The sequence below is a fragment of the Hyalangium gracile genome (assembly GCF_020103725.1).
GTDB classification, from domain to species: domain Bacteria; phylum Myxococcota; class Myxococcia; order Myxococcales; family Myxococcaceae; genus Hyalangium; species Hyalangium gracile.
Genome location: NZ_JAHXBG010000018.1, coordinates 57142 through 172484, shown reverse-complemented (window position 1 = coordinate 172484; position 115343 = coordinate 57142). Strand labels below are relative to the sequence as shown.

Below are 115343 nucleotides of genomic sequence, written 5' to 3'. Positions count from 1 at the left end.
GGGTGCCCCCGGTGAACGGGTGGATGCTCCGGTCCTGCCGGCCCGCCTCCAGATCGAAGCCCACCGCCTCGAGCAGCCGCAGGGTGAAGCGCCACTGGGCCTCTCCATCGAAGTGACGACCTTCGAACAGATCCGGCACCTTCCGAGGCGCGGCGGCGATGGCGGCCACCATGGGGATGAGCGCGTCGCGCAGCGCCGTCAGCACCGGGGTGAGCCGCTCCACGCGCATGCCGGGCTCGTAGCCCTCCAGGAGCGCGTCATACCGCTCGCCCTCGTGGCCATAGGCGTCGGCCTGCTCGCGCCGCAGCTCCAGGATGCGCGCGAGCGCGGGCTGGAAGAGGGCGAAGCGCTTCTCCTTGCGAGCCTGCCGCCAGGCCGCCAGCGCGCGGCTCTGCGCCTCGGCCAGCGCCTTCACCAGGGCGTGGGGCACCCGGACGGCACGGTCCCGCTCGTGGGAGAGCACCCGCACCATGGCGCGCTGGTCCGCGTCGAGGTCTGGCTGCATGGCGGCCCACGCGAGCACCTCGCCCAGCCGCGGGTCCACCAGCCGCTCGTGGTGGAGCCCCTGGAGCGTGGAGAGCTGGTGCGCCCGCGCGTCATCCGCCTTGGCGGGCATGTACGTCTCCTGGTCCCAGGTGGCCAGGCCGATGACGCCCTGCAGGTCCTTGAGTTCCTGCATCCGGGCCAGCAGCGAGGGGAAGGTGCGTTCCATGGGCCCTGGTTCTAAGCCATCCCGGGCAGCGCGTGCAGTGGTACCTTGCCGCGCCATGGCCACCGTACAGAAGTTCTTCATGGCGCCCGAGGACGAGGTCGCCTTCTTCCGCTTCCTCGAGCGCTTCGTGCTGGAGGTGTACCCCCGGCGCGTCCCTGCGGGCTGGGAGGCCTTCCGAGCCAGCGAGGAGAACGTCCCCCGGCTGCCCGAGGAGGACCTGTACCTCGTGGCGAGCGAGATCGGCGCCGCCATCGTGGACAAGGTGAAGCGCGGGCCGGACAAGGGCGCCTGGCGCATCGACGAGGTGCGCTCGCCCGTCATCTTCCTCGAGCGCTGCCGGACGAACGAGGAGGGCGAGCTGGTCAGCGGGATGCTCTGGGCGGAGCTGGACGTCACCCCGCAGACGGGCCGCCGGGACGCGGCGCCGGACCGCTTCCGGCGCCTGTTCCGGGAGATCGACGAGTACCTGAAGAAGACCTACCGCAAGGGCGACCCGAAGGACTTCCTGGTCGGCCCCAAGGCCGCGCGCCTCTTCAAGGAGGGGCTGGTGCTGAGGGACTCCGCGCACCGCGGCGGCACCGTGGTGCCCTTCAAGTGAGCCGCCCCGCCTCGCGGCTCACTCCTCGTCGTCCTCATCGTCCTCGGTGCTGACGAGGTCCACCGGCTGGACGAGGACCCGCTCGTCCAGCAAGGCCCCAACGCTCTTCAGCAGGGCCTGGAGGTCGTCGTACAGGGCCTGCCCCGTCTGGTGCCGGTCCTCGGGCCGCTTCGAGAGCAGCCGCAGGACCACCTGGCTCACGGACGCGGGGATGCGCTCATCGAACTTCGACAGCGGAGGCGGCACCCGCTGCTCGATCTCGATGTTGAGGATCTCCCGAGGCAGATCCAGCGAGAACGGCGCGCGCCCGACCAGCGCCTCGTACAGCGTCACGCCCAGGGAGTAGAGGTCATCCGTGAGCTGGGAGAGGTAGTGCGCCTCGGGGTTGCGGTAGTTGTGGCGGTGGAAGCGGAGCGACTCCGGCGTGCGGTAGTGCGGCGTGGCCGGTGCCAGCGGGCCCTCCGTCAGCCGGACCCCTGCCGCGTAGTGCGCGGACCCGAAGTCCACCAGCACCGGCTGCCCATCGCTGGGGCGCACGAGGATGTTGGCCCCCTTCACGTCCCGGTGCCGGACCTGCGCCTGGTCGAGCACGTCCATCACCCGCGCCATCGTGCAGAACAGCTCGAGCACCTGCCGGAACGTGGGCGCCACCTGCCTTCGCCAGACGTGGAGCGTCGGCCCGTCCACGTAGTCCATCAATAGATAGGGGTAGCCCTTCTTCGGGTGCGGCCAGCGCCCATAGCCGTAGGTGCGCACGATGTTGGGGTGCCGGATCTGCAGCAGGCTCGCCATCTCCTTGCGCAGCCGGGCCCCGGTCTGGTTCAGGTCATCGCTCTCCGGCCGGCGCAGGGCGAACTTGATCGCGAAGGGGTCCCCTTCGCAGTCCACGAGGTAGACGGCGCCGAACGAGCCCGCCCCCACTCTCCTGCGGATGACGCACTCTCCCACTCGCTCCCCCGCGACCAGCGCGACCGGGTGCGGCATGTACTCCGTTGACATGGTGCTCGCCTCCGCCACCTGACCTGTCAGGTAGGCAGGAAGCAATCTAACCCGTCAGGTTGGCCATGGCCAGCACGAATGACGCACGAAGGCCCGCCCTCCATCAGAGGGCAGGCCCTGGCTCATCCTACCTGGCAGGTCGTGAGTGGCGCTGGGGGCGTCTCAGGTCCCGGTGGCGAACTGGGCCACCTGGTGGAGCTGGGGCGCCTCGTTGAGGAACTTCAGCTCCGGGTGCTTCTCCTCGGCGTGCTGCAGCGCCCAGTCATCGCGGAAGAGCACCAGCGGCAGGCCGTCGCGGTCCTGCACCGTCTGCCGGTTGCCCTCCCAGTCGAAGGCCTTCGGGTCGAAGTTGGGGCCCAGCACCCAGCGCGCGTGGCTGAAGGGCAGCTTGTCCAGGGCGATCTTCGCCCCGTACTCGTGCTCGAGCCGGTACTGGAGCACCTCGAACTGGAGCGCGCCCACCACGCCCACGATGGGGTCCTTCATGCCCATCTGGAGCTGCTGGAAGATCTGCACCGTGCCCTCCTCGGAGAGCTGCTCCAGCCCCTTCTCCATCTGCTTGCGGCGCAGCGGATCCTTGCTGCGCACCACGGCGAAGTGCTCGGGGCTGAAGCGCGGCACGCTCTCGAAGACGACGCCCTGCTCCTCCGACAGCGAGTCCCCGATGCGGTACTGGCCCGGGTCGAACAGGCCGATGACGTCTCCCGGCCACGCGTCCTCGATGGCGGTGCGCTCGGCGGCGAGGAACTGGCTGGGCTTGGCCAGGCGCACCTCCTTGCCCAGCCGCGAGTGGTGCGCGCTCATGCCCTTCACGTACCGGCCGGACACCACGCGCAGAAAGGCGATGCGGTCGCGGTGCGCCGGGTCCATGTTCGCCTGGATCTTGAAGATGAAGCCGGCGAACTTCGGCGCGGTGGGCTGCCGCGGGCCGTCCTTCGTCGGCCGCGGGGTGGGCGCGGGCGCCAGGTCCAGGAAGGCATCCAGGAAGGGCCGCACGCCGAAGTTGGTCATCGCCGAGCCGAAGAACATGGGCGTCAGCAGGCCCGCGTCGCTCTTCTCGCGGGTGAACTCGTCGCCGCCCACGTCCAGCAGCTCGATGTCCTCCTTGAGCTGCGCCATCTCGCGCTCGTTGAGCACCGAGTGGATCTCCGGCGAGTCCAGGGCCACCGAGCGCTCGGTCACCTCCTTCTCGCCGTGGTTGCCCTCCGCGCTGAAGACGTGGACCACGTTGGCCCGCCGGTCATACACGCCCCGGAACTCCGGGCCCATGCCGATGGGCCAGTTCATCGGGTAGGAGCGGATGCCGAGCACCTGCTCCAGCTCGTCCATCAAGTCGAGCGGCGCGCGGCCGTAGCGGTCCAGCTTGTTGACGAAGGTGAAGATGGGGATGCCGCGCATGCGGCAGACCTTGAAGAGCTTCTTGGTCTGCGGCTCCACGCCCTTGGCCGCGTCGATGAGCATCACCGCGGCGTCGGCGGCGGCCAGCGTGCGGTAGGTGTCCTCGGAGAAGTCCTGGTGGCCCGGGGTGTCCAGCAGGTTCACCGCGTGGTCGCGGTAGACGAACTGGAGCACGGACGAGGTGACGGAGATGCCGCGCTCCTTCTCCAGCTCCATCCAGTCGCTGGTGGCGTGACGCCTCGCACGCTTGGCCTTCACGCTGCCGGCCAGGTGGATGGCTCCACCGTAGAGCAGCAGCTTCTCGGTGAGGGTCGTCTTACCCGCGTCGGGGTGGGAGATAATCGCGAAGGTGCGCCGACGGGCGACCTCCTGCTCGAGCTCGGATGCCATATCGGGAGGCCAACTATCACGGGGCGTATGTTTTTTCGCGGCCTTCTCTCGGGGTGCTTGCCCCCTCGGAGGCCAAAGGCTCGAATCGACGCCTCTTTCCCCTCCCCAAGGAGCCGCCATGCAGCGAACCCGCTACTCCACCCAGACCCCCTGGGAGCCTCGGGTGGGCTACTCGCGCGCCGTGCGCGCCGGGCCCTTCATCTATGTCACGGGCACCACCGCCACCAACGCGGAGGGCCAGGTGATTGGCGCCGGGGACGCCTATGCCCAGGCCCGGCAGGCGCTGCTCAACATCCAGGCGGCGGTGGAGAAGCTCGGCGGCCGGCTGGAGGACGTGGTGCGCACCCGCATGTACGTGACGGACATCTCCCGCTGGGAAGAGGTAGGCCGGGCGCACGGCGAGTTCTTCGGCGCCATCCGGCCCGCCACCACCATGGTGGAGGTGAGCCGCCTCATCGATCCGGTGATGCTCGTGGAGATCGAAGCGGACGCCATCTGCGAGGGGCCCTGAGCGCCCGCGAACGAAAAACGAAAGGGGCTGACGGGTCTCCCCATCAGCCCCCTCCGCCCCGCCAGACTACGGGGCAGTCGTCGGCGGGTTGGTCTCGAGGTGATTACAGCTCCGCCGTCACGTCGCCGGGCACGGGCTCCGGGTCGGCCGGGGCGTCCGGCTCCTGGGAGATGTCGTCCTGGCCAGCGGACGGCGCGTTGATGTCACCGCCGAGCTCCGCGCCCGGGCAGGCCTCGCGCGAGCCGAAGACCGACTCGGGGACGATCTCGCACCGGGCGGGCGTCTGGGCGTCGGCCTTGTTGCACACGCGGAGGATGCGGAACTTCTCCACCTCCTGGCGGTCCCAGCACGCGCTGCCGATGTACACCTTGCCCTCGGCGATGTCCCCGCCGCTGGCGAGGATGTCGGCGCGGCCACCGAGGCCGGGGATCCAGCGGACGGCGGCGATCACGTTCTCCTTGGCCGCGCTGCCCGTGTTCTCCAGGTTGTACCTGCCGGCGACGCGGACGCGCGTGGCGCCGGAGGGCATGCGGCGGTGGCCCACGAAGGCGCCAGTGACGGGCTCGTGGTTGGCCAGGTTCGGCGTGAAGTTGGACAGCCGGTAGGCCAGCGTCTTGTCATTGCCCACCGTGTGCGCGAACGAGGCCATCAGCTTGCCCTGGCCCGCGAAGCTACCCGGCGTGGACACGGACTTGAGGTTGTCCAGGTTGATGCCCAGGGTGCCCCGGCCGCGGTGCGCCAGAGCGCCCTTGGTGAGCCCGCCCGCCGCCACGAGCTTGTAGGCCGCATCATCCGTGCTGCCCAGCGGCCGCGCCTGCAGCTTCCACACGAAGCGCTGCTGCGTCACCTTCTTGATGGTGAACTTGAACGTCGCGTTGGCGCGGTCCGTCGGGCCGTACACCAGCACGTCGCCCGGCTGGGCCTCCGCGCCGCCCTTGTTCACCAGCTCCACGATGGGGGTGATGGCCTCCTTGAGCGCGCCGTTGAGGGCCTTCACCTCCAGGCGCGCGTTCTCGAGGAACTCCGGGCCCTGGCCGTTGAGCGCGCCCTGGTGGACGCCGAAGCCCTCGGCGATCAGCGCGGCACCTTCCTCGGCGGCCGCCTCGCCGTTGATCTCCAGCGCGGTGCCGGCCAGATCCGGCGTGGCCTCCACGTACTCGGCGTCATCCACCGACTCCTTGCCGCAAGCGGCCAGCACCAGCGCCGCGCCCAGAATCATCGACTTGCCCATCCGCATCATGACTTGCTCCTTCGAGGTTCGAGGGGTTGAGAGCGTCTCGAGCGCCTTCGCATCGCGCTCACGACCTCTCGAACCCGGGGGGAGCAGGTTGGTTGCGGGGAATTATTTCGCGGGATTTTCCGGGCGCGCGGTGAGCCTGGGGTAGGTACGACTCGGGTCTACCGCGGTCGAGATGATGCGGCCCAGGCGCGCGAACAGCCGCTCCGCGTCGGAGACGTGCCAGAAGTTCCGGGTGCACGCGGCGATGACGATCGGGCGATCGGGCTCGAGGTACAGGAGGCCCATGTCACAGGCGCGCCGGTGCTGTGTCCCGGTCTTGTGCGCCCAGGTCGCCGTCTTGGGAATGCCGGCGGCGATGCGACCGCGGCCCGTGTGACACCCGCGCATGAGCTCGTGCGCACGCGTGCAGCTCGCCGCGCTCAGCCCTTCGCAGCGGGCCAGCTGTGCGAGCAGCCGTCCCATCTCCCGCATGGAGGCGGAGTTCACCTGCTCGGCGTAATAGGCGGAAAAGGCGCGATCGAGCTCCCTGCCCGTCCATGCGGGCGCGTGCCCCAGCAGCGTCGACAGGTACCGGGCGCGAGAGCCGAGCGAGTCATGCTGGCCCAGGGCTCGAATCTGCTCGGGAGAGAAGTCTCGCGCCCTCGGATCCAGCTTGGCGTAGATGCTCAGGCGCTCGTCCAGGAGCGACGACACGGGCCCGGTCTGGACTCCACGGGCGACGAGCCGCGCCTTCACGTTCTCCACTCCGACGCGCCGGATGAGGAGATCCGCGGCGGCGTTGTCGCTGTCCCCCATCATGTACTCGAGAAGTGTCGCGATGGAGAACCGCTCTCCGGTTCGAGCGCTCCCGAGCCGGTGCATCCCATCTCGGATGTCGCCTGGCCCGAACTCGAGCTCCTCGTCCCAGGAGAGCTTGCGCTGATCCGCCTGATGCAGCACCTCGAGCATCACGGCGATCTTGATGGCGGACGAGAGATAGGAGGGAGTGTCGGCGTCGTACCCGTAGGCGTCACCGGACTCGACATCGAGGACATAGAGCGAGAGCTCGCCATCGAAGTCTCTCGCCGCCGCCTCGACGAGGGCGTGGACCTCGGAGGTCCACCGCGCCTCGGGAAGCTCGCCGCCGGCCACCGCGGAGGATGTGGCCAGAACCGCGAAGAGGAGCGCACCTGCCACCGCGACCCTGGCCATCTCGTCATTCCCTCCGGAGCCGCTACCGGGTCACCCTCCACCGCCACCGGCGCCGCCCATGCCCGTGTCCTCGAAGGCGTCCGCCTCGGAGGTCGAGCCGCCAACGGCCGTATCCTCGGAGACGTCGCTCTGGGAGGCCGAGCCGTCCACGGGGGTGTCCTCGGAGGCGCCGACCTGCGAGCCCGAGCCGCCGATGGCCGTGTCCTCGGCGCTCCCCGCCTGGGAGAGCGAGCTGTCGACGGTGTCTTCCTCACTCCAGGACTCACCCGCCAGAGACTCGGAGCGCTGTTCCCCGGAGTCGCGAGTGCCGACGGCTTCGCACGAGAGGCCGTTTCCGGTTCCCGCCTTGCCGGAGCCGCCCGTCTGGGCCTCCGCCGATGCCTGAGAAGACGTCGGTATCCCGGTCCGGGCCCGACTCTCCGAGCTGTGCGCGCATGCCGTGCCGAGCAACAGCGCGCCTGCGATGACTCCCAGAACTTTTTTCATGGCGTCTCCGAACTCGCTTGTCAGTGCGAGAACAGTGGTGGCCATGGTCCGAGCCGACAATCTGTCGAGGCTCGGACACGCAAGGGAGACTTCGGGTTTGCCGGTCACCCAGGCAGGCACTCGGGGCCAGGCCTGCCTCCTTGTTCCTCGACGCTGCCGGAGGCTTCAGCTCCGAACGGCGGGCACTCCGCGGATGATCTCTCGCCAGGCCTCGTCCACGGGGAGTGGATGCCGTTCGGTGTCCTTGAGGGCCTCGCGGCGCAGTTCCTCTCCGCCGCGGCGCACCGCCTCCGCCATCAAGACGCGCCCCTCCTCGCTCCGCCCCTGGAGGAAAGCGACATAGGCCGCGTTGCCCAGGAACATGGCCTCCTCGGGGAAGAAGCGCCGGGCCGCGGTGACCCTCTCACTCGCCCGGGCCAGCATGGCCTGCGCGGCTTCGGGAGCCCCTCGCGACAGGCACCGCTTGGCCTCGCAGAGAAGGCCGAAGCCGGCACCACTCCACGCGTCGGCGACCACCTTGCGCAGCGGCGCTTCCGGCTCCGCCCCCAACCACGCCACCACTTCCTCATAGCGGGCCTGAGACTGCTCGAACTGCCCCAGCTCGTTGTGGAGCGAGCCCAGATAGACGAGGGCCATGGCCACGCTCTCGTTCAAGGGGTACGTGGTGGGCCTGTCATACCGCCGCGGCACCTCCTCGATTCGCGCCTGGGCCTCCTCGACGCGCCCCATCCCAAAGAGCAGCGAGCCGAGCTGGACCAGGCAGTGGGCCGCGACGGACTGGATGTTCGGGTCGTAGTCCTCGGCATAGCGGCTCACCACCTCCTCGAAGCGGGTCCGGGCCTCCTCGCGCTTCTCCTCGGTCCAGGCCAGGTGTCCCAGGTTGGAGAGGGCCTTGGCGACCTGCTCCCGACCACCGGTCTCGCCATGGCGGCGCACCAGCTCCTCGTAGCGCGCTCGCGCCTCCTCGAAGCGCTTCTGCTCCGCGAACAGCGCGCCCACATTGAGCCGGGCCCAGGCCACCTCCTCTTGGAGTGAGTCATCCTCCGACTCGCCATAGCGGCGCACGACCTCGTCGTAATGCGCCTGTGCCTCTTCGTACTTCTTCTGGCTGGTGAGAAGGATTCCCAAGGACATGAGCGCCGAGGCCGCCTTTCTCATGAGCTCCGGCTCGGACGACTCTCGATGCCGGAGCACCACCGCCTGGAAGCACACGCGAGCCTCATCGAGGCGCCCCTGCTCCCGCGCCAGACTCGCCAGGCAGGTGAGCCCTTCCGCGACCCGAGCCTGGGGCAGGGACTCGAGTGCCCCGCCGTACCGGCGAACCACCTCCTCGTAGCAGCGCCGAGCCTCCTCCGGTCGAGCTCGGAACTCGATCCGGTTCCCCATGAGGATGAGAGCGCCCGCCACCTTCTCCTGAACGATGGGCTCGCTCGCCTCGCCATACCGGCGCACCACCTCCTCGTAGCGGGCCTGCGCCTCCTCGAAGCGCTGCCGGCTCACCAGCGAGTACCAATGCTCGGAGAGGGCCTCGATGGCCTGGAGCCGAACAGCGGGCTCGGGCGCCTCGCCATACCGGCGCACCACCTCCTCGAAGGAGGCTCGCTCCTCCTCGTACCGCTCCTGCTCGGCGAACGCGCTTGCCAGCTCACGCAAGGCCTCGCCGGCACGCTCACGCAGGGACACCTCGGGTGCCTCGCCATACCGGCGCACCATCTCCTCATAGCGGGCCTGGGCCTCCCCCCACCGGCCCGCCATCCTGAGCTTCCCAGCCAGGTCGCGGAGGGCCTCGGCCACCTTCGCCTTGAGGGGAAGGACCTCCTCCTGGCCGTAGCGGCGCACCACCTCCTCCAGGCGCGCCCTCGCCTCCTCGGGGCGATTCTCCCGCTCGAGCTCGTACACCTGACTGTTCAGGGCCTCGACCACGTGCAGCTTCAGCGGAAGCTCCGGCGCGTCCCCGTACTCGCGCACCACCCTCTCGTCGCGGGCCCGCGCCTTCGCTTCATCATTCTGGATGGCGTACAGCGTCCTCAGCCCTTCCAGGACACGGACCAGCAGCTCCTTCTGGCGCGGCTCGGGCGACGCGGTACACCGACGCACCGCCTCCTCGTAGGACGCCTCGGCTTCCTGGAAGCGCTGTTGATCCATGTGCAGACTTCCCAGGCGGAGGAGCAAGAGGATCACGCCGTTTCGCAACCCCAGCTCGGACTCACCGTCGAACCGTCGGAGCCCTTCCTCCAAGAGCGCCTTCTCCTCCTCGGGACGTGCCTGCTCGTGGAACAGATCTCCCATCCTCAAGAAGGCATTGCCCACCTGGGCCTTCAGCCGCCACTCGGGAGCATCGCCATACCGACGCACCATCTCATCCAGGCACGCCCTCGCCTCCTCCCAGCGCTTCAGGAACATGAGCGCCTGAACCTGGCCCACCATGGCCTGGGCTGTCACGAGCCTCGACGCCAGGTCGGAAGGAGTGCCCGGCTGACGCGCCATCGCCTCGAAGCGCGCCCGAGCGTCCTCATACCGCTCCTGCTCCAGGAGCACATCGCCCAGGGAGAGCCGGAGCTTGGACGCCAGGGGGGCGGAATACGCTCGGGGCTCCGCGTCGAGCTCCCGCACCGCCTTCTCGGCCAGGACCAGCGCGTCCTGGCGGTCGCCCTTCATCCGGAGCGCTCCCACCATCGCGAGAAGGGCTTGCGCCTTCCTCTCCTTCAGGCCTTCCACGGGCGCCGCGTCGAACCGGCGAATGCCCTCCTCGAAGCAGAGCCGGGCCTCCTCGAAGAGCTCGAAGCTCACGAGGTTCTCCGTCATGGAGAAGAGGGCCCGGAGCTGCAGCTCGGCACGGGACGGCTCGGGTTCCTCCTCCAACCGGCGCATCGCCTCGGCATGGCACGCCCGCGCTTCCTCGAGGCGTCCCTGGCTCCGCAGCAGCGCCCATTGGCTGAGGAGGGCCATGGCCACGGACCGCCGCACGTGAATCTCCGTCGAGCCGTCATACCGACGCACCACCTCCTCGAAGCACTTCCGCGATACCTCGAGGCGCTTCTCCTCCCAGTGCAGCCACGCCGAATAGAGGTGGCCCTGCATCACCTGCTCAAGCACGCCACCGTCACGGGCCTCGCCATACCGACGCACCACGTCGTCGAAGCACTCCCGGGCTTGCGGCATACGGTCCTGGTCCCGGTGGATGCAGCCCAGCGAGATGAGCGCCCGGGCCACCTGTTCCTTCAGCGGGAGCACGTCCTCCTCGCCATACCGGCGCACCACCTCTTCGTAGTGCGGCCTTGCCACGTCGGCGCGCACGTGGGCCCAGAGCAGCAGCGCGAGGGTGTTGAGGGCCAGGGCGAGCTGCTCCTTCTGGGAGGGCTCGGTCGCACCGCTGAGCCGGTGCACCGCCTCCTCGAGGCGCACCCGCGCCTTGTCGAGCTCGGAAGGAAGCGTGTCGCCACATCCCAGCCGGGCGAGCGCCTGGGCCAGCCGCTCCGCCAGGGGCTGCACGTCCCCATCCTCACGACGACTCACCAGCTCCTTGTCGCTCAGCAGCGCGTCCATGGCTCCTCCGGCACTCACAGCCTGAGCGCGAAGCGTGCACGCCACGATCCGGGTGGGTCCAGGACTGGGGAGGTCCCTTGCGGGACGCACGCCCTTCGTCGGCATCTTCAGCGGGGCTGGCCTCCCAGGTGGAGCAACTGAAGCAGGATGTCCGCGGGCTACGACGAAGGATGGAGGTGACGCGCGACAGGGCCGAGCGACCATCAGCCTCCGTGCCGAAGCAGCTCGTGACACCGTCCCGTGCCCATACCTCGCGGCGTACCCCTTACGGGCACACGCGCTTCCCGCTGCCACATCCGTTGTCAGAGGCCTCTGCTTGGATGGAGGAGGCGTGCAACGAGGAGGGTGGCGGGGATGGAACACAAGGGGCTCGTGTCGAGAGTGGCGGAGCAGCTGGAGCAAACGATTGCCCTGGGGCAGTGGCCCAAAGGCAGACTCCCTTCCGAAAGGATGCTGGCCCAACGCCATGGCGTGTCGCGCACCACCATCCGAGGTGCCCTCCAGGGGCTGGCGGCCAGAGGACTCATCGTTCAACACCCCGGGCGACAGAGCCGCACGGTGCCCCTGGGCGAAGCGCTGTCGCTCGAGAGCCTGAAGCTGCTGCTGCCCGAAGGCCGTAAAGACATGGACCGCCGGCGGCTGCTGGAGGGGTACTTCGCCCTCAAGCGCGAGGTGTCAGTGGATTTGCTGGCCGCCTGCTGCGAGCACGCCAGCCAGCCCGATGTGGAGCTGCTACTCAATGCCAGCTTCGCGTTGAGAGATGAGGCCCGTTGGCAGGAGAAGCGCATCCGGTGGGTGGAGCGAGAGTTCGACCTGCTGAGGCTGGCGGCCCAAGGCGCGGACCGTCCCGGCCACATGTTGCTCCTGATGTCGTTGGAGAAGGCCTTCCGAGGCTTGGCGGACGCTCTGCTCCCCGCGCTGCAACCCGCGGCCCTCCAGCAGTGGGCCCAGTTCGTGTTCAACGCCCTGGCCGACCGTGACGCTCAGGCCCTTCGCCAACAGCTGCCGGCGCTGCTGAAGGCCGCCGACGAGCCGCTGCTCGACCGCCTGGCTCCGGTGCGCAATGCGCCCACCGCCCCCGCGTCCCAGCCACCTGCCGGGGAGGTGCCCGTGTCGGGCGAAAACGCCAGCAACTGGTCTGCTTGTCATACCAGTTCGCAACCAATCGGGCCGACAGGGAGGGGCCAGGACCACGACGAGGGGGGCGCCAATGTGCGTGCCACTTCGAGCCGGAACGCTCTCGTGGCCCCACCCGCCCCGCTCTCCGCTGGCGAGTTGCAGGGAGATTCTTGCGGCCCCTGCCCCACGGCGGGCCCACCCGCCCCGCGTTCCTCCAGAATGGATGCTCCTGACAGGCCCTGTTATCCGCCCACCCTGATGCTTGCCTGGCCGCATCCTTCTTTCTTGGAAGCACCGGCAGCAAACGCCGGAGACCCACCTACCCCGTGCCCGGAAGCTTCAACGGTCGTGGCAGGGCAGACTGTCCCCACCGAGAACCAGGCCACTCTGCCGGTGGACGTGGGGGAGGCCTGCGTCGCTGGTCCCGGCGACACGCTAGAGGAGTGAACGCTCGCCAGCGCTCAGGTGGGCGCCTCGGGCTCGAGGCTCCTGGCGCTTGACTTCGCTTCCCACTCCCTCACCCAACTTCCCTGAAGGGGTATAGGAAGCAGATACCGAGCATTCAGTTGCGTCCCCACTGGCGCGGACGCTCGAAGCGGAAGAACCCGCTCGCTTCTTCCTGGGCAATGATGTCGGCCTCGCTGCCGAAGTAGCGCGCGCGCACCTCCTGGAGCTTCGCCTCCAGCTCGGCGCCGGAGAGTTGCTTCGCCAGCGCCTCCCGCTCCGCCATGTACCGGGCCCCCGCGTCCCAGCGCGCGTCCCGCGTCTGGTCCAGCGTGTCCCAGCGCTTCAGCGCCTCCTCGTCCATCCCCATCTCCTTGCGGATGGTGCGCAGGCTCTGCGAGCGCTCCTGGGGCTGCATCGCCGTCAGCTCCTGCTGGACGGACGGTAGGTCCAGGAAGCGGTTCATCGTCTCCTGGCGGTGGCGCTCCAGGTACACCTCGGTCTGCTCACCATGGATCTCCTGGAGGCGCTGCTTGTATGTGGACAGCTTCTGCGTGAGGTTGGCGTCCTGCTTCGCGTCGAGCGCGGCCAGCGTGTCAGCCACCGCCTGGTTCTTCAGCTCGGAGGCCCAGATGCGCTCCGCCGTCTCCTTGCCGAAGAGCCGGTTGCGGGCGTCCCACATGGCGGCGCGGCGCTCCTTGTCGCTCAGCCCGCGCAGGTAGGCGTCGTTGTCCCGCACCCACTTCTCGTAGTCCACGCGGTTGCGGAGCGTAGCCGCCAGCTCCTCGTACATCTCCGGGAACGCCTTCTTGAGGAACGCGAGCAGCTCCTCCTGCCAGCGATCCGGGTTCCGCTTCTGGAAGTACCGCATGAGGTCTTCCAGCATCTTGATCTGGACGTAGGGCTCCTTCAGCTTCGCGCCGAAGCGCTCCCGCAGGTACGTGGCGAGCTGATCGAGATCCGCCTCCGGATTCGCCAGGAGCGGGGGGATGGAGGGGGCGGGCGCGTCCGCCGAGACGGGAGCAGCGCCCGTGGCCGGAGCCGGTGCTGACGGCTGCGCCGCGCCAGGGCTCGTGCTCACACGGGCCGGAGTGGAAGGCCGGGCGCCCTCGGGGGCGGGAGCCTGACGAAAGAAGAACAGCCCCACGAGCAGGGCCACAAGGGCCACCGCCGAGCCGCCCAGCATCATCTTGGTCCGCGTGCTCATGTCAGCCTCATCCTTGCCATACCCGAGGCGACGTGGCGAGGGCGCCCGGGAAGCCCACCTGCGCGGGCCCTCCGGACGCCCCCGGGTGCCGCGGTCAGTCGTTGAGGGCGATGTAGTGGAGGATGGCCGCGTAGAACTCCGGCTCATCGAAGGTGTCGGGGCCCACGCCCACCACGTCCAGGTGGTCCTGGATGATGACGCTGGAGCTGGAGGTCATCTGCGCGGAGGTGGGGGCGTTCAGGCTGGTGACGCTGGCCACGTTCGCGTCGTTGGCGATGCTGTCGAAGGTGAAGGCGTTGTCGGTGTACTTCAGCCTGTAGCCCATCTGCTGCGAGTTGACGCCCACCAGGCCGTCGTCGTCGTCCTCGTCCCGGTAGCCGTCGCCCTTGCCGCCGGCCCCGTCCTTGTCGCAGTCATCCAGGCAGTAGCCGTCGCCGTCGATGTCGAAGAAGAACTCCTTGAGCAGGTAGAGGGCGGGGTTCACGTTGCCGCCGTGCTGCGCGGTGATGAGCGAGGCATAGCGCGCGGCATAGGTGGAGCTGACCGGGTAGGCGATGTTGAAGGCCTTCATGCCCGTGGTCTTCCCATCGTTGGGATCAAAGTCGTCGTACACGAGCTGCTTGGCCCCCGCGACGCCGTCATTGCCCGACTGGTAGATGGTGTCCCCGTAGTAGCGGGCCAGCGCGTCGACGACGCTGGTGACGCCGGGGCCGAGCTTGAGGATGTACTGGGCCACGGGCGAGCCACGGTGCGGCGAGGAGACGCTGATCAGCACCTTGACCACCGTGCGACCCCGGCGCTCGTAGAGCACCCGCGCGGCCTTGCGGATGTCGATGCCACCCTGCGAGTGCCCCACCAGGTTCACGTACTGGGCGCCAGCGGTGGCCATGAAGCCCTCGACGTCGTTGGCCAGGTCCAGCCCGCGGACCTCCGAGCTCTGGAACGCCGGCACCTGGGCGACATAGGCCTTCTGCTGACTGTCCAGGTCCCCGTTGCAGTAGACCTCAAGCAGCTCGTCACAGGCGTCGCCGACGAATGTGCCGTAGTCGTCGCCCCAGTAGTCGTACCCGAGGATGTCGTCGAAGCCGGCCATCCCGTGCGCGAACACGACGGGATAGGTGGTCCTCTGCGCGCCCGCGAGCGCCGGCGTCGCCAGGCCCAGGGCGCTCACGGCCAGCGAGGCCAGGAGCAGGGTGGAGGTGTTTCTCATACGGACTCCTTGTGATGCGTGGGGGATGAGGACGCGGTGCCCTAGGGTTGCGACTTGAGCATGGCCCGCTCCTCGGGTGAGAGCAGCTTCAGGCAATGCGCGCAGTACTGGCCGGAGCTCTCGTCGGCGGACTTGATGGCCTTGCCCTTGGCGTCCGACATGACGCAGCCCTTCTGCTCGCAGTGATCGAAGCCCAGCGTGTGGCCGAACTCGTGAACGGTCAGATCGCCCAGGCGGCGCAGCAGCACCTCCTGGCTCTTGCTGTGCTTCTGATAGATGAAGGAGGAGAGCACGCAGCTGGGCCCGCCCATGCTGGCCAGGCCCGCGATGCCCCAGTCGACGATGTCTTCCTTGGTGGTGGAGATCTCCGCCTCCGTCACGCCCACCACCCTCCAGGCCCCAGCGGGCGGCTTGGCGTCCAGAGCCTCCAGGAGCTTCTCGGCGCGCCAGCGCTTGCGCGGCTTGTAGAACGCCTCCTGGGGAAGCTCGCGCTGAGGCTCGATGCGCACCTGGACGTTCAGACGAGACTGGATCTCCTGGGCCACGCGCTCCAGGTACACCTGCTTCACCGGACCTAGCGGGACGATGGCCACGACGCGCTGGGACACCTCCTGCGCGGAGGCAAGCGGCGCGCTCAGCAGCACGCCCCACAAAAGCAGGCGCAGGAGGACGAAGGGGAAGCGATTGGACACGAGGGCCCCGGGCTTGATTTCTCGGTCAGCCTTATCGCGCAGGTTGAGAAAAAGTTGTGCTGGGTGGTTTCCCACCCAGCCCTCAGCTCAATGATTTCCAGGGCATGCCCTGTCCTTCCCGGCACGCTCGGGCCCGTCCGTACGCGCGGAGCGGGTCAAGGCCGGAGCGGCAGGACCCAGAGCTCGTTGCCGTGGACGCCGTCGTTGGCGACGAAGAAAACAGAGGAGCCCACACGGGTGAAGCGCTGCGGATACGAGGAGGCGCCTCCGGGCGCGAGATCCCGCAGCAGACGCGTGCCACGCCTCCTCCCGTTGCTCACCCAGAGTTCCAGCCCAGTCGTGGCACTGCCGCCGCTGAAGAGGATGCGATCATCCAGGGCGAAGAGCGTGGAGCCGAACTCGTCGGACAGGCTCAGCGGGTGGTGCAGCATCCTCGTCCCGGAGTTCGTCCCATCGGTCACCCAGAGTTGGACGTCGAGCGGGGCCGGGCCGGAGCCATGGACGGCGAGCGCGAGGAAGAGCCTCCCATCCGCGCCGACGGAGGTGGTGACGAAGGTCGACGAGTCCAGAACATCCGAGGGATTGGGCAGGGTGGCGACGAACCGGATGCGAGGCCCCTCGGAGCCATTCCTCAGCCGGTACAGCAGCGTCGAGCCATCCAACGGGTCCGCCATCGTGAAGTACAGCCGGTCGTCGGCGGTCTCGAGCACCTGGATGAAGTAGCTGTCCTCGCCCGGCCGCATGTCCGCCACGAGCGTGGTGCCCTCGGGAGTGCCATCGCTCCTCCACAGCTCGCGGCCGGAGGTGGCCTCCGTGGCGGTGAAATAGACATATCGGCCCAGAGCCTGCAGGCCGAACGGATAAGAGCTGTCGGGGCCCGGCGCGATGTCCTTGACGAGCATCGTTCCGGAGGGAGTGCCATCGGTCTTCCACAGCTCGGTCCCATGGTCCGGATCCGTGAGGACGAAGAAGAGCGTGTCGCCCACGACGGTTTGCACGTACGACAGATAGGTGTCGCTCCCCAGAGCCTGAACACGCACCGTGCCGGAGGCCGTGCCATCACTCCTCCACAACTCGGTGCGAGCAGGAGAGGTGGGGGTTTCCCCTATGTAGCGAAAGAAGATCAGGAAATTTCCCACGGCCTGCAGGTTGTAGGGCGACGAATCGCCCACCCCCGTGACGATGTCCTTCACCAGCTGGGTGCCACCGGCGCTGCCGTCACTCACCCACAGCTCGCGGCCATGGGCCGGGTCGCTCGCCACGAAGAACAGGCGCGAGCCCAGCGGCGTCAGCTCCCCCAGCGGACTGGAGAAGGTGGTCCCCGGAGGCGGACGGAAGCTGCGCACTGGCACCGTGCCCGCGCGGGAGCCATCGCTCCGCCACAGCTCGCCGCGACCGTCCTCGAAGTTGGCGGCGAAGAAGAGCCGGCCCCGAAACTCCACGAGGCTCTCTGGGTAGGGCCCCCACCACGGCGGGCCGCTGATGGGAGGAAAGAGATCCTTCACCATGCGCGCGGTCCCCAGCTTCGGATGCCCTCCGCTCTCGACAGGCTCCTCGACCTGGGACTCGACCGAGGCGCCGAGCGCCGAGCGCTCGTCCTCCTGCAAGCCTTCCGCGGAAGGCGACCCTCCGCACCCCCAGGCCAAGGAACAGACCAAACCCAACACACGCCACCCTCTCATCCCTACCTCCTGCGGATTGGTGGGAAAGAGGATGAGAACGGCGCAAGGCTTTGCCCAGTGCATGCAGAGGGAGGCGCTGCCTTGGCTCCGCGTAACCCCTTCCAATTCCTCTATTATCGATGCGCCAGAGCCCCTGCCCCCGGTTGCTCACTACTTCGCAAATCGAGATAGTCTTGCATTCTAGGCAGTTCCTGCAGTTGCTCGGTCGTTAATAATCACGGGGCCGATCTGCCCGCGACCTTGCGAGCCTCGATGCTGGTGCGAGTCCTGGCCTATGACCGCCGGATGGGGCACCAGCCGCCTCCCCTCACCCTGGCGGTCACCCATCGCGAGGGCAATGCGAGCTCGGAGGTCCTCGGGCGTGAGTTCAGCACCGCGCTGGAGGTGGCATCGCGCGGGAGGGTCATCGCGGGCCGTCCCCTGCGGGTGGTGCGCATTGGCTTCCATGATCCCCAGCAACTCCAGACAGAGCTCTCCCAGACGCACGCGGTGGCGCTCTATGTCTGTGAGGGTTTGGAGGACGAGTCCCGGAACATCGCCGAGGTGACGCGAAGGCTCTCGATCCTGTCCATCGCCGGGAGCGAGACGCAGATCAGCCAGGGGCTGGCCATCGGCCTGGAGGGGAAAGGCAACAGCCCCGTCATCCTCGTCCACCTCGAGGCGGCCCGCGCGGAGGGAGCAGATCTCGATGCCGGGCTGCTGAGCCTGTCCCGCCTCATCGCGCCGAGCACGGGAGCGCCCTGAACATGAGGCTGCGCCACCTCTCCCTGAGAGCGCGGCTGGTCCTCCTCGTCGCGCTCCTCTTCGCGGCATTCGCCCTGTTCTTCCTCGCCTTCTTTCCCGCGCGCATGGATGCCCAGGCCCAGCACTGGGTGCTCAGCCGGGCCATGGGGATCGCCCGGCTGCTGGCCAGCGCCACGGAGCCGGCGCTCGACTTCGGGAATGCGCTCAACGGCCAGACCCACCTCGAGGCGCTCGCCTCCACTCCGGAGGCCACCTTCGGACTGCTGCTGCGGGAGGACGGCACGCCGCTGGCCAGCTGGAACCCGGAGCGCGCCCAGGCCATCCCCCGGGACCTGGCGGAGGGGGCCCGCATCCTCGGCCAGGAGGTGGTGGCGCGGGTCAACATCCAGACGCGCGGGGGACAGCACGGGGTGCTCCTGCTGGGCTTCAGCCTCGCCGGCCTGCGGCGGGAGAGCCAGCACACCCTGCGGCTGTCGGCGACCGTCTCCGCGCTCATCTTCGGCTTCGGGCTGCTGGCGGCCTTCGGCCTGGGAACCCTGCTGGTCCGGCCGCTGCGGCAGGTCACCCAGGTGGCGCTGCGCATCTCCGAGGGAGAGCATGACGCCCAGAAGGAGCTGGATCTCACGCGGCGCGACGAGATGGGCTCCCTGGCCGCCGCGTTCTCGCGGATGCTGCAACGGCTGTACGAGCAGAAGGCGCTCATCGAGTCCCAGAGCGCCGGACGTCGATGAGCCGCTCCGGGAGCGGCGCCACCTGGCCATCCTGCAGTACCGCTCCAAACCCGACAGCGAACTCCAGCACGAGTACACGCTGCAGTTCCAGCGGCACGACTACGATCTGCACATCCGCTTCTATCCGAGCGGCGCGCTGGAGGGGTACTACCCTGGCGGCGTGACGGAGAGCCTGGAGACGCGGATGGATGAGCTCTTCGGGCGGGCCCAGCTCTCCGGGGAGCTGGCCGAGCGGCTCACGCTGCTCGGAGGCGTGGAGTACGCCCGCTTCATGTACGGCGGCGACGACGCGCACTACAGCAACGCCGATCTGCTCAACGTGGAGGAGGGCTCGCCCCCGTCCGACACGATTGTGGAGCTCGGCCCCTTCTATGAGGGCATCCTCGGGCAACCGGTGAACGACCTGAAGTTCTTCCGCTACCGCGACCCGGATGGCGCGCAGACTCGCGCGGGCGTCCGCTCGTACGAGCAACTCAGCCCCCGGCTCGCGCTGGTCTACGCCCCCCTCTCCTTCCTGAGCCTCAAGCTGCAGGCCAGCCGGGCGTTCCGCGCGCCAGCGCCCAGCGAGCTCTTCAGCACCAACAGCTGGATGACTGACACGGACATCGATACGCTGCGCCCGGAGCGGGTGCGCACCCTCGAGGTCAGCGCGGACTGGACGCCCCACCGCGCCGTGAACTCGCGGACCACGCTCTTCCTCTCCCGCTACGAGAACCTGATCGGCTACGAGCAATCCGAGCTGACCAATCTGTTCTCTCGCGACACGGCGGGCCTGGAGCTGGAGCTGATGGCGGAGGCGGAGCTGGGAGCACGAGGCCGGCTGATGGCCTTCGGCAGCTACACCTACGTGCACCTGCTGGCCGAGACGGATGGTGACAGTGGGAACAGGCTCTCCGGGGGAGAGCTCACCTGGGCGCCGGCCCACATGGCCACGGCGGGAGTGAGCTACTCGCTGCGGCACTTCACCCTCGCGCTCCAGGGCCGCTACCAGGGCCCCGTCCAGCACCGGGAGGGAGCTCGGCTGACGCCCGCCTTCGCGGAAGCGCGACCCGAGTCCGTCGCGGGCTGGGTGCGCTTCGACATGAACGCGCGCCTGCAGCTCAACGCGTGGTCCTCCGTGGGGCTCACGGTGACCAACCTCCTGGACGCGGAGAGCTACCTGGTGAGGACGGGGAACTTTCCCTTCGACTACCGCATGTCGGGGAGGCGGATCCTCGGCAACGTGGAGATCCGCCTCTAACTGGTGGCCCGGGCCGCGCTACTTGGCGCTGCCCCAGGCCTCGAGGACGCAGTCGAAGACCTCGGCGCAGGGCTTCGACAGGCAGGCGTCGCCGGCCTGGACGGCGGACGGGACAAGCAGCTCGGTGACGTTCGTGGAGGCGCACAGCGAGCTGGGGAGATCAGCCGGGCAGGCGGACTGACGCGCGGTGCAGCGGGTGCGGAAGGTCTCGTCCACGCTGCGGGTGGGCAGCGCGTCCGCCGTCTGGGTGAAGCACGCGTCCTCATCCACGCTGCAGCTCGCGGACAGACAGGCGCGCAGGGCGGACCGGGCCGCATCGAGGTAGAAGGACGCGCGGGCCGTACAGGCCGCGGTGTCACAGAAGTCGGACGTGTCCTGGGGGTTGCAGGCCGTCTCGTGGCTGCAGAGGGCCTGACAGTACGCCAGCGAGGCATCGACTCCGCCGTCAGCGCCTCCGTCGGTGGTGGAGCCACCATCCGGCCCCGCGTCCTGCCCCAGGTTGGGGCCAGCGTCGGGCGTGGAGTCGGAGTCCTCGTCCTTGCAGGCGACGATGGAGAGCAGCGCGGCGACGCAGCAGATGCGCACGACGGAGTTCATGGAGCCTCGGTCCGGAAGGGGGACGCGCAGGCTATCCCGAAGGCGGGCCGGCCGTGCAGTAGTGACTCAGCTACTGGCGGACGTGTAGTGCCCGATGGAGCGCAGCCACACGCGGCGGGAGATGAAGGCGAACGCCAACGAGCCCACTACCGCCGTCACCAACGCCCGGAGTGACAACCGCCCGAGCATCGCCTCGGCCGGGAACGTCGTCATCAGCGCCAGCGGGATGATGAAGGTGAACACGAAGGCCAGCGGCCCCTTGAAGACGGCGGAGGGCCAACGCGCCGCGTCGAAGATGGACTGAAAAAAGTACGTGAGGTTGTCCACCTTCACCACGAAGAACGCGGCGCTCACCGTGAGGATCCACATCGAGTAGAGCAGCAACGTGCTCGTCACCAGCAGCACCAGCGAGGCGAACAGGCCCGGGATGGACGGCCCCCGCCCCAGCAGGTGGAACGCGTACACGAAGATGGCGATGCCCGTGAGCACGTTGGTGGCGCGCCACGGCTCGAAGCCGGTGGTGGACACCAGGAACTGCGCGTCCGCGGGCTTGAGCAGCACGAAGTCCAGCGTGCCCTTGCGGATGTGCTCCACCACGCTGTTGAGGCTGGGCGTGATGGCGCCCTCGAGGATGCCCTGCAGCAGCGTGAACCACCCCACCACCAGCAGCGCCTCGGCGAAGCTCCAGCCGGCGATGGCCTGGCGCTCCCCGTAGACGACGAAGAGCGGCACCATCGCGGTGAGCGTCCAGAAGGCGGAGATGACGCCCTCCACCAGGAAGTCTCCCCGGTACTGCAGGGCCAGCAGGCTGGCCGACCGCAGCTGCACGCCGAGCAGTCTCACGTAGCGGCTCGCCATCCCCTACCCTCCATACGCCGCGAAGCGCCGCAGACCCCGCCGCCACAGCGCGAGCGAGAAGGCCCCCAGCACCAGCGCCCAGAGCCACTGCCACCCGATGAGCTTCAGCGTCTCGGGCAGCGAGTGCACGCCCGTCATCACCTCCACCGGCAGGCCGATCTGGTAGCGGAAGGGCAGCCAGTTGCCGAGCGAGTGCATCCACGGGGGAGTGATGGCCACCGGGAACATGTAGCCGGAGAAGACGAAGAACAGCACCAGCCAGACGTTCATCACCTTCTGGCTGCTCTCCATGTAGAGCGCCATCGTCCCGATGCACACGTTGGCCAGGAAGGTGATGAGCCAGCCGCCCAGCAGGGACACCAGCAGCAGCGGCCAGCCCCACCAGTGCTGGGGCACGGCCTGGGGCCCCACCAGGAGCACGGAGATGACGGCCACGGGCACCGCGACCATGACGCGCATGGGCACCGCCCCGAGGTTCTCCGTCGCATACGTCCACAGCGGAGAGATGGGCCGCAGCAGGCGCATGGCCAGCGTGCCCTGGCGCACCTCGTAGTTGATCTGCCAGGCCGCCCACGCCCCGGTGAGCTGGCGCACCACGAACGTGGCCAGGAAGTAGCCGACGAAGCCCGCCTGCCCGTAGGTGCCCACCGGCGCGTCCCGAGCCACCGCCGTCCACAGCGCCATCATGATGAAGGGCATGGTGGTGGACAGCACCCACACGAGCAGCTCGGCGCGGTAGGCGAGCGCCTCGGCGAACCCCACGCGCATCAGCGCGGGCAGGGCGCGGAAGGTGGTGCGCATGCTCACGCGCCCACCTCGCTGGCCGCGGCGACCCGGCGCGCCTTGTTCTCGGAGAACAGCTCGCTCATCACCTCCTCGAGCGGCGCGTTCTCCACCGTCAGGTCCGTCACCGGCAGGCTCGCCAGCGCGCGGCTGATGGTGGCGCTCAGCGCCTCCGGAGGCACCTGGAGCACCGCCGAGGTGGGCTCGTGCGACACCACCCGGCCCAGCGGCTCCAGGCGCGAGGCCTCCACCGGCTGCTCCAGTCGGAACACCACCCGCTTCTCCGGCCGCACCCGCTGCACCAGCGCGTCCAGCCCGCCGTCGTAGGAGAGCAGCCCCTTGTCGATGACGATGACGCGGGGGCACAGCGCCGCCACGTCGTCCATGTAGTGGCTGGTGAGGATGAGCGTGGCCCCGTGCCGCTCGTTGTACGCCTTGATGAAGGAGCGCATGGTGGCCTGCATCGACACGTCGAGGCCGATGGTGGGCTCGTCCATGAAGAGCAGCTTCGGCCGGTGGATGAGCGCCGCCGCCAGCTCGCACTTCATCCGCTCGCCCAGCGACAGCTGCCGGGTGGGCTTGTTGATGAGCTCCTCCAGCTCCAGCAACGTCACCAGCTCATCCAATGTCTGCTTGAACTGCTCGCGGGGCACGTCGTAGATGGCGCGGTTGAGTTCGAACGTCTCCGCCGGTGGTAGGTCCCACAGGAGCTGCTGCTTCTGCCCCATGACGAGCATGATCTTCTTGAGGAAGGCGTCCTCGCGATGACGGGGCACGTGGCCGTCCACCGTCACCTCTCCCTCGGAGGGGTGCAGCAGCCCGGAGAGCACCTTGAGCGTCGTCGTCTTGCCCGCGCCGTTGGGCCCCAGGAAGCCCACCCGCTCGCCGGGCCGGATCTCGAAGGAGATGCCGTCCACCGCCTTCACGGTGGTGTAGTTCCGATGGAAGAGCGAACGGAAGGCGGCCTTGAGGCCGGGCGGGCGCTTGTGGACTTTGTAGTGCTTGCGCAGGCCTCGGACGGAAATCATGTGGCACAGGGTTTAACGCGGTCGCCTCCTGGAGGCGACCCTTCGTTGGGAGCCAGTGTCGATGGCGGACGCCTATAGCAGGGATCTGGAGCGGTGGATTCCGCGGCTCATCGCCGTCTGGCGACAGGCCCGCCGCAAGGGAGACGGGCCGGAGACCCGGCTGACGCCCCAGGAAATCAAGGAAGTGGGAGCAGGGGTGAAGCAGCTCTCCCACGGCCTCACCCGGGAGCGGCAGCTCGCGGGCGCGAAGTACATGGACGACCCCCGGCTGCTGGGGGCCTACCTGCTCTTCTACTGGCCGGTGTCCTATGCCCAGGCGCGTCAGGCGCTCGGGGAGCTGCCCAACCGCCCCCGGCAGGTGCTGGACCTGGGCAGCGGCCCCGGCCCGCTCGCCTTCGCCGCGCTGGACGCGGGGGCGGCGGAGGTGACGGCGGCGGACCGGAGCAAGCCAGCGCTGACGCTCGCCCGGGCGCTCGCCGCGGAGGCAGGCGAGGCGCTCGCCACCCGCGAGTGGGATCCGACGCGCAAGGCAGCGCCCCCCGAGGGCCAGTTCGATCTCATCACCATGGGCCACGTGCTCAACGAGCTGTACGGAACCGGGGACGGCGTCACGGCGCCACGGGCCGCGCTGCTGGAGCAGCTCCTGACGCAGGTGAAGAAGAACGGCAGCCTGCTGGTGATGGAGCCCGCGCTGCGAGAGACGTCGCGCGCCCTGCTCAAGGTCCGCGACGTGCTGGTGGGCAAGGGCTACGGCGTCCGCGCGCCGTGCATGTTCCGAGGCAACTGCCCGGCGCTCCTGAAGGAGAGCGACTGGTGCCACGCGGAGCGCTCGTGGCCGATGCCGCGCGTGGTGGAGGAGCTGGCGCGGGCCGCGGGGCTGCACAAGGAATCGCTGAAGATGAGCTACCTGGTGGTGGCGCCGAAGGGCGAGGCCTGGCCGGAGCTGCCACGCGGGCGGCTCTTCCGCATCGTCTCCGAGCCGCTCGAGGGCAAGGGGCGCCAGCGCTACATCGGCTGTGGCCCCGAGGGCCGCGTGGGCCTGGCGATGCAGGACAAGCACCGCACGGAGAAGAACGAGCGCTTCTTCAAGCTCCACCGCGGGGACGTCATCGCGGTCACCGAGACGGAGCCCAAGGGTGACGGCTTCGCGCTGGACGACCGCTCGGAGGTGAGGATCGTCGCCCAGGCGGGCCGAGGCGTCCCTCCCCCCTCGCCCGAGGAGGAGCCACGCCCCACGGCTCCTACCCCCCAGGGGTCTGACCCCCTGCCCTGAGGGGTCAGATTGACAAGAAGCATCCGTCGCTTCATCTTGTCCGCCATGAAGTTCGTTCAGCTCACCACCACCACGACCACCACCACCCGCACTGGCGGGCCGGCGGTCGTGCGCACGTGAGCTGAGCGCGCGGACACCGCAGCCCCGCCGGGACACCGGACGGGGCGCTCCGCGCAACGCTTCAGCACCCCGCTCCGGTCCGGCACTTCACCCACCGACACGGAGAACGGCAATGTTGAGCGAACACGATCATCGATCCCTGGGCGACCGCCTGGACCTCTTCCACCTGCAGGAGGAGGCCCCCGGCATGGTGTTCTGGCACCCCCGCGGGTTCATCCTGTACCAGCTCCTCGAGGAGCGCGTCCGCCGGGAGCTGAGCGCCGGCGGCTACCGCGAAGTGAGGACGCCGCAGATCCTCGGCCAGCGCATCTGGGAGAGCAGCGGCCACTGGCAGAACTTCCGCGGCGACATGTTCGTCCTGGATGACGGCGAGCGCCTCTTCGCGGTGAAGCCCGTGAGCTGCCCCGGCCACATCCAGATCTTCCAGCGCATGGCTCCCTCCTTCCGCGCCCTGCCGGTGCGGCTGGCGGAGTTCGGACTGGTGCACCGCAACGAGTCCTCCGGAGCGCTGCACGGGCTGTTCCGCCTGCGACAGTTCACGCAGGACGACGGCCACATCTTCTGCATGGAGGAGCAGGTGGCCGACGAGGTAGCCGCATTCTGTCGCTCGCTGCGCGTCTTCTACCGGGACTTTGGGTTCGAGGACGTCCAGGTCGCCTTCAGCAGTCGCCCCGCCCAGCGCGCGGGAGCCGACGAAGTCTGGGATCGCGCGGAGGCCGCGCTGCTCGAGGCGGCCAGACGCGAGGGCCTCGACTGCCGGATGCAACCCGGCCAGGGCGCGTTCTACGGGCCCAAGCTGGAGTTCATCCTGAAGGACAGGGCCGGCCGCGAGTGGCAGTGCGGGACGATCCAGCTCGACTTCGTGCTGCCCGAGCGCTTCGACCTCCACTACGTGGACTCGGGGGGGGCGCGGAGACGGCCTGCCATGCTGCACCGGGCCATCTTCGGCAGCATGGAGCGCTTCCTCGGCCTGCTGCTCGAGCACCACCAGGGCTCGCTGCCCGTCTGGCTCGCGCCGGAGCAGCTGCGGGTACTGCCGGTATCGCCGGACGCGCATGCCTACGCCTCGGAGGTCAGGGCACGCCTGGGCGCCGCGGGACTGCGCGTGAGCGAGGACGCGCGGAACGAGACGCTGTCACGCCGCATCCTGGAGTCGCACCAGGAGGGAGTGCCGTTCGTCGTGCTGGTGGGTGCGCGTGAGCAGGCGGCGCGCTCGATCCAGCTCCGCGAGCGGGGCGGAGCGCAGCGGCAGGTGCCTCTGGAGTCGGCGATCGCCGAGCTCGTGGAGGTGTGCCACGTCCCCTGACATGACTCGGTGGGCGCGGTGGGTCCACGGGCCCACCGCGCCACTCCGTTCGAGGGCCGCGCGCGTCAGGCCTCCTCCGTCTCCCGGTGCGGCGCGTGCACGGGCTTCGACTCGGGAGAGCCCTTCTGGCGCAGGACGATGGACAGGACGACGAGCACCCCGACGGACAGGAACTCGCTCTGCCAGTTCTGGAAGGACTCGAACCAGAACCGGGAGCCCGACACGTACTGCCAGAAGCTCACCGTCGGCTGTCCGTGCTGGAGCTGCTCCTCGTTGAAGAGCTTCACCCCGCCCACCGCGTGGAGGGCGAAGGAGAAGAGGAAGAGGCCGAACAGCGCCAACGTGAGCGAGTGGGAGTAGAGCTTGAGGGCCAGTCCTCCCCGGTGAACGGGACCGGGAGAGTCCGGACGGGCTTCCTTGCGTGGATCCTTGTCCACCTCGTTCCCGCCCAAGGGGTTCTTCGACTCGCCGGAGCCTCGCTGGAAGAGGAAGGCGGAGAAGACGACGAAGGCCCCCATCTGGAGGAACTCGCTCTCCCAGTTCTCGAACGTCGACTCGATGAACTCGCCGGAGCGGACATACTCACCGTAGCTGATGGGTGACTGGCCGTGCTCGCGTTGCTCCGCGTTGTAGGCATGCAGGCCCGTCAGGCTCTGTCCCAGCCAGAACACCAGGAACAGACCGAACATGACGATGGACAGCCCGTTGTCCCGGAAGATCTTCCGAAGACGCCCCTGCCCCTGTGGCCTCTGGCTCGTTCCGGTCGCCCTCATATCCAATGAGGTGCGCATCCCCACGAGCAGGGACAGCAGGGTCCCCAACGTCTGGACGAAGTGCAGGCTGGCATCCATGGGCGCTCTGGTAGGGTGCCAGCCCTCCTGCGCTTGCCTGGAAGCCTGTCATGTCCGCCTCCGCCCTCCGCACCTTCTATCCCCCCATCGAGCCCTACAACACCGGCCGTCTCCGCGTGTCCGCGCTGCACGAGCTCTACTTCGAGGAGAGCGGCAACCCGAAGGGCAAGCCGGTGCTCTTCGTCCACGGGGGACCTGGAGGAGGCACGGATCCGAAGCAGCGTCGCTTCTTCGACCCGGCCGCGTACCGAATCGTCCTGTTCGACCAGCGCGGCTGCGGCAAGAGCACGCCGCACGCGAGCGTGGAGGAGAACACCACCTGGCACCTGGTGGAGGACATGGAGACGCTGCGCCGCCACCTGGGCATCGAGCGGTGGATGGTGTTTGGCGGCTCGTGGGGCAGCACGCTCGCGCTCGCCTATGCGCAGAAGCACCCGGAGCGCGTCACGGAGCTGGTGCTGCGGGGCATCTTCCTGACGCGCCAGCAGGAGCTGCTCTGGTTCTACCAGTACGGCGCGCACCTCTTCTTCCCGGATGCGTGGGAGGAGTTCCTCGCGCCCATTCCTCCCAATGAGCGAGGGGATCTGCTGCACGCCTACCACCGGAGGCTGATGGGTGGGGATGAGCGGGTGCGCCTGGAGGCGGCGCGAGCGTGGAGCATCTGGGAGGGCCGCACCAGCTACCTCTTCCCCAACGCGGACCTCGTCGCGCTCTACGGCTCGGACGACTACGCGCTCGCCATGGCGCGGATCGAGTGCCATTACTTCGTCAACCGCACCTTCCTGCGGAGCGACACCCAGCTCCTGGACGACGTGCCGCGCATCCGCCACATCCCGGGCGTCATCGTCCAGGGCCGCTATGACATCCCCTGTCCCTTCGAGAGCGCCTGGGCGCTGCACAAGGCCTGGCCGGAGGCGGAGCTGAAGATCATCGCGGGGGCGGGACACTCGGCCTATGAGCCGGGCACCACCGCCGCGCTCGTGGAGGCCACGGACCGATTCCGCTCGTGACCGGTGTCTGCCAGAAGGCGGCGTCAGAGCCCCCAACCCTGCCCTGACGCCGCCGGGTCACGGCTGGCTCTGGAGATAGGTTGCGGCTGGTGTCCACTACGAACTGCTCTCAGCCCCAGCGCGGGCCCTGCCCACGACGCGGGGCGGGGACCCACACCCACTGCTCCACCGTCTCGTAGTGGCCGGGCACCCACTGCCTCTCGTAGTTGCCGGGGCACGAGTAGCCGGGAGCGACGAACCGGCAGTCCTTCTTCACCCACACCTGCTCGTAGCGCCCGGGGACCCACTGCTGCACGCGCTTGAGCTCGTAGCGGCCCTGCTCCTTCCGGGGAGCCGGAGGCTGCGGCCGGCGCCGGTCCTGGCCGTTGTACGCGAACTGCTGGGTGGGGGCGACGGCGGCCTGCGAGCTGCCCTCCTGGCCCCAGGAGTACGTGTGCTCGGAGCCACCGCGGAGAGCCTGGGTCTGGACCTCTGGAGCCGTGGCGAGGTGGGTGTCCTCCGCGCGAGCAGCGGAGCCGAGGAGCAGCGTGCCAACAGCCAGGGAGAAGATGCCGGTCTTGAGGTCCATGTTCGACTTCCTCCGTCGTGTTGCCGTGTTGTCCTTTCGGACGGAGGAGGTGCCCGCGCATTCATTGCGAGCCTCTGGCGCTGCCTACAAGGGCACACCCCTGGGAGAGGGGCTCAGCCGAGGTGCAGACAGTGGTGCCCTACATCCTCTTCATGGAGCTGAAGGAGCACCTGCGCCGGGGAGCGAGGACGGGTGACAGCGGGAGTTCACGGCTGGTGCTCCCGCCTGAGCCAGGGAGCGGAACCGACGCTGGCTGTCAGTTCGCGAGCAGGAAGCCGCTGAGGCGGTCCGACAGCCAGCGCCGGAAGGTGTCCGTCGTCGGTGGGCAGTGACGGCACTCCTTGAGGAGTTCCTGGTCCACGAGCGTCGGAAAGAGCTCCGGCGCGCGAGCCAGGAGCCGCTGTCCCGGGAAGCTCACGTCGGTGTCCGCGCCCAACACGAGCGTGGGCGCCTTCAAGCCCTCGAGCTCCTCGGGCCTGGCGAGCGCAGGCACGCGGATGTTCATGTTGTATGAGCGCAGGGCGTCGCCCATGTACGGCACCCAGTCGTCATCCATGGTGGTGAAGAGGTGACGGACGACCGCCTGGAGCCGCCGCGCGGAAGGCGACATGCGGTAGAGCATCATCGGGAGGCCGACCTTGGTGAGCCCTTCCCAGGCCGAGCCGCTCACCACGCCCGCCGGGACGAGGAGGGCGAGCCGGTCGATGCGCTCCGGCGCGAACGCCGCGAGGCGGATGGCGACGAAGCCCCCCATGCTCACCCCCACCACATGCGTGCGCCTCAGCGAGAGTCCCTCCAGGACCTCCGCGAGCCACTCGCCATACTCGTTGTTGGAGACCGAGGGCTGAACATCCGCGCTCTTCACCGACTGGCCGAGGATGTCGACCGCATGGACGCGGAAGCGCTCCAGCAGTGGCGCCAGCTCCCTCAGCACGTGCGCCGAGCTGGCCAGGGCGCCGTGGAGCACGACCACCGGCGGAGCCCCTTCCGGTCCTCCCACGAGGACATGGGTGTCCCCCCACCGAGTCGGCACCCTGCGGCTCTCGGTCGGTGCTGGGATTCGCTCCCGGAAGCGGTCGAACCACTGCAGGAGAACGGCCTTTGCCTGCTCGTCTCTGAACATGGACCTCATGACTTCCTCCTCCTGACCGGCTTGGGACTCGGACGCAGGCCCTCGAGGTGCTGGCGGACCAGGTGCTCCACCAGCTCCACCGGTGAGCCATGCGCGCCCTGCACCCATGCGATGAGGGCGAAGTAGAAGAAGGAGAAGTACGCGACGGCGAACAGCGCACCGTCCACGTCGGGCCGCAGCTCCCCGCGCGCGCTCGCCTCCTGGGCCATCCGCGCGAGCGCCCCGTGAACCCTGCCGACCTGGGCGGTGAACTTCTGGGCCCATGGCTCATCCGCGAAGAGCGACTCCTTGAGCAGGGTGCGCGAGAGCTGGGGACGGCGCTGGTAATAGCCGAACACGGCGCGAGTCAGCGCGGAGAGCTGCTTCTCCAGCGGGCCCGTGCCTGGCTCCGCGAGCGCACGCCCCAACGTCTCCTCGAGGTCATCGAACAGCGCGGCGTGCAGCAGCTCCCGCTTGTCACCGTAGTGGTGAAGCACCGTCCCGGCCGACACACCCGCGCGCGCCGCGATGGCCCTCAGGTTCGCCGCCTCGAAGCCCACGCGCTCGAACTCCGCGCGCGCGGCCTGGAGGACCGCCTGGCCGGTGGCTTCCTTCTGGGTGGCTCGGACTCCACCCTGCTGCTTGCGTTTGTTGAACACGTTCAATGAACATGTTCAACGAAATGCCGCGCGAAGTCCAGCTCCTCCTCCAGACAGGGGCTCGACTCGAACGGAAGTGCCGGTCTCCTGCGCGACGGCTACTTGATGATCACGAAGGTCTGCTGGTTCGTGGCCAGCAGCTCGCCCGCCAGACTCCACAGCTCGCGCGTCTCCAGAATGAACCCGTCCTGGGCAGCCACGGCGCGCGCGCGGTGGAAGAAGGGCGCGGCGGTGTCGACGGGAGCGGCGTGCGAGTACAGCTGGATGGTCGAGGACACCGTCGCCATGGGCCGCGGTCCGGTCTCGGTGGCAAAGGCGGCCGGCCACCACGCATCCACGCAGGCCACGATCTCGGCCGGAGTGATGGTGTCAGGTGAAAGCCTTGGGCGGAGCCAGCCCGCGGCACTGGGCTCGTTCCCCTGGCTGAAGGGCCACGGCCCCACGTTGCGGTACTCGAAGTGCTGCGCGAAGACGGGCCCGAAGGGTGGCTCCACGGGCATGACCTCCACGGCCTCCCAGTCGCGCAGCCGTGGGGGTGGCTCGGGCCACCAGGTCCGGTCGGCGACGCGGGCGCCGCCGAACACGCCCGTGGCGCGCGCGCAGGCCTCGCCGCGCTGAGTCAGCGTGGCGGTCCAGGTGGAGACGGCGTTGCCGATGCGCAGCGCCCTCACCTGGATCTCCGCCTCACCCACCAGGACCGGCGCGGGGATCTCCGCGGTCAACGAGCGTAGCGCGCGTCCCGCGTCGGGCTCGCAGGCGCGCATCGCGTTGACCAGGACGCCGAAGACCACGCCCCCAAACAGGCCTCGGCCCTGTTGCCATCCGTCCGGCACCTGGAGAAGGAAATCGCGCTCGCCTCGCCGTTCGGGACTCAAGAGGGCTGTGAGGGTCATGTTCGACGCGAGGTATACACCAGTCACCGCGGCTCTCGAGCGGCCTCGCCAGCTCCACTGTCAGCTCGGGCACCGGCCAGGCCACGGGAACCAGCGTGCTCGGCGTCAGCGTGTAGCCCATGCCCACCTTGTCGAGCGACAGGCTGCTGAAGGTGGCTCCGCTGGAATCATTTGTCATACCAGAACACGTGAACCCGTTCACGTGATGGCTGACGTTGTGTTAGGCCCTTATGACAACCCATCAAGGAGTGCGGCATGAACAACTGGACCAGATGGGTCCTGGGACTGATGGTGGCTTTGCCGTTCGTAGCAAAGGCGCAGATCGATCTGACGAGACTCGATCGCGACATGGTGGGGCAGCGGTCGCGGGTCCTGGTGCTGGGCACCGTGCACCTGAACGGTATGCCAGCCAGCTTCGATCCCGCCTCGCTGAGCGCCGTGCTCGATCGGCTGGCGACGTTCAAGCCTGACATCATCACCATCGAGGACGAGCCCGGCGAAGAATGCGATCTCGCCGCGCGCCATCCCGCGAAATACGGCCCCGATTACTGCCCTCGTCCCGACGCGGCGCAGGCAGCCACTGGACTGGACGTCCCCGCCGCCATGGCGGAAGTGGATAAGACGCTCAAGGCCTGGCCAGCGCAGCCAACGCCGTCGCAACGCCGGCACCTGGCCGCGCTGTTCCTGTCAGCCAACGAGCCCGCCTCAGCCTATGTGCAGTGGCTGCAATTGCCCGAGGCCGAGCGTCGCCCCGGCGACAGCCTGAATGCTTCGCTGGTGGAGCTGCTGGAGCAGATCGGAAAGCGCAACAACGAGAGCTACCAGCTGGCAGCGCGCCTGGCAGCGCGGCTGGGTCTGCAGCGAGTCCATGCCGTGGACAACCACACCGGCGACCGCATGGACGTTTCCGACATCAAGGCCTTCGTCAAATCCATCGAGGCAGCATGGGCCGCGGGCGGTGCCGAGCTGAACAACCGAGTGAAACGAGAGAAAGAGCTTTCGCAAGCCTCCGACCTGCTGCCGCTGTACCGCTACATCAACACCCCCGAGCATCTGCGCGTGCTCGCTGAGGCCAACATCCGCCCAGCCCTGCGCGCCAAATCGCCGGAAGGCTACCCACAGATGTGGGTCGCAGGCTGGGAAATCCGTAACCTGCGCATGGTCGCCAACATCCGCGAAACCTTCCGCGAACGCCCCGGCGCCCGGGTCCTCTCCATCGTCGGCGCCTCGCACAAGCCGTGGTTCGACAGTTGGCTCGGCCAGCTTCAGGGCGTGGAAATCATCGATGCGGCGGCGGTGCTGAAGTGACGGATGGGCTGACGTGGCCCCACCGTGCCGCCACGACAGCCGCTCCCTTCACGGCTCAGCGCTTTCCGAGCGTCTGCGCCAGCTCCTCGTACAGGTGGATGGCCGCGCGGATCGCCTTCTCCCAGTCCCCCACGTGCAGGCTCTCGTTCTCCGAGTGCGCGTTGGTGGCCGGATCCTCCACGCCGATCAGCAGCGCCGGCACCCCGCCCAGCTCCTTGGCGAACGGCTCCACGAACGGAATCGAGCCGCCGCAGCCGATCGTCACCGCATCCTTCCCGTAGCCCTTCTTCAGCGCGCGGAACGCCGCCTGGAACGCCGGGTGCCCGGAGTCCGTGTACCACCAGCCCGAGGGCGCATCCTGGCGGATGTTCAGCTCCAGCCCCCACGGCGTCACCTTCTTCAGGTGCTCCACCAGCTTCTTCTGCACGTCCGCCGCGTCCATGTCCGGCACCACGCGGATGCCCACGCGCGCCCACGCCGAGTCACAGACGATGTTGCGCGCGTCCTTCCGGCTGCTGGCCTGGATGGCGTTGATGGAGATGGACGGCTGCCGCCAGTTCGTCTCCCACGGGTGCCGCCCCCCGCCCATCATCTGCACGCCCGGCAGCAGCCCCACCTGCTGGCGGAAGTACGCGTCGTCTCCCGGCAGTGACTGGATGCTCTGCTTCTCCGCCTCCGTCAGCGGCTTCACCTGGTCCATCACCCCCGGGATGGCGATGGTGCCGTCCGGGTTCGTCAGCGTCGCCAGCATCCGGCACAGCCCCATCACCGGATCCGGAATCGGCCCGCCCCACATGCCCGAGTGCACCGCCTGCCTCAGCGCGCGCACCTCCACCTCGATCGTCACCAGCCCGCGCAGCGCCGTGGTGATGGACGGCAGCCCCACGTCGAAGTTGGCCGTGTCCGTCAGCACGATGGCGTCCGCCTGCATCAGCGCCTTGTGCTTCTGCAGGAAGGCCGTGAGGTGATCGCTGCCCACCTCCTCCTCGCCTTCGATGATCACCTTCACGTTGAGTGGCAGCGAACCCACACCCTTGAGCCATGCATCCACCGCCGAGGTGTGCACCACGATGCCCGCCTTGTCGTCCGCCGCCCCGCGCCCGTAGAGCCGCCCGTCTCGCAGCTCCGGCTCGAACGGGCTGCTCTTCCACGCGCTCGCGTCCCCCGGAGGCTGCACGTCGTGGTGCGCGTACAGCAGCAGCGTGGGCCTGCCCGGTGCCTTGAGTACTTCACCGAACACATATGGGTGCGCTCCCTCGATTTCGAGGAGCTGCACATTTTCAAAACCACGGTCCTTGAGGAGCTTCGCGGTGGCTTCAGCACTCCTGCGCACCTGCGCCGGATCAAAGCCGTCGAAGGAGACACTGGGGATGCGCACCAGCGTCTTCAGATCCTCCAAGTACTCGTTCTTCTGGGACTCAAAACGGGCAAGGGCCTGGTCGATGGGCATGGAACGTTCCATATCGCAAAAGCCCCAACGCGTGCGCTCGGCGCGCTGGCCGAAAACACGGTTCTCCTGGTTATCATGGGCCCATGTCCGACGCTCCGACCCTTCTCCTCGTGGATGATGACAACTTCGTGCGGCGCATCCTCAAAGACACCCTGGCGGAAACCGGCATCGAGCTGCGGCTGCTCGAGGCCTCGGACGGCGAGGAGGGGCTGGCCATCGCCGCGCGCGAGCAGCCCGCGCTGATGTTCCTGGATCTGTTCATGCCCCGGCGCAGCGGCCTCGAGGTGCTCGCGGCGATGAAGAAGACCTCTCCCGGCACGCGGGTGCTCGTCATCAGCAGCATGGACGCCGAGCCCGTGGTGGAGCAGGCCCTGGCTGCCGGTGCGGTGGGCTTCGTGGGCAAGCCCTTCCACCCGCTGGAGATCGCCTCGGCCGTCCGTCAGGCCCTCGCTCATCAGTAGGAGAGAGCCACTCCATGGCGAACTACTGGATTGGCGACACCGCCGGCCGTGTCCTGGGCCCGCTCACCCTCCAGGCGTTGAGGGATCTGGTCGGCTCCGGACGCCTCAGGGCCGTCACCCGCGCCTCGCGCGATGGGAACACCTGGATCCCCCTCCAGGACTTCGAGGAGGTGCGCGACATCATCGCCGCGGCGAAGCCCGCGCCTGGCGCCGACAAGCAGCAGGCGGAGCAGATCCGCGCCCGGCTGCGCGAGCTGCAGGCCCTCAAGACGCCGCACGAAGTCTTCGGCCTCAAGCCGGGCGCCAGCATGGACGAGGTGCGCCTGGCCTTCTTCCGCATGGCCAAGCGCTTCTCGCCGGAGCACCTGGCCCCGGACGCCTCGCAGGAGCTGCGCAGGGCCTCCCAGGAGATCTTCGACTTCCTCTCGCTGAAGATGCGTGAGGCCGAGGCCCGGCCCGTCGCCCAGGGCACCCCGGCTCGCGGCACGCCCACTCCCGTGAAGGGCGCCACTCCCGCTCCGGTGAGGGGCGCCCCGCCCGTGGTGGCTCCTCCCGGGGCCCGAGCCGTTCCCCCCGGCTCCACCGCGCCCTTCCACCCCGCCGCGCCCGTGGCGACGCCGGTGCGCAAGCAGGTGGCCGCGCCGACCTACTCGAGCGAGGAGTTCGTCGGCCTGACGATGCGCACCCACAACGATCAGGTGCACGCCGACATCCACGTCACCGATCGCAACCTGGGCATGTTCACCGACCACCGGCTGATCAACCTCACGTCCGGGGGCATCTTCATCAACACCCGGCGGCCGCTGAAGCTGGGGACGAAGGTGAACCTGCGGCTGCACTTCGAGGAGCCGCAGCGCTCCATCGAGCTGCGCAGCGCCGTCATCTGGGAGCACGCCCTGGACGATGGCAAGCAGCCCCAGGGCTATGGGCTGGGTCTGGCCGGGCTGAGGGCGGAGGAGAAGACGTTCCTCCAGGAGTTCGTCCGCACGCACGCTCCCAAGGCCTGAGCACGCGGGCCCAGGAGGGAGCCCTCCTTCCTGGCGCACGGCCCTCCAGGCACGCGGCCCCGCTGGTCGCTTGCGCCCCGAGCGCGAGCACTCCAGGATGCGCATCGTGCCTGACGCCTCCGGGTACCAGCCGCTCGCGGGTCTGCCTGTCCCCATCGCCATCGTGCGGGACGAGCGCGTGGTGTACGCCAATCCGGCGCTGACGGCGCTGCTGGGCACCCCCGCGGAGGAGCTGTCCCAGCTCACCCAGACGGAGTTCATCGACCGCTTCATGCCGCGGGATCGCACGTGGCTGGAGCCGCTCGTGGAGGCACGTCTCCAGGGCGAGCAGTTCTCGGGGGCCGGGCTCTGGCTGCGCATGCGCGACGCGGATGGGCGGGAGCGGATGTGCCTGCTGCGGAGCACCCCCGGCGCCCGACCGGGCGAGTACGTGGTGGTGGTGCTCGACATGGAGCGGGAGGACACCGCGCGCCGGCTCACCGAGGCGCTGGTGGCCAGCGCGGTGAAGATGATGCACTGTCGGGACGAGCAGGCCGTGCTGGAGATGGCGGTGGAGGCCATCCACCAACAGGGCTTCTTCGTCTCGGTGCTGCGCCTGGACGGAGACTCGCTCGTCCACGGCCCCATGCGGCAGTCCCCGGAGGCCCTCGCCTTCGGTGAGAAGGTCTATGGGCGCTCCATCAAGGAGCTGCGCATCCCTCGCAGCCAGATGCCCCACCTCGAGGATGTGCTCACCGAGCGCAAGGCGGCCTACACCCAGGACATCCACCGCGCCATGGAGCGCGTCCACCCCCCGGAGATGGCCGCGTTCCTCAAGCGCGCCTTCCCCAACGCGCGCGCCCTGGATGCGCCCATCTTCATCGGCGGCACGGCCTACGGCATCCTGGCGGTGCAGGGCGAGGCGCTGACGCCCCCGAGCGCGAGCACGCTGGAGCTGTTCGCCAGCATCGTGGGCAGCGCGCTGGAGAACGTGCGCCACCACCACCAGGCCGCCCACCGCCTGGCCGAGCTGTCACGGCTCCAGGGAGATCTGGTGGAGCAGGAGCGGCTCACGGTGCTGGGCGAGGCCGCCGGCGTGGTGGCCCACGAGGTGCGCAACCCGCTGGGAGCCATCCTCAACGTGGCCACCGTGCTCAAGCGCGAGCCACAGCTCAGCCCCATCGGCGTCAGCGCCGTGACGATGCTGGAGGAAGAGGTGACGCGGCTGGAGGATCTCGTGAGGGATCTGCTGGACGTGGTCCGCCCCTTCGAGGTGCGCCCCCGGCCCCTGCACCTGGGCGAGCTGGCTCGAAGCTCGGTGGAGCTGCTGCAGTCCGTCACCGAGTCCACCCAGGCCAACATCGAGATCGCCGAGGAGCCAGGGCTGCCGCTGATCCAGGCCGACGAGACGCTGCTGCAGCTGGCGCTGTCCAACCTCCTGCGCTACGCGCTGCGCTCCTCTCCCTCGGGAGGAAAGGTGCGGCTGACGCTGGGGCGCGTGCCCGGAGGCATCTCCGTCGTGGTGGAGGACCAGGGAACGGGGCTGTCGGGCGTGGACTCCCAGCGCGTCTTCGAGCCCTTCTTCACCAGCCGCGCCACGGGGGCGGGCCTGGGACTGGCCGTGGTGCGCCGCGTGGCGCTCGCGCATGGCGGCACCGTGGGCGTGCGCGAGCGCGCCGGAGGAGGAGCGCGCTTCGAGCTCCTGCTCCCGGAGTCCCTCGAACGCTGAGTGAACTCGCGACGCCAGGGACGGAACCAGGTTCGAGGCAACGCGACGGGAGACGGACGACAGCATGGGCGGCTCCTCTCCGACGACTACCTTGTCGGAAGCCATGGGGGGTTGCCCCTACATTCCCTGCGCATGTGCGCAGGAGTTGCGCCGCGCCCGCGAAGAAAGCGTCGCGCCGCCCCCATCTCCCTGGAACCTCCAGGGCTTACGGAGCGATCGGCGGAGACAGCAGGAGCCGGCAGCGGAGGCCTCCGTTGCGCACGCGCAGGGTCCGGACGTCCCGCAGTCCCAGCTCGCGAACGAGCGGCTCCTCATCGGGGACGAGCAGCGCCGCCCGCCACCCCTGGAAGGCCCGCCGCAAGGTGGCTCCCAGCGCCCGGTAGAGCGCCGGCAGGTCACCTCCTTCACCCACGCGCTTCCCATAGGGCGGGTTGGCCACCACCAGCCCTCTCGCCGTCCCGGGCGCCTCGAGCACCTTCACGTCCCGCCGCTCCAGCGTCAGCGTCAGCCCGGCCCGCCGCGCATTGCGCCTCGCCGTGCCGAGCGCCCCCGCGTTGATGTCGAAGCCATGCAGGGCGGCGCGCGGAGCCGGCAGCGCCTCGGCCCTCGCCCGGGCCTGACGGTCCGCCCACGCGGCCGCATCGAAGCGGGGGAACTGCTCGAAGGCGAAGCGGCGCTCCAGCCCGGGCGCCCGGCGCATGGACATCCATGCACCCTCGATGAGGAACGTCCCCGAGCCGCACATCGGATCCACCAGCGGCTCCACCCCGTCGTAGCCCGCGAGCTGCAGGATGCCCGCCGCGAGCGTCTCTCGCAGCGGGGCGCGGCCGATCTCCTGCCGGTAGCCCCGGCGGTGGAGCGGCTCGCCGCTGGTGTCCGCGCTGACGGTGCACTCGGCGCCTTCCAGCCGGATCAGCAGCGTGAGGCCCTGGGTCCCCTCCTCGTCCAGCGCTCCCGCCTTGCCCACGCTGGGGAGCCGCAAGGCCCGCGCCGCCGCCGAGGGCACCGCGCTGGCCTGCACCCGCGAGCCATGCGCCGCCACGGACAGGCTGGGCGTCTCCTTCCCATTCCACACCCCGGTCAGGTCCAGCCTCGCGAGCCCCTGCGTCAGCGCGCCCACGTCCGGCGCGCGGAAGCTGCCCAGGCGCAGCAGCACCCGGCTGGCGGTGCGCAGGCGAAGGTTGGCCTCCTGGTGCAACCCGGGCGGCCCCTCCAGCTCCACGCCGCCCTCGACGCGCCGGGGCGCCAGGCCCAGCGCCGCGGCCTCCGCCTCCAGCGCGGGCTCCAGCCCGGGAGGGGCCACGGCGAAGAGGTGCTCCTTGTTTCGGATGCTCGTCACGCGCGGCCCATTGTGGGCGCCCGGCTCGCGGCCGCAATCCCTATCGGCGAACGCCCCGCTTTTGCGTTAAGGGGAGGGCCCATGAGCACCGCCGAGACGCCCGCCGCCGCTGCCCCCCTTCGCAAGAAGCCCGTGGAGTACGAGGTCACCGTCACCGAGGTCCGCAAGGAGACCCACGACACCGCCACCCTCTTCCTGGACTTCGGGGGCGCGCCGGTGGAGTACAAGGCCGGCCAGTTCATCAACGTCGATCCGCACCAGTTCCCGGCCCTGCGCTGCCTCGCCGCGTTCCTGCAGGAGCAGAAGGGCCGGCGGGAGCTGTTCCGCTCGTACTCGATGTCCTCCGCGCCCCACGAGCCCCAGGTGGCCATCACCGTGAAGGACGAGGAGTTCATCGCCGGCATCACGAAGTACCCGGCGCTGCTCGCGCCCTACCTCATCCACGGCCGGCTGACGGGCGCCCGCATCAAGGTCCAGGGCTTCATGGGGCCGTACACCCTGCCGGATGACGTGCGCGAGCGCACCGACCACCTCGTCCACATCGTGGCGGGCTCCGGCGCGGTGCCCAACTTCGCCATCCTCAAGGACACGCTGCACCGCGGGCTGAAGCTGCGCCACACGCTCATCTGCTCCAACAAGACGTGGGCGGACATCCTGTTCCGCGAGGAGTTGGAGAAGCTGGAGGCGGCCAACCCGGACACCGTGCGCGTGGTGCACACCCTCACCCGGGAGACGGACGAGTCCCGCTTCGGCCCCAAGGTGCGCAAGGGCCGCATCAACCAGGCGCTGCTCGAGGAGCTCATCCCGGACCGGCAGACGTGCCTGGTCTACGCGTGCGGCCCGGCCATCACGCCCTGGGACAGGAAGAAGGCCCTGGAGACGCGCACCCCGGCCACGCCCCGCTTCATGGAGACGGTGCTCGGCCACCTCCACACCGTGGGCGTGGAGGACAAGCGCATCAAGCGGGAGACGTACGGGTAGCGCCCGCGGGCTCCACGCCCAGCACCCGCGCCAGCTTCGGCTGCACGCCGAAGGAGCCCAGCAGCGCCTCCAGCTTCGCGCGCGCCGGGCGGTTCTCCTTGTGCACGCGCCGCCCGAGGATGAGCTCGTTCTTCAGCGAGTGCTCCCACCCCGTCAGCTCCGTCACCGTCACCTGGTAGCCGAACGCCTCCAGCGTCATGGCGCGAATCACGTTGGTGAGGTGCGAGCCGAACTCGCGCCGGTGCCACGGGTGCTGGAAGAGCATGCCCAGCGAGGTGTCCACCTCCGCCCGCTGGCCCTTGAGCTGCGCGGCCACCTCCGCCTGGCAGCACGGCACCACCGCCACGTGGTCCGCCCCGTGCTGGATGGCCGCCGCCAGCGCGTCATCCGTGGCCGTGTCGCACGCGTGCAGCGCGGTGAGCAGGTGGATGCGCTCCGGCCAGGTGGCCGACTCCAGGTGCGCCGTCTGGAACCGCATCCGCGTGAAGCCCAGGCGCTGCGCCCGCTCCTTCGCGCGCTCGGTCAGCTCCGGGCGGCCCTCGATGGACAGCAGGGTGCCCGCCGCGGCGTCCTTGCCGGGCGGCGCGTCCTTGAGGAACAGCTCGTAGAGGATGAAGCCCAGGTACGCGTTGCCGCTGCCCGCGTCCACCACCACCGGCGCGGGGTGGCGCGCCAGGAGGTCCTCCATCGCCGGCCGCAGCAGCCCCATGAGGTGGTTGACCTGCTTGAGCTTGCGCAGGGCATCCGCGTTGAGGTTCCCCTCGCGCGTGAGCAGGTGCAGCTCACGCAGGAGCGCCGGAGACTGATCCGGCAGCAGCTCGCGCCGGACCTGCGGGGCCTTGACGTTGCGCCTCAGACGGACACCACCTCGGTCACCTCGGGGATGAGCTCCCGGAGGCGGCCCTCGATGCCCATCTTCAGCGTCGCCGTGGAGGACGGGCAGCCCGAGCAGGACCCCTGCATATGCAGGTAGACGATGCCGCTCTCGAAGCGGTCCAGGGTGATGTCCCCGCCGTCCTGCGCCACCGCCGGGCGGATCTCCGCGTCCAGGATGTCGCGGATGCGCTGCTCCACCGAGCCCTCGACGACGCCCGAGGCCGCGCGCGACGCCTTCAGCGCCTCCTCGTCCACCACGGGCTCGTTGGCGCCCAGGTGCGAGTCCAGCGTGGCCATCACCGCGTCATTGAGCTCGTCCCACTCGCCCTCGTCGCCCTTGGTCACCGTGACGAAGTTGAGGCCCACCATCACCGCGGTGACGCCCTTGACGTCCATCAGCTTGAGGGCCAGGGGGGACTTCTTCTCCGCATCCTCGCGGTTGGTGAAGTTCACCGCCCCGCTGGAGAGCAGGCGCCGGTCCACCACGTACTTCAGGGTGCTGGGGTTCGGGGTCCACTCGAGCTGGATGTTCACCGACATTCGGAATCTCCTGTTCACCTTCTCCTAAGGCGCCCGCGGCCCCATAGCAACACGGAGCCCAGGGAGGCAAACGAGCCGCTCCCCGTCCCCCACTTTCCCCCGGCGGCCGGTCCAGTGGGGCACATCCGGCGGCCAGGATGTAGTGCGAGACGCGGAGATCGGTGTATGACGGCCCGTCCAAGGACTTTATGGAGCCGAAGCTGCCCACCCGCCCTGCCTCCGAGCCCCGAGCGCTGCCGCGCATCCCGGTCAGCGTCATGGAGGGGCTCTTCGTGCGCGGCCTCAAGGCCGAGGGGAAGCTGGCGGAGCGGCTCCTGTCCTACGGGTACGACATCAAGAAGCCCGAGGTGAGCTACTCGGTGCTCACCTACCAGCGCTGCGTCAACGCCGCCCGCCAGGAAGTCTATGGCCACCTGAGCGACGAGGAGGCGTACCGGCTGCTGGGCCGCAAGCTGGTGGACGGCTTCCTGGAGACGCTGGTGGGCAAGGTGGTGGCGGTGGCCATGCCGATGATCGGCCCGGCCCGCGTGGTGGAGCGCCTGCCGCGCTACTGCGCGATGATGGGCCGCGGCGAGATGGAGGTGCGCATCATGCCGGCCGGAGAGACGGCGCGGCGCATCTACTTCGGGGACATCTACAACCGCCCGGAGTTCCTGGCGGGAGCCCTCGAGGTCGGCCTGGAGCGCGCGCACGTCAAGCCCATCGTCTCGGTGGAAGAGCGCACCGCGGAAGGCTACCGGCTCTTCCTGCGCTGGTAGGCGACTGGCCCCGTTCCTGGCGAGCGCCCACCCCAGTCGTTATAGGCTCGCTTTCGATTCCGCGTGCCCGATGTCCAGCCCCCTGCCTTTGACGCTGCGCGTCCATCGCTCCATCACCGAGCTCCCTCGCGGGGCCTGGGATGGGCTGCTCGATGAGGCGGCGGTGCCCTTCCTGGAGTGGGACTTCCTCTGCGCGCTGGAGGAGAGCGGGAGCGCCGTGCCCGAGCGCGGCTGGCACCCGCGCCACCTGACGCTGTGGCGGGGAGCGCGCCTGGTGGCCGCCGCGCCCGCGTACCTGCGGGACGACAGCGACGGCGAGTTCGTCTTCGACGGGGCGTGGGCCACGGCCGCCGGACGCGTGGGGCTGCGCTACTACCCGAAGCTGGTGCTGGCCGTGCCCTTCACCCCGGCCACCGGCCGCCGCGTGCTCGTGGCGCCCGGAGAGGACCGGGCCGCGCGGGAGGCGGAGCTGTACGCCGCCGCGCTGGAGTACGCCCGCGCCGAGGGCGTCTCCGGCATCCACGTCCTGTTCCACACCGAGGCCGAGGCGGCGGGACTGGAGGCCGCGGGCTTCGCGCTGCGCCTGGGCGTTCAGTACCAGTGGCGCAACACGGGCTACCGCACGCTGGAGGACTTCCTCGGCCGCTTCCACTCCAAGCGGCGCACCCAGCTGCGGCGGGAGCTGCGCGCCGCGGAGCAGCAGGGCATCACCGTGCGCACGCTGCGCGGCGACGAGCTGGCGGAGTTGGACTCCGAGGAGCTCTTCCGCCTCTACGCCTCCACGGTGGACAAGTATCCGTGGGGGCGGCGGTTCCTCACCCCGGCCTTCTTCGCTCGGATGCTCGCCAGCTTCCGGCACCGCTGCGAGTTCGTCGAGGCCCGGCGGGGAGGACGGCGCATCGCTGGAGCGTTCAACTTCGCCGGCCCGGACGTCCTCTATGGACGCTATTGGGGCTGCTTCGAGGAGCACGCCTTCCTGCACTTCAACGTCTGCCTCTACCACCCGCTGCAGGAGGCCATCCGCCAGGGCCTGAAGCGCTTCGAGCCCGGGGCCGGGGGGGAGCACAAGCTGACGCGGGGCTTCGAGCCCCAGCTCACCTACAGCGCGCACCTGCTCCTTCACCCTGGACTCGACCGGGCAGTGCGTGCCTTCCTGCTCCAGGAGCAGGCCGCCGTTCGCGCCGGCCTGCCTCGGTGGCAGGCGGAGACTGGTTTCAAGGAGGAGGGCTGAAGCGCTCGCCTCGCTTCAGCATCTTAGAGAGAGCCCATGGCCCAGAAGTTCGAAAACGACGAGAACGTCGTCACAGAGACCAAGCCGGAGAAGAAGCTCAAGAAGCCCAAGCTCTACAAGGTGCTCCTGCACAACGACAACTACACCACTCGGGAGTTCGTGGTGGCCGTCCTCAAGGAGGTCTTCCACAAGTCCGAGACGGATGCCGTGCAGATCATGCTCCACGTTCATTACAACGGCATCGGCGTAGCGGGCGTTTATACCTATGAAGTCGCAGAGACGAAGATCAAGATTGTGGAGGCCGCGGCGAAGGACAATGGGTTCCCGCTGCGCCTCTCGATGGAACCAGAGGAAGGTTGACCCGTGGCTGGACCACTGATTGCCAAGGAGTTGCAGACGAGCTTCCGCAACGCCCTCGAAGAGGCGCGGAAGATGCGGCACGAGTACCTGACGCTCGAGCACCTGCTGCTCGCGCTCACCAAGGACACGCGTACGCGTGAGGTGCTCAAGGCGTGTGGGGCCAACGTCAAGCGCCTCCAGGAGCGGTTGGAGACCTTCCTGGAGGAGACGGTCGAGCGCCTGCCCGAGGACGCGGAGGCCGAGCCCCAGCAGACCATCGGCGTGGAGCGCGTGCTCCACCGCGCGGCCATGCACGCGCTGTCGGCCGAGCAGAAGGTCATCGACGGCGGAGACGTGCTGGTGGCCATCTTCCGCGAGGAGGAGAGCCACGCGCTGTACCTGCTCCAGCAGGAGGGCGTCACCCGGCTGGACCTGCTCAACTACATCTCCCATGGCATCTCCAAGGACGGCTCGCCGTCCGAGGGCGGCGAGCCCAAGGGCGTGCCGGCCGGGGAGGATGAGGACGGGGAGTCTCCGCGCAAGAGCCCGCTGGAGGCGTACACCACCGAGCTCAACAAGGAGGCCAAGGCGGGCCGCATCGATCCGCTGATCGGCCGCGAGAAGGAGCTGGAGCGCACCATCCAGGTGCTGTGCCGCCGGCGCAAGAACAACCCGCTCTACGTGGGCGAGACGGGCGTGGGCAAGACGGCCATCGCCGAGGGCCTGGCGCTGCACATCACCGAGGGCCGGGTGCCGGACGTGCTCAAGGGCGCCACGGTGTACTCGCTGGACATGGGCGCGCTGCTGGCGGGCACCAAGTTCCGCGGCCAGTTCGAGGAGCGGCTCAAGGGCGTGCTCAAGGAGCTGCAGGACCACCCCAACGCCATCCTCTTCATCGACGAGATCCACACCATCGTCGGCGCGGGGGCCACCAGCGGCGGCTCGATGGATGCGTCCAACATCCTGAAGCCGGCGCTGGCCAACGGGCGGCTGCGCTGCATCGGCTCGACGACGTACCAGGAGTTCAAGGCGTCGTTCGAGCGGGACAGGGCGCTGTCCCGGCGCTTCCAGAAGATCGAGGTGCCGGAGCCCTCCGTGGAGGACACCGTCCTCATCCTGGAGGGGCTCAAGAGCCGCTACGAGGCGCACCACGGCGTGACGTACGACACGGACGCCATCCGCGCGGCGGCGGAGCTGTCCGCCAAGCACATCAATGACCGGTTCCTGCCGGACAAGGCCATCGACGTCATCGACGAGACGGGCGCGGCGGAGAAGCTCAAGCCCGAGGGCCAGCGCACCGGCAAGGTGACGATGGCGGACGTGGAGACGGTGGTGGCGAAGATGGCGCGCATCCCCGCCAAGAGCGTGTCGGCGCAGGAGGGCGTGCAGCTGCAGAACCTGGAGAAGGAGCTGCAGGGCGTCATCTTCGGGCAGGACGAGGCCATCAAGAACCTCACCAGCACCATCAAGCTGGCGCGCTCCGGCCTGCGCTCGCCGGAGAAGCCGATTGGCAGCTTCCTGTTCTCGGGCCCGACGGGCGTGGGCAAGACGGAGCTGGCCAAGCAGCTGGCCGCGGTGCTGGGCGTGGAGTTCCTGCGCTTCGACATGAGCGAGTACTCGGAGAAGCACACGGTGAGCCGGCTCATCGGCGCGCCTCCAGGGTACGTGGGCTTCGACCAGGGAGGGCTCCTCACGGACGCCATCCGCAAGCACCCCTACGCGGTGCTGGTGCTGGACGAGATCGAGAAGGCCCACCCGGACCTCTTCAACATCCTGCTCCAGGTGATGGACCATGCGACGCTGACGGACAACAACGGTCGCAAGGCGGACTTCCGCAACATCATCCTCATCCTGACGACGAACGCGGGCGCCCGGGAGATGAGCACCAAGGCCATCGGCTTTGGGGACATCCAGGCGCCGGCGGATGCGTCGAGGGCGAAGAAGTCCATCGAGCGCACCTTCACGCCGGAGTTCCGCAACCGGCTGGACGGGTGGATCCTCTTCAGCGGTCTGTCGCCCGAGGTCATCCTCAAGGTGGTGGACAAGGAAGTGGGCCTGCTCCAGAAGATGCTGCTGGAGAAGAACGTGAAGCTGGAGCTGACGGCGCGGGCGAAGGCCTGGCTGGCCGAGCACGGGTACGATCCGGCCTTCGGCGCGCGCCCCATGGCTCGGCTGGTGGACAACAGCCTGAAGAAGCCCCTGGCCGAGGCGCTGCTGTTCGGCGAGCTGAAGAACGGTGGCATCGCCCGCTTCGACGTGGAGGGCGACGTCCTCAAGCTCAAGCCCGAGCCCCACGCCGTGGCCACGGCGTAGTCCGCCGCACAGTCCGCACGAAGAGAAGGGCCTGGGATCGCAAGATTCCGGGCCCTTCGTCTTTTCGGCGGGAGGAGTTGACATCCGAGTCTTCGTGCCTAAGCTGAACCATATGGTTCAGTGTCTCGATACCTCCTTCGCGGCCCTGTCGGACCCGACCCGGCGCGGCATCCTCGAGCGCCTCGGGCGCGAGGACGCGTCCATCACCGAGCTCGCCGAGGGCTTCGGGATGACGCTGACCGGGATGAAGAAGCACGTGCAGCTCCTCGAAGAGGCGGGGCTCGTCACCACCGAGAAGATCGGCCGCGTCCGGCGCTGCAGGCTCGGGCCCCGTCGACTCGATGACGAGACGGCCTGGATCAACAAATACCGGCAGATGCTGGAGGCCCGCCTCGACCGGCTGGGCGCATTCCTCGAGCGCACGAAGGACTCTGCGTCATGAGTACCTCGAGGAAACGGCCCGCCAGGTCATCGACCGGCTCCACCGAGGAGGCGAAGGTCCGCGAGCGCATCGAGGCGTGGGCGCACGCGGTGCGCAGTCACGACCTGGAGGGCGTCGTCGCGCACCATGCGAAGGACTTCGTGTACTTCGACGTCCCGCCGCCGACCCAGGTGCTAGGCATTCGAGGCTACGAGGGCTCGTGGCCTCCCTTCTTCGAGTACATCGGGGAGACCGGCCAGTTCGACCTCACCGAGCTCCACATCACCGCGGGAGCCGATGTGGCCTTCGCGCACGCGATCCTGCTCGTCCGAGGCGCCACGGAAGCGAGTCCGGGGCGCGTACGCCTGACCGTGGGCCTGCGCAAGGTGGACGGCGAGTGGACGATCGTCCACGAGCACCACTCGGCCCCCTACGAGCGAGCGCCATGAAGCGCATGACGCCCGCCATGCGCGTGAAGTACCGGCGGCTGCTGGAAGACCGCCTCCACCAGCTCGGGGAGTTCCTCGAGCACACGAAAGGAAGTCACGTCATGATGCCTGCCAAAGAGCTCTCCGGTGCCTCCAAGGTGACCACCCCCTCGGATCGGGAGATCCGCATCGAGCGCATCTTCAACGCTCCCCGCGAGCGCGTATGGCGGGCGCTGACGGACCCGGAGCTGGTCGCGCAGTGGTGGGGACGCGGCAACAAGCTCGTCATCGAGCGCATGGAGGTGAAGCGAGGCGGCCACTGGCGGTTCGTCGAGCACGCCTCCGACGGTGTGCATGGCTTCGAGGGCCGCTACCGCGAGGTGACGCCCCCGGAGCGCGTCGTGCAGACGTTCGAGTGGGATGGCATGCCGGGCCACGTGGTGGTCGAGACCATGACCCTCGAGGATCTCGGCGACGGCCGCACGAAGATCGTCACCGTGTCGCTGTTCCACACCACCCAGGAGCGTGACGGGATGCTGCAGTCGGACATGGAGCAGGGCCTCAACCAGAGCTACGCGGCGCTCGACAAGCTCCTCGCCCGGCTCGGCTGACAGGGTGGAAGGCCGAGGGACAGGACGCTCAGGCGTCCGCCTCGGCCACCAGCGCATAGCCCACGCCCCGCACGGTCTTGAGCAGCCGCGGGCGGCGTGGGTTGTCCCTGAGCTTCTGGCGCAGCCGAAACACGTGCACGTCGATGGAGCGGTCGAACGCCTCCTCCGAGTCTCCCCTGGCCAGATCCAAGAGCCGCTCGCGGGTGAAGACGCGCCCCGGACTCTCGGCCATCACCTGGAGGACGGAGGTGCACGCAGCCGCGGTGCGCCTCCGTCGAGCTGGCCTCGAAAATCCGAGGGCTGCCACTGGGACAGAACGCTCCAAGCCCTTGAAGTCCCTCACTCCCGAAGCTCGCACGCGCCTTGCTTTCTGGCCGTGCAAACTCGATTCGAGGAGGACGACATGACTTCACCTCACCGTTGGCTGGCCCCCCTGGGCGCCGCCGTGTTGATGCTCGCGGGCTGCTCTTCGTCTGAACCCCTGGAGCCAGAGAAGGTCGAGCCTCCGGGAGAGCTCGTCGCTTCGGAGAAGGCACGCATCTCCGAGCCCGGTGTAGCCCCGCAGGACTTCACCGCGCTCGTCTCCAGCAACACCGACTTCGGCGTCGACGTGTACCGGAAGATCGCCAGGCCGGGAGAGAACCTCTTCTTCTCACCGTTCAGCATCACCCAGGCCTTCGCGATGTTGTACCCGGGAGCCCGCGGCAGCACCGAGGCGCAGATGGCGCAGACGCTGCGATTCACCCTGTCCCAGGAGCGCCTCCACCCGGCCCTGAACGCGCTGGACCTGGCGCTCAACGCCCACGCGGGCGTCACGCGAGGCGATGAGGGCACCGCGCCCACGTTCCGCCTGGTGAACAGCTCCTGGGGTCAGAAGGGGATGGAGTTCGAGCCCGCGTACCTGGACGTGCTCGCCACGCACTACGGCGCCGGAGTCCGTGTGGTGGACTTCGCGAACGAAGCCGACTCCGTCCGCGAGCGCATCAACGCATGGGTCGAGGACCAGACGGCGGACCGCATCGAGAACCTGCTCCCGGAGGGCACGGTGACGCGCGAGTCGCGCCTGGTGCTCACCAACGCGCTCTACTTCAAGGGCGCATGGAGAGCGCCCTTCCTCAAGCAGAACACCGCGAGCACTCCCTTCCAGACGCTGGGGGGAGGCACTCGGTCCGTGGAGATGATGCGCATCTCGGCGGGCTTCGAGATGGTGGAGGGGGCGGGCTTCGACGCGGTCGCGCTCCCGTACGTGGGCCGGGCCTTCCGGATGGTCGTCATCGTTCCGCACGCGGGCAGGTTCGCGGACATCGAGTCCCGCCTGTCGGCGGAGTTCCTGGATGGCATCCGGGCAGGCATGCAGCCCCGGTACGTGGACCTGGGCTTCCCCAAGTTCGAGGTGAAGCAGGAGTTCCCTCTCGTCGAGCCGCTGCGGGCGCTCGGCATGGTGGATGTCTTCAGCGACAAGGCCGATCTGTCGGGCGTGTCGCGCCAGGTGGCCCTGAAGGTCACCGCCGCGCAGCATCAGGCCTTCGTGGCCGTGGATGAAGAGGGCACCGAGGCGGCGGCGGCCACGGGAGTCGTCACGGGCCCCGTCTCCATACCGCCCCAGTTCGTCGTGGACCGGCCCTTCCTCTTCCTCATCGAGGACGTGGAGACGAAGAGCGTGCTCTTCCTCGGTCGCGTCGTGAACCCCTGAGCCGGGCCTGGGCAAGCCGCGCAGGCGCGCCTGCTCATCTCGTTGAGCTTCCGCAGGTTCCCCCCGCTCCAGTCAGAAGCATGGCCGCCCACTTGCCGTTCAGCATGAGGGCCCCCGCCATGTCCGTGGCGCACAGCTCGCCCCGCTCCGTCTTCTCGACGCCGCCGTCGCGGCGGGCCCTGCCGCCGCTGCCACGAGTGGACGTGCTGAGCGATGCCGACATGGGACAGCTCGAGACGAGTGTGTCTCACGCCTGGGACAGGCGGGCGCGCTACTCGACGCGGTAGCTCTTCACCGCGCTGCTGAGCTGCTCGGAGATGATCTGCAGCGTGGTGGCGGCCTCGCCGGTGGAGCCGATGCGCGCCACCGTCTCGTCCATCATCTTCGACAGCTCGTTGACGGCCTGGGTGATCTGGCTGATGCCCACGTTCTGCTGGTTCACCGCCGCGGCGATCTGCCGCACGGCCGAGGCGTTGTCCTGGACGATGTTGGACAGCTCCTTCAGGTTCTGCCCGGAGGTGCGCACCTGCGCCAGGCCCGACTCCATGCGCTCGGCGCCGCGCTCGGTGATGCGCACGGCGGCGGCCACCGAGGAGGCGATGTCGTCGAGCAGCTCGCGCACGCGGCTGGTGGCCTGGATGGACTGGTCCGCCAGGGCGCGGATTTCGCGCGCCACCACGCCGAAGCCCTTGCCGTGCTCGCCGGAGCGCACGGCCTCGATGGCGGCGTTGAGCGCCAGCATGTTGGACTGGTCCGCCAGGTCCTTCACCGTCTGGGTGATGCCGCCGATCTGCTGGGTGCGCTCGCCCAGCTCGACGATCTTCTGGGCAATCTCCCCCACCTGCTGGCGGATGTCGTTGAGCCCCGCGAGGCTCATCTCGATGGCCGTCTCGCCGTTGCGGGCCAGCTCGTCCGCGCGCTCGGCCACGGAGAGCACCGTGGCGGCCTTCTGCGAGGCCAGCAGGGACGTCTGCTTGATCTCCTGCGCCGTCACCTGCGTCTCCTGCAGCGCGGCGGCCTGGCGGGACACGGTCTGCGCCTGCTCCGCGGAGGAGGAGTTGAGGTGCTCGGTGGACTGCTTGAGCGCCTCGGCGGCCTGCTGGAGGTTGATCGTCACCTCGCGCAGCTTCTCCACCACCTGGCTGAAGCTGCGGGCCAGCCGCCCCACCTCATCCCCGCTCGTCACGTGGATGGGGCGGGTGAGGTCCCCCGACTCGACGATGTGGGCGGCCACGTCGGTGAGCTCGCGCAGCGGCCGGACGATGGTGCGCACGAACACCGCCGCCACCGCGATGCTGGCGGCCACCAGGAGCATCGCCAGCAGCAGCATGTCCCGGGGCAGCTGCGCCGCCTTCTTCTCGATGTGGTCTCGCGCGATGCCCACGTGCACCACGCCGCGCCCGCCCAGCAGGGGCACCGCGACGTCGATGGCGTGCGTCTGTCCCTGCACCGTCACCACGTCCACCGGGACGATGCGGCGCCCCTCCGCCTCGCCCGCCAGGTCGGCCGGGGAGACGCGGACGGCGTTGAGCAGCGCGGTGGGCGGAGGCCCCTGGAAGGTGTGGGCGATGACGCGGCCCGAGGACTCCTCCACATAGATGTAGCGGACGCCCTCCTGCACGCGGAACGCCTCCACGAGCGGCTGGACGGACTCGCCATTGGCGCCCGCGGAGTGCTCGACGGCGCGCGTGAACCCCAGGGCCAGCGCGGCGCCCTCACCGGCGTGCGCGTTGAGCAGGCTCTCGTGAAGCCGGCGCGTGGCGACGGTGGTGAGGATGAGCGCCAGGACGGCGCTGATGCCCCCGGTCACGAGGATGAATTTGACGGACAGGCCGAGCGAGGGCCGAAACCGGAAGGGCAGTTTCACGAGAGCACCGAAGTCACGCGTTCAGAGTCTCACCCACGGCAGCCCGTGGGCAACAGGAGCGCCGGGCAGCGCCCCCCGGTAGAGCAACCAGCATGAGGAGGGAGCGAGCTTACTCCAGGGTCGTCAGGACCCCTCCCCCCGAGATCGCTCGAAGGGCTTCATGCAGCATTGGCGGATGAAGTCGGGCATGGCCGACAGAGGCAGCGCCTGATCGGTGGCGCCGATGTCCAGCGCCGCCTTGGGCATGCCGAAGACGACCGAGGTGAGCTCGTCCTGGGCGCAGGTGAGGCCGCCCGCCCGGCGAATCTCCAGCAGGCCGCGCGCTCCGTCGTCCCCCATGCCGGTGAGCACGCCGCCGCCCGCCCGAGCCCCGTACACCCGGGCCAGGGAGGAGAGCAGCAGGTCTCCCGAGGGGCAGGGCCCACCGCGCGTACGGCTGAGCCGGGCAACGCCCCGGTCGATGGTGAGATCATGCCCGTCCAGCGGGAAGTACACCTTGCTCGGCTCGAGCCGCTCGCCGTCCTTGGCGATGTTCACGCTCAGCTGCGTCACCTGGCTGAGCCAGCGCACCATGCCCGGGGTGAAGCCCTCGGTGATGTGCTGGGCGACGACCATGGGCACGGGCAGATCCTTGGGCAGCCGCGAGAGGATCTCCGCCAGCGCCGGAGGCCCGCCGGTGGAGGCGGCCAGCCCGAAGATGTCGACGCGGGCGCCCGTGGAGGGCAGCGGCGGGGTGAACTCGCGCCGGGGCCTGCGGGAGATGACGGGCACCTCCGCCATGAGGCAGACGGAGTTGACCAGCTCCTTGCCCCACTTGCGCAGCTCCTCGCCGGAGGTGACGTTGGGCTTGGCGATGAGCTCCAGCGCGCCGGCGCGGATGGCCTGGAAGCCCAGCTCCGCGCCGCGGTCCGCCACGGCGCTCACCACCAGGATGCGGGCGGGCGCGTCCGCCATGATGGCGGCGATGGCTCCCGGCCCGTCCAGGCCCGGCAGCAGCAGGTCCATGGTGATGACGTCCGGCCGCAGCAGCCGGGCCAGCGACACGGCCCGGTTCCCATCTCCGGCCCGGCCGACGATCTCGATACGCGAGTCCTGGGTGAGCAGCGCCGCCATGGTGTTCACCATGGTGGGCGAGTCATCCACCACCAGCACTCGAATCGGCTTCGGTATGCTCATGAGCGCCCTCCCCGACGGCTCATGACATCGAGCACCTCGGCCAGGAGCCGGCCCGAGGCGCAGTCACGTTTACTGAGGAAACCATCCGCGCCCGCGGCGCGTCCACGCTCGCGGCCGGACTCGTGCGTGGACACGAGGATGACGGGCAGATCCCGCGTCTCCGGGCGCTCGCGCAGCTTCCGGATGAGCGTCTCGCCGTCCATCTCCTCCATCTCCAGGTCGCAGATGATGACGTCGTAGGTGTCCGACAGCAGGCGCTCCAGGGCGCTCTTGCCGCTGGAGGCCAGGTGGACGGTGAAGCCGCCCGCCTCGAGCATGGCCCGGTGCAGGGCGCGCGCGGTGAGCGAGTCATCCACCACCAGCGCCCGGCGGCTCTGGGGCGTGCTGGCCGTCAAGGCCGCGGGCTCGGACACCAGCCAGCTGGGGCGCAGGATGAGCATCAGCTCGCCGCGGCTGAGGGTGGCGGCGCCCTGGTAGGCGGGCACGTCGCGCACCTCGGCCGGCAGCGGGCGGATGACGAGATCCCTGTCGCCCACCACCGAGTCCACCGCGAGCGCCACCCGCTTGCCGCCGGCGCTGATGACCATGAGCGGCTGGCCCTCGGAGGGCATGTGGGCGGCGCGCAGGCCCAGGCGCGAGCCCAGGTCCACCACCGGGAGGATCTGTCCCTGGTACTCCAGCTGCGCCCGCCGCCGGGTGACGCGCAGGGCGCTCATCTTCGTCAGCTGGGTGGCCTCCACCGCCAGCATGGGCAGGCCCATCATCTGATCGAACACGCGCACCACCAGCACGGGCGAGCTGCCCAGCTCCACCGGCAGGGTGAGCATGAAGCGCGTGCCCTGCCCCAGCGTGCTGGCCACCTCGATGCGGCCCTGGAGCGTCTCCACCGCGGCGCGCACCGCGTCCAGGCCCACGCCGCGCCCAGAGGTGTCCGTCACGTCCGTGCGGGTGCTGAAGCTGGGGCGGAAGATGAGGTCGCGGATCTGGTTGTCGTTCATCCGCGCCAGCTCTTCGGAGTTGGCCAGCCCCCGGGACTCGGCCACCTGACGGATCTTCTTCACGTCGATGCCGCGTCCGTCGTCACTGGACTCGAGGAAGAGCAGGTTGCCCTGCTGCTCGATGCGCAGGGTGAGCGCACCCTCGTGGTGCTTGCCCGCGCGCTCGCGCTCTGCGGGCGTCTCCAGGCCATGGTCCACCGCGTTGCGCAGCAGGTGCACCAGCGCGCCGTTGAGCTTCTCCAGCAGGCGCCGGTCCAGCGACACCTCCGCGCCCACCACGGAGAGCCGGGCCTCCTTGCCCAGCTGGCGCGACAGGTCTCGCACCATGCGCTGCAGGGGCTCGAGGATGGTGCGCACCGGGCGCGTGGTGATGGCCTTGAGGCCCTCCTCCAGCGCGTCGACGATGTCGGCCGTCTCCTCTCCGTCGGAGCGCATCGCGCGGCCCACGCCGGACAGCAGGGTACGCGCCTCGGCCGTCTCGGCCAGCAGGCCCTGCCGGGCCAGCAGCGCCACCACGCGCTCCAGCTCGCGGGAGCGCTCCTCCATGCGCAGGCGCACCTCGCGCAGGCGCTCCACCTCGCGCATGAGCGACGTCACCTGCCGCGCGCCGACACGCCAGCCCGAGCCCTCGCTCTCCCCGCTCTCGTCCCGGGACGTATCCACAGGGGCGGGAGCCACGGGCGGAGCGGAGATGACGGGCGGAGGAGGCGCGACGGGAGGAGGCGGCGCGACGGGCGCGACGGGCGCCGCGGGAGTGGCCACCGGCGCGGGAGCCGCCGCGGCCTGGGCCGGGGGCGGAGCCTCGGCGACGAGCTGCGCGAGCGCGAGCGTGTAGTCAGGCAGCGAGTCGCCCCGGCCATCCGCGTGCGCGTGGACGCGCAGCAGGAAGATGTCCAGGCCGTGCAGCAGCATGTCCACCACGGGCCGGGGCATCTGCTGGATGGTGGCGCGCAGGGGAGCCAGCGCGTCCTCCAGCTTGTGGGCGATCTCGCTCAGGTCCTGCAGGCCGAGGCTCGCGGCGCTGCCCTTGAGCGTGTGCAGGTGGCGCCCCAGCCGGACGTAGGCCTTGTTCAGCCCGTCGGTGTCCAGGCCACCGCGCTCCAGGTCCAGCAGGTCCATGGTGACCTTCTGGCAGACCTCCTGGGCCTCGGCGGCGAAGCCGGAGACGAGCCCCTGAAGGAGCGGATCAACGGCCATTGCGCGCTCCGGTGCCGCCCCGCGCGAACAGGCGAGGAGGGTCGATGAGGTGGACGAGCTGTTGCTGGCCCGGCTGCGGGCTGAAGAGGACCTCGAGGATCGGCCCCTCGGACCGGGCGCGCGCCGCCTCCACCGCGCCCACCGGCAGGCCGATGGGACGGGGAATGGCCTCGCAGTCCACCGCGCACAGCTCCTTGTCGCCGCGATCCAGCACGAGCAGCACGGCCGGGTCCTGCCGCCAGCCATGGCCGCCCAGCAGCGAGGCGAGGCTCAGGGCGGCGAGCACCTGCCCCTGGAAGCGCAGCACGCCGATGACGTGGGGCGCGGAGAGGGGCACGGGCGTCACCATGCGCAGCGGGAGCGCCGCCCGCAGCGCCTCGAGCGGCAGCGCATAGCGCTCCTCACCCAGCGGGAACTCCGCCACCAGGTGCACCGCCTCCTCGCGGTTGGCCTCATTCTGCTCGAGGTCGCGCAGACGCTTGGCGCGCTCCTCCAATAGATCGCGGATCTCTTCTTCCTGCGCCTCGTCCGGGGTCCTTGGCGACAGTTTCATTCAGAGGCTCCCAGGTTGAGGTACGCGTCGGCGGACGCCTTGTAGAAGCGGGCCGGGAGGGACTCGGGCCCCTCGACGATCTGATCCGGCGGCAGCTCCGCGGCCCGGGCATGCACCGCCCGCATGAGCGGATAGGCCGCGGCACGCGAACCGTTGCGCTCGCGCAGCAGCGCCAGCTCCAGCAGGCCCGGCAGGTAGTCCGGGAACTGCTTCACCAGGGCCTCCAGCATGGAGGCGGCACGGTTCACCTCGCCCTGCTCGATGCGCTCGAGCGCCTCCAGGTGGAGCTGCGAGGCGGAGCGCTGGAGCGCGGGTGGGCGAGGCGGGGCGGACGGAGGCGCCTTCTGCGGCGGCAATGCGCCCGGGGGGAGCGGCACCGGGGTGAGCACGGGCCCTCCGGGCCGCGAGGCCGGCTTCTGGGCCGCCTGGAGCGCCGCGGGAGGCAGGGGCACCGGAGTGATGGCGGGGATGCCCGTGCGGGACGGCGCCTTCGACTGAGCCGGCACCGCCACCTCGGGGTGCAGAGGGCGGTGGAAGGCCTGCAGCTCGGGAGGCCCCACGCGCACCAGCCCCGCCGGAGGCCGATCCACCTCCACCGTGCCCAGGAACAGGAAGCCCCCGGGGGCGAGCGTCTGGACGATGTTGGTCAGCGCCTGCTCGCGCGAGGCGGGGGTGAAGTACGTGAGGACGTTGCGGCAGAGGATGAAGTGGAACTGGCCGAGCGACGCGTCCAGCGGGGCCATCAGGTTGGCCACCACGAAGCTGGTGACGTTGCGCACCCCGTCGAAGATGACCACCTGCCGCTCCTCGAGCGGGCGGTAGAGGGGAAACAGGTGCGGGCCCGAGTCCCGCCGGGACCACGCCCCATAGGTGGCGCGCCGCGCCGTCGTCAGGCTCCCCTCGTTGATGTCCGTGCCCAGCACCTCCACGAGGACTCCCTGCGGCGCGGAGGCCTGCAGGCAGGCGGCCAGCGAGTAGGCCTCCTCTCCGGTGGCGCAGCCGGCGCTCCAGCCGCGCAGGCGCTTCACTCCGGCGCGCAGCACGCGCGGCACCGCCTCGCGGGCCATGAAGCGGAAGTGCTCCGGGTGGCGGAAGAAGTACGTCTCTCCCACCAGGGAGGCGCGCACCACGGTCTGGGCGAAGTCGCTGTCCGGACGCTCCAGCTCCTGGACCAGCTCGGTGACGGAGCGCCCCCGCGCAAGCTCCGCGCGCACCACGCGCTCCAGGGACTCTGGAGCGATGGCGTCATCGCGGAAGCCCGTGCGCTCGATGATGAGCTGCCGCGCGCGGGCGTACAGCAGCGGATCGACTCCCCCCGTCATGCGCCCAGCCTCACCCCCCCCTGCCTCAGCATCTCAGGCAGCTCCCTCAGAAGGCCCCGAGAAACGAACACCTTCGGATCGAGCAGGGGCAGAGCCCGCCCACCGAAAACGCGCACCATGCCGACCAGCCCCTCCTGGAGGAGCCCGTGCTCGGCACCGCCCACGTTCCGGTCGATCTCCGACGCGGAGAACTCCTCCGGGTCCTGCACCCGGTCCACGCAGAGCGCCAGCGGCATGTCCTCCACGTGGATGATGACCAGCATCCGCTCGCGCAGCGAGACGCGGTGCTCCTGGCCCAGCCTGCGCGCCACGTCCAGCACGCAGATGGCCGCGCCGCGCAGCTCCACGTACTCGGACAGGTAGGCCGGCCCGCCAGGCAGCGGCCGCAGCGCCGGCTGCAGCAGCACCTCGCGCACCGACTCCAGCGGCAGGGCGAACTCCTGGTCCCCGGCGCTCATGCGCAGCACCAGCATGGACCCCGCGCGCGCCCGCCTCCGGGCGTTCTCCAGCGTGGTGGCCACCTTGGACAGCAGGTCCTCGGCGCGGAAGGGCTTGGCCAGGAAGGCCTCGGCCCCCATCCCCAGGCACGCCTCGGCGCGGGACTTCTCCGAGGAGATGATGATGACGGGGATCTCGGCCAGCGCCGGATCCCTCTTCATCCGCTGGAGCACCTCGTCCCCGTCCATCTCCGGCATCGACAGGTCCAGCAGCACCGCCGCTGGCTGCAGCTTTCCCACCTTCTCGAGCGCCTCGCGGCCATTGCTCGCCGTGTGCAGCGAGTAATGCCCCGAGAGGATCGCCTTCTCGAGCGCAAGGATGGCGTCGCTGTCGTCGACGAGGAGGAGGGAAGGAAGGCTCACGGGGCGGCGAGAGGCAGGAACTGCCGAACGGTCTCGGTCAGGTCAGCATGGGAGACGGGTTTCTGGATGAAGGCGTTGGCTCCCGCCTCCGCTCCCCGCTGCCGCAGGTCCCCCCCCTTCTCGGCCGTGAGAAGGATGACGGGGATGCCTCGCAGCTGGGCTTCCTTGCTGGCTCGGATCTCCTTGACGAAGGTGATGCCGTCCATTCCCGGCATGTTGATGTCCGCGATCACCACACTCACCGGCACCAGCCTCAACAGCTGCAAGGCCCGCGTCGCATCCTCGGCCTCGAGAATGCTGAGCCGGAGATTCATCAAGTAGATCTTGATGATGTTGCGGACAGTCGGGCTGTCATCCACCACCAGGATGTTGTCGCTCACACCCACGGCTCCTCACGCGGGGACCCTCAGTCCCCGCCGAAAACGATGAGACTTTAGCGTGTATGATTCCTCTGGAGAAAGCGGGGCCGGTCCGTTCTTCCGCGGTCGAGCGGTTGCTGGACAGGCTCACGCCTTCCCCGACTACTCGGCAGCCGGCGGAACGTCTCCTGCTGCCTGCTCGGCACTCGTGTCGACCGGCGGTGCGCCGATCGCGTGGTACCCCCCGTCCACGTGGACCTGCTCCCCCGTCGTCGAGGGCATCCAGTCCGACAGCAGGGCGCACGCCGTCCGCGCCACGCTGTCATGGCTGTTCTTGGAGCTCCAACCCAGTGGGGCCTGCTTCCCCCACCCCTGCTCCAGAGCCTTGAAGCCCGGAATTCCCTTGGCCGCGATGGTGGCCAGGGGCCCGGCGGCCAGTGAATTCACCCGGATGCCCTTGGGGCCCAGGTCCCTGGCCAGGTAGCGGACCGTGGCCTCGAGCGCCGCCTTGCACACCCCCATCCAGTCGTAGATGGGCCAGGCCACCCGGTTGTCGAAGTCCAGGGTAACGATGGACCCGCCATTGGTCATCAGCGGGGCCACCGCCGCGGACAGCTCCTTCAGGGAATACGTGGAGATGCGGAAGGCCGTCTGCACGCTCTCCCAGGGAGTGTTGAGGAAGTTGCCACCCAGGGCGTCCTCGGGCGCGAACGCCACCGAGTGCAGCACGCCGTCCACCCGCCCCCACTTCTGGCGCAGCGACTCGGCGAGGGCGGTGAAGTGCTCCGACTTCGTGACGTCCAGCTCCAGCACCTCGGTGCCGGGCTTGAGGCGCTTGGCGCTCCGCTCGGTGAGGGAGCGCGCCCGGCCGAAGCCGGTGAGGATGATCTCTGCCCCCTGGGCCAGCGCGTGCTCGGCGATGCCATAGGCCAGCGACTGGGGGGTGAGCACTCCGGTGATCAGGATCTTCTTGCCCTGCAACAGCATGAGGTGCCTTTCGCGAGAAGAAGAGGGGGAGGCGGGGCGGTTTACCACTCCTGGCGGCAGGTGGGGCGTGAAACACGGGACGCCGCAGCGCGTAAAGGCGCGGCCCGGCGCCTCCCCGGCTGGAGCCCCCGCCTGAAGTTCTGCTCACGAGGCGCATGATTCTTGCTGCTGGCTCCCCCCCCTCGCCGCCGCTAGAAGTCCCGGAAGATCCAACAAATTGCGGCGAAAACCCCCCAACGGGCCCCCCATCCAGTAAAAGACTCCCCGCCATGGCGAATTTTCAGGACTCGTACCTCTCTGGCGCCAACATCGACTTCATCGAAGGGCTGTACGCCCGCTACCTTCAGGATCCCTCCAGCGTGGATCCGAGCTGGCGGGACATCTTCGAGCGCAACAATGGCGCCGGGCGCCCCATCTTCAACAAGACGCTGCTGGAGGCTCCCGCCCCGGCCGCCCCCGCCACCCCGGGCAAGAACGGCAAGCCGGCCGCCGCCGTAGCCCAGGCGCCGGCTCCCGCCCCCGTGGCGGCGCCCGCCCAGGACGTGCGGCTGCAGGCCCGGGTGGACCAGACCATCACCGCCTTCCGGCTGCGCGGCCACCTGCGCGCGAAGCTGGATCCGCTCGGCCGTGCCCGCCCGCCGCTGGAGCACGTGGCGGACATGCCCATGGTGGACGAGAAGCACTTCTCCTCCGAGGAGTCCCAGCAGACCGTGGAGAGCGGCAGCGTCTTCGCCGAGCCCCGGGTGAAGCTGGAGGAGCTGCTCGGGCGCCTGCGCCGCACGTACAGCGGCTCCATCGGCGTCGAGTTCATGCAGATGCTCGACAGCGAGCGTCGGCGCTGGCTCATGCGGCGCATGGAGCACAGCGAGAACCGGATGCAGTTCCCGGTGGAGGAGCAGCGTCACCTGCTCACCCGGCTCTCCTACGCGGAGGGCTTCGAGAACTTCCTGCACACCAAGTACGTGGGCGTGAAGCGCTTCAGCCTGGACGGCGGTGAGAGCCTCATCCCCATGCTGGACGCCATCCTCGAGGTGGGCGGCGGCATGAACCTCAAGGAGGTCGTCATCGGCATGGCCCACCGCGGCCGCCTCAACGTGCTGACGAACATCCTCCACAAGAGCCCGGATCAGATCTTCAGCGAGTTCGAGGGCCCGGCGGACCCGAAGGCCTACATCGGTCGCGGCGACGTGAAGTACCACATGGGCTTCTCGTCGGATCACACCACGCGCGCCGGGGCCAGCATCCACCTGTCGCTGGCCTTCAACCCCAGCCACCTGGAGGCGGTGGATCCGGTGGTGGAGGGCCGCGTGCGCGCCAAGCAGGACCGCAGCGGGGACAGCGATCGCACCCGCGTGATGCCGCTGCTCATCCACGGGGACGCGGCCTTCATGGGCCAGGGCGTGGTGGCCGAGACGCTCAACCTGTCGCGGCTCAAGGGCTACGAGACGGGCGGCACCATCCACGTCGTCATCAACAACCAGGTGGGCTTCACCACCGACCCGAGCGACTCGCGCTCCTCCATCTACGCCACCGCCATCGCGCAGATGCTGGACGTGCCCGTCTTCCACGTGAACGGGGATGACCCCGAGGCCTGCGTCCACGTGGCGCGCCTGGCCGCCGAGTTCCGGCAGACGTTCAAGAGCGACGTCGTCATCGATCTCATCTGCTACCGGCGCTACGGCCACAACGAGGGTGACGATCCGTCCTTCACCCAGCCGCACATGTACGAGCTGATCCGCAAGCAGCCCACGGTGCGCACGCTGTACGCGCAGCTGCTGGCCGAGCGCGGCACCATCTCCGCCGACGAGTCCGAGGCCATCAAGCAGGCCTGCCTCAAGGAGTTCGACGACGCGCTCACCCGCATCAAGCAGGCGCGCCAGTTCAAGGAGCCCAGCGCCCTGGAGGGCCTGTGGAAGCCCTACAAGGGCGGCTCGCAGAAGAACGCGCCGGAGGTGCCCACCGCGGTGGACAAGGGCCGGCTGCACGAGGCCCTGCGCAAGCTGTCCGAGGTCCCCGCGGGCTTCAACGTCCACCCGGTGGTGGAGCGCACGGTGCTCAAGAAGCGCCAGTCCATGCTGGAGAGCGAGGAGCTGCTCTGGTCCGAGGGCGAGTCGCTGGCCTACGCCACGCTCTTGAGCGAGGGCTACGGGGTGCGGCTGTCCGGCCAGGACAGCGAGCGCGGCACCTTCAGCCACCGCCACGCGGTGCTGCACGACGTGAAGACGGGTGAGCGCTTCGTGCCGCTGCGGCAGTTCCACAGCGGCCGCGCCACCTTCCAGGTCTACAACAGCCCGCTGTCCGAGATGGGCGTGATGGGCTTCGAGTACGGCTACAGCCTGGACGTGCCGGACGGCCTCACCATCTGGGAGGCCCAGTTCGGCGACTTCGCCAACGGCGCGCAGATCATCATCGATCAGTTCATCGCCGCCGGTGAGAGCAAGTGGCGCCGGCTGTCGGGCCTCACCCTGCTGCTGCCGCACGCCTACGAGGGCCAGGGCCCGGAGCACTCCAGCGCCCGCCTCGAGCGCTTCCTCGGCCTGTGCGCCGAGGACAACATGCAGGTGTGCTACCCCACCACGCCGGCGCAGATCTTCCACCTGCTGCGCCGCCAGGTGGTGCGCCCCTACCGCAAGCCGCTGGTCATCATGTCGCCCAAGAGCCTGCTGCGCCGCCCGGAGGCGACCAGCAAGCTGGACGAGCTGGCCACGGGCCGCTTCCAGGAGATCATCCTCGACCGCAAGGAGGCGGAGCCCGCGGGCGTGACGCGGCTGCTGCTGTGCTCCGGCAAGGTCTACTACGATCTCGTCAAGGCCCGGGACGAGCAGAAGGCGTGGAACATCTCCATCGTCCGGGTGGAGCAGCTCTACCCGTTCCCCTTCGACGCGCTGGCCAGCCTGGTCTCCAGCATGCCGAAGCTGACCGAGCTCTTCTGGGTGCAGGAGGAGCCGCGCAACGCCGGCGGGTGGTATTTCATGTTCCCCCGCCTGCATGACGTGGCATCTTCCCGCGCCAGCGGGCCCGTGAAGATCGGCTACATCGGGCGGGCGGAGGCCGCCAGCCCGGCGACCGGATTCACGAAGACCCACGACTACGAGCAGCACCTCATCGTCGAGGAAGCCATCCTCCGAGGAACCAAGAATGGCCGTTGAATTGAAAGTCCCGCCCCTGGGCGAGTCCATCACCGAAGCCGTCGTCGGCAAGTGGAACAAGAAGAAGGGTGACACCGTCGCCGCGGACGAGCCGCTCGTCGTCCTCGAGACGGACAAGGTCACCATCGACGTGCCCGCTCCCGCGGCCGGCACGCTCGCCTCCATCTCCTTCAAGGACGGCGACAAGGTCCGCGTGGGCGAGGTGCTCGGCCTCATCGACGCCAACGGCGCCACCGCCGCCGCGCCTCAGCCCGCCGCCGCCGCCGCTCCCGCTCCCGCGCCGGCTCCGGCCCCCGTCGCCGCCGCCCCGGCCGCGGATGCGCGCATCACGCCCACCGCCCGGAACGTGGCGGGCGCCCACAACGTGGACGTCTCCCAGCTCCAGGGCTCTGGCGCGGGAGGCCGCATCACCAAGGACGACGTGCTCGGCCAGCTCAACCGGGGCTCGCAGGCTCCGGCCCCGACGCCGTCGGCTCCGCCGGCGCCCACCGGTCCTCGCCCCAACGCGGCCCGCGAGGAGCGCGTGCGGATGACGCCGCTGCGCAAGCGCGTGGCCGAGCGGCTCGTGCAGGCCCAGTCCACCGCCGCCATCCTCACCACCTTCAACGAGGTGGACATGGGCGAGGTGATGGCGCTGCGCAAGAAGTACAACGAGAAGTTCCAGGCGAAGCACGGCGTGAAGCTGGGCTTCATGAGCTTCTTCGTGCGCGCCTCCATCGAGGCCCTCAAGGCCTTCCCGCAGATCAACGCGGAGATCGAGGGCGAGGACGTCGTCTTCAAGCACTACTACGACATCGGCGTGGCGGTGTCCGGCTCGCGCGGGCTGGTGGTGCCGGTGCTGCGCGACGCCGACAAGCTGTCGCTGGCGGACCTGGAGAAGAAGATCGGCGACTTCGGCGTGCGCGCCCGCAACGACAAGCTCACCCTGGCGGAGCTGCAGGGCGGCACCTTCACCATCTCCAACGGCGGCATCTTCGGCTCCATGCTGTCCACGCCCATCCTCAACCCGCCGCAGTCGGGCATCCTGGGCATGCACAACATCGTCGAGCGGCCCGTGGTGAAGGACGGACAGATCGTCATCCGGCCCATCATGTACGTGGCGCTCTCGTACGACCACCGCCTGGTGGATGGCCGCGAGGCAGTCCAGTTCCTCGTCCGTGTCAAGGAGTGCATTGAGGACCCCGAGCGATTGCTGCTCGAGGTGTGATGACGCGAACGCGTCATCGCCGAAATGCACAGAGGCATCTGGACTTGCGGTGCGCCCCCCCACTACAACTGGGGTGCCTTCCGGTAGTCGGGGGGCTGAAGAACCGGGGGGCTCCGGCGCCGCCCGTCATGAAGGAAGCAACAAAATGGCAACTGGTACCGTGAAGTGGTTCAACGATGCGAAGGGCTTCGGCTTCATCACGCAGGACGGAGGTGGCGAGGACGTGTTCTGCCACCACACCGCCATCAACATGGATGGCTTCCGCACCCTGCAGGAGGGCCAGAAGGTGCAGTTCGAAGTGACCCGTGGCCCCAAGGGTCTGCAGGCTCAGAACGTGCGCGCCGTCTAAGCGCAGACCAAGCCACTCCTCACGGAACTGGCGGGTAAAGCGAGGCTCGGTCCCCTTGGCGGGAACCGGGCCTCTCTCTTTTGCGGGCTACAGGTGCTTGTGGAAGTAGTTCAGCACCCGCTCGTACTGGCGCTGGGTGACGAGCGGATCCGGCACCATGTGCGTCAGCCCGCTGAGCGGCAGCAGCTCGTGCGGCTTGCCGGCCAGGAAGAGCGCGTGGGAGAGCTTGAGGGTGTGGAAGAAGTAGACGTTGTCATCCGCGGTGCCGTGGATGAGCAGCAGTGAGGCGATGGGCTTGCTGGCGTCGTTGGCGTAGGTGAGCAGCGAGCTCTTCTCGTAGGCCTCGGGGTGCTCCTGGGGGAGCCCCAGGTAGCGCTCGGTGTAGTGGGTGTCGTAGTCGAGCCAGTCCACCACGGGAGCGCCGGCCACCGCGGCCTTGAAGACGTCCGGGCGCTTGAGGGCGGCGAGCGCGGCCATGTAGCCGCCGAAGCTCCAGCCGTAGATGCCCACGCGGGACGGATCCAGCTCGGGGACCTTCTCCGCCAGGGCCTTGAGGGCGGCGATCTGATCGTCCAGGGTGATGGTGGCGAAGTCGTACTTCACCGCGCGCTCCCAGGAGGCGCTGCGCAGCGGAGTGCCGCGCCCGTCGAACTTGACGATGAGGAAGCCCTGGTCAGCCAGCCACTGGTTGAGCAGGTTCTCCGCCATGCCACGGCGCACCACGGTGGCGGTGGGCCCGCCGTAGACATAGACGATGACGGGCAGCTTCACGCCGGGCTTCATGCTCCTGGGCCGGGTGACGGAGGCATGGAAGCCCTCCTTGCCCACCACGTAGTACTGCGTGTTGGGGGTGAAGGGAGGCTCGGCGGCGATGGAGGGCAGATCCCCCACGCGGGTGCCATCCGCCCGCAGCACCGAGTAGCGCGGCATGGTGGTGTCCGTCTGGGAGATGGCGACGAGCAGCCCGCCCTCCTTGGAGATGGTGACGGGCGTCTCGAAGGCGGGAGCGGGAGTGCCGGTGGCGATCTTCTCGGGGGCGCCGCCATCCTTCACCCGCCAGAGGTAGCTCTCGGTGGGGTTGGGATCGCCGAAGAAGTAGAGCGTGCGAGTGGCGTCCACGAAGCGCGACATGCCCCGGAAGCCGGCGCCCGGCTTCACCCAGGAGCGCGCGAGGCTGCCGTCCGCGTTGCGCTGCTCCACCTCGGGGCCGCCATTGCGCTCGGTGTACCAGAGGAAGCCGCTGCCATCCTCGAGCCAGCGGGGGAAGTCCTGGTCCAGGTTGATCCAGGCCGCATCCTTCTCCGTGAGCAGCACGCGCGTCTTGCCGGTGCGCGGCTCCACCGCGAGGAGCTGTTCCTCCGTCTGGGTGCGGTTCTGCACGAGCACCGTGAGCGGCCCGCCCTTCTGCCAGGCCACGGTGGCCAGGTACGGGTAGGCCTTCGCATCCCAGTCCACCCACACCGTCTTGCCTCCGGTGACGGGGATGACGCCCAGGCGCACCACCGCGTTGGGCTTGCCCGGACGCGGGTAGGGGAAGTCGTTGCCGCCCTTCTCGGGGTGCATCACGTCGACGATGGTGAGCTTCTCCACGGCGGTGGTGTCGGACTCGGTGTAGGCGATGAACTTCGAGTCCTGGCTCCACCAGTAGCCGGAGAAGCGGCCCATCTCCTCCTGGGCGACGAACTCGGCCAGGCCGTGGGTCTTCGCCTCCGAGCCGCCCTGGGTGACGCGCTGCTCCTTGTTGGTGGCCAGGTCGATGCGGAACACGTCGTTGTCACGCACGTAGGCGATCTGCTTGCCGTCCGGGGAGAAGCGCGGGTCGATGACGCCCGGGCCCGTCTTCAGCTCGGTCGACTTTCCGGAGGAGCGCTCGACGAGGTAGAGCTTGCCGGAGAGGCTGACGAGGATGCGCTCGCCGTCCTCGGACAAGTCGTAGGTGGTGAAGCCCCGGGTGCTCACGCGCATGCGCTCGCGGCGGGCCTTCTCCTCCACGGAGAGCGTCTCCTCGGCGCCCTTGAGGATGGACTCGGGAGTCAGCAGCTCCTTCGTCGCGCCGGTGGCCACGTCGAAGGCGAAGAGCGTCTGCGAGGCGGACGTGGGCTGGGCGCGCAGGAAGAAGAGGGTCTTCTCATCCGGAGTGAAGCGCGGCTTCACGGGACGGCCGCTCATGAAGCGGCGGGTCTCGGAGTACTGGCGGAGGAAGGTGTCGGGCTTTCGTTCGGACATGGGCTTGGCGGGAGCTGTCTGGGCGAAGGCCGAGAGGCTCGAGAGGAGGAGCACGGCTGCGGCGAGGTTGCGCATGCGACGCTGGACCTTGAAGGAGGCCCTCTCCTTTCACGTCTGGGGGGCGCGAAGCCTACACTCCCTGGCTTCACGCATCGGGTGGGAAAGCACGGACCCGGGAGGTTATTCCGAGATGGAGCAGGAAGCGCCACTCCACCTGCGGCTGGCGGGTGTCATCCGCCTGTCATTGGCGGGAGGCCGGGGGCCAAAGGACGCCTATGTCTTCGATCCGCACCGGCTCGCGCTGCCGTCCTGGGCGTGCGCGCTCGGAGAGGGTAGTCCTCCCGCACTGCTGGTGAGCCTGGACCGGCACCTGGACGTGGTGCCTCCGCGACAGCCGGAGGCCGTGCCGGACCGGAGCGCGGGGCTGAGGGCGCTGGACGAGCACGCGCGGTGGGCGCTGGACGTGCGCAACTACGATCACATCCTGGCCGCCATGGAGGCCGGGCTGGTGGGAGACGCGCTCCTCATCGCGCGGGCGCGGCCTCGGGGCTCGTTCGAGCGGGACGTATATAAGGATACGCGCGGCCGGGAGCACCGCCTGGTGTCGGTGCCCACGGTGGACCGGGCGGCGGAGGCGTTCCGGAGTCCCGCGCCGGGGGATGCGGTGCGCGAGGTGCTGGAGCGGGCGGAGCGGGTGCTGCTGGACGTGGACCTGGACTGCTTCACGACGCCGAGCGACGCGGATCCGACGACGGTGCTGCCGTGGCCGCGGAGCATCATCCGCGAGTTCCTGCTGCCGGAGGACTCTGGCCCCTTCTGGGACGCGGTGCTGGGAAAGGCCGTCGCGCTCACGCTGGCCCGGGAGCCTCACCACTGTGGTGGGCTGCTGGCGTCCGGAGAGCTGTTCCGCGAGGTTGCCGAGGTGCTGTTCCGCGAGCTGCTCCACGCCGAGCCCCCGTGAAACCGGAGGCGTGGCGTCCCAGGACAGTCCTTCTGGCGCGCGAGGACAAGAACCTCCAGCCCTCCGAGAGATAGAGCTTCGCCAACGGCTCGCGAGAGCCCTCACCCACGGAGGTTCTATGTTGGCAGGAGCAATCTCCCCTCAGTCGCCATCCAGCGGCGAGCATCATGGACGGTTCCCGAACCGGCGAGCCCCCCGGAGCACCTCGCCCTGGGGCTGGGTGCTGCTGATGATGTTGGCGGGATGCGAGCCCGGGGCATTACACGCCCTGAGTGACGAAGGGCCGCACCCGCTCTTCGCTGTCGTCCCCGAGGTTGAGGCCCCCCGCCAGCTCGGCCAGAGCCTCGTGGCACCCCCTGCCCCACTCTTCGCGGGCCTCTTCCGCGCGGGTACGGACGATCACGCGTTGTCGGTGAGTGCCGAGTGGGCAACCTTCGAGGCGCAGTATCAAGAGTGGGCCGCGGCTGGCCTCCGCCTGGTGGATCTCAACGTCGAGGTGACGGACGGCGTCCCGCGCTACAGCGGGGCGTGGTTGCCGGGGAGTGGGGTGCATGCGCTGCGCGTGGGGCTCTCCTTGCCGGCTTTCGAGGCCGAAGCGCGGAGCCTGAACCCCCAGGGAATGCGCCTCATCGATCTGGAAGTCTACGTGGAGGGTGGCCAGCGAAGGTTCGCGGGGGTGTGGGACGCCAGCCCGAATGGCTATCTGTTCCAGGCAGACCTGGACTCGAACGAGCTGGCCTTCTTCCGGCAGATACTCCCCTCGACCGGGCTGCGCCTCGTCGATCTGGAGACCTACGTGGAGAACGGCCAGCGCCAGTACGCGGCGGTCTGGAACCCCGGTACCGGTAGCCATGCCCTCCGGACGGGAGACACCTGGCCGGTCTTCCAGACCAAGACGCAGGAGCTGGCCGCGCAGGGACTGCGCCTGGTGGACATGGAGGCGTACTGGGAGGGAAATGAGTGGCACTTCAACGGCGTCTACCGAGAGGGCTCGGATGCCTACCAGGTCGTCGCCGGGCAGGACTGGAACGCCTTTGTCTCCACCTGGAGCGCGGCGAGCCAGGACAACCTGCGCCTGACCGACTTCCAGGCGTACTCACCGCCGCCCTGGGCGTCCGAGTTCGACAAGGTCATGGACGGGAAGGCCATGGGTTACTCCTACGCCATCGTCGAGGCGGGACAGATGACGACCTCGGGCGGCGTGGGCTACGCGCGGGCGCCCTACGAGAGCAGCGCTCCGGGAGTCGCCATGACGGCCTCGACCCGGGTGCACCAGGCCAGCGTCTCCAAGCCCATCACCGCCACGGCGATGATGTACCTCGTCCAGAACAACGGCATCTCCCTGGACGCGCCCTTCTACCCGTACGTGAGCAGCCGGTGGCCTGGCGCCGCCGCGGGTGTGAACCAGGTGACCCTCCGCCAGCTCCTCACCCACCGCAGCGGCATGGCCGGGTGGGGCTACTGTGGGGATGACTTCAATGCCTCCATGGCCCAGCTGCTGGCCACCCCGCTGGTGAGCACTCCGGGCAGCACACAGGCCTACTCGAACGGCAACTTCTGCCTGCTGCGCGCCGTCATCGAGGCCATCTCCGGCATGGACTATGTGACGTTCGTGCGGACGAACATCCTCCAGCCCATGGGCATCACCGCCATGAGCTGCATGCCCGATGCCGTCAACCCGACGCTCTACTACGCGTACGGCGCGCAGTCGCCCGGCTACCTCTGGACCACCGACTACACCTCGCAGTGTGGCGCCTACGGCTGGTACGCCTCCGCCAACGATCTGGCGAAGTTCCTCATCGGCATCCAGAACAACACCGTGCTCTCGGCGTCGACGGCCCAGCTCATGCGCAGCCAGCAGCTGGGCTGGTGGGGAGCAGGCACCTTGGGCGGAGCCGCCTCCCATCACAATGGCGCCTGGCTCACCGGTGATGGCCGAGGCAGCAACACGGGCATCGTCCTGCTGCCGAACGGGGTTGCCGCCGTGCTGCTGAGCAACACCCACGGCTTCGACATCATCGGCTCGGTGATCGAGGCCTACAACAAGGGCCCCTACGCGCTGTAGCCCCGCGCGAGCGGGGGTCGCGAGGAGCCACGGCTCCGGCAGGCATGACCTGCCGGGGCTCGCGGCCGCGCGGAGGCGCGACTACCGCAGAGGCGAGTCCAGGACGGAGGGCCGGTACTCGGTGATCTGACCGCCGCTGAAGGTGAAGCGCTGGCCTACAGGCGGCATCGTGTCGTTGAGCACGTAGCCGAAGTCGAACCGGAACGGGTACACGTTGAACTGCGGGAAGAGGAAGCGGATGCCCACGCCCACCGAGTGCACCACGCTCGGCCCCCGGTCGAAGGCCGAGCCCGCGTCGTAGAAGAGCACGCCCCCCAGGTGCAGCGTGTGGAAGACGAGCGGCGCGGTGCGGTACTCCACGTTGACCAGCAGCAGCCGCTTGCCGGAGTACGCGTCCTGCCGCGCGCCTCGCAGGCCGTTGGCCCCGCCCAACAGAGTCACCCGGTCGAACAGGTCATCGGTGTTCACGTCCAGCAGGCCGCGCACCATGAAGCGCCCGCCGAGCACCTTCGGCGTCACCTGGTGTACCTCCGCCGCCCAGCGCCGGTTCGTCCACGCGGCGCCCTCTCCGAGCGCCCGTCGGATGGAGCCTCCCGCCGACACCGTGGTCATCGCATCTCCCCACAGCCAGCGGTAGCGCGCCGCCAGGCCCAGCTCCGCGTAGTGCGCCGCCGAGGAGAAGGCCGGAGGCGCATACCGGACCGTGGCCAGCGTCGAGTGGCCGATCTGGAAGTCCTCCGAGAGCGCGTACGAGTCCACCTCGCGCAGCACCTCGTAGCGGGCCTCGAAGGCCGACAGCGACAGGGAGGTGTAGACGGCATTCTCGCTGCGGGGCAGGTGGTTGGCCTTCAGCCACTCGCGCTGCGCGTCATCCAGCGGAGCCGCCAGGGGGGCGGCATAGCTCCGGTGATAGGCCGTCACCCCACCCGTCACGTTCGTCTTGTAGTACTCGCCATACGAGCGCGTGTAGCTCGCCCCGCCCGACACGTCGCGCGTCTCGTAGATGAAGGGCACGGGCGCGCCGTCCGGGTAGGGGAGCTGCCACACCTCGGTGCCTCGGAACACGCGCGTCGTCGACGTGTCCCAGGAGACGGAGGTGTTGGCGCTCCACGGCGTGGACAGCGAGTACAGCGGGCGCTGGAAGACCACCGAGCCGCGCGTGCCCTCTGGCTTGCCGCTCTCCCGTCCGATGATGATGGAGGCCGTCTCTCCCAGGTACCAGCGGCTGCCGCCCACGCGCCGGTTGATGTACGTCTGGCCGATGCTCATGGTGTCCGGGCGCAGCAGGAAGTCCACCGCCAGCCGCTGGTTGAGCCCCAGGAAGTTCGTCTCGGTGCCCTGCAGCCGCAGATAGCGCAGGAAGGAGCCCACCAGCTCCCAGTCCTGGTTGAGCCGCAGCGACCACAGGTCCTTGGTGATGACCAGCAGGGCCACGCTGCCGGGAGCGGTGCCCTTCACCGGGACGACGCGCACGGCCGAGAAGATGCCCAGCTTGCGCAGGTTGCGAGCCGTCTCCTGGGCGAGCTCGTCCGAGTACGGCGCCCCGGGCTCCAGCAGCACCTCGCGGCGGATGACCTCCTCGCGGGTGCGCACGTGGAAGATGTTGAGGAAGTTGGGGTACGGGTCGCTCTGGGCCACCACGTCCTCGGCCGAGACGAGCACCGCCTCCAGCCGCTGGCCCTCGGGCGAGGGCTCCACCTCACGGCCATGCTGGGCGAGCCCCCACTCGACGAGGGTCTCCTCGTACCCTCTCGCCGAGGCGCCTACCTCCGGAGCTGTCGCCATCAGCGGCGCGACCATCAAGGTGAGCAACGCGAGCGGCACCGGGACATCTTGGCACGCGCCGCGCCCCGTCCGAGGAGACATTTGCAAGGGGAGACGTTCAGCGCGGGAGGTTGGGAATTACTGCTGGTCAACAGTCCTATCGTCCCGAGGCTCACCCAGGGTTTCAGTCTCGCCGCCGGACCACAAGAGTACGAGCGCTTCGCCATCTTGGGAGATTCACCGTGGGCCACAGCTCTGGATCGAGCATCCTCCTCGTTGAGGACAATGAGGACATTCGCGAGGGGCTGAGCACCCTGCTGGAGCCGGAGGGGTATGACGTGACGGCTGTTGGCACGGCGGAGGAGGGGCTCGTGCAGCTCGAGACCCGACGCTTCGACCTGGTCATCACGGACTACATGCTGCCGGGCGAGAACGGGGGCTGGATGGTGGAGCAGGCGGCGAAGCGGAGCTGCCTCGGAAACGCGCGGGTGTTGATGATCACCGCCCACCCGCGGGTGGTGCCACCGCCGGGGGTACGCATCCTCCACAAGCCGCTGGACATCCACGCGCTCCTGCGAGCGGTGGGAGACGAGCTCGCGGTGGGTCTTCAGCACAAGGTGAAGGCCAGCTGAAATGCTCCGAGGCGTGGGGCCGCGTACGACTCCAGGGCCAATCCGTTTCTCCGAGCCACTCGTTAGGTTGTCTCGATGAGCGACTCCACGAGCCCGATGAGCTTTGGCCAGCCTGCCACCGAGCCCGAGAAGAACCGGTGGGTGTTCGGCCTCCGGGTGCGAATCGAGCCGTACCACAAGGAGTCTCCCGACAGCCGGACGCGCACGAAGAAGGTCGAGAAGCCGGACCGGTTCTCCGTCGTCATCAGCACTCCGAAGTTCGACCCGTGAGCCCGCGCCTCGCGCGCTACTTCTCCAAGAGCAGGTTGACCTCGAGCTGGGTGGTCTGCCCCACGGCCACCGTGATGTGGCGGGTCACATCCTTGCGCAGCTTGTCATTGACGAGCCTCACGGCGTACTGACCTGCATCGAGCGGAAAAGGCTTCTCCGGAGCTGGGCCCATCTGCCACCCGTTCAGGAACAGCTTGGCCTCAGGCACGACTCGAAGGTCCAGGGTCCCCTGCCCCGCTTTCGGAGGCTCCGTGTCCTCGGAAGAACGGGGGCTCCCCATGCTCGAGGGCTTGCGGCCCTCTGGAACGGGCCTGGGCGGAGCCTCCCGTGGAGCAGCGCCGCTCCCCACGTCGCCTGGCTCCTCGAGACGCGGCTCTGGCTTGCTGGGGCTCGGCCCACTGGACGCAGGCGCGCTGACAGGAGGCGCGGGTGCCACCGGGGGCGTGGCAGGAGGAGGTACCGGGTTCTCGCCTGCCCGCGGGGAATGTCGGTGGATGAGCAGGCCCGATCCGAGCAGGAAGAGCAGGATGCCGGCGCGCGCGACCCAGACCATCTCCTTCTCCGAGCGTCCCTGGCGCTGGGGAGGAGGGCTCTCCGGTGGAGGAGCGACCTGGAGGATGGAAGTCTGAGGAGCTTGAGCGCCGTTGCGCAGAATGAGCTGCGAAGGGCGCGCGGCCGCGGTGAGCTCGAGCGGACGCTGAGGCAGGGCGAGCCTCGGATTGCTGGGCGCGGAGCTGAGGGTCTGGACCGTGGGATGAGGATTGTCGATTCCCGCCGTCATCATGGAGACGATCTGGGCAACCTGTGGAGCCCCCATGGGCCTGGCCGTGGACAGGATGAACTCCTCCAGGTCCGTCTGGAAGGACGCGCAGTCCGGGTAGCGCCGCTCACGCTCCTTGGCGAGGGCTCGATTCAGGATGCGCTGGAGAGCCTCCGGCACATCGGGCCGGCGCTGCAGGACGGGCACCTGCAGCTCGAAGAGGATGGCCTGGACCATGCCCGCATCCGACGTGGCGATGAAGGGCTTGAGCCCCGTCAGCAGCTCATAGAAGACGACCCCGAGCGCATACACATCCGCGCGCGGGTCCAGCGGCTCGTTGCGGAGCTGCTCGGGCGCCATGTACGCCAGCTTGCCCTTCACCACGCCTGCCTGGGTGTGGGGGCTCAGTCCCGCGGCCTTGGCGATGCCGAAGTCCACCACCTTCACGGCCCCCTGCCTGGACAGCAGGATGTTATCGGGGCTGATGTCGCGGTGGATGATGTTCAGGGGCTGCCGGGTGGAGGGATCCCGGTAGCCATGGGCAAAGGCCAGGCCCTCGCAGGCGGCCGAGACGATGCGAGCGCAGAACGCGAGCGGCAACGCCAGCCCCACGGCGCTGGAGCGCCGGATGATCTCCCTGAGGTTGGGCCCGTCGATGTACTCCATGGCCAGGAAGTAGGTGCCCTCGGACTCACCGAAGTCGAAGATCTGGACGATGTTCGGGTGGTTGAGCTGCGCGGCCAGGCGGGCCTCGGTGAGGAACATCTCCACGAACGTGGGCTCGGTGGCCAGGTGCGGCAGGATGCGCTTGACGACCAGCAGCTTCTCGAAGCCCATGGGACCGGCGGCCTTGGCGAGGAACACCTCGGCCATGCCTCCGGTGGCGAGCTTGTGAATCAGGCGGTACTTACCGATCTCCATGGCGCTCACTGCCGGGCCACGATGATGAACTCGATGCGGCGGTTGTTCTCGCGACCAATGGATGTGGCGTTGCTGTAGAGGGGGCGGCTCTGGCCGTAGCCCTTGGCCTCCAGCCGCTCGGGCGCAACACCACGCTGGATGAGGTACTTCCGGACCTCCTCCGCGCGAGCTTGCGACTGGCGCTGATTATCGAGCGCATTTCCCCGATCGTCGGTATGCGCTCCCACCACGACGAGCGGCAGGTCGGGGTGCTCGAGCATCACCTTGGCCACCCAGTTCAACACCGGGAAGGAGCGCTCGACGATTCGAGGCTGCCCGGGAACGAAGAAGACCTTGTCCGTCAGCTCGATCTTCTGCCTGGTGAGGGAGACGAGCGGCACCTCGTGCGCGGGGCACCCATGGTTGTCCACAGGGCCCGGCTCCCTGGCGCAGGTATCCACCACATTGGCGATGTTGTCCCGGTCCAGGTCCGACTCCGGGCAGCCCTGACGCTCCGGAGGGCCCGCCAGGTCCGGACACTGATCGATGTCGTCCTCGATCCCATCCAGGTCCCGATCCTTCAGCGGACAGCCTCGGGAGATCTCCGGCCCCGGCTCCGAAGGACAGACATCCCGTCCGTCCTCGATGCCATCCTTGTCCTGATCAGGCATCGGACAGCCCTTCCAGGCAGCCACCCCTACTTCCGCGGGGCACGCATCCAGCTTGTCCTCGATGCCATCCCTGTCGAGGTCGGTCCACGGACAGCCCTGTCGCTCGGGCGTCCCTGCCTGCTCATCGCACTGATCCAGCCCGTTCGGCACCCCGTCACTGTCCTCGTCCATGTCCGGGCACTCCTCCGCCGAGTGCTCGAGCTCTGGAGCACAGGTCACCGAGGACTCGTCGGAAAGCCGCGGCGGCACCACGCGACCGAACGCCGCCCCGAGCAGGACTCGGAACAAGGGCGTTCCCGGAGCCGCGCCACTCCCCAGCCCCGCGAGCGCGAACACCTCCACGGAGGGGTTCACCAGGTACCGAGGCCCGAGGAACAGCTCCACCGAGCTGGGCTGCTTCACCAGCGGGAAGGTCCCTCGCAGATCGAGCTCCCACCGGGTGCGCTGCCCCACCATCGCCAGGGCAAGCCCGACCTGAGCCTCATTACCCACGGCAGCCCGAGCCAGAGCGCGCTCCTCGTACGGCGTGAGGACGGGCCGAACCATGAGCCGCGAATCCACCGCGACGCGGAACCAGCCGAACCGCCGGCCGATCATCACCCGAGGCGCATAACGAAGCCCTTCATCTCGAGCGAACCCGGGAGCGCTCCCCATGGGAGCCCCCACGCCCATCTCCAGCGCCAGATCTCCCCAGGAGCCGGCCTGCTGGGAGACCAGCCCCACCCGGGCGCTCACCGTCGGTGTCGACAGCCCCGAGGAGGCGGGCCGGGCGATGCCCTCCCCGCTCAGGTCCGTCCCTGTCTGCAACACCACGATGGGGAGCTGCACCCCCAGCTCGAGCCAGGAGAACGGAGCATAGGCCGCGGCCAGATGCGTCGTCGCCCGGCTCCCCACGATGGGGACAACCTGCCCGTCCCGGGAGAACACGAAGGGGTTGTGCTGATAATGCCCCACCGCGGAGAACCGGAAGTCCCCCGCGGGCAACAGCTCCCCGGTTCCCATGAGGAGCGAGCCCGCGGCGCCAGGGTTCAAATCCAGCCGCTCCAGCTCGAAGCTGTCGAAAGGCGGCGGCTCCTGCGCGAGCGTGACGGACGAAGCGAGCACGAGAGCGATTGCGCACGCTCTCCTTCCAAGCTTGCACTGAATCATTACGACCCCTAGGGCGAGCCCTCGGTGGGTGGATGATCAAGAAGGATCCATCCCTGATCCGAGACAGTCATACAGGGTGATCGAGCGGAAGTGCGTACCCCCGGAGTGGTACTCGAGACTGCTCACGATTCACCTATACACCCTCAGCACGAACGGCGCGGGGAGCGAATTCAACGCTCCAGACTGTCTGCTTCCGCGTCAATCCCTTCCATCTCTCTCACGAAATCATGAGCGGGGGCATGTCGAACCTTCAATGGAATCACACGCGGGAAGTCGCGCGAGGGAGGCAAGCCCTCGTGAGGCTCACGACCGCCTGCGCGGTGCTGGCGCTTCCCGGCTGCGCCACGAGCAAGGCGGCGACCTGCGACACGCCTCCCCCCTTCTTCGCTCGGCTGGATGCGGCGGCGGACGGCGTCAATCCAGACGCCCAGGGCCGCTCGCTGCCCACCGTGGTTCAGCTCCTCCAGATCAAGGACAGCGTCAAGCTGGAGCGAGCCAGCTTCCAGAAGCTCTGGACGGAGCCCAAGGTCATCCTCGGTGAGGATCTCCTGCTCTCGGCGGAGCTCGTCGCGGCGCCAGGCCGCGAGACGGGGCAGTGGGTGCAGCGGGATCCCAAGGCCCGGTTCGTGGCGGCCATCGGGCTCTTCCGCCAGCCCCTGGGCTACTCGTGGCTCGCCGTCGCCAAGCTCCCGCCCGTCCCCTCCAGTCAGTGCGAGGAGCAACCCGCGGGTGAGCGCGGCGCCACTCCCAGCCCCGAAGACACCCAACTCCGCTTCAAGCTCCAGGGCTATCAGATCGACTACCTGCGCCCTTCGAGGAGAACGCCATGAAGGCCCCGCAGCGCATCATCTGGTCGGAGGGGATGTTCATGAGTCCCCACCACCTCCAGCAGCTGGATCTGTATCACGAGACCTTGGTGGAGACCCGACTGGGCTCGGTGTGTCTCTATCCCTGGGGTGTGGCGTCCATGCAGCTCGACATGGAGGCCCTGCGCGCCGGTCAGATCAGCCTCCTGGAGTTCACGGGCATCCTGCCTGACGGGCTGCCCGTCGCCTTCGAGGCGGGGCATGAGGAGTCACCCGCGGCCCGCCCTGTCGAAGGCCACTTCCGCCCCACGCAGCAGTTGCTGGAGCTCTACCTGGGCATCCCCAAGGAGCGCAGCGACGTCGAGAGCTACGGCGCCGCGGGCAAGCTGGGGGCCAACCCTCGCTTCACGCCCCGCAGCCGCCCGGTGGGGGATCTCCACGCCGCCACCTCCGTGGTGCAGATCGCCTTCGCCCAGCGCAACGTGAAGCTCCTGTTCGGCGACGAGCCTCGGGACGACTTCGACTCCATGAAGATCGCCGAGCTCACCCGGGACAAGTCGGGGAGCCTGGTGCTCGTCGACAACTACATCCCGCCCTGCCTGCGCATCAGCTCCTCCCCGTTCATCATGAACGAGCTGCGCTCCCTGCTGCGGATCCTCGTCGCCAAGCAGCGGCAGATCGCCTCCCGGCGACGACACCGGGACGCCTCCTCGCTCGAGTTCACCGCCTCGGACGTCACGCTGTTCCTGGAGCTGCACGCCCTCAACGGCATCATCCCGTTCCTCTCCCACGCCATCGAGGCGGGCAACATGCGCCCGCACGATCTGTACCTGATGCTGAGCCGGCTCGGAGGGCAGCTCTGCACCTTCTCCGCGGACGCCGATCCGGCCGCCATGCCGCCCTTCCAGTTCACCAACCTGCGCGTCACCTTCGAGGAGCTGTTCCGGCGGCTGCTCCAGCTGCTGCGAGCGGTGGCGCTGGAGCAGTGCCTCACCGTCCCCATGGAGCTGGGCTCCGACGGGCTCTATCGGGCGAAGCTCGAGGACGAGCGGATCGAGCGCTGTGGACAGTTCCTCCTCATGGTGCGCAGCGAGCTGCCGGAGCAGGTCGTCGCCGATCAGCTCCCCAAGCTCTCGAAGCTCGGGAGCTGGTCGGAGATCCAGGGGCTCGTCCAGGCCACCACGCCGGGGGTCCCGCTGCAGGTCACCTACCGACCGCCTCCCGAAGTGCCCGTCCGCCCGGGCGCCTCCTACTTCTCCCTCTCTCCGCAGGACGGAGGCTGGAGAACGGTGCTGCGTGAGCACGCCGTCGCCCTCTACCTCCCGCACCCCTTCAACTCCGCCAACACCTCCATCGAGCTGCTCGCGGTGCCCACCGTGGGCCGCTGAGCCGCCACCTTCCGTAGGCCTTCTGGACATTCCATGGACCGAGTCAACGAAGCCACCAAGGACTGCTTCGACACCGTCATCCGGCTCCGCCAGGCGGAGGCGGCGGATGTGCCTCCTCCCGAGGTGCTGAACCATCGCCTCCGAGGCGTCATCGACGAGGTGCTCCGCCGCGCGGCCGTCCTGGGCTTCAGCCACCAGGACGCGCAGGACATGGGCTACGCCCTGGTGGCCCTCATGGACGAGATCGTCCTCAACAAGCCCGAGCCGTATCGACAGTTCTGGATGGGCAACCTGCTGCAGCTCCACTACTTCAACGAGACCGTCGCCGGAGAGAGCTTCTTCAACCGCGTCAACGCCATCCGCAAGGATCCGCACCGCGCGGAGGTACTTCGCGTCTACTACCTCTGTCTCCTGTTCGGCTTCCAGGGCCGCTACCGCATCCGCGGCGGTGAGCTGGAGCTGATGAGCCTCATCGATGCCGTCCAGAAGGACCTCGAGCGGGCTCAGCCCTTCGACTTCGATGTGCTCGCTCCGCACGGCGAGCGCCCCGTGGAGAACCTCGCGCTGGCCAGGCGTCGGCTCTCGCTGACCTCGGCCGCCGTCGTGGCGATGGGCGCGGCGCTCCTCTTCTACGGAGGGCTCTACTTCGCCCTCGATCGGACCGCCTCCACCATGCTGCACGACATCGAGCTCCACATGGCCACGATCGCGAAGGAGGCACGGTAATGCTGCTCTACACCATCGCCTTGCTCGTGCTGGGCCTCATCTGGGGAGGGACCTACTACTTCCACCTGCCCGTCATGACGGGGCTGATCGCCACGGGCGTGACGCTCTTCCTCACCCTGATGGTGGCGCTGGTGCGCCGCTGGCGCGCCCGTACCCGGAAGAAGAAGGAGAAGGCGGCCGAGACGCCGCCCGAGGCCCCGGCCCCGGAGCCCGCGAAGCCAGCCCGCGCCGAGCTTCCCTCCGCCATCCAGGCCATGCAGGCCGAGTTCGCGCGAGCCGCCTCGGCCCTGAAGACCTCCAAGCTGTCCCGCGGCGGCCGCGATGCCCTCTCCGTCCTGCCCTGGTACCTCGTCATGGGGCCGCCCGACTCGGGCAAGAGCACCGCGCTGAAGAACTCGGGGCTGAAGTTCCCCTACCTCTCCAATCGGGGAGGCGCGGGAGGCCGCAGCGTGGGCCAGACGCGGCACTGTGACTGGTGGCTCACCAACGAGGCCGTGTTCCTCGACGCGGCGGGCCGCTATGTCACGGGCGAGGAAGACCGCGAGGAGTGGGGCGCCTTCCTCGACACCCTGGGCAAGTACCGGCCTCAGCGTCCCCTCAACGGGCTCATCGTCGCGGTGAGCGTGAACGAGCTCATGGGCGCGGATCCGCAGGCCGCGGGTGAGCTCGGGCAGCGCATCCGCGAGCGCATCGACGAGCTCACCTCCCGGCTGCGCATCGTGGTGCCCATCTACGTGATGATCACCAAGTGCGATCTGCTCACCGGGTTCGTGGAGATGTTCTCCGACCTGCCCCGGTCCGAGCGCGGGCAGATCTGGGGCTTCACCGTCCCCATGGCCACCCAGCCCGAGGCGCCGACCGAGCTGCTGCTCAAGCGCTTCGACGAGATGACCGCCATCCTCGAGCAGCGCTCCGTGCGCCGCATCGGCCAGGAGCGCCGGCTGGAGACGCGCGAGCGCATCTACCAGTTCCCGCAGCGCTTCGACCAGCTCCGCAAGAACCTCTCGGAGTTCATCCAGCCGCTCTTCCTGGAGAACGTCTTCCAGGACACGCCGGTGATGCGCGGCGTCTACTTCAGCAGCGGCACCCAGGAGGTGCGTCCGCTCGAGCAGCGCCAGCAGGCGGTGCCGGGTGACTCGCTGCTCTCGGCCTCCCGCCCCGCCACGGAGACCGTGACGGAGGGCCGCAGCTTCTTCATCTGGGACGTGTTCACCAAGGTCATGTTCCAGGACCAGAAGCTCGCCGTCCGCAGCTCGATGGAGGAGATCCGCCAGCGCAAGCGCCGCTACACCCTGGCCGGAGCCTGCCTGGCCATCACCATGGCGCTGCTGGTGCTGCCCACCCTCTCCTTCCTCAACAACCGGGAGATGCTCCACGCGGTCCGCGACAGCATCGTCTCGGTGAAGCTGGAGACCAATGATGACATCACCCGGATCCAGGAGCTGAGCCCGCTGCAGCTGCACCTGGCGCAGCTGAACCGGCACCGGGTGGAGGGCGTTCCGTTCTGGCTGCGGCTGGGGCTGTACAAGGGTGATCGGCTCTTCACGCTCGCGCAGAGCTTCTACAACAGCCAGCTCAAGTGGCTGCTCCTCGGGCGCCAGCACGACCGCATCAAGCAGAGCCTGGAGCTGTTCGCCGAGAACCAGGATCGCCCGGACTGGAAGCCCAGCAACGACTCCTACGGCAAGCACTTCGACGACCTGAAGATGTACCTGCTCATCACCCACCCGCGCACCTCGCGCGAGCCGCAGCTCGATGAGTCCCAGCAGTCCTGGCTCGTCAAGCAGATGATCAAGCACTGGGAGGACATTCGCGGCAGGGGCGGAGAGGTGAGCCTCGAGCAGGCCATCACCCGGCACGCGCAGACCTACATCGCCATGCTGGCCGCGGACCCCGAGCAGATGGCCTTCCCGCGAGACGAGCGCGTGATGGTCTCCTCGCGCCGAGCGCTGAACCGGGTACCGCTGGCGACCCTGGAGCTGGAGCGCATCGTCGAGCAGGCCAACCGTGAATACGTCGGTGTGTCGCTGGGGGATGCCGTCGGCGCCGTGCCCTTCATGCGCGCCACCAAGCGGGTGCGTGGTGCCTTCACCCGGGTGGCCTGGGAGGACTGGATCCGCGCCAGGATGGACTCCGCCTTCCAGGGCTCCGAGTCCTGGGTGCTCAACCGCGACTCCAGGGAGAACGAGGAGGCCAACCGCGCGGAGCTCCGCACGCGCTACTACCAGCAGTACGTGCAGGAATGGACGGACTTCCTCTACTCCGTCAGCGTCGAGGAGCCCAAGGACTGGAACCAGACCGAGCTCCTCCTGGAGAGCCTCACGCGGGGAAAGCCGCCCCCCATCGGCAAGCTCTTCCGCACGCTCGCGTACAACGTCCACCTGGAGTCCCCCAAGGCGAGCGCCGGCGGCACGCTGAGCCGCGTCATCTCTCTCTTCGACAAGAAGCCCACCGCGCAGGCCGCCCAGGGCAGCCCTCTCATCGATCGCAGCACGTCCACCGGCGACACCGAGATCGCGCCGCTCGACGTGGAGAAGCACTTCAGCCCCCTCCTGGCGTTCATCACCAAGGTCACGGAGACCGATGACAAGGAGGAGAAGCTGACGCAGCTCGACTTCTACCAGGACCAGCTCGAGCTGGTGATGGCCACGCTGCGCGAGGTGCGCGACAAGCCCAACGAGGCGGGTGTGCTCCTCGAGAAGATCGCGTCGACCCGCGCCAACGTCGAGCTCCTCATCAAGAGCCAGGAGGGAGGCCACGCCGTCTTCGAGCGGATCCTCCTCCCGCCGCTCCGGCAGGTCCGAGTCGTCGTCTCCCGCGACGTCTCCGAGAAGAAGAGCCAGAAGTGGTGTGACGAGATCTTCAGCCCGTTCATGTCCCTGATGGCCCGCCGCTATCCCTTCAACAAGGACTCGCTGATGGACGCGCCCCTGCCCGAGCTCACCCAGTTCCTCCACCCGTCCAATGGCCTGGTGAGGAAGTTCGTGCAGGCCCAGCTCGCGGGAGAGGTGCTCCCCGACGGCAGGCGCTGGGAGTTCGCGGTGAAGTCCTCCAGCGGCTCGGGCATGTACAAGGAGGAGCTGCTCACGTACCTGGAGCGCGTCAACGCCCTGGCGACGACGCTCTTCCCTGGCGACACGGTGGATCCGCTCGTCCGCTTCACCGTCCGGCTGCGCCCGGGCAGCTCCGGGGACTCCTCACCCTCGGACATCGCCACCATCGCCCTGACCGTGGATGGCTCCGAGGAGCTCTATCGCAATGGACCGGACGACCGGTGGAGGGCCATGACCTGGCCCGGGCCGGCCGGCAAGCTCGGCGCGCACCTGCGCGTGGTGGACACCGCGGGCGACACCGCGGACCTCGACGCGCCGGGTGAGTGGGGGCTCTTCCGACTCCTCGAGCGCGCCAAGAAGATCGACCCCAGCCCGGATGGGCGCTTCTTCACGGCCACCTGGGAGATCCCCGACCTGAACAACGCCCAGGTCTCCATCGACATCCGCCCGGAGCGACTCGCCAACCCCTTCTTCGGTACCTCGGGCAACAACTCCTCCAAGCTGTTCCAGATCTTCCGAGACCCTCGACTGCTCCCTCCCGCCGGCATCGCCCAGGTGGTCCAGGGCTGTCCGCCGCCCATCGCCACCGCCAAGTCCTCTCCCTGAGAGGCGCCCCTCGGGCGCCGAGAGCCCCGCGACTCCTCGCACCGAGCGCCGGTGACGCCACCCGTCTGTCTTTGTCCCGCCTGTCGTCCCGCAGTCAGCACCCAACCCACATGCAACCCAAAAGGATCGATCGCAGATGAGCAAGGAAACCTCCGTCGCCCCCACTGAGCGCGTCAACATCGTCTACCAACCCGCGACCGGGAACGCGCAGGAGCAGGTCGAGCTGCCGCTCAAGATCCTCATGCTGGGGGACTTCACCGGGAAGCAGGACGAGCGGACCATCGAGGACCGCGCTCCCATCAACGTCGACAAGGACAACTTCAACGACGTGATGGCGCAGCAGAACCTCCAGGTGACCCTGTCCGTGCCGGACAGGCTGTCCCAGGAGCAGGGCGCCTCGCTGCCCGTGACGCTGGAGTTCCGCAACCTCTCGGACTTCGCCCCCGAGAGCATCGTCCACCAGGTGCCGGAGCTCGAGAAGCTGCTGAAGCTCCGCTCCGCGCTCCATGCCCTCAAGGGCCCGCTGGGCAACATCCCCGCGTTCCGCCGCCGCCTGCAGGAGCTGCTCAACGACGCGGACAGCCGCCAGTCGCTGATGCGCGAGCTGGGCATGAAGGCCGACGAGAAGAACGAGCCGAAGCAGTAACCCACCAGAGGGCACACCCATGAACACCGACAAGAATCTCCTCGACAAGAACCCCGCGGCGGCCATCGAGAGCGAGGGCTCGCTGCTCGACACCATCCTCGCCGAGGCCAAGCTCAAGCCCCGCGACGAGGGCTACGACGTCGCCCGGCACGGCGTGCAGGCCTTCATCACCGAGATGCTGGCGCCCCACCGCTCCCAGGAGCGCATCGACCAGGCGCTCGTGGATGCGATGATCTCGGAGGTCGACCGGCGGCTGAGCGCCCAGGTCAACGAGATCCTCCACCACCCCACCTTCCAGTCCATGGAGTCGCGCTGGCGCGGGCTGAAGTTCCTCATCGACAAGGTGGACTTCCGCGAGAACATCAAGGTGGAGATGCTCAACGTCTCCAAGGACGACCTGCTCAAGGACTTCGAGGACGCTCCGGAGACGGTGAAGTCCGGGCTGTACAAGCTCGTCTACTCGAACGAGTACGGCGTCTTCGGCGGCAAGCCCTACGGGCTGATCTGCGGTGACTTCGACGTCGGCCCCGGCCCGCAGGACATGGCGCTGATGACCAAGTGCGCCTCGGTGGCGGCCATGGCCCACGCTCCGTTCCTGACCAACGTCGGGCCGGAGTTCTTCGGCGAGAAGAGCTTCCTCAGCCTCCCCAACCTCAAGGACCTGAAGTCGATGTTCGAGGGCCCGCAGTACGCCCGATGGCAGTCCTTCCGTGACAGCGAGGACTCGCGCTACGTGGGGCTGTGCCTGCCGCGCTTCCTGCTGCGCCTGCCCTACGGCGAGGGGACGGTGCCGGTGAAGGCCTTCAACTTCACCGAGGACGTCGTCGGCCACCACGACCGGTACCTGTGGGGCAACGCCTCCACGGCGCTGGCCACCCGCGTGGCCGCGTCCTTCGCGAAGTTCCGCTGGGCGCCCAACATCATCGGTCCCCAGTCCGGAGGCGCGGTGGAGAACCTGCCGCTGCACAACTACGAGGCCATGGGGGAAATCCAGACGAAGATCCCCACCGAGGTGCTCCTCACCGAGCGGCGCGAGTACGAGCTCTCCGAGGAGGGCTTCATCGGCCTGGTGTTCCGCAAGTCCGCCGACAACGCGGCCTTCTTCTCCGCCAACTCGGCGCAGCGCCCGAAGATCTTCGGCGGCACGCCCGAGGGCAAGGCCGCGGAGACCAACTACCGCCTCGGCACCCAGCTGCCCTACATGTTCATCATGACCCGCCTGGCGCACTACATCAAAGTGCTCCAGCGCGAGCAGATCGGCAGCTGGAAGGAGCGCGCGGATCTGGAGCGCGAGCTGAACAACTGGCTGAGCCAGTACGTCGCGGACATGGATGACCCGGCGCCGGCGGTCCGCTCGCGCCGGCCGCTGCGCAGCGCGCGCGTGTCCGTCGAGGACGTGGAAGGCCAGCCCGGCTGGTACCGGTGCAGCATCCAGGTCCGTCCCCACTTCAAGTACATGGGTGCCTCCTTCACCCTGTCGCTCGTCGGCAAGCTCGACAAGCAGTGACCCTCGCTCCATCCGGAGCGGGAGAGGACGGGCCCTCGTGGCACGAGGCGCCTGGTGAAGTCCTCCTCAGCCCCGGGCCTGGAAACAGGCTCGGTTCACCCCAACACCCCGCAGTCCAAACGAGGCATCAATGGCCGAGACAGTACACCTCTACCTGAAGGCAAACGGGACGGAGATCAAGGGCGACAGCACCCAGGTCAGCCTGGGTCGCGAAGGCTCCATCGAGTGCGTCTACTACGAGCAGGGCGTCATCACCGCGCGCGAGGCGGGTTCGGGCCTCGCGACGGGCCGGCGCCAGTACCAGCCGCTGCTCATCCGCAAGCGCATCGACAAGTCCACCCCGCTGCTCATGAAGGCGCTGTGCGAGAACCAGGTCATCGAGGCGACCTTCAAGTTCTTCCGCCCCAACCCCAACGGTGACGGCACCACGGAGCAGTTCTACACGGTGAACTTCAAGCAGGGTCGCATCAACACCATCAAGCAGCTGGTGCCGGACACCATCGTCCCGGCGACCTCGAAGGATCCGGCCCTCGAGGAGCTCACCTTCGTGTTCCACACCATCGGGTGGACGTACACCAACGGTGGCGCGACGCACGAGGACTCCTGGAGCGCGCAGCGCTAGCAGCACCCACTTCAGGGAGGCGTCCGTGCCCGACAGCGGGCGCCTCCCTGGAGGTCTCTCTCATGACGAACCGAGGACTCTTCTCCCGTCTCAAGAGCGGCGACGTGCACACCTCACGGCGAGGGGATCCCCTCGAAGCGGTGACCGAGCACCTCCGCATGCTGTTCAACACCCGCAAGGGGGAGTCCGTGTCGGCTCCCGGGTTTGGGATCATGGACTTCAACGACATCATCCACACCTTCCCGTCCGCCATCGAGCGGATGCAGATGTCCCTGCGGCAGGCCATCCAGGACTACGAGCCCCGCCTGAAGAACGTCGTCGTCCTCCACGTCCCCGACGAGCTGGATCCCACCAGCCTCAAGTTCGAGGTCTCCGCGCAGCTGATGGAGCGCGGCTCGCGTCGGCCCATCCGCTTCTTCACGCGGCTGGGGAGGAACAGTCAGGTCGAGCCGTGGTGAGTCCACCAGTCGAGGGCATTCCATGTTCAGCAAGTACTTCTTGAGCGAGCTGGCCTACCTCCGGGAGATGGGACGGGCGTTCGGCCTGGCCAACCCCGGCGTCGCGGGCATGTTGGTGGAGCGCGGGGCGGATCCCGACGTCGAGCGCCTGCTCGAGGGGTTCGCCTTCCTGACCGCCCGCATCCGCGAGCGCGTGGACGACGACATCCCCGAGATGGTCCATGTGCTGACGGACCTGCTGCTGCCGCACTACCTGCGGCCCGTCCCCGCCTCCACCATCATCGAGTTCACGCCCCAGGTGAGGGCCCTGCGCGGCCGCTCCACCATTCCCGCCGGCGTGGAGATCGGCGCGCGGCCGCTCGATGGTACCTCGTGCGTCTTTCGCACCACCTCGGAGGTGGAGCTGCTGCCGCTGACGCTGGAGGAGGTGCTGCTCGACAAGTCGTCCGTCACCTCGCCCGTGCTGAGGCTGCTGTTCCAGGCCCACGAGCAGATCTACCCGGAGATCTTCCGGCCCGAGGGCCTTCGGCTCTTCATCCACGCCGAGCTGGCCACCAGCGCCCTCATGCTCCTGTGGCTGCTGCGCTACTGCCGCGGCGTCCAGGTCAACAACGACTATGGGAAGTCCGTGCAGCTGGGCCCCCGCGCCATCCACGGCCTCGGGTTCGACCGCGACTTCCGGCTCCTGCCCTGGCCCCGGGCCTCCGAGGGGTACCGGCAGCTCCAGGAGTACTTCACGCTGCCGGAGAAGTTCCTCTTCTTCGAGATCCGCGGGCTGGATGCCGCGCGACACATCGCCAGCGATCGGTTCGAGATCGCCATCCAGTTCGAGCGCCCTCCTCCGCTCGAGGCCCGCGTCGGCCTGGAGATGTTCCGCCTCTACTGCGCGCCCGCCATCAACCTCTTCTCCGCCTCCGCGCACCCGCTGCGCCACAGCGTGCTCTCTCACGACCAGCTCGTGCGGGCCGAGGGCGTCGAGCCGCGACACATGGAGGTCTTCTCGGTGGACTCGGTGACGGGCCTGCAGGCCGGGCTCAACGAGCGCCGCAACTACCGCCCCTTCTTCGAGTTCGCCCACGCCGCCGGGGACGGGGTGGAGTCCGCCTTCTACCGCCTGCGGCGAGCAGCCTCTCCCATCGATGACGGCATCGACACCTACCTCTCGCTGGAGACGCCTCGGGACGTGATGCCCACCATCTCCGAGGAGACGCTGTCCATCGAGCTGACGTGCACCCACCGCTCGCTGCCCACGCGACTGCAGGTGGGGGATGTCCACCTGCCCACCATCACCTCTCCCACGAACGCGCGCTTCAAGAACATCTCTCCGGTCAGCCGGCCCGCGCGCGCGCCCCTGGGCACGGAGCTGCACTGGCGGCTGCTCTCGCACCTGGCCGTGAACCAGCAGACCCTGGCGGAGGTGGACGTGCTGCGCCGCCTGCTCGAGCTCTACAACTTCAAGGCGCTGACGGATGACCTGAACGCGCGCGCCACCCGGCTGCGCATCAACGCCATCCGCTCCGTCGACGTGAGGCCTGGGACGCGCTTCCTCGAGGGCAGTCCCCTGCGCGGCAACCGCATCACCGTGGCGCTCGACGAGACGAACTTCCTGGGCGCCGGTGATGCGTTCCTCTTCGGCTGCATCCTCGACGAGCTGTTCGCCTCGAACGTGACCCTCAATTCCTTCAATGAGCTGGGCATCCGCCTCCAGCCTTCCCAGATGGAGTACTCGTGGCTACCGCGCAACGGCTCCCAGTTGACCTTGTAGAAGCCTCGGAGGTCATCCGCTCCGCGCCCCACCGGCCCGGGTTCTTCCCGCTGGTGGCCTTCCTCGAGCGCCTCACCTCGGACGCGGCTCGCGTCGGCGAGATGGGCCCCGTGACGGAGGAGAGCATCCGCTTCCGGCATGATCCCTCGCTGGCGTTCTCCACCAGCGACGTCAGCGCCGTGGTGCTGCGAGAGGTTCCCTCCCGGCCGGATGACCCGAGCTCCCGGCGTCCCCTCTTCGAGGTGTCGACGACCTTCCTCGGCCTCACGGGCTCCGCCTCTCCGCTGCCGCTGTACATGGCCGAGGAGGTGGCGCAGGAGGATCCGGACGAGGCGGTGCAGCGCGAGTTCCTGGATCTGTTCCACCACCGGCTCCTGTCGCTGCTGTACCGCATCGAGTCCCGGTACCGGGTGACTCGCGAGCTGACCGCGAGCTGCACCGACCAGTGGTCCCGCCGCATCCTGGCGCTGTCCGGCTTCGACACCTACGAGCGCAGCTGGCCTGGAATCCTGCCTCCCTGGCGGCTGCTGCGGATCGCCTGCCTGCTGGTGAGCCGGGTCCGCACCGCCGAGAAGCTGGAGATGGCGCTGCAGGACGTGCTCGCCGAGGAGCTGGAGGGGGCCAAGGTCACCGTGCGGCAGTTCGTGGGGCGCTGGGTGGACATCGACGCGCGCATGCGGCTCGGCGTGGTGCACAACCTGCTCGGCCGCAACACGCTGCTGGGCGGCAGGGCCTATGACCGGATGGGACGCTTCCAGGTGGAGATCGGCCCTCTGTCTCCGCGGGCCTGGCGGCGGCTCATGACGGATGGGGACCTGTACCCCCTGGCGCGCGAGATCGTCTCCCTCTTCGTGCGGGATCCGCTCGAGTACACCTTCGAGCTCTTCCTCTCGGAGAGCGTCACCCACACCTTCACCCTCTCCAGCGGCTGGCCATCGAGGCTCGGGCGAGACACCTGGCTCGGCACGAACCGGCAGAACCGCCTGACCGTTCCGGGAGCTTCATGACCATGCAGTCCCATCCGACTGGAACCGCCCTGCCTCGAGCCAAGAACCTCATGCGCCCCACCTCTCTTCTCTTCCTTGCAGGCGTGTGCGCGCTGCTCACCGCGTGCGCCTCGAAGCCCCAGCCACGGCTCTGCGTCGCGGAGGCCGTCATGTCCGAGCGCATCGTTCCCAGGCCCGATGACTGGTTCGCGCTGCTGCTGCATGGCTTTGATCGCGACCAGGGGGTGGCGCCCTCCCCCAGCGTGGACTGCTCCGGCGTGCCGGTGGTGTGGCAGGAGCCGCAGGCGGAGGAGTGCCGCGAGCCGGGTCCCGAGGCCAAACCGCTGCCTCCCCCGGAGCGGCTCACCGACGAGGATCTCGTGGTGGAGACGGTGCGCGCCGACCTGCGGCTCGTCTGGGTCGTCGCCCGGCGCTTCTCGAACGGGGAGGGGCTGGGGCCCGTCGGGCTGGTGGAGCGCAATCGGGAGGGGTTCGTCGTCCGAGCCCTGGGGAGCTTGCGTGCCTACCCTCGGCAGTCCCGGCTGCGCCTGGAGCAGGCGGGGGAGGTCACCGTGCTGATCGCCGAGGGAGAGGTCTGCACGGATGAGGCGCCCCCCACGTGCCGCCGGATGGCCCGCGTCCTGCCGCTTCGAAAGGGCCGCTTCTTCGCCGAGGCGGTGACGAGCGAAGGCAACGGAAGCTGCATGGGGCCTGCCTGGTTCCCCTTGAGCCGTGAGCAGGTGTTCGTGATGCCCAACGGGCTGCACCACAAGATCGAGTTCACCTCGACGCTGTCGGTCAAGCCCGAGGGCATCGTGCTCAATGAGCAGGTGGCGATCTTCATTCGCGATCCGAACCAGCCCTCCATCCCCCCACAGTCGTATCGCCGTGCCCAGGCCCAAAGGGTTCTCTCCGTGAGGGACACCCGGCTGGTGGGGACCTCTCCTTCTCTCTGGGTGCAGATGGTGGAGCCGGAGCTGCTCGCGGGAGCCAAGCCCCTGGAGCTCCCAGTCCAGCCCGTCGCGAAGACCGAGGAGATCCTGCCGTAGTGCTTCTCGAGGAGGACCACCATGGACGAGCTTGACGACATGCTCCGCATCTCGGTGACCGGCCGCGGCAACACCGTCGCCTATGGACCGACGCGGGAGCAGACACAGGAAGAGGCCTCGGTCCCAGTGCTCATCTTCGGTGCTTCGGGACGCACGGGGCGTTGCCTCGTCGAGCAGGCGCTGGAAGAGGGACACACCGTCACCGCCTTCGTGCGCGATCTCCACGCGCTGCCGGCCAGGCACCCGAAGCTCCATGTCATCAAGGGAGATGTCCTGAGTCCCGACGCGGTCGACGAGGCGATGCTGGGGCAGAGAGCCGTGTTGTCGGCGCTGGGATTCCCGGGCCGCCGCGGCGGTGAGTCCCTGGTCAAGGCCACGGCGAACATCGTGACCGCCATGCGGAAGTACCGGGTCCATCGGCTCATCTGCATGGCCCCTCCACCGATGAAGGAGGGCTGGGTGCGCCGAGGGCTCGTGGGCCGACTGCTCTCCCCGTTCCTCCAGAAGCCGCCTGCCCAGGGCTGGGAGCAGCTGCTGGACTCCATCCGCGGGAGCCCTCTGGAGTGGGTGCTCGTCCGCCCCACCCTGCTCACCAACGAGCCCGCGCGCAGGAGCTATCAGGTCTCCGTTGGTTGGACCGAGGTGCCGGAGGGCATCCCTCGGGCCGATGTCGCCATGTTCATGCTCGAGCAGCTCCAGAGCCGCCGCTACATCCGGCTGGCTCCCGTGCTCGGAGGCTGACCCCTTCCCATCCGCTGTTCCCGCTTCTCCCGTTCCACCGAGGGTATCTCTCATGGACGCACGATCCACAGTACTCGGCAGTCCCTTGTTGTTCCGGTTCGAGATCTCCGGGTGTCCCGAGAAACTGCTCGTGGTGCGGTTCTCCGGCCACGAGGCCATCTCGAGTCAGTATGAGTTCCAGCTGGAGGTGACTTGCGAGGATCCGGCCATCGACTTCGCCAGTGTCATGGGCAAGCCGGCGGTGCTCACCTTGATGAGCGAACGGCAGCCACGCTTCGTCCACGGCATCGTCAGCCGCTTCGAGCAGGTCAACAACCTGCCTCGGAATACCATCTACCAGGTCACCGTGGTCCCCCAGGTGTGGCGCCTCAAGCACCGACACGACAACCGCATCTTCCAGGCCATGACGACGGAGGAGATCGTCAAGAAGGTGCTCGAGACGGGGGGCATCCCCAGCGACCGCTTCCGGTTCGCGCTGAGCAGCTCGTATGAGCCGCGCGACTACTGCGTGCAGTACCGGGAGTCGGACTGGGCCTTCATCAGCCGGCTGCTGGAGGAGGACGGCCTCTTCTATTACTTCGAGCACGCGAAGGACAAACACGTGCTCGTCATGGGGGACAGCGCGGCGGCGAGCAAGCCCATCCCCGCCGGGCTCAAGGGCGAGCTGGTGCCGTTCCGGCGTGTCACGGGCGGAGTCGTCACGGAGGACCACGTCCAGCGGTTCCGCTTCGCCGAGGAGATCCAGCCCGGGCAGCTGACCCTGAGGGACTTCAACTTCAAGAAGCCCACCATGCCCATGGATGGGAAGTTCCAGGCCAGCAAGGACTCGGACCTCGAGGTGTACGACTACCCGGGCGAGTACCAGAAGCCCGGGCGGGGTTCGGCGGCCAAGGGTGACACGATTGCCCAGGTCCGGCTGGAGGAGTGGCAGTCGGTGCGGAAGGTGGGCTACGGCGAGAGCGACTGCGAGCGCTTCACTCCAGGCTTCATGTTCACCCTGGCCGAGCACACCCGTGGCGACTTCAACACGCGCTACCTGCTCACCAGCGTGGGGCACCAGGGCTACCAGCCCCAGGTGCTGGATGAGGAGTCCGGCGGCGGAGAGTTCAGCTACTCCAACCACTTCTCCTGCATCTCGGCGGAGGTGCCATACCGGCCGCTGCGCGTCACTCCGAAGCCGGTGGTGCGGGGCGTGCAGACGGCGATCGTGGTGGGCCCCCAGGGCGAGGAGATCTACACGGATGAGTTCGGGCGGGTGAAGGTCCAGTTCCACTGGGATCGCCAGGGCAAGAAGGACGAGAAGAGCTCGTGCTGGATCCGCGTGAGCCAGCTCTGGGCGGGCGAGACGTGGGGCGGGATGTACATCCCGCGAATCGGGCAGGAGGTGATCGTCGACTTCATCGAGGGAGATCCGGACCGGCCGATCATCACCGGGCGCGTGTACAACGGTGACAACCCGGTGCCCTACAAGCTGCCGGACGAGAAGACCAAGAGCACGATCAAGTCGAACAGCTCGAAGGGCGGCAACGGCTACAACGAGCTCCGGTTCGAGGATCGGAAGAGCTCCGAGCAGATCTTCATCCATGCCGAGCGGAACATGGATGTCCACGTGAAGAACGACTCCTTCGAGAACATCCTCCACGATCGGCACCAGACGATCGGCACCTCGGGCAAGGAGGGCAAGGTGGGAGACCAGAACGAGATGGTCTTCCGCGACAAGAACCTCAAGGTGCACCGCAACAGCCAGGACCACATCGGCGGAGACATGAAGCTGCTGGTGGGTGGCATCGATGGGCCCGGCAACCAGGACATCGTCATCAAGTCCAACAAGAAGGAGCTCATCCACAAGAACAGCCACCTGCACGTGAAGGGCGTGCTGAACGAGCAGGTGGACCAGACGCAGTCGCTCACCGTGGGGGTGGACCTCCAGGTCAAGGTCGGGGCCATCCATGCCATGGAGGCCGGCAAGGAGATCCACCTGAAGACGAAGAAGGTGGTCATCGAGGCCGCCAGCGGCATCACCCTCAAGGGACCTGGCGGCTTCATCACCATCGACGGTGGAGGCATCGCCATCAAGGGCACCCTGGTGAACATCAACAGCGGCGGCTCCGCGCTCTCCGGGAGCGGGGCCAACCCCACCGCGCCCGAGGACGCCGTGGAGGCCCAGCCCACGAAGCCCACCCTCGCCGATGATGGCAAGAAGTGAGGTGCGCCATGCCTCCCGCCGCACGAATCACCGACATGCATGTCTGCCCCAAGGTCGAGCCCGGCCCCGTTCCCCACGTGGGAGGGCCGACGACCTCGGGCGAGTCCACCGTCATCATCGGGTTCATGCCCGCGGCTCGAGTGGGGGACTCCCTGCTCTGCGTCGGGCCTGGGGTGTCGGACTCCATCTCCCAGGGTGAGTCCACCGTCATCATCGGCAACAAGCCTGCCGCCCGCCTCGGAGACCCCACGTCCCACGGAGGCGTGCTGGTGGCCGGTTGCCCCACGGTGATCATCGGTTCCTCGGCCCAGGGGCAGACCATCGTCATCGCCGCGCAGAATGGAACTCCGTTCTGCGAGGAGTGCGAGAAGAAGAAGCGAGCTCAGGCAGCTCAAGCCCAGGAGTCATTGGATTCTCCTGCCCCGGCGGCGGGGATGACCGCGGCGACGACCGCTCCCGGCGTGACAGCCACATCGAGCGCCACCGCCTCGAAGCCGAAGGGCGGTGCCAACCCCCAGGTCAAGAAGGCTGCCTCGCGTGGAAGCACCCTACACTCGGACAGACGCGGACACCTGCCCGATCAACTGCGCCAGAAGTACCCGGAGACGCAGTTCGCCTTCACCAAACCCGGAGTCGCAGGTCAGGACGTCAAGGTCACAGGAGGCAAGCACCCCTCCGACTACGAGGGCTCGACATGGAAGCCAGGCGTCAACTACGGTGATTTCAAGCCAGATTCCCCCTCGGGCCACACAACCTTCAAGTCGGATCAAAAGAAGAAGTGGTCAGAAGAGACACAGATTCTGCCCTACGATCCCAAGACCGGAAAGTTGAAATGACTTCACGACAGATCCGCCTCGGCCCTGTTCAGCTGAAGGTCCCTCAGGACTGGGCTGATATCACCGATGAACTCGAGGGCGATGACAAGCCCTACACCGTCGCCGATCCGCAGGAGGGAGTCGGTGCATTGCAACTCTCTACAGGCCTATTCCAGGGGGGCGTGGTACCTCATCCCTCGGAGAGTGACCTGCGTGCCATGGTGCTCCGTTTCGGAGAGGAACGCGGCCTGGGCGATGCACTGGATGAGACCCGTTTCACCAAGAACTCTCTCATGGGAGCAGGCATGAGCTTCCATGAGGGGGAAGACCTCATCCGGGTGTGGTGCGTGTCTGATGGGAAGAACTTTGCCCTCGTGACATACACCTGTGCATGGGCCGATCGGGAGCGGGAGGCGGCACTCTGCGAGGAAATCGTCGAGTCGCTTCAGTTTCAATCGCCTTCATAGCCATTCCGTGCACTCTCCCTTCGGTTGATTTGTCATACAGGAACCAGTCATGAGTGATGCAAGCATCGGGCGGCGCGTCATCCTTCGGGTGCGCTGGGGTTCCTCGGCCTTTCGGCAGGCCGTCCTCGAGCCGGGCCAGACCCTCCGCGTGGGAAGGAGCGAGGCCGCAGGACTGGCACTGCCGCATGATTCCCAGCTGGCGGGAGAGCACTTCGAGCTGACCTGGGATAGCACCAGGTGTCGGATTCGCGATCTGCGGACCACGACCGGGACGCTCCTGGACGGCAGACCCATCAAGGAAGGTGTCGTCCCTCATGGGGGCTGGATTCGAGCAGGGGGAACGGATTTCGTGGCCCATTTCGAGCGCTACACGCCTCCTGAAATGTCCGTGGAGGAAGCCGGGCCCGCCGCTCTCCCTGAGGGCGCCAGCGAGGCACTGAGTGTCCTGAGCAGCCAAGGCAACCTGTACGCCGTTCTGGATGCCGCTCGCAGCGATCGGATCCTCACCCTTCTGCGGGAGTCCGTGGAGGAGCATCGCTCCCTCTATGAGGGTCCCCAGGGCGTGGCCCTCGCGGAGGTCGCTCCCTACCTGGTGCAGCTACCGAAGGGGTCCCTGCTCCTGAGCTCGCTGGTACAGGAAGGCTGGGGGAAGGCCTGGGGCGTCTTTCTCACGAGCGACGCAGCGTTCAATGAGCTCCGCAGGCATCTTCGAAAGTTCCTGATGGTGGAGCTCGAAGGCTCGGACGGGCGCTTCTACTTCCGGTTCTACGACCCGCGCGTCCTCGCCCAGTTCCTCCCTACCTGCGCGGCCCAGCAGAAGGCTGACTTCTTCGGCCCTGTCACCTCCTTCACCTATGAGACGCTCGTCGAGGAGAAGCCCTCGCTCACCACGGTCCATGGAGGGTAGTCCCTCGGCGGCGGCTCAAGCCGCCCGGAGATCTCCCGTCCGTGGAGGAGGCAGCTTCTCGCCGCGTGCCACCGCCGCCACGATGCGCGCGAGCTGGTCCACACCGTCCGTGAGCGCCGCCGGGCCCGGCTGGAGGATGAAGCTGCTCTTCACCTCGTAGAGCTGATCGTCCACCACCGCTCGCACCGTCGCCCAGCCCGGACGCGTGACGATCTTCTCCCGCTTCGCCTTCCGGCCACACCAGCTCGCGATGACGGCCTCGGGGTCCCGCTGCGCCACGCTCTCGGGTGTGTAGATGCGTCCCTTCGCCTCGGGGTGCTCCCGCGACTCGCGGCAGACGTCCTCGCCGCCGACCAGCTCCACCAGCTCGGAGCACCAGCGGATGCCGGAGATGAGCGGCTCGTGCCACTCCTCGAAGAAGATTCGCGGGCGGCGTGGCAGCTTCTCCGCAGCCTCCGCGTGCCGCTCCAGGTTCGCCGTCAGCTCGTCCGCTAGCCTCTCCGCCGCCTCGGCCCTGCCCACCAGGGCTCCCACCACGCGAACGGTCTGAAGGATCTCCGCGATCGAGCGCTGGTTGAACAGGTACACGGGCACGCCGCGCTTGCACAGCTCCCGCCCCAGGTCCGCCTGCAGGTCCGAGAACCCCAGCACCAGGTCCGGCTTCAGCTCCAGGATGCGCTCGAAGTTGGCGTCCAGGAACGAGCTCACCCGCGGCTTCTTGCGCGCCTCCGGCGGACGCACCGTGAAGCCCGACACCCCCACCACCAGGTCTCCCGCTCCGATGCGGTACAGCGTCTCCGTCGTCTCCTCCGTCATGCAGACGATGCGCTGGGGATGGCGCGGCGCGGTGGAGAGCAGGCTGGCGAGTCGGGCATTCATTGCGCGGACTCTATCGGGCATGAAACCTTTTGCCCCTCTCGGGGTTGGTGCTCGTGATGGATGTGAACGCTCGTCGGACAGCGCTGTGGTGCCTGGTGGCCCTCCTCGCCGTGGGGTGTGCCTCGACCTCCAAGCCCGCCTCGGCGTCCTCCGCTCCCACCGTTCCCGTCCTGACCCTCCCCGATACCGGCTGGAGCGAGGACAGGCGCGCCCTGCATGCCTTGCGACGCCTCGCCTATGGCCCCTCGCCCCGGGATTGGGAGGAGGTACGACGGGTCGGCGTCGCTCGGTGGCTCAGCCAGCAGCTCCACCCCGAGTCCATCCCCGATGACGCCGTGGCCGCGCGCCTGGAGCCGCTGTCCACGCTCCGCCTCAGCACCGAAGATCTGATGACCCGCTACCCACCGCTCCGCCAGCAGGCCCGCGAGCTGGGCGTGCCCCTGGACACTCCGGAGGACCGCCGAGAGCTGACCGCCATGCTCGGCGCGGATGCCCTGCCCCGCCGCGTGGCCCTGGACCTCATGGCCCAGAAGCTCATCCGAGCCGTGGAGAGCCGACGCCAGCTCGAAGAGGTGCTCGTCGACTTCTGGTTCAACCACTTCAACGTCTCGGCGGAGAAGGGGCCCGTGCGATGGATGGTCACCTCCTATGAGCGGGACGCCATCCGCCCCCATGTCTTCGGGCGCTTCCGCGAGCTGCTCGGAGCCACGGCGCGCCACCCGGCCATGCTCTTCTACCTGGACAACTGGACGAGCGTCCGTGACGGCTTCGAGCCCGGCCGACGCCGGGGCATTCCTCCCGCCCTCCGAAAGAACGCGCGCGGCCTCAACGAGAACTACGCGCGCGAGCTGCTGGAGCTGCACACGCTCGGAGTGGACGGTGGCTACACCCAGGAGGACGTGCGCGACGTGGCCCGCGTCTTCACCGGCTGGTCCCTCAACAAGCCTCGCGCTGCCCCCGCCTTCGTCTTCCGCGCGGACGCGCACGACACGGGCGCGAAGCTCGTGCTGGGGCACCCGCTCCCCGCTGGAGGTGGACAGCAGGAGGGAGAGCAGGTGCTCGACATGCTCGCCCGCCACCCTTCCACCGCGCGCTTCATCGCCACCAAGCTGGCCCGCAAGTTCGTCGCGGACGAACCTCCCGCCGCGCTGGTGGACCGGCTCGCCCGGGTGTTCCTCGAGACCGATGGAGAGCTGCGCGCCGTGTACTCCGCCCTCTTCACCGCTCCGGAGTTCTGGGCCGATGCGGCCTGGAGCGCCAAGACGAAGACACCGCTGGAGCTGGTGGCCTCCAGCATCCGCGCATTGGGCGGAACCACCGACGGTGGTCTCCCGCTGGCCCGCGCCGTGGAGCGCATGGGCGAGCCGCTCTACCGGGCCCCCGCCCCCACCGGCTACCCCGAGCACGCCACGCCCTGGGTCAACGCGGGCGCCCTGGTGACCCGCCTGAACTTCGCCCTCGCCCTCTCCGCCAACCGGGTGCGCGGCACCGCCGTGGAGGTGATGGGGCTCGCACCCGGCGCGAAGGCCTCGGATGCGGGCGCGCTGGTGGACTCGCTCGCGCTCCGCCTCCTCTATGAGCCCCTCTCTCCCCAGACGCGCACCACGCTCCTGGCCGCGCTGGATCCGGGCGACGAGGGGCGCATGCCCGACGGCGAGGTGCGCCCCGTGGATGTCCGCCGCGCGGTCGGTCTCCTCCTCGGCTCCCCCGAGTTCCAGAAGCAGTGAGGCTCGCGATGCCCCTCTCCCGCCGCTCCCTGCTGAAGTCCGCCGGCCTCTCCCTGCTGGGACTGACCACCCTCCCCCCCTTCCTCGCCCGCGCCGCCGAGGCGCTCCCCACCGGCCGCCGCAAGGTCCTCATCACCCTCTTCCTGCGCGGCGGAGCGGATGGCCTGTCCCTCGTTCCACCCGTGGGCGATCCGAGCTACTTCCGCCTGCGCCCCAACCTCGCGCTCGGCGCCCCCGGCTCCGGTGAGGACGCGGCGCTCCGACTGGATGACACCTTCGGCCTCCACCCGGGCCTCGCTCCCCTGCTGCCCTGGTGGCGCGATGGCGCTCTCGCCGCCGTCCACGCCGTGGGGCTGCCCCAGCCCGTGCGCAGCCACTTCGATGCCCAGGACTTCGTCGAGTCCGGCACCCCAGGCGTGAAGTCCACCCGCGACGGCTACCTCAACCGCGCCGTGGCCGCCCTGCCCCAAGGCCCCTCCCCCAGCGCCTTCCGCGCCGTGGCCCTGCAGCCCACCCTCCCGCGCGCCCTGGCCGGAGACGCCCCCGCCCTCGCCCTGGAGTCCCTGGAGCGCTTCCGCCTCCGCTCGCCCGGCCGCGCCGGCGCCGTCAGCTTCGACTCGCTCTACGCCGCCGCCGTGGACGAGGCCCTGCGCACCACCGGCGTGGAGACCACCTCCGCCCTCTCCCTCGTGGCCGACAGGCGCCTGTCCGAGCAGCCTCCAAACCACGGCGCCACCTACCCCCGCTCCCCCCTGGGCCGCCGCCTGCAGGACCTGGCCCGCCTCATCCACGCGGACGTGGGCCTCCAGCTCGCTGCCACCGAGTCCGGCGGCTGGGACACCCACATCCTCCAGGGCCGCGAGCGCGGCCCCTTCGCCCAGCGCGCGAAGGAGCTCGGCGAGAGCCTGGCCGCCTTCGCCACGGACCTGGGCCCTCGGCTCGAGGACATCCTCGTCGTCGTCCTCACCGAGTTCGGCCGCACCGCCCGTGAGAACGGCAACCGCGGCACGGATCACGGCACCGGCGGCGTGGTGCTCCTGCTGGGCGGAAAGGTGCGCGGCGGACGCGTGCACGGCCCCTGGAGGGGTCTGGAAGAACCCTACCTGTTGGATGGGAGAGACGTGCCCTCCCTCACGGACATCCGGGCCGTCCTCGCAGAGGCCCTGGTGACGCACTGCGGCCTGACCACGCTGGAGCCCATCTTTCCAGGGCTTGGCGCGCGTCCCTCCCTCCTCGGTCTCTTGGGCGGCTGAAGGTCCGGTGCTACCATACCCCCAGGATTGGCAATGATGCCGCCTGGGGCGGCGAGGAAGCACATGATCGAAAGCGACGCCTCGGCAGGGGGCGTGCCACCCACGGGGGTGGACCCCCTGTTGGGCAGGGTCCTCAACGAGCGCTTCAAGATCCTCGAGGCGCTTGGTTCGGGCGGGATGGGCCGCGTGTACAAGGCCGTCCAGTCGCCCCTGGACCGTCTCGTCGCCCTCAAGGTCCTCAACCCTCAGTACGGCCAGGACAAGGACCCGGGCTTCCAGCGGCGCTTCTTCCTCGAGGCCAGCGTCACCGCCAAGCTGCGCCACCCCAACACCGTCACCGTCATCGACTACGGCAAGACGGACGACGGCATCTACTACATCGCCATGGAGTACCTGGAGGGGCAGACGCTCTCCCAGCTCCTCACGCAGAACGGCCCGCTGCCCTGGCCGCGCGTGCTCAGCATCGCCCAGCAGATCGCCCGCTCGCTGCGCGAGGCCCACAAGATCGGCCTCATCCACCGGGACCTGAAGCCCGCCAACGTGATGATCCTCAACCAGGAGACGGATCACGACGTGGTGAAGGTGCTGGACTTCGGGCTGGTGAAGTCCTTCATGCCCGACAGCGGCCAGTTCCCCGCCGACGTGTCGCTGACCCAGGCAGGCGTCATCCTCGGCTCGCCGCAGTACATGGCCCCCGAGCAGGCGCGCAACATCTCCGACCCGCGCAGCGACGTGTACTCGCTGGGCGTGGTGCTCTACCAGATGCTGGTGGGGCGCCCGCCCTTCCATGCCGAGCAGGGCATCGACATCATCGTCAAGCACATGAACGAGCCGCCGCCCGCCTTCGGCGCCGTGTGGCCCAACCACGCCATCCCCCCCGAGGTGGAGGCGCTGGTGATGAAGTGCCTGGCCAAGCGCCCCGCGGAGCGCTTCGACTCCATGGACGCGGTGATCGACAGCATCCGCCGCGCCCTCACCTCCGCCGGCATCAGCGGCGTGCACTCCGGCCCCCACAGCTTCGGCACCAGCCCCGGCAGCGGGCCCCTCACCGGGCCCCACACCGGGCCCATCGCGCCGCCCCACCAGGCCATCTCTCCCTCGGGCGCCGCCACCATGTCGCTCGACATCTCCGTGGAGGAGCCGGAGGCCGGCAAGCGTCGCAACTCGCTGCCCATTGCCCTGTTCGGCGGAGCGGTGCTGGTGGGCGTCACCGTGGCGCTCGTGTTCGCCCTGCGCTCGCCCACGCCTCAGCCGGTGCTGCCGCCCCCCGCGCAGCCCGTGGCCATCCCGTCGGCGCCCCCCGCGCAGCAGCCCCCTCCGAGCTCCGAGGTCGCCGAGGCGCTCACCCCCGAGGATCTGCCGCCCCTGCCGGCGAGTCCCTCCGCCGAGGAGCCGCCCCCCCAGGAGGCCGAGGCCGCGCCGCAGCTCGTGCGCTTCGTCATCACCAGCGAGCCGAGCGGCGCGCGCGTGACGTACGCGGGCAAGTCCCTGGGCCCCACTCCCGTGGAGCTGAAGGTCCCCGCGGACGCCTCGGGCCGGGCGAGCGCCAGGCTGACCTTCGATCTCAGCGGCTACTCGAGCGTCACCGCGACCCCCGAGGGTGACGGCCCGGAGATCCGCTTCACGCAGAAGCTGAAGAAGAAGCCGAGCTCGCGGCCGCAGCGGCCGCAGAACTCGAGCGGTTACAAGGACGATCCCTACCAGTGAAAACGCCCGGAGTCTTGAAGCGAGCGGGCGTCCTCGCGCTATGCCTTTACGCGGGGACAGCCCTGGCCGACGAGCGCCTCGAGGCGCGCCGCCACTTCCGTAATGGCATGAGCCTCATCTCCCAGGGTCAGTTCGACCAGGGCATCGCGGAGCTGCAAGAGGCCTACGCCATCAAGCCGCACCCCAACGTCCTCTACAACATCGCGCGCGCGTACCTGGATGCGGGCCGCTCCGCCGAGGCGCTGGACTGGTACCGCCGCTACCTGGCCGCCAACCCACCCGACAAGGAGGCGGTGCGCGCCACCATCGCGCGCCTGGAGGCGACGGTGAAGTCGACCGAGCCGGCCCAGACCGCCGAGCCCAGCGTCGCCGCGCCGCCCAAGGCCCCCGCGCCGGACGCGCAGGCCCTGGCCGCGCTCGTCGAGCGGCTGGAGAAGGCCATCGCCCGCGCGGAGGCCATGCCCGCGACCTCCGCCACGCCCGGGCCCCTCTCTCCGGGAGTCCCCGTCGCCGGAGCCGCGACCGGCTCGCAGACGGCCGGCACCACCGCGCCAGAGGATGCGAGCGCGGTGCCGTACGAGGAGCGCGTGGTCACGGCCAGCCGCCGCGCCCAGTCCTCCCTGGAGGCGCCCAACGCCACCACGGTCATCACCTCGGAGGACATCCGCCTCTCGGGCGCCACCAGCCTGGTGGAGCTGCTGCGCCGCGTGCCGGGCGCGGACGTGATGACGCTGGGCGTGGGCAGCGCCAACCTGTCGCTGCGCGGCTTCAACCAGCGCATCGCCAACAAGGTGCTGGTGCTGGTGGACGGCCGCAGCGAGTACCAGGACTTCCTGGGCATGACGCTGTGGTCCAGCTTCCCCATCGTCCTGGAGGAGATCGAGCGCATCGAGGTCATCCGCGGGCCGGGCAGCGCCCTGTACGGCGCCAACGCGATGCTGGGCGTCGTCAACATCATCACCCGCGCGCCGGGCACCGGGCAGCGGCAGATCCACGCCCAGGTGGGCGGCGGGAAGACGGTCAACGGCTCCTTCGTCAGCTACGGGGCCGCCAGCGCGCTGCGCTACCGGCTGTCCGTGGGCTACGGGCAGATGGACAAGTGGAGCCAGGACTTCGCCGAGGACCGGCCGGACATGGTGCTGCGCGCGCCCATGGCGGACATCGGCTACCGCGGGGCTCGCGGCAACCTGGCCACCGAGTACACCTTCTCGCCGGGCATGGAGCTGGGCCTGTCCACCGGCGTGCACCGCTTCTCCACGGAGCTCTACCCGCTGGGGACGCTGCGCAACTTCTTCATGGATGGCGTCACCGCCTACGCCAAGTCGGACGCCAGCCTCGGGCCCGTGAAGCTCAAGGCCTTCTGGAACCACGTGAACGTGAACGCGGGGCCCCAGTTCGAGCCCATCGGCCAGCGCTCGCTGGTCACCCGCGTCACCTCCAACGTCTTCAACGGCGAGGCGCTCTTCAGCAAGATGTTCGAGCTGGGCGGGGAGCACCTGCTCAACGTGGGAGCGGAGGGCCGCCTCAAGCGCGTGGGGTGGAGCTACGTCGGCGGGGTGAAGGAGGAGTTCCACGCGGCGGCCTTCGTGCAGGACGAGTGGCGCCCCGTCGAGCCCCTGCGGCTGCTGGCCTCCTACCGCGCGGACCGCCACCCGCTGCTGAACGAGGGCAAGCCGGGCCTGGCGCACTCGCCTCGCGTGTCCGCCATCTACCTTCCCTTCGAGGGGCAGGCCTTCCGCGTCAGCGCCGCGTCCGCCTTCCGCGTGCCGACCTTCCTCGAGAGCTACACGAGCCTGCTCGTCCCGGCTCCCGGCGTGCCGGGCGCCAGCGCGCTCACCGAGGGCAACCGGATGCTCAAGCCCGAGAGCATGGTGGCCTACGAGCTGGGCTACCGCGGCGAGGCCCCCCGGCTGGGCATGGACTGGGACGTCGCCGTCTACCAGAACACGGTGAAGAACCTCATCGGCCTGTCCCCGGTGCAGCGCCTGCCGGCCAACGACTCGTTCGATCCGGACTCCGGCAGCTACGTGGTGGGCCGCTCCTTCTTCCAGAACGAGTCCTCCACCTATACCTCGCGCGGCGTGGAGCTGGGCGTCTCCCTGGCCCCGGTGGACGGCCTGGGCATCAAGCTCAGCAGCGCCTTCCAGAAGGTGGCCTCGGACGACGAGGCGGATGACGAGTGTGGACCGTGCAGCCAGGCCCCGCAGATCAAGCTCTTCGGTGGCCTTACCTACCGCACGCGCTCGGACCTGGAGTTCGGCATCAACGCGACCTACACCTCGAGCACCCAGTGGATCGAGCGTGAGCCCGCGGCCTCGGACCCCACGACCATCGAGCTGTTCTCCAACCCCCTGCCCGCCTACACCGTCCTCAACGCCCGCGTGGGCTACGAGGTGGTGAAGGACAAGCTGACGGTGGCGGTGGTGGGCTCGAACCTGGGCGCCACCCACGCCCAGCACCCCTTCGGCAACCGCATCGAGCGCCGCGTCTACGCGACCCTGACGGTGACCCCATGAGCTTCTCTCGCCCCCAGGGGCTGGTCCTCGCGGGCCTGACCCTCTCCACCCTCCTGACGCTGGGCTGCGAGCCTCCGCCCGTGAAGCCCACCAGCGATCGGCAGCAGCAGACCTTGGCTGCCCGCATCGAGGGCAGCGTCGTCGTCCAGGGCCCCGCTCGCGGCAATGCCGTGGTGTTCCTCTACGAGGCCGACCGCCCACCACCGCCGCAGGGCACCGGGCGCCCCATCGCCTTCGAAGTCATCCCCCGAGAGGAGCTCTTCGGCTCGGAGAAGGACACGCACTCGGCGGGGCCGTTCACCGCGCCCTTCATCTTCCCCCTGGTGCACCCAGGCCAGTACCTGCTCCGGGGCTTCATCGACACGGACACGTGCCATGACGGCGCGTCGCCCTGCCACGGCCCGGACTTCATCCCCTGGTACACCGTCACCGGCGAGCCCAACGTGGGCGACGTGGGCGGAGCCGCGCTGGATCTCGCCACCCTCAAGCCGCGCATCATCGAGGTGACCACGGCCGAGGATGGCACGCCCATCCCCGTGCTGGGCGCCACGGTGAGCTTCGCCACTTCGGCGACCGTGCCGGTGGACCGCCCCGTCTTCGAGCTGGTGAATGCCCCCTCGACGATCGAGCCCAATGGCGGCACCAAGGTGTTCAAGCTCCGCTCCCGCGCCATCCGCGAGGGTGCAGTGAACCTGGGCAGGCCCGCCTTCCTCGTGCGCTTCATGAACGAGGACGGGGACAACACGCCGGATGATGCCAATCGAGACGGGGTGCCGGACCTCTGGCCCCGCATCGTGGTGCGCAAGCTGGCCGATGGCGGCTCCGGCCTCACCGACGAGAACGATGTGGACAACAACGGGGAGCTCGACACCGAGGGCGAGGACTACGCGCAGTTCCTCACCGGCCAGCCGGACGGCCAGCCGGATCTCGTGGTGCTGAGCGCGGGCATCGTCCACGACGCGCTCCCGCCGGGGCTCTATGACGCCGAGAACCGCCCGCGCATGGACGCCGTGCTCCCACTGAACGAGCTGACCGTGGCCGTGCGCCCGATCGCGCTCGATGCGCGCAACCCCAGCGCCCCCGCGCAGCTCCAGAAGATGCCTTCCGGGCGCTACGCGGTGATCGTCATCCAGTCCACGGGACAGGTGTGGCGCGTGCCCAACGAGCTGTCCCCGGGCCTGGCCGAGGCCCTGGGGCTACCCCCCGTGGCAGGTCAGGGCCAGGTGCTTCAGGTCCCCTAAGCTCCCGTCATTACAGGGGCTGCCTCGTAGGGCCCCTGTGGCCCTACCTCCCCTCACACCTGTTCAAGATTTCCCGGTTTCGCGGCCTTCACTTCGTTTTGACATCAGACGGGCTTTCCTGCATTATTCCAGTTGTGCAGTTCAGGGGGAGTTACCTGAACGAGGGAAGGATCCTATGAAGGCCGGAACGCTCTCCTCCGTTGCAACCATTTCCATTCCTCGTCCCGCCGTGGAGTCGGTTCGTCCCGTGCTGAAGGCCGCTACCGGGACGCCCCAGCGCGTCCTTCTCGTCGATGACAGCCGCTCCATCCGGACGCTGCTGAAGATCTATCTGATGGCTCGGAACTTCGAGTACGTCGAAGCCGAGTCGGGGGAGGAAGCCCTGAAGGTGCTCGAGCAGGGCGCGGTGGATCTGGTCCTCACGGACTTCCGGATGGAGGGCATGAATGGCGCGGAGTTCGCCATGGAGGTCCGCGCCAACAAGAACCCGCGCGTGGCCCGCACCCCCATCCTGATGATGACGGGCGATCCGAACGTCGCCGAGGTCCGCACGCAGGGCCAGAAGGCGGGCATCAACGCCTTCGTGCGCAAGCCGGTGAGCTGCGCGCAGCTGATGACGCTGGTGGATACGATCCTGCCGCGCAACAGCTGAACCCGGATCCGTTCCGGTTCCCAGGGCCGAGCGAGGCCGCAGCCCCTCCCCGCAGGACGGGAGGCAGGCGCGGACGCCCGGCCCTTCGCATTTCCAGCCTGTGCCTCGCCTTGGCTCAGGCGGGACGCGGGGCGGGGCGGGCCCGGCGGCGCTTGCGCACGGCCTCCACCACGCGGATGCCGAGCAGCAGCGCGAGCACCGCGCCGTAGATGAAGGGCTCGGTGACGTCCTTCTTCACCCGCCAGACGAAGTGGATCACCCCCAGCGACGCCGCCACGTAGACGAGCCGGTGCAGGCGCTGCCAGGCCGGGAAGCCCATGCGCCGCACCGCGGCGTTGGTGGAGGTGACGGCCAGGGGCACCAGCAGCACCAGGGCGATGAAGCCCACCGCGATGAACTTCCGCTTCGTGATGTCCTCGAGGATGGGGCCGAGCTTGAGCCCCTGATCCGCCACCGCGTAGGTGAGGAAGTGCAGCACCGCGTACGCGAAGGCCATCAGGCCCACCAGCTTGCGGATGCGCACGGGCCACGTCCAACCGAAGAGCAGCTTGAGCGGCGTGCACGCCAGCGAGCCCAGCAGGAAGATGAGCGCCATCAGCCCGGTCTGGTTGAGCACGGCCTCGATGACGTTGGGCCCCAACGTCCCCTGCGCGCCCTGGAGTGCCAGGAGCGCCAGCGGGGCGAGTCCTCCCACGAGGACGGCAGGCTTGAGCCAGGGTAGCGGCGGGGAGGCCATGGGAAGCTCAGTAGTTCGTGCGGAGATCCATGCCGGCATAGAGAGAGGCCACCTGTTCGGCGTAGCCGTTGAAGGGCAGCGTGGGGCGGCGGCGGAACTCCCCCACCCGGCGCTCCGAGGCCTGGCTCCAGCGCGGGTGGTCCACCTGGGGGTTCACGTTGGCGTAGAAGCCGTACTCCTCGGGCTTGGCCAGGTTCCACGTGGTGGGCGGCTGCTGCTCGGTGAGGGTGATCTTCACGATCGACTTGATGCCCTTGAAGCCGTACTTCCAGGGCACCACCAGCCGCAGCGGCGCGCCGTTCTGGTTGGGAAGCGTCTTGCCGTAGAGCCCCACCGCCATGAGCGTCAGCGGGTGCAGGGCCTCGTCCAGGCGCAGGCCTTCCACATAGGGCCAGTCCAGCACGGGGCGCTTCAGGCCCGGCATCTGCTCCGGATCCATCAGCGTGGTGAAGGCCACGTACTTCGCGCGGCTGGTGGGCTCCACGCGCTTGATGAGCTCGCCCAGCGGGAAGCCGAGCCAGGGGATGACCATGGACCAGGCCTCGACGCAGCGCATCCGGTAGACGCGCTCCTCCAGGGGGAACCAGGAGGTGATCTGATCGATGTCCACCGTCTGCGGCTTGTGCGCCTCGCCGTCGATGGTGACGGTCCACGGCCGCGTCCTGAGGGTGTGCGAGTGGCGGGCCGGATCGTTCTTGTCGAGCCCGAACTCGTAGAAGTTGTTGTAGGTGGTGACGTCCTCGTAGGGCGTGCGGGACTCGTCGGTGTCGTAGGGCCCGGAGCCCTTGCCGCCCGAGACGGGGAGCGCGGCCAGCTCGCCCGCGTCCGGAACGAACTTGTCCATGGGCCGGGTGCGCTTCATGCCCAGCAGGTACAGCCCGCCCCCGACGACCGCGGCCGTGCCCGCGAAGAGGCCCGCGTTCTTGATGAGCTCGCGGCGGCGCAGGTACTGCTTCTCGGGGGTGATCTCGGAGCTGGGGGGCTCGGGCGCCTTCTTGTCGGACATGACTCCTCTATCTACGCGTCAACCCGCGTTCAGTTACACCCCGGGTGGAGACGAGCGGCCCCTCCCCTACCGGGTGGTGGCCTCTCCCTGACCAGCCAGGGCCGAGGCACGGGCCCGAGCATCCTTCATCCGCCATAGCGCCCACCATGGGGTCGAGGGCGATTCGTGGTGCTCCCAGTGGTAGCCGAAGAAGTAGCAGGAGAGCATGCCCCACAGGTGGTTGCGCGGCAGGGTGCGCGCGTGGTGGGGCGCCATCTCGGGGGTGTCCGGCCGGCGGTGGGGCAGGTAGGTGCCGAAGTAGAAGAGCTGCAGCGTGCCGAGCACCGCGGGCACCACCCAGAAGGCCCACAGGCGCCACTCGGCCACTCCCAGCCACTTGAGCACGTTGAACTGCACCGCCATCACGACGAGCTGCGTCAAGGTGGTGTAGCGGAACATGAAGGTGGCCAGCCACGGCCAGAAGGCCTGGGAGCGCGTGGAGAAGTCCGGATCGCGCTCGCCCGTGGGGTCGGCGTGGTGGGCGCGGTGGTTGACCACCAGCCGGCGGTAGGACAGCCCCGCGAAGAGGAAGCAGGCGAGCGTCCCCACCGCCGCGTTCAGCCACCAGCGGCGGCTCACCGTGCCATGCATGGCGTCATGGCCGGTGATGAAGAGGCCGGTGCACAGGTAGCCTTGCAGGGCCACGTGGAGCCAGGAGACGGGCGAGCGCCAGGAGAGGCCGTCCGCCGTCAGCATCCAGGCAAGGTGCCCCAACCACGCGCCGATGAGGATCAGCGCGAGGGGGACTCCCCAGGGGCCATGGTGGGCGCGGGTGCTCATCCGTCTGGGTTGTGGCCCCGAGCCGCCCGGCGCGCATGGAAAAGCGACGGGCGGTGGGTCGAGGGCCAGGCGAGCCAGGCTCCGGGGCTACTTCTTCACCTGCTCGGGGCCGCCGAAGTCTCGGATGAGCTGCTCCGCGGTGACGAAGCGCGGCTCGATGTCCACGGGGACGTTGCGGAGCTTGTCGAGCACCTTCTGCGCCTCCGGCCGCACCACACCCAGCTTCGACAGCAGGGCCTCGGCCTGGGCGCGATCGCCGCGCCCCTGCAGCTCCATGAGCTGCTTCGTCAGCGCCGTCACGGACTCCTGGATCTTCTCCGGGACGATCGAGAAGGTGCCGTCCGGGTTCACCTTCACCGCGCCGGTGTCCAGGAAGTGGTTGAGCTGGAGCGCCACGCCCTTGCCATGGGCCTCGTCGATGCCGAACCGGATGGAGCGGAACATGGAGGCCAGGTACGTGGTGTACATGGTGCGCTCCATGGACTTGTCGAGCAGCCCCTTGTTCACCAGCTGCTGCAGCGCCCAGAGGCCGGAGACGTCCGCCTTGGCCTCCTCGATGGCGCTGGAGGCCACCTGGAGCGCCTGACGCACCGTGGTCTGCTTGCCGTCGACGGTGATGTTGTGGGGCCCCAGCCCGTGCATCAGCTCGTGCATGAGGATGTGGGTGAAGAAGGCGTCGAAGGCGACGTTCGCGCGATCCTTCGCGGAGAGCGCCACCAGGGCGATGGGCTTCAGCACGCGCTGGAACTTGGCCTCCTGGATGTTCTTGAGCATCACGCGCTTGCTGCCCTTCTCCGCGGTGACGCGCTCGTCATTGGGCAGGTTGAAGGCGGCCGTCTGCACGCCGCGGTTGGCGTCTCCGGAGGAGGACACGCTGTTGACCACCCGGATGGGCGCCAGCGCGCCCAGCTTCGGGTTGCGCATCTTCGGATCGATGGGCAGCGCGTTCTCCAGCCCCTGGAGCTCGCCGCTGAAGCGCGACAGCTTCTGCGTCTCCGCGTCGTCCCTCACCGTGATGAAGGCCTCGAAGGCGGCCTTGTAGTTGAACCAGTTGTCCTCGTAGACCTCGTAGGGCCCGATGGTGGGCTCGATGCTGGCGTCCAGCTCCATCCACGCCACCTCGCTGGCGTAGTAGTTGTTGGAGAGGAAGGCATCCGCGCGCGCGGTGAGGAAGGCCTGGAGCGTGGGCTGCTTCGTGAGCTGGGCGGCCTCGCGCAGGAGCTGGGCCGCCTGGCCGAGCTCGCCCTGGTACTCCACGCTGTAGGGCACGGCGATGAGCTTGCCGTCCGGAGCGCGGCGGATGGTGGTGTAGAAGCCGGTGGCCTCGCGCTGCTGGGGCTCGGGCAGCGTCTTCACCCACTGCTCGATGGCCTCCTTGGTGGTGGCGGGCGGGTAGAAGTTGCCCGACGCAGGCGGCTCGGCGGGGACGCCGGGGATGAAGGGCCGGCCCTCATCCAGCCGTGACCACGGCCCCTTGTTGAGCAGGAACGAGCGGAGCCGCTCGCGCCCCAGCGGCGAGGTGTCCTTCAGCAGCTCCAGCAGGAGCGTCTCGTTGCCGGCCCAGGACTGGCGCATGAAGAGCGGGTCCATGAGCTGAGCGGCCTGGACCATCCTCGCCAGCGCGCGCTTCTCGTTGTCCGGCAGCTTGGAGACGTCGACCTTGAGGTCCACGGGCGCGAAGCGCGCCGTCATCCGCTGGAGCTCCGCGGCGGTGGGGAGGGGAGCCGGCTCGGCGGCCCGGGCGGCGCCCGCCAGGAGCACGGTCGTGAGCAGGGACAGGAGGTAACGGGTCATGGGGCGGCAGTCTTATCGCCTTCCCTGGCGGGTGGGGAGCCCGGTCCAGGCCCAGGCGGGCGACCTTCGGACTCGACAAGTCTTCCGGAATGGTTATGGGGAACGGGTCACGCCTACATCAGGTGTCCGGAGGATCCATGTCCGTCGAAACCCAGAGGGAGACCCACTCCTTTCAGGCCGAGATCAACCAGCTGCTGAACCTGGTCATCAACTCGCTCTACAGCCACAAGGAGATCTTCCTGCGCGAGCTGGTCTCCAACGCGTCCGACGCGCTGGACAAGCTGCGCTTTCGCACCATCACCGAGCCGGAGCTGCTCGGGGATGAGCCCACCCTGGAGATCCGCATCATCCCCGATGCCGAGCGCGGCACCCTCACCATCGAGGACACCGGCATCGGCATGACGCATGACGAGCTGGTGAAGAACCTGGGCACCATCGCGCACTCGGGCTCGCGCGAGTTCCTGGAGATGCTCTCCCAGCGCGGCCAGAAGGACGTGAACCTCATCGGCCAGTTCGGCGTGGGCTTCTACAGCGCCTACCTCGTCGCCGACCGCGTGGAGGTGGTGAGCCGGCCCGCGGGCAAGGAGCAGCCGGCGTTCCGGTGGACCTCCGAGGCCAAGGGCACCTTCACCGTGGAGCCCGCCCAGCGCACCACGCGCGGCACCTCCATCACCCTGCACCTCAAGGCGGACCAGAAGGAGTTCCTGGACGAGTGGCGCGTGCGCTCGCTCATCACCCAGTACTCCGACTACGTGGGCCACCCCATCCAGCTGCAGGTGAAGAAGACCACGGACGTCATCGACGCGCAGACGGGCCAGAAGGGCACCACCACCGCCTTCGAAACCGTCAACAAGGCCAGCGCGCTCTGGCAGCGCCCCAAGTCGGAGATCACCGACGAGCAGTACCAGGAGTTCTACAAGCACCTCACCCACGACTTCGAGCCGCCGCAGACGTGGACGCACTTCAAGACGGACGGCAACCAGCAGTTCACCGGCCTCATCTTCCTGCCCAAGCGCCGCCCGTTCGACATGGACGGCACCCAGCGGCGGCGCGGCGTGCGGCTGTTCGTCAAGCGCGTCTTCATCATGGACGACTGCGAGGAGCTGCTGCCGCCCTGGCTGCGCTTCGTGCGCGGCGTGGTGGACTCGGATGACCTGCCGCTCAACGTCTCGCGCGAGCTGCTCCAGGACTCGGCGGTGGTGCGCTCCATCCGCAAGCACGTGGTGAAGAAGACGCTGGACTTGCTGGAGAAGCTCGCCAAGGACAAGCCCGAGGACTACGTGGCGTTCTGGAAGAACTTCGGCGCCATTCTCAAGGAGGGGCTGACCGGCGACAGCGAGCACCGCGAGAAGCTGGGCGCCCTGGTGCGCTACGAGAGCAGCCACCAGGAGGGGTTGACGTCGCTGGCCGACTACGTGTCGCGCATGAAGGAGGGCCAGCAGGCCATCTATTACATGTTCGGCGAGTCGCGGAAGGCGCTGGAGGGCTCGCCCCACCTGGAGGCGCTGCGCAAGCGCGGCTACGAGGTGCTCTTCCTGACCGACCCGGTGGACGAGTGGGCCGCCCAGGGGCTGCACGAGTTCGACGGCAAGCCGCTGGTGTCCGCGCTGCAGGCGGACCTGAAGCTCCAGGAGACGCCCGAGGAGAAGAAGCAGAAGGAGGAGCACGCCGAGGGCCTCAAGGCGCTCACCGAGCGGATGAAGGAGGTGCTCAAGGACGCGGTCCGCGAGGTGCGCGTGTCCGATCGCCTCACCGACTCACCCGTCTGCCTGGTGCTGCCCGAGGGCGGCTCGCCCGCCTTCCTGGAGCGCCTGCTGCGCGAGCACGGCCGAGGCATGCCCCGCGCCAAGCGCATCCTCGAGGTGAACCCCGCGCACCCCGTCATCGAGCACCTGCGCAAGCTCCACGAGAAGGACGCGAAGGCCGAGCGGGTCACAGAGTGGATCGAGCTGCTGCATGATCAGGCGCTGCTCACCGAGGGCAGCCCGCTGGAGGATCCCAACCGCTTCGCGAAGCGGATGACGGCGCTGCTGACGCAGCTGGCGGGGCAGACGGTGGAGCCTCCCGCCAACGGCGCTCCGACGGCGGGCTCGCAGGCCCCGGAGGCCTCGACGACGTCGGGCGGCTCCTCGGCCCAGGCCTGACGGCCCGGGTCGTCTCAGTGGGCTCCTTCCGAGACCCGCGTGTAGGCGCGGACCGTCCTGAGGAGGGAGCCCGCGTCATCGGGATCTGGCTTCGGCGGGGAGAGCTCCACCTGGAGGAGCTCTCCCTGGACGGGCCACTGCTCCATCAGCGCCATCGCCTCGCGGCTCGGCTGCTTGCGGCGAACGGAGGAACAGTCCACGGGCTTCCAGGCGGAGCCCGACTCGATCTCCCATGCGCCGGCATGCTCGCTGCCATGGCGATCCGCCCGCATGATGAGCTCGGTCGCGTAGCAGCCTGGGGACAGTCCGACGGCGGCTGCCTGGAAGGCGGCGAGGCCCTCCTCCTCCGGAGGATCCCCATGCGGGTGGGCGGTGTGGTGCTCGTTCGTGAAGGAGGACGACTGTGCATTCTCCTGGCTCAGGTTGCTGAGCCAGGCCAGGAAGCCCAGCCCTGTCATTCCCAGGCATCCCAAGAAGCCCACGATCAGCACGGCGATGAGACAGCCCTTCCCCGTGCCCGAGGACTTCCCGCGCTGATTCGCGGCGGGGTGGCGCCCTGGCATCGGCCCCGGGTGGCCCCCCGGCATCGCAGCCGGTGGCATGGGAGCCGGTATCACCGGAGCGGGCTGTCGATCGGTCCCGAGCAGTGCCGGGGCGGGCTTCAGGTCCCGGTCCGTCACGGGCCGAGCCGGCGGAGGGGAGACCGCGGGTGAGGGCGTGCCCCCGCTCGCGCCGGACTCCGGCCGCATCATCGTCGCGGAGAGGACTCCCTCGGCGGGCGCCTCGGCCTGCGCGGAGCCGGACTCGGGCCGACGCATCGTGGCGGAGAAGGACTCCGGAGTGGCACTCGCGGCTCGCGAGACGTCGCCCTGGGGCGGGACTGGGGCCACGACGACGCCCCCGGAGAAGGAGCGCAGCGCCTCCTCGCAGGCCATGAGCGCCCGATCCGCCTGGGCCGCGTCCTGGAAGCGATCCTCCGGACGCTTCTCGTAGAACTTCAAGAGCGTCTGCCGCAGTACGTCCGGCAGCGGCAGTGCCACGGGCGGGGGCGGCTCGTGTACCTGCGCGTAGAGGATGCGCGCGATCGTCTCTCCCTGGAAGGCGCGCACGCCACTGAGCAGCTCGTGGAAGATGAGGCCCGCGGAGTAGAGGTCCGTCCTCCCGTCGATCGGCTTGCCGGCGATCTGCTCCGGCGCCATGTACGCCGGCGTGCCCACCATCATCCCTTCGCTGGTGAGCTGCCCGGCCATGTCGCCGATGACCTTGGCGATGCCGAAGTCCAGCACCTTCACGAAGAGCTGACCGTCATCCGGGCCCGCTCGGACGATCTTGATGTTGGAGGGCTTGAGGTCGCGGTGGACGATGCCCAGCGCGTGCGCGGCGTGCAGCAGCGAGACGATCTGCCGCATCACCGCCACCGCCTGCCGCGGCGGCATCGGACCCTGGCGCTCGATGTACTCGGCCAGCTCGATGCCGTCCACGTACTCCATGACGATGTACGGCGTGCCCTGCTCCACGCCGAAGTCGATGACGTGCGTCATCGCCGGGTGGTTCACCTTGCCAGCGACCCTCGCCTCGCGGCCGAAGCGCGCCAGGCTCTCGGGCGAGGAGATGGCCCGGGGGGACAGCACCTTCACCGCCATCGTCTTGTCGAGCCCGATGTGCGTCGCCCGATAGACCGTGCCCATGCCGCCGCTGCCCAGCTCGGCCTCGATGCGGTAGGTGTCCTTGAGCACCGCTCCCGGACTGATCTGGGAACCGGAGGTCTGCGGACTCGCTGGTGGCTTCCGAGCGGGCGCGTGTGTCTTGTCGTCCTCGCTCATGCGTCTCGCGCCTCGCTCACGGAGCCTTCCCGGCCACCTGCGTGTAGACCTTCACCACCATGAGGCGGGTGTTCGGCTCACCCTTCTTCTGAGGCTCGAAGGTGATGGGGTTGTAGAAGCGAGGCTTGCCTGACGAGTCAGGCCACTGATCGAACAGCCCCTGCGACTGGCCGATATTCCTCTGCGGAGGAATGGAGGAGCACTTGATGGAGGTCCGAGACTTCAGCGACTTCGGAATCCACGGGCCATAGTCCCCCTTCCCCGCTCGGCTGGACTCGAACGCCACCACCGCGACGTAGCAGCCCGGAGCGAGTTCTTCCTCGGGCGGAGTCTCGGCCACCGGAGGCTCGTCACCCTCGGCCGCGCCGTCCTCTCCTTGCGCGGGTTCCTCGTCCCCTGACTCCCCTTGCGCCACCGTGTCAGGAGGCTCCGGCTCCGGCTCCGTCCCGGGCTCGGCCGCGGTCGTGCCAGTGTCTTCCGGGGGGGTGTTGGGCTCTGGCGCCGTGGGGGGCGGCTCGTTCTTCGGAGGCTGTGCCGGCTCAGGCCGTGCCGCGACGGCCCCTGAATCGGTGGTCGGCGTCGAGGCTCCCGTCTTGCCGCCAGTCAGGAGTCCGCTCTTCCAGACCCACACACTCCCCGCCAGTCCAACCAGGAGGAGCACGACGGCAACGCCCACCAGCACCAGGACCATGTTGGAGCCGGAGGACTTCCGGGGCTCGACCTTCTGGAGCGCAGGCGCCACCGGCGCGGGAGGCGGCGGCGAGACAGGCATGGGCGCCACCGGAACAGGCGCCGGGACAGGGGCGGGGACCAGCGCGGGCTCTTCCCGAACCGCCTGCCCCTCCTTCACGAGCGAGTCCGAGACGGAGACGCCCGAGGACGGCTTGGACTCCCTGGCAGCGGAGTCGCTCGGGCCCGGAGCCACCGGCGCTGGCTCTTCCTGCTTCGGGCGATACGTGACCGTCTTCCCCCCCTGCTCGGCGGCCCGCTCCTGCTCCGCGCTGGCGGTCAGCACCGTGGAGGCAATGACGTTCACCGAGGGCGGCCGCAGCACGTCCTCGCAGGCCATGAGCGCGCGATCCGCCTCGGCCGCGTCCTGGAAACGATCCTCCGGACGCTTCTCGACGAACTTCTGGAGCGTCTGACGGAGGATGTCCGGCACCTGCACCGTCAGCGGCGGCGGCGGATCATTCATCTGCGCATGGAGGATGCGGGCGATCGTCTCTCCCTTGAAGGCCCGGATGCCACTGAGCATCTCGTGGAAGATGAGGCCCGCGGAGTAGAGGTCCGTCCTCCCGTCGATCGGCTTGCCGGTGATCTGCTCCGGCGCCATGTACGCCGGCGTACCCACCAACATCCCCTCGCTGGTGAGCTGCCCCGACACATCCCCGACGACCTTCGCCACTCCGAAGTCCAGCACCTTCACGAAGACCTGACTGTCCTCGGAGCTCTCCTGGATGATCTTGATGTTGGCCGGTTTCAGGTCCCGGTGGACGATGTCCAGCGCGTGCGCCGCTCGGAGCAGCGAGACGATCTGCCGCATCACCGCCACCGCGCGCCGAGGCGACATGGGCCCGCCGCGCTCGATGAGCTCCGCCAGCTCCACGCCGCTCACGTACTCCATGACGATGTACGGCGTGCCCTGCTCCACGCCGAAGTCGATGACGTGCGTCATCGCCGGGTGGCTCACCTTGCCGGCCACCTTCGCCTCACGCTCGAAGCGCGCCAGGCTGTCCGGCGTGGCGATGGCCCGGTGCGACAGCACCTTCACCGCCATCGTCTTGTCCAGCCCGAGGTGCGTCGCCCGGTAGACCGTGCCCATGCCCCCGCTGCCCAGCTCGGCGTCGATCCGATAGGTGCCCTTGAGCACCGTGCCGGGAACGATCTGCAGCGGTCCGGTGGGCTTGCTCGCCGTCGGGCTCTGCCCCGACAGATAGGTCTTGTCGTCTTCGCTCATGGATGCGCTCGGATGCTACCTCGCCATGAGTCCTCCCGAGCGCCACAGTTCCTCACGCAGACGCCGGTGTGTGCCCGCCGCCTACCCGGTCAGCCGTGTCTCAGGATCGCAGAGGATGAGCCGGACGCGGCTCGGAGCAGCGTCACATCCCGCCCTTCCGTCCTCTATACACCCAGGGAATAACCCTTCAGCGTGGCTTGATTTAGCCGCCGCGCATAGGGACACTTCCCGGAACCGTGAGCGAGCGGACAACCGGCACTGCCGCACGATCCTCCCGCCTGCGGCTGTTGTGGTCATCACCCGCCGCCCGACCCGGCGACCCTCGTTGGAGACAGGTACCCCATGCTGATCGTGATGAAACCGGATGCGACACCTCAGGATATCGAGCGCGTCAACGAGGAGGTCCGGCGTCGGGGCTGGCAACCGAACGCGATTCCCGGCGGCACTCGCACCGCCATCGGCATCACGGGCAACAAGGGCCCGGTGGAGCCCGAGCCGTTCCGGGTGCTCCCAGGCGTCGCGGACGCGGTGGCCATCTCCCAGCCCTTCAAGCTCGTCAGCCGCGAGGTGAAGCCGGACGACAGCACCATCCAGGTGGGCAACCTGATGTTGGGCGGCAAGTCGATCCACGTGATGGCCGGCCCGTGCTCGGTGGAGACGCGCGATCAGATCGTCGGCACGGCGCAGGCGGTGAGGAAGGCGGGCGCCACCATGCTGCGCGGCGGCGCGTTCAAGCCTCGCACCAGCCCCTACGAGTTCCAGGGCCTCAAGAGCGACGGCCTGTCCCTGCTGGCCGAGGCGCGCAAGGAGACGGGGCTGCTCGTCGTCACCGAGGTGAAGGACACCGCGACGCTGCCGCAGGTGGCCGAGACGGCGGACATCCTCCAGGTGGGCGCGCGCAACATGCAGAACTTCTCGCTGCTGGAGGCGGTGGGCGAGGTGCGCAAGCCCGTGCTCCTCAAGCGCGGCCTGAGCGCCACCATCAAGGAGCTGCTGATGGCGGCCGAGTACATCGTCGCCAAGGGCAACAACCGCGTCATCCTCTGCGAGCGCGGCATCCGCACCTTCGAGACGATGACGCGCAACACGCTGGACCTCAACGCGGTGCCGATGCTCAAGTCGCTCAGCCACCTGCCCGTGTGGGTGGACCCCTCGCACGGCATCGGCGTGCGCAAGGCGGTGCCGGCGATGATGCGCGCGGCCGTCGCGGTGGGCGCCGACGGCCTCATCGTCGAGGTGCACCCGGATCCGCCGCGGGCGCTGTCGGACGGCCACCAGTCGCTGGAGTTCTCCGAGTTCGAGAAGGCCATGGACGATGTGCGCGCCATCGCCAGTGCGCTCGGCCGTGACGTGGCGAGGCTGGGGTAGCGAGCCATGACGCTCAAGGAAGCGCTAGGCAAGGTGCTGAGCCGGCGCGATCTCACCCGCGAGGAGATGGCCACCATCATGGGCCTGATGCTCGCGGGCGAGGCGACGTCGGCGCAGGTGGGCGCGCTGGCGGCCGCGCTGCGGATGAAGGGGGAGACGGAGGACGAGCTCCTCGGGGCGGCGGAGGCCATGCGCTTGCGAGCGGCGAAGCTGTCGCCGAAGGCGGAGGTGGTGCTGGACACGTGCGGCACCGGCGGAGATGGGGCGCACACCTTCAACATCTCCACCGCGGTGGCGTTCGTGGCCGCGGGGGCCGGGGCGACGGTGGCCAAGCACGGCAACCGGGCCGTCTCCAGCCGCTGCGGGAGCGCGGACGTGCTGGCGGCGCTGGGCCTGCCGATGGAGCGGGCGCACGAGGCCGTGTCCCGGGACATCGACGAGCACGGCGTGGGCTTCCTCTTCGCGCCGTCGCACCACAGCGCCCTCAAGCACGTGGCGCAGGCGCGGCGGGAGATGGGCTTCCACAGCTTCTTCAACCTGCTGGGCCCGCTGACGAACCCGGCGGGCGCGCGCTACCAGCTGCTGGGCACCTTCGCCGGCGAGCGCCTGGAGCAGACGGCGCGGGTGCTGGGGCGGCTGGGTAGCCGGCGCGCCTGGGTGGTGCACGGCCAGGACGGGCTGGATGAGGTGTCGCCCTGCGCTCCGACGAACGTGGCGGAGCTGCGCGAGGACGGCACGGTGCGCCTGTTCACCCTCAGCCCGGAGGACGCGGGGCTGGAGCGGGTGCCTCGAGAGGCCATCGCCGGAGGTGACGCCGAGGAGAACGCCCGGCTGCTGAAGGCGCTGCTGCAGGGCGAGCGCTCGGGGATCCGCACGGCGGTGCTGCTCAA

99 protein-coding genes (2 of these 99 only partly in view) are annotated in these 115343 nt (G+C 68.8%); 55 read left to right on the top strand and 44 right to left on the bottom strand.

All coding sequences use genetic code 11. The annotated features are described in order from the left end of the window. Nucleotides 1-712 carry the 5' portion of a carboxypeptidase M32 gene (locus KY572_RS31550; protein WP_224247343.1) on the bottom strand. The gene continues 791 nt to the left of window position 1, outside the view, so the window shows 712 of its 1503 coding nt (coding positions 1-712); it begins with the start codon at nt 710-712; its stop codon lies off the left edge, out of view. 55 nt (nt 713-767) lie between these two features. On the opposite strand from KY572_RS31550, the gene KY572_RS31545 reads away from it, so the two are divergent. Beyond that, nucleotides 768-1310: a hypothetical protein gene (locus tag KY572_RS31545; RefSeq protein WP_224247342.1), complete on the top strand. Its 543-nt coding sequence runs from the start codon at nt 768-770 to the stop codon at nt 1308-1310. Between the two features lie 18 nt (nt 1311-1328). On the opposite strand, the gene KY572_RS31540 is transcribed toward KY572_RS31545, so the two are convergent. After that, nucleotides 1329-2309 (bottom strand): serine/threonine protein kinase, encoded by a 981-nt coding sequence (locus KY572_RS31540; protein WP_224247341.1) that lies wholly within the window; start codon nt 2307-2309, stop codon nt 1329-1331. A 162-nt stretch (nt 2310-2471) separates the two neighbouring features. Next, nucleotides 2472-4097 (bottom strand): peptide chain release factor 3, encoded by a 1626-nt coding sequence (locus tag KY572_RS31535; protein WP_224247340.1) that lies wholly within the window; start codon nt 4095-4097, stop codon nt 2472-2474. 118 nt (nt 4098-4215) lie between these two features. Here KY572_RS31535 and KY572_RS31530 point away from each other — a divergent pair, with 118 nt between their 5' ends. Beyond that, a complete protein-coding gene (locus KY572_RS31530) occupies nt 4216-4608 on the top strand; it encodes a RidA family protein (RefSeq protein WP_224247339.1) in 393 nt (130 codons plus the stop codon). A 103-nt stretch (nt 4609-4711) separates the two neighbouring features. Here KY572_RS31530 and KY572_RS31525 read toward each other — a convergent pair whose 3' ends face one another. The 4 genes from KY572_RS31525 to KY572_RS31510 form a co-directional block, all read right to left on the bottom strand. Further along, the gene (locus tag KY572_RS31525) at nt 4712-5848 is read right to left on the bottom strand and encodes a hypothetical protein (protein ID WP_224247338.1); all 1137 of its coding nucleotides are present in this window, start codon (nt 5846-5848) and stop codon (nt 4712-4714) included. Between the two features lie 102 nt (nt 5849-5950). Continuing rightward, nucleotides 5951-7039 carry a serine hydrolase gene (locus KY572_RS31520; protein WP_224247337.1) on the bottom strand — a complete coding sequence of 363 codons (1089 nt, stop codon included), beginning with the start codon at nt 7037-7039 and terminating at the stop codon, nt 5951-5953. 30 nt (nt 7040-7069) lie between these two features. Further along, on the bottom strand, nt 7070-7525 hold the full coding sequence (locus KY572_RS31515) for a hypothetical protein (RefSeq protein WP_224247336.1): 456 nt from the start codon (nt 7523-7525) through the stop codon (nt 7070-7072). 165 nt (nt 7526-7690) lie between these two features. After that, a complete protein-coding gene (locus KY572_RS31510) occupies nt 7691-11071 on the bottom strand; it encodes a tetratricopeptide repeat protein (RefSeq protein ID WP_224247335.1) in 3381 nt (1126 codons plus the stop codon). Nucleotides 11072-11425: 354 nt separating this feature from the next. Between KY572_RS31510 and KY572_RS31505 the strand changes: the two genes are divergently transcribed. Beyond that, entirely contained in the window at nt 11426-12637 is a 1212-nt protein-coding gene (locus KY572_RS31505; protein ID WP_224247334.1) for a GntR family transcriptional regulator, read from the top strand. A 115-nt stretch (nt 12638-12752) separates the two neighbouring features. Here KY572_RS31505 and KY572_RS31500 read toward each other — a convergent pair whose 3' ends face one another. The 4 genes from KY572_RS31500 to KY572_RS31485 form a co-directional block, all read right to left on the bottom strand. Further along, entirely contained in the window at nt 12753-13841 is a 1089-nt protein-coding gene (locus KY572_RS31500) for a hypothetical protein (protein WP_224247333.1), read from the bottom strand. A 94-nt stretch (nt 13842-13935) separates the two neighbouring features. Continuing rightward, complete coding sequence (locus KY572_RS31495) at nt 13936-15051, bottom strand: esterase/lipase family protein (RefSeq protein WP_224247332.1); 1116 nt, start codon at nt 15049-15051, stop codon at nt 13936-13938. A gap of 41 nt (nt 15052-15092) precedes the next feature. Next, nucleotides 15093-15743, bottom strand: coding sequence for an archaemetzincin (locus KY572_RS31490; RefSeq protein ID WP_224247331.1), 651 nt, complete (start codon nt 15741-15743; stop codon nt 15093-15095). A gap of 155 nt (nt 15744-15898) precedes the next feature. Continuing rightward, nucleotides 15899-17350 (bottom strand): ELWxxDGT repeat protein, encoded by a 1452-nt coding sequence (locus KY572_RS31485; RefSeq protein ID WP_224247330.1) that lies wholly within the window; start codon nt 17348-17350, stop codon nt 15899-15901. Nucleotides 17351-17677: 327 nt separating this feature from the next. Between KY572_RS31485 and KY572_RS31480 the strand changes: the two genes are divergently transcribed. Genes KY572_RS31480 through KY572_RS31470 form a run of 3 tightly spaced genes read left to right on the top strand, consistent with a single transcriptional unit; the run spans nt 17678 to nt 20140 of the window. Further along, entirely contained in the window at nt 17678-18169 is a 492-nt protein-coding gene (locus tag KY572_RS31480; protein WP_224247329.1) for a YfiR family protein, read from the top strand. A 2-nt stretch (nt 18170-18171) separates the two neighbouring features. Next, nucleotides 18172-18900 carry a HAMP domain-containing protein gene (locus KY572_RS31475; RefSeq protein WP_224247328.1) on the top strand — a complete coding sequence of 243 codons (729 nt, stop codon included), beginning with the start codon at nt 18172-18174 and terminating at the stop codon, nt 18898-18900. Continuing rightward, complete coding sequence (locus tag KY572_RS31470; protein WP_224247409.1) at nt 18788-20140, top strand: TonB-dependent receptor domain-containing protein; 1353 nt, start codon at nt 18788-18790, stop codon at nt 20138-20140. The genes KY572_RS31475 and KY572_RS31470 overlap by 113 nt, the downstream gene beginning before the upstream one ends. Before the next feature lie 18 nt (nt 20141-20158). On the opposite strand, the gene KY572_RS31465 is transcribed toward KY572_RS31470, so the two are convergent. From KY572_RS31465 to KY572_RS31450, 4 genes are all read right to left on the bottom strand, one after another. Further along, nucleotides 20159-20737, bottom strand: a complete 579-nt coding sequence (locus KY572_RS31465; protein ID WP_224247327.1) for a hypothetical protein — start codon at nt 20735-20737, stop codon at nt 20159-20161. A gap of 66 nt (nt 20738-20803) precedes the next feature. Then, nucleotides 20804-21595 (bottom strand): ABC transporter permease, encoded by a 792-nt coding sequence (locus KY572_RS31460; protein WP_224247326.1) that lies wholly within the window; start codon nt 21593-21595, stop codon nt 20804-20806. A 3-nt stretch (nt 21596-21598) separates the two neighbouring features. Then, nucleotides 21599-22402, bottom strand: coding sequence for an ABC transporter permease (locus KY572_RS31455; protein ID WP_224247325.1), 804 nt, complete (start codon nt 22400-22402; stop codon nt 21599-21601). Then, complete coding sequence (locus KY572_RS31450; protein WP_224247324.1) at nt 22399-23406, bottom strand: ABC transporter ATP-binding protein; 1008 nt, start codon at nt 23404-23406, stop codon at nt 22399-22401. Before KY572_RS31450 ends, KY572_RS31455 begins: the two co-directional genes overlap by 4 nt. Before the next feature lie 61 nt (nt 23407-23467). On the opposite strand from KY572_RS31450, the gene KY572_RS31445 reads away from it, so the two are divergent. Together KY572_RS31445 and thrS are read left to right on the top strand one after the other, a co-directional pair. Next, a complete protein-coding gene (locus KY572_RS31445) occupies nt 23468-24679 on the top strand; it encodes a small ribosomal subunit Rsm22 family protein (protein WP_224247323.1) in 1212 nt (403 codons plus the stop codon). Between the two features lie 232 nt (nt 24680-24911). Further along, nucleotides 24912-26105 carry a threonine--tRNA ligase gene (gene thrS, locus KY572_RS31440; protein ID WP_224247322.1) on the top strand — a complete coding sequence of 398 codons (1194 nt, stop codon included), beginning with the start codon at nt 24912-24914 and terminating at the stop codon, nt 26103-26105. A 65-nt stretch (nt 26106-26170) separates the two neighbouring features. On the opposite strand, the gene KY572_RS31435 is transcribed toward thrS, so the two are convergent. Continuing rightward, nucleotides 26171-26956, bottom strand: coding sequence for a DUF6766 family protein (locus KY572_RS31435; RefSeq protein ID WP_224247321.1), 786 nt, complete (start codon nt 26954-26956; stop codon nt 26171-26173). Between the two features lie 50 nt (nt 26957-27006). Here KY572_RS31435 and pip point away from each other — a divergent pair, with 50 nt between their 5' ends. Next, on the top strand, nt 27007-27966 hold the full coding sequence (pip, locus tag KY572_RS31430) for a prolyl aminopeptidase (protein WP_224247320.1): 960 nt from the start codon (nt 27007-27009) through the stop codon (nt 27964-27966). Between the two features lie 109 nt (nt 27967-28075). Here pip and KY572_RS31425 read toward each other — a convergent pair whose 3' ends face one another. The 4 genes from KY572_RS31425 to KY572_RS31410 form a co-directional block, all read right to left on the bottom strand. Beyond that, complete coding sequence (locus KY572_RS31425; protein ID WP_224247319.1) at nt 28076-28534, bottom strand: hypothetical protein; 459 nt, start codon at nt 28532-28534, stop codon at nt 28076-28078. Between the two features lie 256 nt (nt 28535-28790). Continuing rightward, complete coding sequence (locus KY572_RS31420) at nt 28791-29666, bottom strand: alpha/beta fold hydrolase (protein ID WP_224247318.1); 876 nt, start codon at nt 29664-29666, stop codon at nt 28791-28793. After that, the gene (locus KY572_RS31415; RefSeq protein WP_224247317.1) at nt 29663-30304 is read right to left on the bottom strand and encodes a TetR/AcrR family transcriptional regulator; all 642 of its coding nucleotides are present in this window, start codon (nt 30302-30304) and stop codon (nt 29663-29665) included. The genes KY572_RS31420 and KY572_RS31415 overlap by 4 nt, the downstream gene beginning before the upstream one ends. A 98-nt stretch (nt 30305-30402) precedes the next feature. Continuing rightward, nucleotides 30403-31197: an acyl-CoA thioesterase gene (locus KY572_RS31410; protein ID WP_224247316.1), complete on the bottom strand. Its 795-nt coding sequence runs from the start codon at nt 31195-31197 to the stop codon at nt 30403-30405. 255 nt (nt 31198-31452) lie between these two features. On the opposite strand from KY572_RS31410, the gene KY572_RS31405 reads away from it, so the two are divergent. Further along, nucleotides 31453-32505, top strand: coding sequence for a DUF5694 domain-containing protein (locus KY572_RS31405; RefSeq protein WP_224247315.1), 1053 nt, complete (start codon nt 31453-31455; stop codon nt 32503-32505). 55 nt (nt 32506-32560) lie between these two features. Here KY572_RS31405 and KY572_RS31400 read toward each other — a convergent pair whose 3' ends face one another. After that, the gene (locus KY572_RS31400) at nt 32561-33955 is read right to left on the bottom strand and encodes a M20/M25/M40 family metallo-hydrolase (protein ID WP_224247314.1); all 1395 of its coding nucleotides are present in this window, start codon (nt 33953-33955) and stop codon (nt 32561-32563) included. A gap of 83 nt (nt 33956-34038) precedes the next feature. Between KY572_RS31400 and KY572_RS31395 the strand changes: the two genes are divergently transcribed. The 3 genes from KY572_RS31395 (at nt 34039) to KY572_RS31385 (ending at nt 37131) form a co-directional block, all read left to right on the top strand. Continuing rightward, nucleotides 34039-34416, top strand: a complete 378-nt coding sequence (locus tag KY572_RS31395) for a response regulator transcription factor (protein ID WP_224247313.1) — start codon at nt 34039-34041, stop codon at nt 34414-34416. Between the two features lie 14 nt (nt 34417-34430). Next, nucleotides 34431-35423 (top strand): TIGR02266 family protein, encoded by a 993-nt coding sequence (locus KY572_RS31390; RefSeq protein ID WP_224247311.1) that lies wholly within the window; start codon nt 34431-34433, stop codon nt 35421-35423. Nucleotides 35424-35520: 97 nt separating this feature from the next. Next, nucleotides 35521-37131, top strand: a complete 1611-nt coding sequence (locus KY572_RS31385) for an ATP-binding protein (protein WP_224247309.1) — start codon at nt 35521-35523, stop codon at nt 37129-37131. Between the two features lie 205 nt (nt 37132-37336). On the opposite strand, the gene KY572_RS31380 is transcribed toward KY572_RS31385, so the two are convergent. Continuing rightward, the gene (locus KY572_RS31380) at nt 37337-38470 is read right to left on the bottom strand and encodes a THUMP domain-containing class I SAM-dependent RNA methyltransferase (protein ID WP_224247307.1); all 1134 of its coding nucleotides are present in this window, start codon (nt 38468-38470) and stop codon (nt 37337-37339) included. A gap of 81 nt (nt 38471-38551) precedes the next feature. On the opposite strand from KY572_RS31380, the gene KY572_RS31375 reads away from it, so the two are divergent. Then, nucleotides 38552-39451, top strand: coding sequence for a ferredoxin reductase domain-containing protein (locus KY572_RS31375; RefSeq protein ID WP_224247305.1), 900 nt, complete (start codon nt 38552-38554; stop codon nt 39449-39451). Here the strand turns inward: KY572_RS31375 and KY572_RS31370 are convergent. Both KY572_RS31370 and KY572_RS31365 read right to left on the bottom strand, forming a co-directional pair. Beyond that, complete coding sequence (locus tag KY572_RS31370) at nt 39429-40307, bottom strand: class I SAM-dependent methyltransferase (RefSeq protein ID WP_224247408.1); 879 nt, start codon at nt 40305-40307, stop codon at nt 39429-39431. The two genes, KY572_RS31375 and KY572_RS31370, sit on opposite strands and share 23 nt — an antisense overlap. Continuing rightward, nucleotides 40304-40867 carry a NifU family protein gene (locus KY572_RS31365; RefSeq protein WP_224247303.1) on the bottom strand — a complete coding sequence of 188 codons (564 nt, stop codon included), beginning with the start codon at nt 40865-40867 and terminating at the stop codon, nt 40304-40306. Before KY572_RS31365 ends, KY572_RS31370 begins: the two co-directional genes overlap by 4 nt. 188 nt (nt 40868-41055) lie before the next feature. Here KY572_RS31365 and KY572_RS31360 point away from each other — a divergent pair, with 188 nt between their 5' ends. The 7 genes from KY572_RS31360 to KY572_RS31330 all read left to right on the top strand — a co-directional run bounded on the left by KY572_RS31360 (nt 41056) and on the right by KY572_RS31330 (nt 46968). Next, complete coding sequence (locus KY572_RS31360; protein ID WP_224247302.1) at nt 41056-41625, top strand: DUF2378 family protein; 570 nt, start codon at nt 41056-41058, stop codon at nt 41623-41625. A gap of 70 nt (nt 41626-41695) precedes the next feature. Next, nucleotides 41696-42856 carry a GNAT family N-acetyltransferase gene (locus KY572_RS31355; protein WP_224247300.1) on the top strand — a complete coding sequence of 387 codons (1161 nt, stop codon included), beginning with the start codon at nt 41696-41698 and terminating at the stop codon, nt 42854-42856. 36 nt (nt 42857-42892) lie between these two features. Continuing rightward, on the top strand, nt 42893-43216 hold the full coding sequence (locus KY572_RS31350; RefSeq protein WP_224247299.1) for an ATP-dependent Clp protease adaptor ClpS: 324 nt from the start codon (nt 42893-42895) through the stop codon (nt 43214-43216). A gap of 3 nt (nt 43217-43219) precedes the next feature. Then, nucleotides 43220-45508, top strand: a complete 2289-nt coding sequence (gene clpA, locus KY572_RS31345) for an ATP-dependent Clp protease ATP-binding subunit ClpA (RefSeq protein ID WP_224247298.1) — start codon at nt 43220-43222, stop codon at nt 45506-45508. A gap of 112 nt (nt 45509-45620) precedes the next feature. Further along, nucleotides 45621-45950: an ArsR/SmtB family transcription factor gene (locus KY572_RS31340; RefSeq protein WP_224247296.1), complete on the top strand. Its 330-nt coding sequence runs from the start codon at nt 45621-45623 to the stop codon at nt 45948-45950. Then, nucleotides 45947-46378 (top strand): nuclear transport factor 2 family protein, encoded by a 432-nt coding sequence (locus KY572_RS31335; protein ID WP_224247294.1) that lies wholly within the window; start codon nt 45947-45949, stop codon nt 46376-46378. Before KY572_RS31340 ends, KY572_RS31335 begins: the two co-directional genes overlap by 4 nt. Next, entirely contained in the window at nt 46375-46968 is a 594-nt protein-coding gene (locus KY572_RS31330) for an SRPBCC family protein (protein ID WP_224247293.1), read from the top strand. The genes KY572_RS31335 and KY572_RS31330 overlap by 4 nt, the downstream gene beginning before the upstream one ends. A gap of 28 nt (nt 46969-46996) precedes the next feature. Here the strand turns inward: KY572_RS31330 and KY572_RS31325 are convergent, their stop codons facing one another. After that, complete coding sequence (locus KY572_RS31325) at nt 46997-47203, bottom strand: winged helix-turn-helix domain-containing protein (protein ID WP_407660023.1); 207 nt, start codon at nt 47201-47203, stop codon at nt 46997-46999. Nucleotides 47204-47371: 168 nt separating this feature from the next. Between KY572_RS31325 and KY572_RS31320 the strand changes: the two genes are divergently transcribed. Beyond that, the gene (locus tag KY572_RS31320) at nt 47372-48661 is read left to right on the top strand and encodes a serpin family protein (protein ID WP_224247291.1); all 1290 of its coding nucleotides are present in this window, start codon (nt 47372-47374) and stop codon (nt 48659-48661) included. A gap of 119 nt (nt 48662-48780) precedes the next feature. Beyond that, nucleotides 48781-48948, top strand: coding sequence for a hypothetical protein (locus KY572_RS31315; RefSeq protein ID WP_224247289.1), 168 nt, complete (start codon nt 48781-48783; stop codon nt 48946-48948). Here the strand turns inward: KY572_RS31315 and KY572_RS31310 are convergent. The 8 genes from KY572_RS31310 to fabI all read right to left on the bottom strand — a co-directional run bounded on the left by KY572_RS31310 (nt 48933) and on the right by fabI (nt 57980). Further along, nucleotides 48933-50528 (bottom strand): methyl-accepting chemotaxis protein, encoded by a 1596-nt coding sequence (locus tag KY572_RS31310; protein WP_224247287.1) that lies wholly within the window; start codon nt 50526-50528, stop codon nt 48933-48935. The two genes, KY572_RS31315 and KY572_RS31310, sit on opposite strands and share 16 nt — an antisense overlap. 123 nt (nt 50529-50651) lie before the next feature. Next, nucleotides 50652-51704 carry a chemotaxis protein CheB gene (locus KY572_RS31305; RefSeq protein WP_224247285.1) on the bottom strand — a complete coding sequence of 351 codons (1053 nt, stop codon included), beginning with the start codon at nt 51702-51704 and terminating at the stop codon, nt 50652-50654. Then, nucleotides 51701-53899 carry a hybrid sensor histidine kinase/response regulator gene (locus KY572_RS31300; protein WP_224247284.1) on the bottom strand — a complete coding sequence of 733 codons (2199 nt, stop codon included), beginning with the start codon at nt 53897-53899 and terminating at the stop codon, nt 51701-51703. Before KY572_RS31300 ends, KY572_RS31305 begins: the two co-directional genes overlap by 4 nt. After that, complete coding sequence (locus KY572_RS31295) at nt 53889-54452, bottom strand: chemotaxis protein CheW (RefSeq protein WP_224247282.1); 564 nt, start codon at nt 54450-54452, stop codon at nt 53889-53891. Before KY572_RS31295 ends, KY572_RS31300 begins: the two co-directional genes overlap by 11 nt. Continuing rightward, entirely contained in the window at nt 54449-55774 is a 1326-nt protein-coding gene (locus tag KY572_RS31290; protein ID WP_224247281.1) for a CheR family methyltransferase, read from the bottom strand. Before KY572_RS31290 ends, KY572_RS31295 begins: the two co-directional genes overlap by 4 nt. Beyond that, entirely contained in the window at nt 55771-56634 is an 864-nt protein-coding gene (locus KY572_RS31285; RefSeq protein WP_224247280.1) for a response regulator, read from the bottom strand. The genes KY572_RS31290 and KY572_RS31285 overlap by 4 nt, the downstream gene beginning before the upstream one ends. After that, a complete protein-coding gene (locus KY572_RS31280) occupies nt 56631-57014 on the bottom strand; it encodes a response regulator (protein ID WP_224247279.1) in 384 nt (127 codons plus the stop codon). The genes KY572_RS31285 and KY572_RS31280 overlap by 4 nt, the downstream gene beginning before the upstream one ends. A gap of 141 nt (nt 57015-57155) precedes the next feature. Next, on the bottom strand, nt 57156-57980 hold the full coding sequence (fabI, locus tag KY572_RS31275) for an enoyl-ACP reductase FabI (protein WP_224247276.1): 825 nt from the start codon (nt 57978-57980) through the stop codon (nt 57156-57158). 269 nt (nt 57981-58249) lie between these two features. Here fabI and KY572_RS31270 point away from each other — a divergent pair, with 269 nt between their 5' ends. From KY572_RS31270 to KY572_RS31260, 3 genes are all read left to right on the top strand, one after another. After that, nucleotides 58250-61129 (top strand): 2-oxoglutarate dehydrogenase E1 component, encoded by a 2880-nt coding sequence (locus KY572_RS31270; RefSeq protein ID WP_224247274.1) that lies wholly within the window; start codon nt 58250-58252, stop codon nt 61127-61129. Next, nucleotides 61119-62336: a 2-oxoglutarate dehydrogenase complex dihydrolipoyllysine-residue succinyltransferase gene (odhB, locus tag KY572_RS31265; RefSeq protein WP_224247272.1), complete on the top strand. Its 1218-nt coding sequence runs from the start codon at nt 61119-61121 to the stop codon at nt 62334-62336. Before KY572_RS31270 ends, odhB begins: the two co-directional genes overlap by 11 nt. 145 nt (nt 62337-62481) lie before the next feature. Next, a complete protein-coding gene (locus tag KY572_RS31260) occupies nt 62482-62685 on the top strand; it encodes a cold-shock protein (protein ID WP_044194335.1) in 204 nt (67 codons plus the stop codon). 87 nt (nt 62686-62772) lie between these two features. Here KY572_RS31260 and KY572_RS31255 read toward each other — a convergent pair whose 3' ends face one another. Beyond that, nucleotides 62773-64986 (bottom strand): alpha/beta fold hydrolase, encoded by a 2214-nt coding sequence (locus KY572_RS31255; protein ID WP_224247271.1) that lies wholly within the window; start codon nt 64984-64986, stop codon nt 62773-62775. Between the two features lie 115 nt (nt 64987-65101). On the opposite strand from KY572_RS31255, the gene KY572_RS31250 reads away from it, so the two are divergent. Both KY572_RS31250 and KY572_RS31245 read left to right on the top strand, forming a co-directional pair. Next, complete coding sequence (locus KY572_RS31250) at nt 65102-65872, top strand: UPF0489 family protein (protein WP_224247269.1); 771 nt, start codon at nt 65102-65104, stop codon at nt 65870-65872. A 346-nt stretch (nt 65873-66218) separates the two neighbouring features. Next, nucleotides 66219-67937: a serine hydrolase gene (locus tag KY572_RS31245; RefSeq protein ID WP_224247267.1), complete on the top strand. Its 1719-nt coding sequence runs from the start codon at nt 66219-66221 to the stop codon at nt 67935-67937. A gap of 81 nt (nt 67938-68018) precedes the next feature. Here KY572_RS31245 and KY572_RS31240 read toward each other — a convergent pair whose 3' ends face one another. Then, nucleotides 68019-69722, bottom strand: a complete 1704-nt coding sequence (locus KY572_RS31240) for a BamA/TamA family outer membrane protein (protein ID WP_224247407.1) — start codon at nt 69720-69722, stop codon at nt 68019-68021. Nucleotides 69723-69943: 221 nt separating this feature from the next. On the opposite strand from KY572_RS31240, the gene KY572_RS31235 reads away from it, so the two are divergent. Both KY572_RS31235 and KY572_RS31230 read left to right on the top strand, forming a co-directional pair. After that, nucleotides 69944-70333, top strand: coding sequence for a response regulator (locus KY572_RS31235; RefSeq protein WP_224247266.1), 390 nt, complete (start codon nt 69944-69946; stop codon nt 70331-70333). Between the two features lie 75 nt (nt 70334-70408). Further along, complete coding sequence (locus KY572_RS31230) at nt 70409-70603, top strand: hypothetical protein (protein ID WP_224247264.1); 195 nt, start codon at nt 70409-70411, stop codon at nt 70601-70603. A gap of 16 nt (nt 70604-70619) precedes the next feature. Here KY572_RS31230 and KY572_RS31225 read toward each other — a convergent pair whose 3' ends face one another. Together KY572_RS31225 and KY572_RS31220 are read right to left on the bottom strand one after the other, a co-directional pair. Beyond that, nucleotides 70620-72284, bottom strand: a complete 1665-nt coding sequence (locus KY572_RS31225; protein WP_224247262.1) for a serine/threonine protein kinase — start codon at nt 72282-72284, stop codon at nt 70620-70622. A 5-nt stretch (nt 72285-72289) separates the two neighbouring features. Beyond that, complete coding sequence (locus tag KY572_RS31220) at nt 72290-74038, bottom strand: OmpA family protein (RefSeq protein ID WP_224247260.1); 1749 nt, start codon at nt 74036-74038, stop codon at nt 72290-72292. Between the two features lie 341 nt (nt 74039-74379). Here KY572_RS31220 and tssJ point away from each other — a divergent pair, with 341 nt between their 5' ends. The 16 genes from tssJ (at nt 74380) to KY572_RS31140 (ending at nt 92831) form a co-directional block, all read left to right on the top strand. Next, the gene (gene tssJ, locus KY572_RS31215; protein ID WP_224247258.1) at nt 74380-74913 is read left to right on the top strand and encodes a type VI secretion system lipoprotein TssJ; all 534 of its coding nucleotides are present in this window, start codon (nt 74380-74382) and stop codon (nt 74911-74913) included. Further along, complete coding sequence (gene tssK / locus KY572_RS31210; RefSeq protein ID WP_224247256.1) at nt 74910-76277, top strand: type VI secretion system baseplate subunit TssK; 1368 nt, start codon at nt 74910-74912, stop codon at nt 76275-76277. The genes tssJ and tssK overlap by 4 nt, the downstream gene beginning before the upstream one ends. A 33-nt stretch (nt 76278-76310) precedes the next feature. After that, the gene (locus KY572_RS31205; RefSeq protein ID WP_224247254.1) at nt 76311-77003 is read left to right on the top strand and encodes a DotU family type IV/VI secretion system protein; all 693 of its coding nucleotides are present in this window, start codon (nt 76311-76313) and stop codon (nt 77001-77003) included. Next, complete coding sequence (gene tssM / locus KY572_RS31200; RefSeq protein ID WP_224247252.1) at nt 77003-80662, top strand: type VI secretion system membrane subunit TssM; 3660 nt, start codon at nt 77003-77005, stop codon at nt 80660-80662. Before KY572_RS31205 ends, tssM begins: the two co-directional genes overlap by 1 nt. Before the next feature lie 136 nt (nt 80663-80798). Continuing rightward, entirely contained in the window at nt 80799-81308 is a 510-nt protein-coding gene (gene tssB / locus KY572_RS31195) for a type VI secretion system contractile sheath small subunit (RefSeq protein WP_224247251.1), read from the top strand. Nucleotides 81309-81327: 19 nt separating this feature from the next. Then, nucleotides 81328-82815 (top strand): type VI secretion system contractile sheath large subunit, encoded by a 1488-nt coding sequence (gene tssC / locus KY572_RS31190; protein ID WP_224247249.1) that lies wholly within the window; start codon nt 81328-81330, stop codon nt 82813-82815. Between the two features lie 130 nt (nt 82816-82945). After that, the gene (tssD, locus tag KY572_RS31185) at nt 82946-83437 is read left to right on the top strand and encodes a type VI secretion system tube protein TssD (protein WP_224247247.1); all 492 of its coding nucleotides are present in this window, start codon (nt 82946-82948) and stop codon (nt 83435-83437) included. Between the two features lie 62 nt (nt 83438-83499). Next, nucleotides 83500-83895, top strand: coding sequence for a type VI secretion system baseplate subunit TssE (gene tssE, locus KY572_RS31180; RefSeq protein ID WP_224247245.1), 396 nt, complete (start codon nt 83500-83502; stop codon nt 83893-83895). Between the two features lie 22 nt (nt 83896-83917). Beyond that, complete coding sequence (gene tssF, locus KY572_RS31175; RefSeq protein ID WP_224247243.1) at nt 83918-85660, top strand: type VI secretion system baseplate subunit TssF; 1743 nt, start codon at nt 83918-83920, stop codon at nt 85658-85660. Then, the gene (gene tssG, locus KY572_RS31170; protein WP_224247241.1) at nt 85624-86667 is read left to right on the top strand and encodes a type VI secretion system baseplate subunit TssG; all 1044 of its coding nucleotides are present in this window, start codon (nt 85624-85626) and stop codon (nt 86665-86667) included. The genes tssF and tssG overlap by 37 nt, the downstream gene beginning before the upstream one ends. Before the next feature lie 2 nt (nt 86668-86669). Further along, nucleotides 86670-87695, top strand: coding sequence for a hypothetical protein (locus KY572_RS31165; protein WP_224247239.1), 1026 nt, complete (start codon nt 86670-86672; stop codon nt 87693-87695). 21 nt (nt 87696-87716) lie between these two features. Then, nucleotides 87717-88436: an NAD(P)-dependent oxidoreductase gene (locus KY572_RS31160; RefSeq protein ID WP_224247238.1), complete on the top strand. Its 720-nt coding sequence runs from the start codon at nt 87717-87719 to the stop codon at nt 88434-88436. 52 nt (nt 88437-88488) lie between these two features. Beyond that, nucleotides 88489-90642 carry a type VI secretion system Vgr family protein gene (locus KY572_RS31155; RefSeq protein WP_224247236.1) on the top strand — a complete coding sequence of 718 codons (2154 nt, stop codon included), beginning with the start codon at nt 88489-88491 and terminating at the stop codon, nt 90640-90642. Between the two features lie 8 nt (nt 90643-90650). After that, nucleotides 90651-91478, top strand: coding sequence for a PAAR domain-containing protein (locus KY572_RS31150; RefSeq protein WP_317987925.1), 828 nt, complete (start codon nt 90651-90653; stop codon nt 91476-91478). Then, entirely contained in the window at nt 91475-91924 is a 450-nt protein-coding gene (locus tag KY572_RS31145; RefSeq protein WP_224247234.1) for a hypothetical protein, read from the top strand. Before KY572_RS31150 ends, KY572_RS31145 begins: the two co-directional genes overlap by 4 nt. Before the next feature lie 49 nt (nt 91925-91973). Then, nucleotides 91974-92831, top strand: coding sequence for a DUF4123 domain-containing protein (locus KY572_RS31140; protein ID WP_224247232.1), 858 nt, complete (start codon nt 91974-91976; stop codon nt 92829-92831). 15 nt (nt 92832-92846) lie between these two features. On the opposite strand, the gene KY572_RS31135 is transcribed toward KY572_RS31140, so the two are convergent. After that, on the bottom strand, nt 92847-93710 hold the full coding sequence (locus tag KY572_RS31135) for a cobalamin-binding protein (protein ID WP_224247231.1): 864 nt from the start codon (nt 93708-93710) through the stop codon (nt 92847-92849). A 56-nt stretch (nt 93711-93766) separates the two neighbouring features. On the opposite strand from KY572_RS31135, the gene KY572_RS31130 reads away from it, so the two are divergent. From KY572_RS31130 to KY572_RS31105, 6 genes are all read left to right on the top strand, one after another. Then, a complete protein-coding gene (locus tag KY572_RS31130; protein ID WP_224247229.1) occupies nt 93767-95437 on the top strand; it encodes a DUF1800 domain-containing protein in 1671 nt (556 codons plus the stop codon). 8 nt (nt 95438-95445) lie between these two features. Continuing rightward, complete coding sequence (locus tag KY572_RS31125) at nt 95446-96690, top strand: DUF1501 domain-containing protein (RefSeq protein ID WP_224247227.1); 1245 nt, start codon at nt 95446-95448, stop codon at nt 96688-96690. A 63-nt stretch (nt 96691-96753) separates the two neighbouring features. After that, nucleotides 96754-98397 carry a serine/threonine protein kinase gene (locus tag KY572_RS31120; protein WP_224247225.1) on the top strand — a complete coding sequence of 548 codons (1644 nt, stop codon included), beginning with the start codon at nt 96754-96756 and terminating at the stop codon, nt 98395-98397. Between the two features lie 14 nt (nt 98398-98411). Beyond that, on the top strand, nt 98412-100913 hold the full coding sequence (locus KY572_RS31115; RefSeq protein ID WP_224247223.1) for a TonB-dependent receptor domain-containing protein: 2502 nt from the start codon (nt 98412-98414) through the stop codon (nt 100911-100913). Next, nucleotides 100910-102154 carry a hypothetical protein gene (locus KY572_RS31110; RefSeq protein WP_224247221.1) on the top strand — a complete coding sequence of 415 codons (1245 nt, stop codon included), beginning with the start codon at nt 100910-100912 and terminating at the stop codon, nt 102152-102154. Before KY572_RS31115 ends, KY572_RS31110 begins: the two co-directional genes overlap by 4 nt. 175 nt (nt 102155-102329) lie before the next feature. Then, nucleotides 102330-102806, top strand: coding sequence for a response regulator (locus KY572_RS31105; RefSeq protein ID WP_263452154.1), 477 nt, complete (start codon nt 102330-102332; stop codon nt 102804-102806). A gap of 115 nt (nt 102807-102921) precedes the next feature. Here the strand turns inward: KY572_RS31105 and KY572_RS31100 are convergent, their stop codons facing one another. The 4 genes from KY572_RS31100 to KY572_RS31085 all read right to left on the bottom strand — a co-directional run bounded on the left by KY572_RS31100 (nt 102922) and on the right by KY572_RS31085 (nt 107161). Then, on the bottom strand, nt 102922-103542 hold the full coding sequence (locus tag KY572_RS31100; protein ID WP_224247217.1) for a protein-methionine-sulfoxide reductase heme-binding subunit MsrQ: 621 nt from the start codon (nt 103540-103542) through the stop codon (nt 102922-102924). Between the two features lie 7 nt (nt 103543-103549). After that, nucleotides 103550-104548: a protein-methionine-sulfoxide reductase catalytic subunit MsrP gene (gene msrP / locus KY572_RS31095; protein WP_224247215.1), complete on the bottom strand. Its 999-nt coding sequence runs from the start codon at nt 104546-104548 to the stop codon at nt 103550-103552. Nucleotides 104549-104614: 66 nt separating this feature from the next. Beyond that, the gene (locus KY572_RS31090) at nt 104615-105367 is read right to left on the bottom strand and encodes a fatty acid desaturase (RefSeq protein ID WP_224247214.1); all 753 of its coding nucleotides are present in this window, start codon (nt 105365-105367) and stop codon (nt 104615-104617) included. A gap of 87 nt (nt 105368-105454) precedes the next feature. Continuing rightward, complete coding sequence (locus tag KY572_RS31085; protein ID WP_224247213.1) at nt 105455-107161, bottom strand: dipeptidyl-peptidase 3 family protein; 1707 nt, start codon at nt 107159-107161, stop codon at nt 105455-105457. 137 nt (nt 107162-107298) lie between these two features. Here KY572_RS31085 and htpG point away from each other — a divergent pair, with 137 nt between their 5' ends. Further along, nucleotides 107299-109305: a molecular chaperone HtpG gene (gene htpG, locus KY572_RS31080; protein WP_224247211.1), complete on the top strand. Its 2007-nt coding sequence runs from the start codon at nt 107299-107301 to the stop codon at nt 109303-109305. Nucleotides 109306-109319: 14 nt separating this feature from the next. Here the strand turns inward: htpG and KY572_RS31075 are convergent, their stop codons facing one another. Both KY572_RS31075 and KY572_RS31070 read right to left on the bottom strand, forming a co-directional pair. Continuing rightward, the gene (locus KY572_RS31075; RefSeq protein WP_224247209.1) at nt 109320-111128 is read right to left on the bottom strand and encodes a serine/threonine-protein kinase; all 1809 of its coding nucleotides are present in this window, start codon (nt 111126-111128) and stop codon (nt 109320-109322) included. A gap of 16 nt (nt 111129-111144) precedes the next feature. Next, nucleotides 111145-113085 carry a serine/threonine protein kinase gene (locus KY572_RS31070; protein ID WP_224247207.1) on the bottom strand — a complete coding sequence of 647 codons (1941 nt, stop codon included), beginning with the start codon at nt 113083-113085 and terminating at the stop codon, nt 111145-111147. A gap of 342 nt (nt 113086-113427) precedes the next feature. Between KY572_RS31070 and aroF the strand changes: the two genes are divergently transcribed. Next, the gene (aroF, locus tag KY572_RS31065; RefSeq protein ID WP_224247206.1) at nt 113428-114453 is read left to right on the top strand and encodes a 3-deoxy-7-phosphoheptulonate synthase; all 1026 of its coding nucleotides are present in this window, start codon (nt 113428-113430) and stop codon (nt 114451-114453) included. Between the two features lie 6 nt (nt 114454-114459). Beyond that, a protein-coding gene (gene trpD / locus KY572_RS31060; protein WP_224247204.1) for an anthranilate phosphoribosyltransferase crosses the window boundary here: on the top strand, nt 114460-115343 show its 5' portion. It continues 133 nt past the right edge of the window; only the first 884 of its 1017 coding nucleotides appear in the window; it begins with the start codon at nt 114460-114462; the stop codon falls past the right edge of the window.

Bases quoted from the DNA above. Each gene is read 5' to 3' on its own strand.
- KY572_RS31520 (WP_224247337.1), bottom strand. From the start codon at position 7,039: ATGGCCAGGGTCGCGGTGGCAGGTGCGCTCCTCTTCGCGGTTCTGGCC.
- KY572_RS31070 (WP_224247207.1), bottom strand. From the start codon at position 113,085: ATGAGCGAAGACGACAAGACCTATCTGTCGGGGCAGAGCCCGACGGCG.
- msrP (WP_224247215.1), bottom strand. From the start codon at position 104,548: ATGTCCGACAAGAAGGCGCCCGAGCCCCCCAGCTCCGAGATCACCCCC.
- KY572_RS31330 (WP_224247293.1), top strand. From the start codon at position 46,375: ATGAAGCGCATGACGCCCGCCATGCGCGTGAAGTACCGGCGGCTGCTG.
- KY572_RS31125 (WP_224247227.1), top strand. From the start codon at position 95,446: ATGCCCCTCTCCCGCCGCTCCCTGCTGAAGTCCGCCGGCCTCTCCCTG.
- tssE (WP_224247245.1), top strand. From the start codon at position 83,500: ATGACGAACCGAGGACTCTTCTCCCGTCTCAAGAGCGGCGACGTGCAC.
- KY572_RS31530 (WP_224247339.1), top strand. From the start codon at position 4,216: ATGCAGCGAACCCGCTACTCCACCCAGACCCCCTGGGAGCCTCGGGTG.
- KY572_RS31255 (WP_224247271.1), bottom strand. From the start codon at position 64,986: ATGCGCAACCTCGCCGCAGCCGTGCTCCTCCTCTCGAGCCTCTCGGCC.
- KY572_RS31405 (WP_224247315.1), top strand. From the start codon at position 31,453: ATGAACAACTGGACCAGATGGGTCCTGGGACTGATGGTGGCTTTGCCG.
- KY572_RS31315 (WP_224247289.1), top strand. From the start codon at position 48,781: ATGTCCGTGGCGCACAGCTCGCCCCGCTCCGTCTTCTCGACGCCGCCG.
- KY572_RS31385 (WP_224247309.1), top strand. From the start codon at position 35,521: ATGCGCATCGTGCCTGACGCCTCCGGGTACCAGCCGCTCGCGGGTCTG.
- KY572_RS31465 (WP_224247327.1), bottom strand. From the start codon at position 20,737: ATGAACTCCGTCGTGCGCATCTGCTGCGTCGCCGCGCTGCTCTCCATC.
- KY572_RS31105 (WP_263452154.1), top strand. From the start codon at position 102,330: ATGAAGGCCGGAACGCTCTCCTCCGTTGCAACCATTTCCATTCCTCGT.
- KY572_RS31525 (WP_224247338.1), bottom strand. From the start codon at position 5,848: ATGATGCGGATGGGCAAGTCGATGATTCTGGGCGCGGCGCTGGTGCTG.
- KY572_RS31225 (WP_224247262.1), bottom strand. From the start codon at position 72,284: ATGGAGATCGGTAAGTACCGCCTGATTCACAAGCTCGCCACCGGAGGC.
- KY572_RS31085 (WP_224247213.1), bottom strand. From the start codon at position 107,161: ATGACCCGTTACCTCCTGTCCCTGCTCACGACCGTGCTCCTGGCGGGC.
- KY572_RS31510 (WP_224247335.1), bottom strand. From the start codon at position 11,071: ATGGACGCGCTGCTGAGCGACAAGGAGCTGGTGAGTCGTCGTGAGGAT.
- pip (WP_224247320.1), top strand. From the start codon at position 27,007: ATGTCCGCCTCCGCCCTCCGCACCTTCTATCCCCCCATCGAGCCCTAC.
- KY572_RS31365 (WP_224247303.1), bottom strand. From the start codon at position 40,867: ATGTCGGTGAACATCCAGCTCGAGTGGACCCCGAACCCCAGCACCCTG.
- KY572_RS31090 (WP_224247214.1), bottom strand. From the start codon at position 105,367: ATGAGCACCCGCGCCCACCATGGCCCCTGGGGAGTCCCCCTCGCGCTG.
- KY572_RS31145 (WP_224247234.1), top strand. From the start codon at position 91,475: ATGACTTCACGACAGATCCGCCTCGGCCCTGTTCAGCTGAAGGTCCCT.
- KY572_RS31445 (WP_224247323.1), top strand. From the start codon at position 23,468: ATGGCGGACGCCTATAGCAGGGATCTGGAGCGGTGGATTCCGCGGCTC.
- KY572_RS31075 (WP_224247209.1), bottom strand. From the start codon at position 111,128: ATGAGCGAGGACGACAAGACACACGCGCCCGCTCGGAAGCCACCAGCG.
- KY572_RS31305 (WP_224247285.1), bottom strand. From the start codon at position 51,704: ATGAGCATACCGAAGCCGATTCGAGTGCTGGTGGTGGATGACTCGCCC.
- KY572_RS31475 (WP_224247328.1), top strand. From the start codon at position 18,172: ATGAGGCTGCGCCACCTCTCCCTGAGAGCGCGGCTGGTCCTCCTCGTC.
- odhB (WP_224247272.1), top strand. From the start codon at position 61,119: ATGGCCGTTGAATTGAAAGTCCCGCCCCTGGGCGAGTCCATCACCGAA.
- tssF (WP_224247243.1), top strand. From the start codon at position 83,918: ATGTTCAGCAAGTACTTCTTGAGCGAGCTGGCCTACCTCCGGGAGATG.
- htpG (WP_224247211.1), top strand. From the start codon at position 107,299: ATGTCCGTCGAAACCCAGAGGGAGACCCACTCCTTTCAGGCCGAGATC.
- KY572_RS31390 (WP_224247311.1), top strand. From the start codon at position 34,431: ATGGCGAACTACTGGATTGGCGACACCGCCGGCCGTGTCCTGGGCCCG.
- KY572_RS31230 (WP_224247264.1), top strand. From the start codon at position 70,409: ATGAGCGACTCCACGAGCCCGATGAGCTTTGGCCAGCCTGCCACCGAG.
- KY572_RS31290 (WP_224247281.1), bottom strand. From the start codon at position 55,774: ATGACGGGGGGAGTCGATCCGCTGCTGTACGCCCGCGCGCGGCAGCTC.
- KY572_RS31450 (WP_224247324.1), bottom strand. From the start codon at position 23,406: ATGATTTCCGTCCGAGGCCTGCGCAAGCACTACAAAGTCCACAAGCGC.
- KY572_RS31420 (WP_224247318.1), bottom strand. From the start codon at position 29,666: ATGAGGTCCATGTTCAGAGACGAGCAGGCAAAGGCCGTTCTCCTGCAG.
- KY572_RS31240 (WP_224247407.1), bottom strand. From the start codon at position 69,722: ATGGCGACAGCTCCGGAGGTAGGCGCCTCGGCGAGAGGGTACGAGGAG.
- tssD (WP_224247247.1), top strand. From the start codon at position 82,946: ATGGCCGAGACAGTACACCTCTACCTGAAGGCAAACGGGACGGAGATC.
- KY572_RS31110 (WP_224247221.1), top strand. From the start codon at position 100,910: ATGAGCTTCTCTCGCCCCCAGGGGCTGGTCCTCGCGGGCCTGACCCTC.
- KY572_RS31205 (WP_224247254.1), top strand. From the start codon at position 76,311: ATGGACCGAGTCAACGAAGCCACCAAGGACTGCTTCGACACCGTCATC.
- KY572_RS31460 (WP_224247326.1), bottom strand. From the start codon at position 21,595: ATGGCGAGCCGCTACGTGAGACTGCTCGGCGTGCAGCTGCGGTCGGCC.
- KY572_RS31160 (WP_224247238.1), top strand. From the start codon at position 87,717: ATGGACGAGCTTGACGACATGCTCCGCATCTCGGTGACCGGCCGCGGC.
- tssM (WP_224247252.1), top strand. From the start codon at position 77,003: ATGCTGCTCTACACCATCGCCTTGCTCGTGCTGGGCCTCATCTGGGGA.
- KY572_RS31260 (WP_044194335.1), top strand. From the start codon at position 62,482: ATGGCAACTGGTACCGTGAAGTGGTTCAACGATGCGAAGGGCTTCGGC.
- KY572_RS31505 (WP_224247334.1), top strand. From the start codon at position 11,426: ATGGAACACAAGGGGCTCGTGTCGAGAGTGGCGGAGCAGCTGGAGCAA.
- thrS (WP_224247322.1), top strand. From the start codon at position 24,912: ATGTTGAGCGAACACGATCATCGATCCCTGGGCGACCGCCTGGACCTC.
- KY572_RS31355 (WP_224247300.1), top strand. From the start codon at position 41,696: ATGTCCAGCCCCCTGCCTTTGACGCTGCGCGTCCATCGCTCCATCACC.
- KY572_RS31535 (WP_224247340.1), bottom strand. From the start codon at position 4,097: ATGGCATCCGAGCTCGAGCAGGAGGTCGCCCGTCGGCGCACCTTCGCG.
- tssB (WP_224247251.1), top strand. From the start codon at position 80,799: ATGAGCAAGGAAACCTCCGTCGCCCCCACTGAGCGCGTCAACATCGTC.
- KY572_RS31135 (WP_224247231.1), bottom strand. From the start codon at position 93,710: ATGAATGCCCGACTCGCCAGCCTGCTCTCCACCGCGCCGCGCCATCCC.
- KY572_RS31515 (WP_224247336.1), bottom strand. From the start codon at position 7,525: ATGAAAAAAGTTCTGGGAGTCATCGCAGGCGCGCTGTTGCTCGGCACG.
- aroF (WP_224247206.1), top strand. From the start codon at position 113,428: ATGCTGATCGTGATGAAACCGGATGCGACACCTCAGGATATCGAGCGC.
- KY572_RS31320 (WP_224247291.1), top strand. From the start codon at position 47,372: ATGACTTCACCTCACCGTTGGCTGGCCCCCCTGGGCGCCGCCGTGTTG.
- KY572_RS31435 (WP_224247321.1), bottom strand. From the start codon at position 26,956: ATGGATGCCAGCCTGCACTTCGTCCAGACGTTGGGGACCCTGCTGTCC.
- fabI (WP_224247276.1), bottom strand. From the start codon at position 57,980: ATGCTGTTGCAGGGCAAGAAGATCCTGATCACCGGAGTGCTCACCCCC.
- KY572_RS31360 (WP_224247302.1), top strand. From the start codon at position 41,056: ATGGAGCCGAAGCTGCCCACCCGCCCTGCCTCCGAGCCCCGAGCGCTG.
- tssC (WP_224247249.1), top strand. From the start codon at position 81,328: ATGAACACCGACAAGAATCTCCTCGACAAGAACCCCGCGGCGGCCATC.
- KY572_RS31425 (WP_224247319.1), bottom strand. From the start codon at position 28,534: ATGGACCTCAAGACCGGCATCTTCTCCCTGGCTGTTGGCACGCTGCTC.
- KY572_RS31250 (WP_224247269.1), top strand. From the start codon at position 65,102: ATGGAGCAGGAAGCGCCACTCCACCTGCGGCTGGCGGGTGTCATCCGC.
- KY572_RS31150 (WP_317987925.1), top strand. From the start codon at position 90,651: ATGCCTCCCGCCGCACGAATCACCGACATGCATGTCTGCCCCAAGGTC.
- KY572_RS31270 (WP_224247274.1), top strand. From the start codon at position 58,250: ATGGCGAATTTTCAGGACTCGTACCTCTCTGGCGCCAACATCGACTTC.
- KY572_RS31295 (WP_224247282.1), bottom strand. From the start codon at position 54,452: ATGAAACTGTCGCCAAGGACCCCGGACGAGGCGCAGGAAGAAGAGATC.
- KY572_RS31335 (WP_224247294.1), top strand. From the start codon at position 45,947: ATGAGTACCTCGAGGAAACGGCCCGCCAGGTCATCGACCGGCTCCACC.
- KY572_RS31100 (WP_224247217.1), bottom strand. From the start codon at position 103,542: ATGGCCTCCCCGCCGCTACCCTGGCTCAAGCCTGCCGTCCTCGTGGGA.
- KY572_RS31340 (WP_224247296.1), top strand. From the start codon at position 45,621: ATGGTTCAGTGTCTCGATACCTCCTTCGCGGCCCTGTCGGACCCGACC.
- KY572_RS31495 (WP_224247332.1), bottom strand. From the start codon at position 15,051: ATGAGAAACACCTCCACCCTGCTCCTGGCCTCGCTGGCCGTGAGCGCC.
- KY572_RS31120 (WP_224247225.1), top strand. From the start codon at position 96,754: ATGATCGAAAGCGACGCCTCGGCAGGGGGCGTGCCACCCACGGGGGTG.
- KY572_RS31350 (WP_224247299.1), top strand. From the start codon at position 42,893: ATGGCCCAGAAGTTCGAAAACGACGAGAACGTCGTCACAGAGACCAAG.
- tssK (WP_224247256.1), top strand. From the start codon at position 74,910: ATGAAGGCCCCGCAGCGCATCATCTGGTCGGAGGGGATGTTCATGAGT.
- KY572_RS31140 (WP_224247232.1), top strand. From the start codon at position 91,974: ATGAGTGATGCAAGCATCGGGCGGCGCGTCATCCTTCGGGTGCGCTGG.
- KY572_RS31300 (WP_224247284.1), bottom strand. From the start codon at position 53,899: ATGGCCGTTGATCCGCTCCTTCAGGGGCTCGTCTCCGGCTTCGCCGCC.
- KY572_RS31400 (WP_224247314.1), bottom strand. From the start codon at position 33,955: ATGCCCATCGACCAGGCCCTTGCCCGTTTTGAGTCCCAGAAGAACGAG.
- KY572_RS31500 (WP_224247333.1), bottom strand. From the start codon at position 13,841: ATGAGCACGCGGACCAAGATGATGCTGGGCGGCTCGGCGGTGGCCCTT.
- KY572_RS31540 (WP_224247341.1), bottom strand. From the start codon at position 2,309: ATGTCAACGGAGTACATGCCGCACCCGGTCGCGCTGGTCGCGGGGGAG.
- KY572_RS31375 (WP_224247305.1), top strand. From the start codon at position 38,552: ATGAGCACCGCCGAGACGCCCGCCGCCGCTGCCCCCCTTCGCAAGAAG.
- KY572_RS31410 (WP_224247316.1), bottom strand. From the start codon at position 31,197: ATGACCCTCACAGCCCTCTTGAGTCCCGAACGGCGAGGCGAGCGCGAT.
- KY572_RS31395 (WP_224247313.1), top strand. From the start codon at position 34,039: ATGTCCGACGCTCCGACCCTTCTCCTCGTGGATGATGACAACTTCGTG.
- KY572_RS31545 (WP_224247342.1), top strand. From the start codon at position 768: ATGGCCACCGTACAGAAGTTCTTCATGGCGCCCGAGGACGAGGTCGCC.
- KY572_RS31480 (WP_224247329.1), top strand. From the start codon at position 17,678: ATGCTGGTGCGAGTCCTGGCCTATGACCGCCGGATGGGGCACCAGCCG.
- KY572_RS31130 (WP_224247229.1), top strand. From the start codon at position 93,767: ATGGATGTGAACGCTCGTCGGACAGCGCTGTGGTGCCTGGTGGCCCTC.
- KY572_RS31155 (WP_224247236.1), top strand. From the start codon at position 88,489: ATGGACGCACGATCCACAGTACTCGGCAGTCCCTTGTTGTTCCGGTTC.
- KY572_RS31165 (WP_224247239.1), top strand. From the start codon at position 86,670: ATGCAGTCCCATCCGACTGGAACCGCCCTGCCTCGAGCCAAGAACCTC.